The organism is Streptomyces sp. 130 (assembly GCF_007096885.1).
Classification (GTDB): Bacteria; Actinomycetota; Actinomycetes; order Streptomycetales; family Streptomycetaceae; genus Streptomyces.
The window spans coordinates 1-107315 of record NZ_VJNO01000023.1; the positions used below are offsets into that span (position 1 = coordinate 1).

General features: G+C 72.5%; 99 protein-coding genes, 1 pseudogene and 2 riboswitches. Of the genes and pseudogenes, 38 read left to right on the plus strand and 62 right to left on the minus strand.

Annotated features, from left to right (window positions below):
* Positions 1 to 209, plus strand: a 209-nt coding sequence (locus FKN01_RS19930; protein WP_143622496.1) for a DUF5915 domain-containing protein, incomplete at its 5' end; no start/stop codon positions are given.
* A gap of 212 nt (positions 210 to 421) precedes the next feature.
* Here FKN01_RS19930 and FKN01_RS19935 read toward each other — a convergent pair.
* From FKN01_RS19935 to rsmH, 16 genes are all read right to left on the minus strand, one after another.
* A complete protein-coding gene (locus FKN01_RS19935; RefSeq protein ID WP_143622498.1) occupies positions 422 to 1549 on the minus strand; it encodes a DivIVA domain-containing protein in 1128 nt (375 codons plus the stop codon).
* A 49-nt stretch (positions 1550 to 1598) separates the two neighbouring features.
* Positions 1599 to 1883, minus strand: a complete 285-nt coding sequence (locus tag FKN01_RS19940; protein ID WP_018518688.1) for a YggT family protein — start codon at positions 1881 to 1883, stop codon at positions 1599 to 1601.
* A 72-nt stretch (positions 1884 to 1955) separates the two neighbouring features.
* Entirely contained in the window at positions 1956 to 2573 is a 618-nt protein-coding gene (locus FKN01_RS19945) for a cell division protein SepF (RefSeq protein ID WP_018104459.1), read from the minus strand.
* A 124-nt stretch (positions 2574 to 2697) separates the two neighbouring features.
* On the minus strand, positions 2698 to 3417 hold the full coding sequence (locus FKN01_RS19950; RefSeq protein WP_143622500.1) for a YggS family pyridoxal phosphate-dependent enzyme: 720 nt from the start codon (positions 3415 to 3417) through the stop codon (positions 2698 to 2700).
* Between the two features lie 6 nt (positions 3418 to 3423).
* A complete protein-coding gene (gene pgeF / locus FKN01_RS19955) occupies positions 3424 to 4182 on the minus strand; it encodes a peptidoglycan editing factor PgeF (protein ID WP_398932809.1) in 759 nt (252 codons plus the stop codon).
* Positions 4179 to 5405 (minus strand): cell division protein FtsZ, encoded by a 1227-nt coding sequence (ftsZ, locus tag FKN01_RS19960; RefSeq protein WP_143622504.1) that lies wholly within the window; start codon positions 5403 to 5405, stop codon positions 4179 to 4181. The genes pgeF and ftsZ overlap by 4 nt, the downstream gene beginning before the upstream one ends.
* Positions 5406 to 5681: 276 nt before the next feature.
* On the minus strand, positions 5682 to 6476 hold the full coding sequence (locus FKN01_RS19965) for a cell division protein FtsQ/DivIB (protein ID WP_143622506.1): 795 nt from the start codon (positions 6474 to 6476) through the stop codon (positions 5682 to 5684).
* 51 nt (positions 6477 to 6527) lie between these two features.
* Entirely contained in the window at positions 6528 to 7622 is a 1095-nt protein-coding gene (gene murG / locus FKN01_RS19970) for an undecaprenyldiphospho-muramoylpentapeptide beta-N-acetylglucosaminyltransferase (protein WP_143622508.1), read from the minus strand.
* Positions 7623 to 7628: 6 nt separating this feature from the next.
* The gene (gene ftsW / locus FKN01_RS19975; RefSeq protein WP_143622510.1) at positions 7629 to 8963 is read right to left on the minus strand and encodes a putative lipid II flippase FtsW; all 1335 of its coding nucleotides are present in this window, start codon (positions 8961 to 8963) and stop codon (positions 7629 to 7631) included.
* Positions 8964 to 9012: 49 nt separating this feature from the next.
* Positions 9013 to 10440 (minus strand): UDP-N-acetylmuramoyl-L-alanine--D-glutamate ligase, encoded by a 1428-nt coding sequence (murD, locus tag FKN01_RS19980; protein ID WP_143622662.1) that lies wholly within the window; start codon positions 10438 to 10440, stop codon positions 9013 to 9015.
* Positions 10437 to 11507: a phospho-N-acetylmuramoyl-pentapeptide-transferase gene (gene mraY / locus FKN01_RS19985; RefSeq protein ID WP_143622512.1), complete on the minus strand. Its 1071-nt coding sequence runs from the start codon at positions 11505 to 11507 to the stop codon at positions 10437 to 10439. The genes murD and mraY overlap by 4 nt, the downstream gene beginning before the upstream one ends.
* Positions 11504 to 12910, minus strand: coding sequence for a UDP-N-acetylmuramoyl-tripeptide--D-alanyl-D-alanine ligase (gene murF / locus FKN01_RS19990; RefSeq protein ID WP_143622514.1), 1407 nt, complete (start codon positions 12908 to 12910; stop codon positions 11504 to 11506). Before murF ends, mraY begins: the two co-directional genes overlap by 4 nt.
* Positions 12911 to 12914: 4 nt before the next feature.
* The gene (locus FKN01_RS19995) at positions 12915 to 14633 is read right to left on the minus strand and encodes a UDP-N-acetylmuramoyl-L-alanyl-D-glutamate--2,6-diaminopimelate ligase (RefSeq protein ID WP_143622516.1); all 1719 of its coding nucleotides are present in this window, start codon (positions 14631 to 14633) and stop codon (positions 12915 to 12917) included.
* 17 nt (positions 14634 to 14650) lie between these two features.
* Positions 14651 to 16627: a penicillin-binding protein 2 gene (locus FKN01_RS20000; RefSeq protein WP_143622518.1), complete on the minus strand. Its 1977-nt coding sequence runs from the start codon at positions 16625 to 16627 to the stop codon at positions 14651 to 14653.
* Between the two features lie 4 nt (positions 16628 to 16631).
* Positions 16632 to 17075 carry a septum formation initiator family protein gene (locus tag FKN01_RS20005; protein WP_143622664.1) on the minus strand — a complete coding sequence of 148 codons (444 nt, stop codon included), beginning with the start codon at positions 17073 to 17075 and terminating at the stop codon, positions 16632 to 16634.
* A 94-nt stretch (positions 17076 to 17169) separates the two neighbouring features.
* A complete protein-coding gene (gene rsmH / locus FKN01_RS20010; RefSeq protein ID WP_143622520.1) occupies positions 17170 to 18135 on the minus strand; it encodes a 16S rRNA (cytosine(1402)-N(4))-methyltransferase RsmH in 966 nt (321 codons plus the stop codon).
* 377 nt (positions 18136 to 18512) lie between these two features.
* On the opposite strand from rsmH, the gene FKN01_RS20015 reads away from it, so the two are divergent.
* The 4 genes from FKN01_RS20015 to FKN01_RS20030 all read left to right on the plus strand — a co-directional run bounded on the left by FKN01_RS20015 (position 18513) and on the right by FKN01_RS20030 (position 24163).
* Positions 18513 to 19037 carry a carbonic anhydrase gene (locus FKN01_RS20015; RefSeq protein WP_143622522.1) on the plus strand — a complete coding sequence of 175 codons (525 nt, stop codon included), beginning with the start codon at positions 18513 to 18515 and terminating at the stop codon, positions 19035 to 19037.
* 281 nt (positions 19038 to 19318) lie between these two features.
* The gene (locus FKN01_RS20020; protein ID WP_143622524.1) at positions 19319 to 20368 is read left to right on the plus strand and encodes a MoxR family ATPase; all 1050 of its coding nucleotides are present in this window, start codon (positions 19319 to 19321) and stop codon (positions 20366 to 20368) included.
* Positions 20368 to 21738 (plus strand): DUF58 domain-containing protein, encoded by a 1371-nt coding sequence (locus FKN01_RS20025; RefSeq protein ID WP_143622525.1) that lies wholly within the window; start codon positions 20368 to 20370, stop codon positions 21736 to 21738. Before FKN01_RS20020 ends, FKN01_RS20025 begins: the two co-directional genes overlap by 1 nt.
* Before the next feature lie 10 nt (positions 21739 to 21748).
* The gene (locus FKN01_RS20030; protein WP_143622527.1) at positions 21749 to 24163 is read left to right on the plus strand and encodes a DUF3488 and transglutaminase-like domain-containing protein; all 2415 of its coding nucleotides are present in this window, start codon (positions 21749 to 21751) and stop codon (positions 24161 to 24163) included.
* Between the two features lie 762 nt (positions 24164 to 24925).
* On the opposite strand, the gene FKN01_RS20035 is transcribed toward FKN01_RS20030, so the two are convergent.
* The 3 genes from FKN01_RS20035 to FKN01_RS20045 form a co-directional block, all read right to left on the minus strand.
* Positions 24926 to 25324: a DUF3040 domain-containing protein gene (locus FKN01_RS20035; RefSeq protein ID WP_143622529.1), complete on the minus strand. Its 399-nt coding sequence runs from the start codon at positions 25322 to 25324 to the stop codon at positions 24926 to 24928.
* Positions 25325 to 25605: 281 nt separating this feature from the next.
* Positions 25606 to 26364 (minus strand): bifunctional 2-polyprenyl-6-hydroxyphenol methylase/3-demethylubiquinol 3-O-methyltransferase UbiG, encoded by a 759-nt coding sequence (locus tag FKN01_RS20040; RefSeq protein WP_143622531.1) that lies wholly within the window; start codon positions 26362 to 26364, stop codon positions 25606 to 25608.
* A gap of 97 nt (positions 26365 to 26461) precedes the next feature.
* Entirely contained in the window at positions 26462 to 26989 is a 528-nt protein-coding gene (locus FKN01_RS20045; protein WP_143622533.1) for an SAV_6107 family HEPN domain-containing protein, read from the minus strand.
* Positions 26990 to 27166: 177 nt separating this feature from the next.
* Here FKN01_RS20045 and FKN01_RS20050 point away from each other — a divergent pair, with 177 nt between their 5' ends.
* From FKN01_RS20050 to FKN01_RS20070, 5 genes are all read left to right on the plus strand, one after another.
* Positions 27167 to 27934 carry an ATP-binding cassette domain-containing protein gene (locus FKN01_RS20050; RefSeq protein ID WP_143622535.1) on the plus strand — a complete coding sequence of 256 codons (768 nt, stop codon included), beginning with the start codon at positions 27167 to 27169 and terminating at the stop codon, positions 27932 to 27934.
* Positions 27906 to 29993, plus strand: coding sequence for a YhgE/Pip family protein (locus FKN01_RS20055; protein ID WP_143622537.1), 2088 nt, complete (start codon positions 27906 to 27908; stop codon positions 29991 to 29993). The genes FKN01_RS20050 and FKN01_RS20055 overlap by 29 nt, the downstream gene beginning before the upstream one ends.
* 29 nt (positions 29994 to 30022) lie before the next feature.
* Entirely contained in the window at positions 30023 to 30634 is a 612-nt protein-coding gene (locus FKN01_RS20060; RefSeq protein ID WP_143622539.1) for a TetR/AcrR family transcriptional regulator, read from the plus strand.
* A gap of 370 nt (positions 30635 to 31004) precedes the next feature.
* Entirely contained in the window at positions 31005 to 31634 is a 630-nt protein-coding gene (locus FKN01_RS20065; protein WP_143622541.1) for a DUF4126 domain-containing protein, read from the plus strand.
* A 38-nt stretch (positions 31635 to 31672) separates the two neighbouring features.
* A complete protein-coding gene (locus FKN01_RS20070) occupies positions 31673 to 33184 on the plus strand; it encodes an NAD(P)/FAD-dependent oxidoreductase (RefSeq protein WP_260696955.1) in 1512 nt (503 codons plus the stop codon).
* 13 nt (positions 33185 to 33197) lie between these two features.
* On the opposite strand, the gene FKN01_RS20075 is transcribed toward FKN01_RS20070, so the two are convergent.
* The 5 genes from FKN01_RS20075 to FKN01_RS20095 all read right to left on the minus strand — a co-directional run bounded on the left by FKN01_RS20075 (position 33198) and on the right by FKN01_RS20095 (position 37606).
* Positions 33198 to 34055: a hypothetical protein gene (locus FKN01_RS20075; protein WP_143622543.1), complete on the minus strand. Its 858-nt coding sequence runs from the start codon at positions 34053 to 34055 to the stop codon at positions 33198 to 33200.
* Positions 34056 to 34105: 50 nt separating this feature from the next.
* A complete protein-coding gene (gene metF, locus FKN01_RS20080; RefSeq protein WP_143622545.1) occupies positions 34106 to 35023 on the minus strand; it encodes a methylenetetrahydrofolate reductase [NAD(P)H] in 918 nt (305 codons plus the stop codon).
* Between the two features lie 150 nt (positions 35024 to 35173).
* The gene (gene thiE / locus FKN01_RS20085; RefSeq protein ID WP_143622547.1) at positions 35174 to 35827 is read right to left on the minus strand and encodes a thiamine phosphate synthase; all 654 of its coding nucleotides are present in this window, start codon (positions 35825 to 35827) and stop codon (positions 35174 to 35176) included.
* Positions 35828 to 35935: 108 nt separating this feature from the next.
* Complete coding sequence (locus FKN01_RS20090) at positions 35936 to 36301, minus strand: Rv2175c family DNA-binding protein (RefSeq protein ID WP_073968171.1); 366 nt, start codon at positions 36299 to 36301, stop codon at positions 35936 to 35938.
* Between the two features lie 66 nt (positions 36302 to 36367).
* Entirely contained in the window at positions 36368 to 37606 is a 1239-nt protein-coding gene (locus FKN01_RS20095) for an NAD(P)/FAD-dependent oxidoreductase (RefSeq protein ID WP_143622549.1), read from the minus strand.
* 118 nt (positions 37607 to 37724) lie between these two features.
* Positions 37725 to 37836: riboswitch (TPP riboswitch) on the plus strand.
* On the opposite strand from FKN01_RS20095, the gene thiO reads away from it, so the two are divergent.
* The 5 genes from thiO to FKN01_RS20120 all read left to right on the plus strand — a co-directional run bounded on the left by thiO (position 37834) and on the right by FKN01_RS20120 (position 43034).
* Positions 37834 to 39009 (plus strand): glycine oxidase ThiO, encoded by a 1176-nt coding sequence (thiO, locus tag FKN01_RS20100; RefSeq protein ID WP_143622550.1) that lies wholly within the window; start codon positions 37834 to 37836, stop codon positions 39007 to 39009. It overlaps the preceding riboswitch by 3 nt.
* Positions 39006 to 39224 carry a sulfur carrier protein ThiS gene (gene thiS, locus FKN01_RS20105; protein ID WP_143622552.1) on the plus strand — a complete coding sequence of 73 codons (219 nt, stop codon included), beginning with the start codon at positions 39006 to 39008 and terminating at the stop codon, positions 39222 to 39224. The genes thiO and thiS overlap by 4 nt, the downstream gene beginning before the upstream one ends.
* A gap of 1 nt (position 39225) precedes the next feature.
* Positions 39226 to 40020: a thiazole synthase gene (locus FKN01_RS20110; RefSeq protein ID WP_143622554.1), complete on the plus strand. Its 795-nt coding sequence runs from the start codon at positions 39226 to 39228 to the stop codon at positions 40018 to 40020.
* A 207-nt stretch (positions 40021 to 40227) separates the two neighbouring features.
* Positions 40228 to 42168 carry a Stk1 family PASTA domain-containing Ser/Thr kinase gene (pknB, locus tag FKN01_RS20115; RefSeq protein ID WP_185992918.1) on the plus strand — a complete coding sequence of 647 codons (1941 nt, stop codon included), beginning with the start codon at positions 40228 to 40230 and terminating at the stop codon, positions 42166 to 42168.
* A gap of 8 nt (positions 42169 to 42176) precedes the next feature.
* Positions 42177 to 43034: a deoxyribonuclease IV gene (locus FKN01_RS20120; RefSeq protein WP_143622558.1), complete on the plus strand. Its 858-nt coding sequence runs from the start codon at positions 42177 to 42179 to the stop codon at positions 43032 to 43034.
* Positions 43035 to 43065: 31 nt separating this feature from the next.
* Here FKN01_RS20120 and FKN01_RS20125 read toward each other — a convergent pair whose 3' ends face one another.
* On the minus strand, positions 43066 to 43698 hold the full coding sequence (locus FKN01_RS20125) for a sulfite oxidase-like oxidoreductase (protein WP_143622560.1): 633 nt from the start codon (positions 43696 to 43698) through the stop codon (positions 43066 to 43068).
* A 153-nt stretch (positions 43699 to 43851) separates the two neighbouring features.
* On the opposite strand from FKN01_RS20125, the gene bfr reads away from it, so the two are divergent.
* Positions 43852 to 44331 carry a bacterioferritin gene (bfr, locus tag FKN01_RS20130; RefSeq protein ID WP_143622562.1) on the plus strand — a complete coding sequence of 160 codons (480 nt, stop codon included), beginning with the start codon at positions 43852 to 43854 and terminating at the stop codon, positions 44329 to 44331.
* Between the two features lie 6 nt (positions 44332 to 44337).
* Here the strand turns inward: bfr and FKN01_RS20135 are convergent, their stop codons facing one another.
* Together FKN01_RS20135 and FKN01_RS20140 are read right to left on the minus strand one after the other, a co-directional pair.
* On the minus strand, positions 44338 to 44562 hold the full coding sequence (locus FKN01_RS20135) for a bacterioferritin-associated ferredoxin (protein ID WP_143622564.1): 225 nt from the start codon (positions 44560 to 44562) through the stop codon (positions 44338 to 44340).
* 170 nt (positions 44563 to 44732) lie between these two features.
* Positions 44733 to 46079 carry a class II 3-deoxy-7-phosphoheptulonate synthase gene (locus tag FKN01_RS20140; RefSeq protein WP_185992913.1) on the minus strand — a complete coding sequence of 449 codons (1347 nt, stop codon included), beginning with the start codon at positions 46077 to 46079 and terminating at the stop codon, positions 44733 to 44735.
* Between the two features lie 168 nt (positions 46080 to 46247).
* On the opposite strand from FKN01_RS20140, the gene FKN01_RS20145 reads away from it, so the two are divergent.
* The 3 genes from FKN01_RS20145 (at position 46248) to FKN01_RS20155 (ending at position 51156) form a co-directional block, all read left to right on the plus strand.
* Positions 46248 to 49028: an N-acetylmuramoyl-L-alanine amidase gene (locus tag FKN01_RS20145; protein ID WP_185992914.1), complete on the plus strand. Its 2781-nt coding sequence runs from the start codon at positions 46248 to 46250 to the stop codon at positions 49026 to 49028.
* 93 nt (positions 49029 to 49121) lie between these two features.
* Positions 49122 to 49178 carry a trp operon leader peptide gene (locus tag FKN01_RS33730; protein WP_073968448.1) on the plus strand — a complete coding sequence of 19 codons (57 nt, stop codon included), beginning with the start codon at positions 49122 to 49124 and terminating at the stop codon, positions 49176 to 49178.
* 97 nt (positions 49179 to 49275) lie between these two features.
* The gene (locus FKN01_RS20155) at positions 49276 to 51156 is read left to right on the plus strand and encodes an anthranilate synthase family protein (protein WP_143622570.1); all 1881 of its coding nucleotides are present in this window, start codon (positions 49276 to 49278) and stop codon (positions 51154 to 51156) included.
* A gap of 5 nt (positions 51157 to 51161) precedes the next feature.
* On the opposite strand, the gene FKN01_RS20160 is transcribed toward FKN01_RS20155, so the two are convergent.
* From FKN01_RS20160 to FKN01_RS20175, 4 genes are all read right to left on the minus strand, one after another.
* On the minus strand, positions 51162 to 52166 hold the full coding sequence (locus FKN01_RS20160) for a 2-hydroxyacid dehydrogenase (RefSeq protein WP_143622670.1): 1005 nt from the start codon (positions 52164 to 52166) through the stop codon (positions 51162 to 51164).
* 80 nt (positions 52167 to 52246) lie between these two features.
* Entirely contained in the window at positions 52247 to 52939 is a 693-nt protein-coding gene (locus FKN01_RS20165; protein ID WP_143622572.1) for a response regulator transcription factor, read from the minus strand.
* Positions 52936 to 54168, minus strand: coding sequence for a MacS family sensor histidine kinase (gene macS / locus FKN01_RS20170; protein ID WP_143622573.1), 1233 nt, complete (start codon positions 54166 to 54168; stop codon positions 52936 to 52938). The genes FKN01_RS20165 and macS overlap by 4 nt, the downstream gene beginning before the upstream one ends.
* Positions 54169 to 54199: 31 nt before the next feature.
* Entirely contained in the window at positions 54200 to 54934 is a 735-nt protein-coding gene (locus FKN01_RS20175; RefSeq protein ID WP_143622575.1) for a 1-acyl-sn-glycerol-3-phosphate acyltransferase, read from the minus strand.
* Between the two features lie 219 nt (positions 54935 to 55153).
* Between FKN01_RS20175 and FKN01_RS20180 the strand changes: the two genes are divergently transcribed.
* Positions 55154 to 55945 (plus strand): carboxylesterase, encoded by a 792-nt coding sequence (locus tag FKN01_RS20180; RefSeq protein ID WP_143622577.1) that lies wholly within the window; start codon positions 55154 to 55156, stop codon positions 55943 to 55945.
* The gene (locus FKN01_RS20185) at positions 55938 to 56609 is read left to right on the plus strand and encodes a hypothetical protein (protein WP_143622579.1); all 672 of its coding nucleotides are present in this window, start codon (positions 55938 to 55940) and stop codon (positions 56607 to 56609) included. The genes FKN01_RS20180 and FKN01_RS20185 overlap by 8 nt, the downstream gene beginning before the upstream one ends.
* A gap of 160 nt (positions 56610 to 56769) precedes the next feature.
* Here FKN01_RS20185 and FKN01_RS20190 read toward each other — a convergent pair whose 3' ends face one another.
* The 6 genes from FKN01_RS20190 to FKN01_RS20215 all read right to left on the minus strand — a co-directional run bounded on the left by FKN01_RS20190 (position 56770) and on the right by FKN01_RS20215 (position 61764).
* Positions 56770 to 57528 (minus strand): endonuclease/exonuclease/phosphatase family protein, encoded by a 759-nt coding sequence (locus FKN01_RS20190; protein WP_143622581.1) that lies wholly within the window; start codon positions 57526 to 57528, stop codon positions 56770 to 56772.
* Between the two features lie 146 nt (positions 57529 to 57674).
* Positions 57675 to 58616 carry an ROK family glucokinase gene (locus tag FKN01_RS20195; protein WP_143622583.1) on the minus strand — a complete coding sequence of 314 codons (942 nt, stop codon included), beginning with the start codon at positions 58614 to 58616 and terminating at the stop codon, positions 57675 to 57677.
* 73 nt (positions 58617 to 58689) lie between these two features.
* Positions 58690 to 59148 carry a DUF5304 domain-containing protein gene (locus FKN01_RS20200; protein WP_143622585.1) on the minus strand — a complete coding sequence of 153 codons (459 nt, stop codon included), beginning with the start codon at positions 59146 to 59148 and terminating at the stop codon, positions 58690 to 58692.
* 83 nt (positions 59149 to 59231) lie between these two features.
* Positions 59232 to 60431, minus strand: a complete 1200-nt coding sequence (locus FKN01_RS20205) for an ArsA family ATPase (RefSeq protein WP_143622587.1) — start codon at positions 60429 to 60431, stop codon at positions 59232 to 59234.
* A 4-nt stretch (positions 60432 to 60435) separates the two neighbouring features.
* Complete coding sequence (locus FKN01_RS20210) at positions 60436 to 60885, minus strand: SRPBCC family protein (protein WP_143622589.1); 450 nt, start codon at positions 60883 to 60885, stop codon at positions 60436 to 60438.
* 99 nt (positions 60886 to 60984) lie between these two features.
* Complete coding sequence (locus FKN01_RS20215) at positions 60985 to 61764, minus strand: metallophosphoesterase (RefSeq protein WP_143622591.1); 780 nt, start codon at positions 61762 to 61764, stop codon at positions 60985 to 60987.
* A gap of 266 nt (positions 61765 to 62030) precedes the next feature.
* Between FKN01_RS20215 and FKN01_RS20220 the strand changes: the two genes are divergently transcribed.
* Positions 62031 to 63827: a long-chain fatty acid--CoA ligase gene (locus FKN01_RS20220; RefSeq protein WP_143622593.1), complete on the plus strand. Its 1797-nt coding sequence runs from the start codon at positions 62031 to 62033 to the stop codon at positions 63825 to 63827.
* 63 nt (positions 63828 to 63890) lie between these two features.
* On the opposite strand, the gene FKN01_RS20225 is transcribed toward FKN01_RS20220, so the two are convergent.
* The gene (locus tag FKN01_RS20225) at positions 63891 to 65033 is read right to left on the minus strand and encodes a glycosyltransferase family 4 protein (RefSeq protein WP_143622595.1); all 1143 of its coding nucleotides are present in this window, start codon (positions 65031 to 65033) and stop codon (positions 63891 to 63893) included.
* Positions 65034 to 65140: 107 nt separating this feature from the next.
* On the opposite strand from FKN01_RS20225, the gene FKN01_RS20230 reads away from it, so the two are divergent.
* Complete coding sequence (locus tag FKN01_RS20230) at positions 65141 to 66391, plus strand: glycosyltransferase family 87 protein (protein WP_143622597.1); 1251 nt, start codon at positions 65141 to 65143, stop codon at positions 66389 to 66391.
* Here FKN01_RS20230 and FKN01_RS20235 read toward each other — a convergent pair.
* The 5 genes from FKN01_RS20235 to FKN01_RS20255 all read right to left on the minus strand — a co-directional run bounded on the left by FKN01_RS20235 (position 66348) and on the right by FKN01_RS20255 (position 71842).
* A complete protein-coding gene (locus FKN01_RS20235) occupies positions 66348 to 67589 on the minus strand; it encodes a hypothetical protein (protein ID WP_143622599.1) in 1242 nt (413 codons plus the stop codon). The genes FKN01_RS20230 and FKN01_RS20235 overlap by 44 nt on opposite strands.
* 28 nt (positions 67590 to 67617) lie before the next feature.
* Complete coding sequence (locus tag FKN01_RS20240; protein WP_143622601.1) at positions 67618 to 68649, minus strand: C40 family peptidase; 1032 nt, start codon at positions 68647 to 68649, stop codon at positions 67618 to 67620.
* A gap of 237 nt (positions 68650 to 68886) precedes the next feature.
* Positions 68887 to 69912, minus strand: coding sequence for a C40 family peptidase (locus FKN01_RS20245; protein WP_185992915.1), 1026 nt, complete (start codon positions 69910 to 69912; stop codon positions 68887 to 68889).
* 287 nt (positions 69913 to 70199) lie between these two features.
* On the minus strand, positions 70200 to 71561 hold the full coding sequence (locus tag FKN01_RS20250; RefSeq protein ID WP_185992919.1) for an NYN domain-containing protein: 1362 nt from the start codon (positions 71559 to 71561) through the stop codon (positions 70200 to 70202).
* Positions 71562 to 71599: 38 nt separating this feature from the next.
* Positions 71600 to 71842, minus strand: coding sequence for a hypothetical protein (locus FKN01_RS20255; protein WP_143622605.1), 243 nt, complete (start codon positions 71840 to 71842; stop codon positions 71600 to 71602).
* A gap of 159 nt (positions 71843 to 72001) precedes the next feature.
* Here FKN01_RS20255 and FKN01_RS20260 point away from each other — a divergent pair, with 159 nt between their 5' ends.
* Both FKN01_RS20260 and FKN01_RS20265 read left to right on the plus strand, forming a co-directional pair.
* Positions 72002 to 72748: a rhomboid family intramembrane serine protease gene (locus FKN01_RS20260; RefSeq protein WP_185992916.1), complete on the plus strand. Its 747-nt coding sequence runs from the start codon at positions 72002 to 72004 to the stop codon at positions 72746 to 72748.
* The gene (locus FKN01_RS20265) at positions 72745 to 73026 is read left to right on the plus strand and encodes an Lrp/AsnC family transcriptional regulator (RefSeq protein ID WP_143622607.1); all 282 of its coding nucleotides are present in this window, start codon (positions 72745 to 72747) and stop codon (positions 73024 to 73026) included. Before FKN01_RS20260 ends, FKN01_RS20265 begins: the two co-directional genes overlap by 4 nt.
* A 33-nt stretch (positions 73027 to 73059) precedes the next feature.
* Here FKN01_RS20265 and FKN01_RS20270 read toward each other — a convergent pair whose 3' ends face one another.
* The 6 genes from FKN01_RS20270 to FKN01_RS20295 all read right to left on the minus strand — a co-directional run bounded on the left by FKN01_RS20270 (position 73060) and on the right by FKN01_RS20295 (position 80205).
* On the minus strand, positions 73060 to 74436 hold the full coding sequence (locus FKN01_RS20270) for an aminotransferase class V-fold PLP-dependent enzyme (protein ID WP_143622676.1): 1377 nt from the start codon (positions 74434 to 74436) through the stop codon (positions 73060 to 73062).
* Positions 74437 to 74630: 194 nt separating this feature from the next.
* A riboswitch (SAM riboswitch) is annotated at positions 74631 to 74748 on the minus strand.
* An 82-nt stretch (positions 74749 to 74830) separates the two neighbouring features.
* Positions 74831 to 75895 carry an anthranilate phosphoribosyltransferase gene (gene trpD, locus FKN01_RS20275; protein ID WP_143622609.1) on the minus strand — a complete coding sequence of 355 codons (1065 nt, stop codon included), beginning with the start codon at positions 75893 to 75895 and terminating at the stop codon, positions 74831 to 74833.
* A 122-nt stretch (positions 75896 to 76017) separates the two neighbouring features.
* Positions 76018 to 77664, minus strand: coding sequence for a cytochrome bc complex cytochrome b subunit (locus FKN01_RS20280; RefSeq protein ID WP_143622611.1), 1647 nt, complete (start codon positions 77662 to 77664; stop codon positions 76018 to 76020).
* On the minus strand, positions 77661 to 78716 hold the full coding sequence (locus FKN01_RS20285) for a Rieske 2Fe-2S domain-containing protein (protein WP_143622613.1): 1056 nt from the start codon (positions 78714 to 78716) through the stop codon (positions 77661 to 77663). Before FKN01_RS20285 ends, FKN01_RS20280 begins: the two co-directional genes overlap by 4 nt.
* A complete protein-coding gene (locus tag FKN01_RS20290; protein WP_143622615.1) occupies positions 78713 to 79522 on the minus strand; it encodes a c-type cytochrome in 810 nt (269 codons plus the stop codon). Before FKN01_RS20290 ends, FKN01_RS20285 begins: the two co-directional genes overlap by 4 nt.
* Positions 79523 to 79584: 62 nt before the next feature.
* Positions 79585 to 80205, minus strand: coding sequence for a heme-copper oxidase subunit III (locus FKN01_RS20295; protein WP_026171689.1), 621 nt, complete (start codon positions 80203 to 80205; stop codon positions 79585 to 79587).
* Positions 80206 to 80407: 202 nt separating this feature from the next.
* Here FKN01_RS20295 and FKN01_RS20300 point away from each other — a divergent pair, with 202 nt between their 5' ends.
* Positions 80408 to 80809 (plus strand): hypothetical protein, encoded by a 402-nt coding sequence (locus FKN01_RS20300; RefSeq protein ID WP_143622617.1) that lies wholly within the window; start codon positions 80408 to 80410, stop codon positions 80807 to 80809.
* A 23-nt stretch (positions 80810 to 80832) separates the two neighbouring features.
* Here FKN01_RS20300 and FKN01_RS20305 read toward each other — a convergent pair whose 3' ends face one another.
* The 4 genes from FKN01_RS20305 to coxB form a co-directional block, all read right to left on the minus strand.
* Positions 80833 to 82089 (minus strand): Ig-like domain-containing protein, encoded by a 1257-nt coding sequence (locus FKN01_RS20305; protein WP_143622618.1) that lies wholly within the window; start codon positions 82087 to 82089, stop codon positions 80833 to 80835.
* A 125-nt stretch (positions 82090 to 82214) separates the two neighbouring features.
* Positions 82215 to 82613: a cytochrome c oxidase subunit 4 gene (locus tag FKN01_RS20310; RefSeq protein WP_143622620.1), complete on the minus strand. Its 399-nt coding sequence runs from the start codon at positions 82611 to 82613 to the stop codon at positions 82215 to 82217.
* Entirely contained in the window at positions 82610 to 84346 is a 1737-nt protein-coding gene (gene ctaD, locus FKN01_RS20315; RefSeq protein WP_143622622.1) for a cytochrome c oxidase subunit I, read from the minus strand. Before ctaD ends, FKN01_RS20310 begins: the two co-directional genes overlap by 4 nt.
* Positions 84343 to 85305: a cytochrome c oxidase subunit II gene (coxB, locus tag FKN01_RS20320; RefSeq protein ID WP_143622624.1), complete on the minus strand. Its 963-nt coding sequence runs from the start codon at positions 85303 to 85305 to the stop codon at positions 84343 to 84345. The genes ctaD and coxB overlap by 4 nt, the downstream gene beginning before the upstream one ends.
* Positions 85306 to 85572: 267 nt before the next feature.
* Between coxB and FKN01_RS20325 the strand changes: the two genes are divergently transcribed.
* A complete protein-coding gene (locus FKN01_RS20325; RefSeq protein WP_143622626.1) occupies positions 85573 to 86955 on the plus strand; it encodes a cysteine desulfurase/sulfurtransferase TusA family protein in 1383 nt (460 codons plus the stop codon).
* Between the two features lie 8 nt (positions 86956 to 86963).
* On the opposite strand, the gene FKN01_RS20330 is transcribed toward FKN01_RS20325, so the two are convergent.
* Complete coding sequence (locus tag FKN01_RS20330) at positions 86964 to 87938, minus strand: carbohydrate kinase family protein (RefSeq protein WP_143622628.1); 975 nt, start codon at positions 87936 to 87938, stop codon at positions 86964 to 86966.
* A gap of 156 nt (positions 87939 to 88094) precedes the next feature.
* Between FKN01_RS20330 and FKN01_RS20335 the strand changes: the two genes are divergently transcribed.
* Positions 88095 to 88292: a hypothetical protein gene (locus tag FKN01_RS20335; RefSeq protein WP_143622630.1), complete on the plus strand. Its 198-nt coding sequence runs from the start codon at positions 88095 to 88097 to the stop codon at positions 88290 to 88292.
* A gap of 115 nt (positions 88293 to 88407) precedes the next feature.
* Entirely contained in the window at positions 88408 to 89823 is a 1416-nt protein-coding gene (locus tag FKN01_RS20340; protein WP_143622632.1) for a hypothetical protein, read from the plus strand.
* 77 nt (positions 89824 to 89900) lie between these two features.
* On the opposite strand, the gene FKN01_RS20345 is transcribed toward FKN01_RS20340, so the two are convergent.
* Entirely contained in the window at positions 89901 to 90257 is a 357-nt protein-coding gene (locus tag FKN01_RS20345) for an iron-sulfur cluster assembly accessory protein (protein ID WP_018103583.1), read from the minus strand.
* Positions 90258 to 90490: 233 nt separating this feature from the next.
* On the opposite strand from FKN01_RS20345, the gene nadA reads away from it, so the two are divergent.
* Positions 90491 to 91687: a quinolinate synthase NadA gene (gene nadA / locus FKN01_RS20355; RefSeq protein ID WP_398932832.1), complete on the plus strand. Its 1197-nt coding sequence runs from the start codon at positions 90491 to 90493 to the stop codon at positions 91685 to 91687.
* An 84-nt stretch (positions 91688 to 91771) separates the two neighbouring features.
* Here the strand turns inward: nadA and FKN01_RS20360 are convergent, their stop codons facing one another.
* Positions 91772 to 92137, minus strand: coding sequence for a hypothetical protein (locus tag FKN01_RS20360; protein ID WP_143622638.1), 366 nt, complete (start codon positions 92135 to 92137; stop codon positions 91772 to 91774).
* 150 nt (positions 92138 to 92287) lie between these two features.
* On the opposite strand from FKN01_RS20360, the gene FKN01_RS20365 reads away from it, so the two are divergent.
* The 4 genes from FKN01_RS20365 (at position 92288) to FKN01_RS20380 (ending at position 95889) form a co-directional block, all read left to right on the plus strand.
* A complete protein-coding gene (locus FKN01_RS20365; RefSeq protein ID WP_143622640.1) occupies positions 92288 to 93133 on the plus strand; it encodes a helix-turn-helix transcriptional regulator in 846 nt (281 codons plus the stop codon).
* Complete coding sequence (locus tag FKN01_RS20370; protein WP_143622642.1) at positions 93112 to 93306, plus strand: DUF397 domain-containing protein; 195 nt, start codon at positions 93112 to 93114, stop codon at positions 93304 to 93306. The genes FKN01_RS20365 and FKN01_RS20370 overlap by 22 nt, the downstream gene beginning before the upstream one ends.
* A gap of 13 nt (positions 93307 to 93319) precedes the next feature.
* On the plus strand, positions 93320 to 93514 hold the full coding sequence (locus tag FKN01_RS20375; RefSeq protein ID WP_143622644.1) for a DUF397 domain-containing protein: 195 nt from the start codon (positions 93320 to 93322) through the stop codon (positions 93512 to 93514).
* 176 nt (positions 93515 to 93690) lie between these two features.
* Positions 93691 to 95889, plus strand: coding sequence for a tetratricopeptide repeat protein (locus FKN01_RS20380; protein ID WP_143622646.1), 2199 nt, complete (start codon positions 93691 to 93693; stop codon positions 95887 to 95889).
* A gap of 73 nt (positions 95890 to 95962) precedes the next feature.
* Here FKN01_RS20380 and FKN01_RS20385 read toward each other — a convergent pair whose 3' ends face one another.
* The 5 genes from FKN01_RS20385 to FKN01_RS20405 all read right to left on the minus strand — a co-directional run bounded on the left by FKN01_RS20385 (position 95963) and on the right by FKN01_RS20405 (position 102436).
* Entirely contained in the window at positions 95963 to 99115 is a 3153-nt protein-coding gene (locus FKN01_RS20385; protein WP_143622648.1) for an efflux RND transporter permease subunit, read from the minus strand.
* A 173-nt stretch (positions 99116 to 99288) separates the two neighbouring features.
* Complete coding sequence (locus FKN01_RS20390) at positions 99289 to 99981, minus strand: response regulator transcription factor (RefSeq protein ID WP_143622650.1); 693 nt, start codon at positions 99979 to 99981, stop codon at positions 99289 to 99291.
* Complete coding sequence (locus FKN01_RS20395; RefSeq protein WP_143622652.1) at positions 99978 to 101246, minus strand: sensor histidine kinase; 1269 nt, start codon at positions 101244 to 101246, stop codon at positions 99978 to 99980. The genes FKN01_RS20390 and FKN01_RS20395 overlap by 4 nt, the downstream gene beginning before the upstream one ends.
* Before the next feature lie 125 nt (positions 101247 to 101371).
* Positions 101372 to 101650, minus strand: coding sequence for a PspA-associated protein PspAA (locus tag FKN01_RS20400; protein ID WP_143622653.1), 279 nt, complete (start codon positions 101648 to 101650; stop codon positions 101372 to 101374).
* Between the two features lie 9 nt (positions 101651 to 101659).
* Complete coding sequence (locus tag FKN01_RS20405; protein WP_073965547.1) at positions 101660 to 102436, minus strand: PspA/IM30 family protein; 777 nt, start codon at positions 102434 to 102436, stop codon at positions 101660 to 101662.
* Between the two features lie 274 nt (positions 102437 to 102710).
* Between FKN01_RS20405 and FKN01_RS20410 the strand changes: the two genes are divergently transcribed.
* The 3 genes from FKN01_RS20410 (at position 102711) to FKN01_RS20420 (ending at position 105501) form a co-directional block, all read left to right on the plus strand.
* Positions 102711 to 103310 (plus strand): DUF3043 domain-containing protein, encoded by a 600-nt coding sequence (locus FKN01_RS20410; RefSeq protein ID WP_143622655.1) that lies wholly within the window; start codon positions 102711 to 102713, stop codon positions 103308 to 103310.
* Positions 103311 to 103417: 107 nt separating this feature from the next.
* Complete coding sequence (locus FKN01_RS20415) at positions 103418 to 104152, plus strand: methyltransferase domain-containing protein (protein ID WP_185992920.1); 735 nt, start codon at positions 103418 to 103420, stop codon at positions 104150 to 104152.
* Between the two features lie 257 nt (positions 104153 to 104409).
* On the plus strand, positions 104410 to 105501 hold the full coding sequence (locus FKN01_RS20420; RefSeq protein WP_143622659.1) for a S1C family serine protease: 1092 nt from the start codon (positions 104410 to 104412) through the stop codon (positions 105499 to 105501).
* A 67-nt stretch (positions 105502 to 105568) separates the two neighbouring features.
* Here the strand turns inward: FKN01_RS20420 and FKN01_RS20425 are convergent, their stop codons facing one another.
* The gene (locus FKN01_RS20425) at positions 105569 to 105781 is read right to left on the minus strand and encodes a hypothetical protein (RefSeq protein ID WP_143622660.1); all 213 of its coding nucleotides are present in this window, start codon (positions 105779 to 105781) and stop codon (positions 105569 to 105571) included.
* A 136-nt stretch (positions 105782 to 105917) separates the two neighbouring features.
* Between FKN01_RS20425 and FKN01_RS20430 the strand changes: the two are divergent.
* A pseudogene (locus tag FKN01_RS20430) lies at positions 105918 to 107117 on the plus strand (bifunctional adenosylcobinamide kinase/adenosylcobinamide-phosphate guanylyltransferase); the annotation flags it as partial.
* Positions 107118 to 107315 lie beyond the last annotated feature (198 nt).

Genomic DNA, 107315 nt, shown 5'->3' on the forward strand with positions numbered 1-107315 from the left:
AGAACAGCGGCCTGGACGTCGCGGACCGCATCACCGTCCGCTGGACCTCCACAGACCCCGCGACCACCGAAGCCCTCACCGAACACGCGACGCTGATCGCGGACGAGGTGCTGGCCACGGACTACGCGCAGGGCGAGGCGGACGGCGCGTATGGCGCCGCCATCGAGGACGAGGGCCTGAGCCTGACGTTCCGCCTCCGCAAGGCGTAGCGGGGCCGTAGCCGGAGGGGCTGTACTTCAGCCCCTCCGGCGATTGAGGAGCGGGGTCCGGGGCGGAGCCCCGGTTTCGGGAAGGGGCGGGTAGGGGACAGCCGCGCGCAGCGCCCCCCGCACTCGTACGCGCAAAGGGCCGGGCCCCGGGGAACCCCCGGGGCCCGGCCCTTTGCCTGCCGACGGCTACGCGCGCACCGCGCGCGAGCCGGTCAGTTGTCGTCCTCGTCGATCAGGAACCCGCGCATCGGCGACGGCGCCTGCTGCATCGGCTGCGGCGCCTGCGGCCGCACCGGCGCCATCGGCTGCGTCATCGCCGGCGACATCTGCTGCTGACCGCCGTACGACGGGCCGCTGCCCATGGACGGGTTGCCGCCGCCCATCGGCTGACCGCCGTGGTTGCCGCCCATCGTGTGCCCCATGGCACCCGCACCGGCCGGAGCCAGCGAGGGCGACGGCGGCAGCGACGCGGCGGCCGGGGTGCGCGGCGGGGCCAGCGAGTCGTCCGCCTGGGTCTCCAGCTGACGCAGCTGGCTCTCCAGGTAGGACTTCAGACGCGTCCGGTACTCGCGCTCGAAGCCCCGCAGGTCCTCGACCTTGCGCTCCAGCGTCGCGCGGGCCGACTCCAGCGAGCCCATCGCCACGCGGTGCTTCTCCTGCGCGTCCCGCTCCAGCGCGTCCGCCTTGGCGCGGGCGTCCCGCTCCAGGCCCTCGGCGCGGCTGCGCGCCTCGCCGACGATCTTGTTGGCCTCGGAACGGGCCTCCGCGATCGCCTGGTCGGCGGTCTGCTGGGCCAGGGACAGGACACGGGCGGCGCTGTCGCCACCGGGGCCCTGCTGCTGCATCTGCGGCGGGGGCTGCATCTGCTGCATCTGCTGCTGCGGGTTGTGACCGCCCATGGGGCCGCCCATCGGGCCACCCATGGGACCACCCTGCATCGGGCCGGGGCCGTGCGGGCCCTGCGGACCGGGGCCGTGCGGGCCCTGGGGGCCGTGGCCGCTGGGACCGGCGGGCAGCTGCGGAGCACCACCGGGCAGCTGGGGGGGACCCATCTGCGGGGGCTGCTGCTGGACCGGCGGGCCCGATATGGCGGCGGGCACCGGGGCACCCGGCCGGTCCTGCTGCTCCGGCGGCTTGCGCATCCCCTGCTGCTGGTTCTGCGCGGCGGCACGCGTGGCGGCGGCCAGCTTGGCGCGCAGGTCCTCGTTCTCACGGAGCAGGCGGGTCAGCTCCGACTCGACCTCGTCGAGGAAGGCGTCGACCTCGTCCTCGTCGTAGCCCTCTCGGAGGCGGACTGTCGTGAACTGCTTGTTCCGCACATCCTCGGGAGTCAGCGGCATCTCTTCTTCACCTCTACGTAGTCGTCGGCAGTCGGCAAGACCGTATCGCTCACAGCCTGGTCACGATGCTGATCAGGATGGAAACGATGATCATCAGAACGAAGAAGGACAGGTCGAGTGCCACGCCCCCGAGACGCAGCGGCGGGATGAACCGCCGCAGGAGCTTGAGCGGTGGATCGGTGACCGTGTAGGTCGTCTCCAGGACGACCACCATCGGCTTGCCCGGCTGCCATGAACGTGCGAACTGGAAGACGTAGTCCATGACGAGCCGGAAGATCAGCACGATGAGGAAACACATCAACGCGATGTAGACAACACTTTGTGCGACGCCCATCTCTCGCGCTTCCCTCTCCCCTGGCTCTCGTAGCACCGGCCTCTCGGCCGGGTTGTTCCCGGTGTCGTGTTCTCAGCTCTGGTTGAAGAATCCGCCCTCTGCGATGCGGGCCTTGTCCTCCGCCGTGACATCGACGTTAGCAGGCGACAACAGGAACACCTTCTGTGTCACTCGCTCAATGCTGCCATGGAGACCGAAGACGAGTCCCGCGGCAAAGTCGACAAGTCGCTTCGCGTCCGTATCGTCCATCTCCGTGAGATTCATGATCACCGGAGTGCCCTCACGGAAGTGTTCCCCGATGGTACGGGCCTCGTTGTACGTCCTGGGGTGCAGCGTCGTGATCCGGTAGGGCTCACGCTCGGACACGACCTTGGGCATGATCACCGGTGCGTTCTTCTCCATGTTCGGACGTTCAGGTGTGATGGATGCCACGGGTGCGATCCGGGCGGGTCGCTCGCGCTCCGCCGGGATCTGGACCGGCTCCCGCTGCGCCGGCGGCTGGACCGCGCGTACCGGTTCGTCGCGCTCCCGGTCCCGCTCCACCTGATGCGCGGGCTGGTGCCGGCGCCGGTCGCGCTCGGGCTCCGGCTCGGGTTCGAATTCGTCGTCGGGGTCGAACCCCGGGCCGTCGTACCCATCGTCCTCCACGAGGCCGAGGTAGACCGCCATCTTGCGCATCGCGCCGGCCATGCTCTGAGTCCTCCGCTCTGTGGTGGATCGGCATCTGTCACCAAGTGCCCGCGATCCACTCCGGCCTACCCGCCCTGGGCGGTAATGACCATATTTTCTGCTGTGGTCCGACTTCTTCGCGACGTTACCCGAGCCCGGGGCGGACTCCGAGTACCGCAGTACCGACGCGCACATGTGTCGCTCCGGCCGCGATCGCGTCCTCGAGGTCCGCACTCATCCCCGCAGAGACCATGTTCGCAGCCGGATGGTTCCCGCGCAGCCGGGATGAGAATTCCATCAGCCGGTCGAACGCGGCCCGTTGCCGCCCGGCGAAGGGGCCGGCGAGCGGCGCGACGGTCATCAGCCCGTCCAGCCGGAGCCCGGGCGCGGCGGCGATCGCGTCCGCCAACTCCTCGATCCCGTCGGGCGCGACGCCTCCGCGGGCCCCCCGCTCCCCGCTCTCCGCGTCGAGGGCGACCTGGATGAGGCAGCCGAGTTCGCGCTCGCGGCGCCCGGCCGCCGCCGAGAGGGCGGTCACCAGCTTCGTACGGTCCACGGACTGCACGACATCGGCATAACCGGCCACAGAACGGACCTTATTGGTCTGCAACTGGCCGACAAAATGCCAGGAGAGGGACAGATCCGCGCACTCGGCGGCCTTCGGAGCGGCGTCCTGGTCGCGGTTCTCCGCGACCTGACGCACACCGAGTCCATGCAGAATCCGCACATCGCTCGCGGGGTAGGTCTTGGTGACCACGAGCAGGGTCACCTCCTCCCGCTCGCGCCCGGCCGCGACACAGGCCGAAGCGATCCGTTCCTCCACCCGCGCCAGATTCGCGGCGAGTTGATCCTTGCGTTCCGTCATGCCCTATCAGTCCAGCCAGACATATCCGGCGAGCCGCCCGGTGGTGCGGTCGCGTCGGTACGAGAAGTGGTCGCCCGATTCCAGGGTGCAGAAGGGCGACGCCTGCCGGTCGGTGACGCCGAGCCCGGCGAGCTGGGCGTGCACCCCGCCCGTGACGTCCACCGCCGGGGTGCCCCAGCTGGTCTCGGACCACGAGCCGGGCACGTGCGCGGCGACCTCGTCCCGCATCGCGGCCGGCACCTCGTAGCACCGCCCGCAGACGGCAGGCCCGGTCCGCGCGGTGATCCGGGAGACCTCCGCGCCCAGCCCGACCATGGCCTCGACCGCGGCCGGCACGATCCCGGCGACCAGCCCCGGCCGCCCGGCGTGCGCCGCCGCGACGACGCCGGCCTCCGGGTCGGCGAGCAGGACGGGGGTGCAGTCGGCGGTCAGCACGGCGAGCGCGAGCCCGCGCCGCGCGGTGACCACCGCGTCCACGGCGGGGATCTCCGCCGCTTCGCCCCAGGGCCCGTCGACCACGGCCACGTCCCGGCCGTGGACCTGGTTCATCCAGACGACCCGCGCCGGATCGAGCCCCCGGGCCCGCGCGGCCCGCTCGCGGTTGGCGAGAACGGCGGCGGGGTCGTCACCGACCGCGCCGCCGAGATTCAGCTCCGCGTACGGGGCGGCGCTCACTCCGCCCCACCTGTCGGTGAAGGAGAAGTGAGCGCCGCCCCGAGAGAAGACAGAGACCGTAGGGCTCACTGCGTCATGCGGACCTATCACTTCAAGAAGTCCGGTACGTCCAGCTCTTCGGCCTGGGAGTCCGAGTAGGGACGGGCCGGCGGGACGTGCGGCGGCGGGACGACCGGCGGGAGGTGGGTCTCACCCGACACCGGCACCGGCTCGGCCTGCACCGCCGGCTCCTCGCGCGGCGGCACGGAACCGAGACCGCCGGACTGGCGCACCGGCTCGGGCGCGGCCCGGACCGGCGTCGGCGCCGGCTCCTCGCGCTTGGACTTGGTGCCCTCCAGGGCGAAGTCCGCCCGGCGGGCCGGCGGCTGTCCGCCGTCGAAGCCCGCCGCGATGACGGTGACCCGCACCTCGTCGCCGAGGGCGTCGTCGATGACCGCGCCGAAGATGATGTTCGCCTCCGGGTGGGCCGCCTCGCTCACCAGCTGGGCGGCCTCGTTGATCTCGAAGAGACCGAGGTCGCTGCCGCCGGAGATGGAGAGCAGGACACCGCGGGCGCCGTCGATGGACGCCTCCAGGAGCGGCGAGGAGATCGCCATCTCCGCCGCGGCCACCGCGCGGTCGTCGCCGCGGGCGGAGCCGATGCCCATGAGCGCGGAACCGGCCTCGGACATGACCGACTTGACGTCGGCGAAGTCGAGGTTGATCAGGCCCGGGGTGGTGATGAGGTCGGTGATGCCCTGGACACCGGAGAGCAGGACCTGGTCGGCCGACTTGAACGCGTCGAGCACGCTGACCTGGCGGTCCGAGATGGACAGCAGCCGGTCGTTGGGGATGACGATGAGGGTGTCGACCTCTTCGCGGAGCTCGGCGATGCCGTCCTCCGCCTGGTTGGCGCGGCGCCGGCCCTCGAAGGTGAACGGGCGGGTGACCACACCGATCGTCAGGGCGCCGAGCGAGCGCGCGATGTTGGCGACGACGGGTGCGCCACCGGTGCCGGTGCCGCCGCCTTCGCCTGCGGTGACGAAGACCATGTCGGCCCCCTTGAGGACCTCCTCGATCTCCTCACGGTGGTCCTCTGCCGCCTTACGACCGACGGCCGGGTTCGCCCCGGCGCCGAGGCCGCGGGTGAGTTCGCGGCCGACGTCGAGCTTGACGTCGGCGTCGCTCATCAACAGGGCTTGCGCATCCGTGTTGATCGCGATGAACTCGACGCCTTTGAGACCGACCTCGATCATTCGGTTGATGGCATTGACACCACCGCCGCCGACACCGATGACCTTGATGACTGCGAGGTAGTTCTGCGGTGCTGCCACGTCGAAGGCCTCTCGCCTCGAGTTACGTGTCGTCGCTTCGCGGTGATCCCGCCGCGACGACGGATGCCGATTGGGACGGTCCGAACGCCGACCCAAACCCTAACGTTCAAGTTTAGGGTTACCAGTGTGTCTGCTTCATGGACTCTTCCGAACAGGACACTAAGTCGACAAGTGGCGCACGTTCAACGAACACGCCGAACCTCCCGTTTTTCTTTTCACCCTATGTGATCACCCGTAGCGCTGACCAACCAGGGTGTTGGCCAGGCCAAATGTGCGTCAACCACCCGACACGGCGGGGGCGGTGGGGGCACTCACGTCGAAGTGCCCCGCTTTGGGCGCGGCCTTCATGAGAGCGGTGAGGACTTTCGCCTTCGCCGCACCCGCTCCACCACTTCCCCACATCACCGTGCGATCCCCGCTGAGTTCCAAGGAGATGGCGTCGTACGAGTCGACCCGGACGACCCGGGTGTCCTCGGCGACCCCGTCCGGGAGGTCACCCGCGACCCGGACCGCTTCCCGTACCAGCCGGTCGCCGCCGAAGCGGCGCAGGCTCGCGGACCGGCCCGTGGCCACCTCCAGCAGAGGCACATGGCCGGGCGCCTTGTCCACCGTCGCGAAGCGCACGCCCTCGTCGTCCACTTCGATGAACTTCGCACCCTTTTCGACCAGAAGGACCGGCTTTCGCTCGGTCACCTTAAGTCCGATGCCGTGCGGCCATGACCGAACGACATCCACCTCGTCGATACGAGGCAACTTCTGGCGCAACCTCTTCTCGATGGCGCCGGTGTCCACGGAAACGAGCGGGGCGCCCATCGGCACCGCCGCGGCACGCTCCACCTCGGCCGGTGTCAGCACCCGCACCCCGGTGATCCTGACCTGCTCGACCCGCAGCCAGGAGGAGCCGTAGAGCGCCCAGACGACGCCGGAGCCGAGCAGCAGCACGGCTCCGGCGATCAGGAGCAGCAGCCGGCGCCGGGAGAGGCGTCGCCCCTCACGGCGCGGGCGCGACGGCCGGTCCGGGGCGTTCTCCTGCTTCCCTGCACCGCGCTGGGCGGTCGTCGGTCCGGCCACGCTCGCTCCTTATGCCGGGTCCGGGGGCCACCGCTCCCGGACCCGCCCGCCTCACGCGTTACGGCGTGCGGCAATCGCCTCGTACACCATGCCGACCAGCAGATCGTCGGCGTCCCGGCGGCCGAACTCCGCGGCGGCCCGGGACATCTCATACAGCCGGTGCGGATCGGACAGCACCGGCAGGACGTTGCCCTGCACCCACTCGGGGGTGAGCGCGGCGTCGTCCACCAGCAGTCCGCCGCCGGCGTTGACCACCGGCTGGGCGTTGAGCCGCTGTTCGCCGTTGCCGATGGGCAACGGGACGTAGGCGGCGGGCAGTCCGACGGCGGAGAGTTCGGCGACGGTCATCGCGCCCGCGCGGCAGAGCATCATGTCGGCCGCGGCGTACGCGAGATCCATCCGGTCCACGTACGGTACCGGGATGTAGGGGGGCATCCCGGGCATGTTGTCCACGCGCGGCAATTCGTTCTTCGGCCCGACCACGTGCAGGATCTGGATGCCGGAGCGCTGGAGCAGCGGAGCGACGCGCTGTACCACCTCGTTGAGGTGGCGGGCGCCCTGCGAGCCGCCGGAGACCAGCAGCGTCGGCAGGTTGGGGTCGAGGCCGAACGCCGCGCGCGCCTCGGGGCGGACGCGGGCCCGGTCGAGGGTGGCGATGGTGCGGCGGAGCGGGATGCCGATGTAGCGGGCGCCGCGCAGCTTGCTGTCGGGCGTGGAGACGGCGACGCCGTGGGCGTACCGCGAGCCGATCTTGTTGGCCAGGCCGGGGCGGGCGTTGGCCTCGTGGACCACGATCGGGACACCGGCGCGCTTGGCGGCGAGATAGCCCGGCAGGGCCACGTAACCGCCGAAGCCGACCACGCAGTCGGCCCTGGTGCGTTCCAGGACCTGCTCGGCGGCCTTGATGGTGCCGCGCAGCCGGCCCGGGACGGTGATGAGTTCGGGGGTGGGCTTGCGCGGCAGCGGTACGGCCGGGATCAGGGCCAGTTCGTACCCCCGCTCGGGTACGAGTCTGGTCTCGAGCCCGCGCTCCGTGCCGAGAGCGGTGATCCCCACGCTCGGGTCCTGCCTGCGCAGGGCGTCCGCGAGGGCGAGCGCGGGCTCGATGTGGCCGGCGGTCCCCCCGCCGGCGAGTACGACATGCACCGAATTTCACCGCTCTCCGGACGGACGCTTCTTGACGCGCCGTCTCATCGTCTTCCATCTGACCCCGGGCCTCCGCACGGCCAGGGCCGCCTTCGCGGCGGGCTCGTCCCGCGCGAACGCGATCAGCAGCCCGACGGCGAACATGGTCGGCAGCAGGGCCGAACCCCCGTAGGAGAACAGCGGGAGCGGGACACCGGCGATCGGCAGCAGGCCGAGCACCGCACCGATGTTGATCACGGCCTGCGCCGTGATCCAGGTGGTCACACCTCCCGCTGCGTACCTCACGAAGGGGTCCTCCGTGCGTCCGGCCACGCGGATACCCGCATAGCCTAGAGCCGCGAAGAGGGCGAGCACCGACAGCGTCCCCGCCAGCCCCAGTTCCTCCCCGGTGATGGCGAAGATGAAGTCGGTGTGCGGTTCGGGAAGTTGGCCCCATTTTTCCACACTCGCACCGAGGCCGGAACCGAACCATCCGCCCGATGCCAGAGCATAGATGCCGTGCACGGCCTGCCAGCAGGAGCCTCCGGGCCCGGGCTCGCTGGCCCCCATGCAGTCCAGCCGGGACATGCGGTTGGGACTGGTCTTGATCAGCAGGAATCCGATGAGCCCGGCGGTGGCGAGCACTCCGGCGAACAGCCGGGTGGGCGCCCCGGCCAGCCAGAGCAGGCCGAACAGGATGGCCGTGAGAATGATCGCAGTGCCCATGTCGCCGCCGAGCATGATGAGCCCCAGCAGCATGAAGGCGACCGGCACCAGCGGCACCAGCATGTGCTTCCACTGGGTCAGCAGCCGCTTGTCCTGCTTGCGGGCGAGCAGGTCGGCCCCCCACAGCACGAGCGCCAGCTTGCCGAACTCGCTGGGCTGGAGCTGGAAGGGCCCGCCCAGATAGAGCCAGTTGCGGTTGCCGTTGACCGACATCCCTATCCCCGGCACCTGGACCAGGACCATCAGGAAGACGGCGCCCATGAGCAGCGGGTAGGACAGCGCGCGGTGCAGCTTCACCGGCATCCGCGCGGCGGCGGCCATCAGCCCGGCCCCGATCACGGCGGCCAGGAACTGCTTGCGGAAGAAGTAGGTGCCGGGCTTGCCGAGCTCCAGCGCCTTGATCATCGAGGCGGAGTAGACCATCACCAGGCCCAGCACGGTGATCAGCAGCCCGGCGCCCAGGATCACGTAGTACGCCGTCAGCGGACGGTCCCAGGCGCGCCGGGCCCGCTCGTACAGCCGCCGCACTCCGCCGCCGCGCGGGCTGCGGGTGCCACCGGTGCTCCGGGCCCGCACCGCCGCGGGCCGCCGGGCCTTGGCAGCGGGCCGTACCCGCACGCTCTCTTCGGCCGGCATGTCCCTGTCCCCTCCACTGCTCGTGCCCGGGGCGCGGCGGCCGGGCCCGTCAGACGCTCTCGGCGGCGCGTGCGCGGACGGCGTCCGCGAAGGCCTCGCCCCGCTTGTTGTAGTTGACGAACATGTCCATGGAGGCGCAGGCCGGGGCCATCAGCACGGTGTCTCCCGGCCGGGCGAGCCGTGCGGCCTCGCCGACCGCCTCGGACATCGCCCCAGTGTCGGTCCGGGCGAGGTCGACCACGGGTACCTCGGGGGCGTGTCGCGCGAGGGCTTCGCGGATCAGGGCCCGGTCCGCGCCCATGAGCACGACGCCCCGCAGCCGCTCGGCGCAGCCGGTCACCAGCTCGTCGAAGGTGGCGCCCTTGGCCAGGCCCCCGGCGATCCAGACGATGGAGTCGTAGGCGGCGAGCGAGGCTTCGGCGGCGTGGGTGTTGGTGGCCTTGGAGTCGTCCACGTACGCGACCCCGGCCACGTCCGCGACGTGCTCGATGCGGTGCGGGTCGGGGCGGAAGTTGCGCAGTCCGTCGCGGACGGCGGCGGGTTCGACGCCGAAGGCGCGGGCCAGGGCGGCGGCGGCCAGGGCGTTGGCGATGTTGTGCGGGGCCGGCGGGTTGACGTCGGCGACCTCGGCCAGCTCCTGGGCCTGCTTCTGGCGGTTCTTCACGAACGCCCGGTCGACCAGGATGCCGTCCACCACGCCGAGTTGCGAGGGCCCCGGTGTGCCGAGGGTGAAGCCGATGGCGCGGCAGCCCTCCTCGACGTCCGCCTCGCGCACCAGGTCCTCGGTGGCCGGGTCGGCCGCGTTGTAGACGCAGGCGACGCGGTTGCCCTCGTAGATCCGGCCCTTGTCGGCGGCGTACGCCTCCATGGAGCCGTGCCAGTCGAGGTGGTCGGGGGCCAGGTTGAGCACGGCGGCGGAGTGGGCGCGCAGCGAGGGCGCCCAGTGCAGCTGGTAGCTGGAGAGTTCGACGGCGAGCACGTCGTACGTCTCCTCGCCGAGGACGGCGTCCAGCAGGGAGACGCCGATGTTGCCGACGGCGGCGGTGCGCAGCCCGGCGGCCTCCAGGATGGAGGCGAGCATCCGTACGGTCGTGGTCTTGCCGTTGGTGCCGGTGACCGCGAGCCAGGGGACCGGTTCCCGGCCGTCCTGGCCGCGCAGCCGCCAGGCGAGTTCGACGTCGCCCCAGACCGGGACGCCCGCTTCGGCGGCCGCGGCGAACAGCGGCTTGCCGGGCTTCCAGCCTGGGGCGGTGACGATCAGCTCGGTGGACTCGGGCAGGGTGTCGCCGTCGCCGAGGCGCACGGTGATGCCCTGCGCCTCCAGTTCGGCGGCCTGGGCGCGGGAGCGCTCGTCGTCGCCGTCGTTGACCACGGTGACGACGGCACCGAGGCCGTGCAGCACCCGGGCCGCCGGGATTCCGGAGACCCCGAGCCCGGCGACCGTGACGTGCTTGCCCTGCCAGTCCACGTTGCTCACTTCTTGGCTGCCCATCCTGCGTAGAAGAGGCCGAGTCCGACGATCACGCACATGCCCTGGATGATCCAGAAGCGGACCACGACAAGGACTTCGGACCACCCCTTGAGTTCGAAGTGGTGCTGGAGCGGCGCCATGCGGAAGACGCGCTTGCCGGTCATCTTGAACGAGCCGACCTGGATGACGACGGACATCGTGATCATCACGAAGAGGCCGCCGAGGATCGCCATCAGGAATTCGGTGCGGGAGCAGATGGCCAGGCCGGCGAGCGCGCCGCCGAGGGCGAGCGAGCCGGTGTCCCCCATGAAGATCTTGGCCGGCGAGGTGTTCCACCACAGGAAGCCGAAGCAGGAGCCCATCAGCGCGGAGGCCACGACCGCGAGGTCGAGCGGGTCGCGCACCTCGAAGCAGGCGCTCGGGTTGGTGAGGGTGGTGGCGTTGGCGCAGGACTCCTGGAACTGCCAGAGCCCGATGAAGGTGTACGCGCCGAAGACCATCACCGACGCGCCGGTGGCCAGGCCGTCCAGACCGTCCGTCAGGTTCACGCCGTTGGACATGGCGAGGATCATGAACAGCGCCCAGACGACGAAGAGCACCGGGCCGATCGACCAGCCGAAGTCCTCGACGAACGAGAGCTTGTCGGAGGCCGGGGTGTTGCCGCGGGCGTCGGCGAACTGGAGCGAGAGCACCGCGAAGGCGATCCCGACTATCAGCTGGCCGGCCATCTTCGCCTTGGCCCGCAGACCGAGCGAGCGCTGCTTGACGATCTTGATGTAGTCGTCCAGGAAGCCGACGAGTCCCATGCCGGTCATCAGGAAGAGGACCAGCACACCGGAGAAGCGCATCTCCTCGCCGGTGATCACCTTCGCCAGGAAGTACGCGATGAGCGTCGCCAGGATGAAGGCGATGCCGCCCATCGTGGGCGTGCCCTTCTTGGACCCGTGGGTGCGCGGGCCGTCGTCGCGGATGAACTGCCCGTATCCCTTGCGGGCCAGGAGCTTGATCAGCAACGGCGTGCCGACCAGGGTCAGGAAGAGCCCGATGGCTCCCGCGAAGAGGATCTGCCTCATCGGCCCGCGACCTCGCCCTCGGTCGCGTTCTCCAGCAGTGCTGTGACGACCTGCTCAAGGCCGACCGACCGGGACGCCTTCACCAGCACCACGTCTCCCGGGCGCAGTTCCCTGCGCAACAGGTCGACGGCAGCCTGTGCGTCGGACACGTGCACCGACTCCTCACCCCACGAACCCTCGTTGTATGCGCCCAGTTGCAGCCAGGAGGCCTCTCTGCCCCCGACCGCGACGAGCTTGCTGACGTTGAGCCGGACGGCGAGCCGTCCGACCGCGTCGTGCTCGGCGAGCGAGGCGTCGCCGAGCTCGGCCATCAGGCCGAGCACCGCCCACGTACGACGCCCCTTCCCCATGGCGACCAGCGCGCGGAGCGCGGCCTTCATGGATTCGGGGTTGGCGTTGTAGGCGTCATTGACGAACGTCACGCCGTCCGGACGCTCGGTGACCTCCATGCGCCAACGGGAGAGGGTGCCCGCCTCGGAGAGCCCTTCGGCGATCTCGTCTGCGGACAGGCCCAGCTCATGGGCGACGGCGGCCGCGGCGAGCGCGTTCGACACGTGGTGCTCACCGTACAGGCGCATGGTCACCTCGCTGCACCCGGTGGGTGTGTGGAGGCGGAACGCGGGGCGTCCGTCGTCGGTGAGGTGCACGTCTTCGCCCCGTACGTCCGCATCCGCGCCTTCGCCGAAGAGGACGACGCGGGCCTTGGTGCGGGAGGACATGGCGCGTACGAGGGGGTCGTCGGCGTTGAGCACGGCGACGCCGTCCTCGGGCAGCGACTCGACCATCTCGCCCTTGGCCTGGGCGATCTGCTCCTTGCCGCCGAACTCGCCGATGTGCGCGCTGCCGACGTTGAGTACGAGGCCGATGCGGGGCGGGACGAGTCCGGTGAGGTAGCGGATGTCCCCGATGTAGCGGGCGCCCATCTCGAGGACCAGGTGTCTGGTCTCGTCGGTGGCGCGCAGCGCGGTGAGCGGCAGGCCGATCTCGTTGTTGAGGTTGCCCTCCGGGTAGACGGTGGGCCCCTTGCGCTCCAGGAGTTGCGCGATGAGGTCCTTGGTGGAGGTCTTGCCGGCGGAGCCGGTGAGGGCGACGACGGTGGCGCCGAGGCGGCCGACGACGGCGCGGGAGAGCGCGCCGAGGGCGGCCACGACGTCGTCCACGACGATCGCGGGCACTCCGACGGGGCGGGTGGCCAGGACGAGGGCCGCGCCCGCCTCAACGGCGCGCTCGGCGTAGTCGTGGCCGTCGGCCCGTTCGCCGGCGAAGGCGACGAAGAGGCTGCCGGGGGTCACCTTGCGGGAGTCGATGACGACCGGTCCGCTGACGTTTACCGCCGGATCCGGTATGTCGTGCGTCTGCCCGCCGACGATTTCGGCGATCTCGGCGAGGGAAAGGGCGATCACTTGGTCATCCCTGACTGTTGTTCTCGTGGTGGGAGGCACGGGGTCCGGCGCCTTCGTGCCCCAGGGAGCGCTCGATGGCCTCGCGCAGGACGACCCGGTCGTCGAAGGGGCGGACGACGCCGTGGACGTCCTGGCCCTGCTCGTGGCCCTTACCGGCGACGAGCACGGTGTCGCCGGGCTCGGCCCGGGCCACGGCGGCGGCGACGGCCGCGGCGCGGTCGGCGTCGACCAGGACGTCGCCGCGCTCGTGGACGGGCACCTCGGCGGCGCCCGCGAGCATGGCCGCGAGGATACCGAGGGGGTCCTCGGAGCGGGGGTTGTCGGAGGTCAGCACGGCGGTGTCGGCGAGCCGGGCCGCCGCCGCGCCCATCGGGCCGCGCTTGGTGGTGTCGCGGTCGCCGCCGCAGCCGAGGACGATGTGCAGCCGGCCCTTGGTCACCTTGCGCAGGGACCGCAGCACCGACTCGACGGCGTCCGTCTTGTGCGCGTAGTCGACCAGCGCGAGGTAGGGCTGTCCGGCGTCGACCCGCTCCAGCCGGCCGGGCACCCCGGGCACGGTCGCGATGCCGTCCGCCGCGGTCTGGGGGTCGACGCCGACGACGGCGAGGGCGACGATCGCCGCCAGGGTGTTGGCGACGTTGAACGGGCCGGGCAGCGGGGCCTTGGCGGTGGCCCGCTCGCCCTTGGGCCCGACGACGGTGAAGGTGGAGCCGAGCCGGCCGACGACGACGTCCTCGGCGCGCCAGTCGGCGTCCGGGTGGCCCTCGGCGGAGAAGGTCGTGATGGGCACCGTCGCCTCGGTGACGAGCCTGCGGCCGTACTCGTCGTCGTAGTTGACGACCCCCTGCCTGCTGCGGCGCGGGGTGAACAGCTGCGCCTTGGCCTGGAAGTAGTCCTCCATGCCGGAGTGGAACTCCATGTGCTCCGGGCTGAGGTTGTTGAAGACGGCGACGTCGAAGACGCAGCCGTCGACGCGGCCGAGGACCAGCGCGTGGCTGGAGACCTCCATGGTGACGGCTTCGGCGCCGCGTTCGCGCATGACGGCGAACAGGGCCTGGAGATCGGTGGCTTCGGGCGTGGTGCGCTCGGACTTGATGCGCTCGTCGCCGATCCGCATCTCCACCGTGCCGATGAGCCCGGTGGCGCGTCCGGCGCCGCGCAGGCCGCCCTCGACCAGGTAGGCGGTGGTGGTCTTGCCCGAGGTGCCGGTGATGCCGACCTGGAGCAGGCCGGTGCCGGGGTGGCCGTAGATCTCGGCGGCGAGTTCGCCCATCCGGCCCCGCGGGTCCTCGGCGACCAGGACCGGCAGGCCGGTGGCCCGGGCGCGGTCGGCGCCGGAGGGGTCGGTGAGGATGGCCGCCGCGCCGAGGCCGGCCGCCTGGGTGGCGAAGTCGGCGCCGTGCAGCCGGGCGCCCGGCAGGGCCGCGTACAGGTCTCCGGGGCGCACCGCCCGGGAGTCGTGGGTGATGCCGGTGATGTCGCCGGTGCCCGGCGGTTCAAGTCCGAGCCGCTCTGCCAGCGTGACCAGGGAGGTGGGCCGCAGGCGGTCCGGGCGAGGCGCTCCCGGGTAGTTCACAGGCGCGTCCTTCTGGGTGGTTCGGGGCTGTTCGGCGTGGGGCACGGCGGTGAGCGTACCGGGCTCACCCGGCCTCTCGCGAAGTGAGGTGCCCGGCGAGCGGACGTTCTCGTTCCGGTTCCCGGGATCGGGGGTGGTGGTTGTCACTGGTGGTCTCCGCGAGTTCACTCGCCGGTTCCGAAGAACACCGGCAGCTTGGCCGGCGCGCGGCCGGACGGGGGTGTCTGGAGCGTCTTGAGGGCGAATTCCATGACCTGCTTGTAGATGGGGCCGCAGGTCTGGCCGCCGAAGTGGCTGCCCTTGGTGGGGTTCTGGATCGCGCAGTAGACGGTGATCTGGGGGTCGTCGGCGGGCGCGAAGCCGGCGAAGGAGGCGGTGTAGCCGTGGTAGCCGCCGCGCACCGGGTCGACGCGGTTGGCGGTGCCGGTCTTGCCCGCGACCCGGTAGCCGGGGATCTGGGCCTTGGTTCCGGTGCCCTCCTGGTCGGCGACCACCGATTCGAGCATGGTGGCGAGCGTCTTCGCGGTCTTCTCGCTGACCACGCGCGTCTGTTCGGGGGCTTCGGCCGGGGTGAAGCGGCCGTCCGGGCCCCTGGTGCCGCGTACGAGGGTCGGCTGGATGCGTACGCCGCCGTTGGCGATGGTCGAGTAGATCGAGGCGGCCTGCATGGCGTTGAGGGAGAGGCCCTGGCCGAACGGGATCGTGTACTGCTGCGAGGTGGACCAGTCCTCGGGCTTGGCGAGGAGGCCGGGCGTCTCGCCGGGGTAGCCCAGCCCGGTGGGCGACCCGATGCCGAATTTCCTCAGGTAGGAGTACAGCACCTTGTTCGCCTGGGCCTGCGTCTTCCCCAGTTCGCCGGTGGCCATGATGGTGCCGATGTTGCTGGACTTGGCGAGGACGCCGTTGAGGGTCAGCTGCCAGGTGGGGTGGTCGATGTCGTCCTTGAAGAGGCGGTCGCCCCGGTGCAGCCGGTTGGGCACCGTGACGTGCGTGAGGGGCGTGGCGGCGCCCTCTTCGAGCACCGCGGCCATGGACATCACCTTGCTGGTGGAGCCGGGCTCGTAGACGTCCTGGAGGGCCGCGTTGCCGAGCGAGGCGCCGTCGGCCTGCGAGAGGTCGTTGGGGTCGAAGCCGGGGGCGTTGGCCATGGCGAGGACCTCGCCGGTGCGGGTGTTCTGCACGATGACGTAGCCGCGGTCGGCCTCGGACTTCGCCACCTGGTCGGAGATGGCCTTCTGGGCCGCCCACTGGATGTCGCGGTCGATGGTCAGCTCGATGTCGGAGCCGGGGACCGCGGGGATCTCCTTGGTGCCCGCGGTGGGCACCCGCCGGCCGCCGGACTGGGCGTACTTGATGGTGCCGTCCTCGCCCGCCAGCTCCTTGTCCAGCTGGAACTCCAGGCCGCCCGCGCCCTCGCCGCCGGCGTTGACGTAACCCAGTATCCCGGCGGCCAGGGTGCCGTTGGGGTAGACCCGCTTGGTGGTGGCCTCCTGGAAGACGCCCGCCAGCACGTTGGCGCCGGGCCCGCCGGCCGCCTTGTCCTTCGCGGCCTTCTCGGCGAAGACGGACTTGAGGTCCTTGATCTGCTTCCAGACCTGCGGGGTCTGCCTGCGCGCCAGGACCGTGTACCGGCTCTTGGGCTCGGAGAGCTTCTTGACCAGTCCCTCCACGTCGACGCCGAGGATCGGCGCGAGCAGGGCGGCGGCCTGCTGGGGGGCGTCGGGCGCCTTGCTGTCGGCCGGCGTGAACATCTTGGGGTCGGCCGTGATGTCGTACGCGTCCACGCTGGTGGCCAGCGCGATGCCGTTGCGGTCGGTGATCTCACCGCGCTCGGCGGCGACCGTGTAGCTCAGGTAGCGGTTGGTCTCGGCCTTCGCGGCGTACGCGTGTGCGTCGACGGCCTGGACCTGGAGGAGCCGTACGACGAACGCGAGCATGACGAGCGTCAGGGCGAGGCTGACCAGCCGCAGCCGGGGGCGCGGGCTGCCCAGCCGCAACGGCCGCCGGGCGGGGGCGCGCCGAGCGGCGGACGGGGGCCGTCGTCGCTGCTGCTGCGGCCGGGGGCGGCCGGACGCCGCGGAGGCGTTACGGGGGCGCGCGGGGCCGGGTACCCGGCGGCGCGGCGGTTCCTTGGAGGGCACTGCGTCACCTGCCGGGGCTCGTGGAGGGCTGGGCTGCCGGTGTGCCGGAGGGCGTGGGCGCCGGGGTGCCGGCGACCGTGCCGCTGGGCGTCGGCGTCGGGGCCGGCGTGCTCGGCGGGGGTGCGAGCGGGGCCGGCGCGGCCTTGGACGGGACGCCCCGGACCTTGCCGTCCGGGTCGAGGAAGGCGGGGCTGCCGCCGGGGACCATGCCCAGCTCACGGGCGCGGCGGGCCAGGGCGTCGGGCTCGAAGGAGGCGTCGACGTCGTGCTGGAGGGCCTGCTGCTCGTCGGTCAGTTCGGTGGTCCGCTTCTTCAGCTCGCTCAGCTCGAAGGAGCCTTCGTTGAGTGCGGAGTTGAGCAGCAGCAGCGTGATCAGGCCGCCGCCGAGGAGCACCACGACCAGCAGGACGAACGGGGTCCGGGCCGCGGTGCTCGGCCCGGCGGGCATCAGCCGGGTGAGCCGTGCGACGCGTCCCTCGGGCTGCCCGGCCGGTTTGCTCACCGCGCCGCTCCGTCCCCGGCGCGCGCGGCCGTCCGCCGGCTCACCGCTCGTCCTCGCGGATGCGCTGGGCGCCGCGCAGCCGGGCGGGGGCGGCGCGGCGGTTCTCGGCGACCTCCTCCTCGGTGGGGAGCTCGGCGCCCCGGGTGAGGAGCTTCAGCCGGGGCTGGTAGCGCTCGGGGACGACGGGCAGGCCGGGCGGGGCGGTGTTGGCGGCGCCCGCCGCGAGGACCTGCTTCACGAGCCGGTCCTCCAGGGACTGGTACGAGAGGACCGCGATGCGTCCGCCGACGGCGAGGGCGGCGACGGCGGCGGGGATGGCCCGCTCCAGGACGGCGAGCTCCCCGTTGACCTCGATGCGCAGGGCCTGGAAGGTGCGCTTGGCGGGGTTGCCTCCGGTGCGCATGGCGGCCTGCGGCAGGGCCTCGCGGATGAGTTCGACGAGCCGGGCGCTGTTGGTGAAGGGCTCCTTCTCGCGCTCGCGTACGACGGCGGAGACGATGCGCTTGGCCTGCTTCTCCTCGCCGTACGCGCGCAGGATGCGCACCAGTTCGCCCGGCGGGTAGGTGTTGAGGACCTCGGCGGCGCTCATGCCGGTCGTCTGGTCCATGCGCATGTCGAGCGGTGCGTCGCGGGCGTAGGCGAAGCCGCGGTCGGACTCGTCGAGCTGCATCGAGGAGACGCCGAGGTCGAACAGGACGCCCTGCACCTTGGGGATGCCGAGCCGGTCGAGCACCTCGGGCAGTTCGTCGTAGACGGCGTGCACCAGGGTCGCGCGGTCGCCGTAGGGGGCGAGCCGCTCGCCGGAGAGCCGGAGGGCCTCCTTGTCCCGGTCGAGGGCGATCAGCCGGGTGGTGGGGAAGGCGGAGAGCAGCGCCTCGCTGTGGCCGCCGAGGCCGAGGGTGCAGTCGACGACCACGGGGGGCTGCCGGTCGGAGGCCTCCAGAGCCGGTGCCAACAGGTCCAGGCATCGCTGGAGCATCACCGGGACGTGTCGGGTCTGGCTCATGCGCCCTCTCAGGCTCAGCTCCCGGGTGGCGGGACGTACGGCCTGGTCCCCGCCCGCTCGCGAAGGGGAGGTCCGCCGGCGCCGGGGAAGGGGCGTCAGCCGACCGGCGAGCGGGAGAGGGCCGGGCCGTACGTACGCCGCGCACACGGGTAAAAGTTCGAAATGTGCAGGGTGTCGGTAACTTCCCGTCACTTTAGTCCACCCTGCCACTCGATCGATTCCCGATCAATCAACCCGGCAGCGCGTCGGCCGTCGCCCGTTCACCCGCGCGGGTGGCCGGAGGGGGCTTGTGGATTACCTCACAACAAGCACTGTTGACGTTTTTTGTCCACTTCCCTCTCGCCGGGGGGCGGGTGGTGAGGACTAACGTCTTGGGCATGTCGACTTCCGCGCACTCCCCCGCCCCCACCGTCACCGACCGCCTGGTCGAGGCGAACGACCGTTACGCAGCAGACTTCAAGGACCCCGGCATGGACGCCAAGCCGGTGCTCCAGGTCGCCGTGGTCGCCTGCATGGACGCCCGCCTCGACCTGCACAAGGCCCTCGGCCTCTCGCTGGGCGACTGCCACACCATCCGCAACGCCGGCGGTGTGGTCACCGACGACGTCATCCGGTCGCTGTCGATCAGTCAGCGGGCGCTGGGCACCCGGAGCGTCGTGCTGATCCACCACACGGGCTGCGGCATGGAGTCGATCACGGAGGACTTCCGCCAGGAGCTGGAGCACGAGGTCGGACAGCGGCCGTCCTGGGCCGTCGAGGCGTACACCGACGCCGACCAGGACGTGCGGCAGTCGATGCAGCGGGTCCGGACCTCGCCGTTCCTCAAGCACACCGACGACGTGCGCGGTTTTGTCTTCGACGTGACCACCGGCAAGCTGCGCGAGGTCCTTCCCGTCTCCTGACCCGAGGTCCGGTGGCCCCCGACCGAGGGGCCGGGAGCCACCGGATCACCACGTTCCGGTGACGAAATCATCACCCAATCCGACATATCGCCCCGGGTTGTCCACAGGCGAGTGACACGAAGCGGTAACGGCAACAAGAATGCGTGAGTGACACCCCGCCGGACGCCGTCCGGCACGGTGTCCGCAATTCGGGGTGGGCCGGGCCGCACGGCGGCGCCGGCCCGTGACTGGGGAAATCCCGTGCTCCTGGTGAGCGTGGGGCGGGGCCGAGGAGGGCCGGGGTGACGACCTATGACGATCGAGCGAGCCTCACGGATCTGACCACCACCATCGATCGGGTGCGCAGGTCCATGGAGGCCGTGATCGAGGGCAAGCCCGAGGTCGTGCGGCTCTCGCTGACCGTGCTGCTCGCGGAGGGGCACCTCCTGATCGAGGACGTGCCGGGCGTGGGCAAGACCATGCTGGCCAAGGCGCTGGCCCGGTCGGTCGACTGCTCGGTGCGGCGCATCCAGTTCACGCCCGACCTGCTGCCCTCGGACATCACCGGTGTGTCCATATACGACCAGCAGCGCCGGGACTTCGAGTTCAAGCCCGGCGCGATCTTCGCGCAGGTCGTGATCGGCGACGAGATCAACCGCGCCTCCCCGAAGACCCAGTCCGCGCTCCTGGAGTCCATGGAGGAGCGCCAGGTCACCATCGACGGGCACACCTACGAGCTGCCCGACCCCTTCATGGTCGTGGCGACGCAGAACCCGGTGGAGATGGAGGGCACGTATCCGCTGCCCGAGGCCCAGCGCGACCGGTTCATGGCCCGGGTGTCGATCGGCTATCCCAGCGCGGAGGCCGAGCTCCGGATGCTCGACGTGCACGGCGGCCTCTCGCCGCTCGACGACCTCCAGCCCGTGGCGCACGCGCACGACATCGTGAAGCTGATCGAGACGGTGCGCGCGGTCCATGTCGCCGAGGCCGTCCGCGGATACGCCGTCCAGCTCGTCGGTGCCACCCGCACCCACCCCGACCTCCGGCTCGGTGCCTCGCCGCGCGCCACGCTGCACCTGCTGCGCGCCGCCAAGGCGTCCGCCGCGCTGGCCGGCCGGGACTACTGCCTGCCGGACGATGTGCAGGCCCTGGCCGTCGCGGTGCTCGCCCACCGGCTGCTGCCCACCGCGCAGGCCCAGCTCAACCGCCGCACCGCCGAGCAGGTGGTGCTGGAGATCCTTCAGCAGACCCCGGTGCCGACGGCCTCCGGCGGCTTTGCCGGCCACGCGCCCGCGTATCCGGCGGGGCCGGCGTACGGCGGAGCGCGGCAGCCCGGCGCCCGGCGTCCGTGATGGCCGCGTCGGGGGCCGTCGCGGTGGACGGCGGCGACGACAAGGGCGGGGTGCGGGCCGCGCTCGGCGGCCTGACGACCCGTGGGCGGTCCTTCCTCGCGGCCGGGGTCGCGGCGGCGGTCTGCGCCTATGTGCTGGGCCAGGGCGACCTGCTGCGGGTCGGGCTGCTGCTCGCCGTGCTGCCGCTGGTCTCCGTGACGGTGCTCTACCGCACCCGCTACCGGGTCACCGGCACCCGCAGGCTCTCGCCCTCGCGCGTCCCGGCCGGCTCGGAGGCCCGCGTCCACCTGCGCGTGGACAACGTCTCCCGGCTGCCCACGGGTCTGCTGATGCTCCAGGACCGGGTGCCGTACGTGCTCGGGCCGCGGCCCCGATTCGTGCTGGACCGGGTGGAGGCGGGCGGTCGCCGCGAGGTGTCCTACCGGGTCCGGTCCGACCTGCGCGGGCGCTACCCGCTCGGCCCGTTGCAGCTGCGGCTGAGCGACCCCTTCGGCATGTGCGAGCTGACCCGCTCGTTCAGCGCCTACGACACCCTGGTCGTGGTCCCCCGCACCGAACCGCTGCCCCCCGTTCCACTGGCCGGCGAGTCCTCCGGATACGGCGAGGGGCGTCAGCGGTCCCTGGCGCTGGCCGGTGACGACGACGTGATCCCGCGCGGTTACCGCTACGGGGACGATCTGCGCCGGGTCCACTGGCGTTCCACCGCGCGCTACGGCGAGCTGATGGTGCGCCGCGAGGAGCAGCCGCAGCGCGCCCGGTGCACGGTCCTGCTGGACACCCGGCGGACCGCCTACCGGGGGTCGGGGCCGGACTCCGCTTTCGAGTGGGCCGTCTCCGGGGCGGCGTCCGCGCTGGTGCACATGCTGGAGCGCGGTTTCGCGGTGCGGCTGCTGACGGACGCGGGGGACGCGGTGCCGGGCGAGGGCGAGGGCGGTTTCGCCGGCGCCGCCCAGGCCGCCGCGGACGCGGCGGGGCTGATGATGGACACCCTCGCCGAGATCGGGCAGTCCGACGGCGGGGGCCTGTCCCGCGCCCACGACGTGCTGCGCGGGGGCGGCGAGGGACTGCTGATCGCCTTCCTCGGCGACCTGGACGAGGAGCAGACCGGCATGGCCGCCCGGATGCGGCAGCGCAGCGGCGGCGCGGTGGCCTTCGTCCTGGACAGCGCCGCCTGGGTGAACGGCGAGTCGCCCGCCGGCCGGGAGGCGGCGGAGCGGCGGTCCCGGCTGCTGCGCGAGGCGGGGTGGACGGTGGTGCCGGTGGAGCCCGGCGCGCGGCTGGCCGAGCTGTGGCAGCTGGCGGGCCGGGACGGTGCGGTGGCCGGGGCCGGCACAGCGGCCGGTCCGGCGGGATTCGGGGGCTGGTCTTGAGGAAGCGGTCATGAGCGGTCGGAGCCGGCTGGCGCTGGCCGCCTTCGCGGCGACGCTGATGGCGTCCTGTTCGATGCTGCCGCTGGTGGACCCGTTCGGCTGGATCGTGCAGGCGGCGTTCCTGCTGGCCGTGCAGTGCGGGGTGGGGGTGCTGGGCCGCCGGGTGCCGTTGCCCCGGCTGCTGACGGCCACCGCCCAGGCGCTCGTCATGGTGGTGCTGCTGACCGTGGCGTTCGCCCGGGAGCAGGCGGTGGCGGGCGTGCTGCCCGGTCCGCAGGCCGTGCGGCAGCTCGCGGACCTGCTCTCGGCCGGCGGGGACGACGTCGGGCAGTACGCGATTCCCGCACCGGCGACCCCGGGCATCCGGCTGATGCTGGTGGGCGGTGTGCTGCTGGTCGGCCTCCTGGTGGACACGCTGGCGGTGACGTTCCGCAGTGCGGCGCCCGCCGGGCTGCCCCTGCTGGCGCTGTATTCGGTGGCCGCCGGGCTGGCGGAGGGCGGCGCGGGCTGGCTGTGGTTCCTCCTGGCCGCCTGCGGCTACCTGCTGCTTCTGCTGGCCGAGGGGCGCGACCGGATCTCCCAGTGGGGCCGGGTCTTCGCCGGGGCCGCGCGGCCCGGGGGCGGTTCGTCCGCCGGGCTCGACACCACGGGCGGCGGCCGGGCGCTCGCCCCGGTGCGCACGGGGCGCCGGATCGGGGCGGTGGCCCTCGGGATCGCGCTGGTCGTGCCCGCGGCGCTGCCGGCGCTCGACGGCGGCCTGCTGGACGGTGCGGGTGGCGGGGGCGGCAGAGGGGGCGGGGGCGGCACGATCTCCGCGGTGAACCCGCTGGTCTCGCTCCAGGACAACCTCAACCAGCCGGAGAACCGGCAGGTGATGTCGTACCGCACCAACGCGAGCAGCCCGAGCGACTTCTATCTGCGCATCCTGGCCCTGGACCAGTTCACCGGGAACGAGTGGCGTGCCTCGACGCGCCGGCTCCAGGACGTGCCCAAGCGGTTTCCGGACCCGGCCGGTCTCTCCCCGTCCGTCGCGGTCACGGAGGTCAGGTCGACCGTCTCGGCGTCGCCCTCCTACAAGCAGACGTATCTGCCGATGCCCTACCCGGCGTCCGAGGTGCGGGTCGGCGGCCGGTGGCGCTTCGAGCCGGAGGGGCGCACCCTCGTCGGTGACGACGGGGAGACCACCGGCGGCGCGCAGTACACGGTGACCAGCCTCGCCGTGCAGCCGACGGCCGACCAGCTCGCCCGCGCGGGCGCGGTGCCGCCGGAGCTGTTGCGCGAGTACACGCAGGTGCCCGATTCGCTGCCGGCGGTGGTCGCGCGGACGGCCGACGAGGTCACCCGGGGGGCCGCCAACTCCTACGAGCGGGCGGTGAAGCTCCAGGACTACTTCGCGACCAACGGCGGGTTCACCTACGACACCTCGGTCGACTCCGGTACGGGCAGCGCGGCGATCGCCCGCTTCCTGAAGGACAAGCAGGGCTTCTGCGTCCACTTCTCGTTCACGATGGCCGCGATGGCCCGGACACTGGGCATCCCGGCCCGGGTCGCGGTCGGTTTCACTCCGGGCAGCGCGCAGGCGGACGGTTCGTACTCGGTCGGCCTGCGCGACGCCCACGCCTGGCCCGAGCTGTACTTCGAGGGGATCGGCTGGACGCGCTTCGAGCCGACGCCGACCCGGGGCTCCGTCCCGTCGTACACCCTGCCCGACACGCCGTCCGGTGACACGGCGGACCCGGCCCGGCCGGAGGCCGACGCGTCGGCGCCGGTGGCGGCGACGCCGTCCGCGTCCGAGAGCTGCCCGGCGCAGATGCGCAGGCAGGGCGAGTGCGGGCAGTCGGCGGCGCCCGAGGCCGCAGCGCCGACGGACCCGGGGACACCCGCGGGCACCGTGTTCGGCGTGGCCGCCGCGGTGGTGCTCCTCCTGGTGCTGCCCCTGCTGCCGATGTTCTGGCGGCTGCGGGCGCGGGCCCGCCGCCTGGCTTCCTCGGCCGGCCGCTCCCCGGCCGACGCGACCGCGCGGACGCTGGCGGTGTGGCGGGAAGTCACGGACACGGCGTGGGACCACGGCATTCCCCCGGACGAGGCGCTGACCCCGCGCCGGGCCGCCGAGCGGCTGGTGCGCCTGGGCCGGCTGGACACGGAGGCGGCGGACGCGGTGCACCGGGTCGCGGGATCGGTGGAGCAGGTGCTCTACGCCAGGGAGCCGCGCCCGGCGTCGGGCCTCGCCGAGGACGCGCGCGCGGTACGGACCGGTCTGGGCCTGTCGGCCGGCCGCCCGGCCCGCCTCCGCGCGCTCTTCGCCCCCCGCTCGTCCGTACGGGTGGCCTGGGCCCTGTCGAGGCGCCGCGCGGCCCTGTTCGCCCGCTTCCGCCTGCCGCCCCGCCCGGCGTGGACCCGCCGCCCGACCCGCCAGGAGGGCTGAGACGGGCCGCCCGCGGTCCCGACTGGACCGGGAGCTTCGCGGCTGGGCCGGGCGCCGCGCACCCGCGTACGGCGCGGCGGGCCCGGCACGCACCGGCGCCCGGCGCACCGGCGCCCCGCAGCCACGCCCGGGTCGGACGGGCCCCCGAGGCGGACGGGGCGCCCTGGGGCGGACGGGGCGCCGGGGGCAGGCGGAGCACCCCGGGGTGGGCGGAGCGCCCAGGTCGTACGAGGCGCCCAGGGCAGGCGGGGCACCTGGGACGAGCTGAGCACCCCGGACGTACGAGGCACCCAGTGCAGACGCCGCCACCTGGGATGTGCGAGGCGCCCGAGGCAACGGGGCCCCAGAGGCATGCGCAGCTCCCCGGGGCGGACGAACACCCAGGGCGTACGAGGCACCTGGGGCAGACGCAGCCGCCTGGGGCGAGCGCGGCGCCCGGGGCAAACCCAGCCCCCTGGAGCGAGCGAAGCGCCCAGGTCGTATGAGGCGGACGGGGCGCTCTGGGGCGGGCGAAGCGCCGGTGGCAGGCGGGGGACCCCGGGGTGGACGGGGCGCCCAAGTCGTGCGAGGCGCCCGGGGCAGGCAGAGAGTGTTCCCTCCGGCCGGAGGGGCGGCAGGGTGGGTCGCGGGGGGCGCGCGAGGCGGGCCGAGGCCACGCCTGGCCCGCACCGGCGCACCGACGCCGACCGCTCAAGGCCCACGCGTGAAGGGGCGGACGCCGCGCTTCGCGGCGGCCGCCCCTTCGTACGAAGCGTTCTGTGCCTACTGTCCCTGCTCGTCGCGGCGGCGCTGCCACCGTTGTTCGATCCGGTTCATCACGGACCGGCGCTGGCGGGACTGCCTGCGGTCAGCCGCGCCACCCGTGCGTACCGACTGCTGTTCGCCCGGCTTGGGCGCCTTGCGCCATCCCGTGACCGCGAGCACCGCGCAGCCCAGCATGACGAGGAAGCCCACCACGCTGATCCAGATCTGCTGAGCGACCATTCCGGCCATGAGGAGCGCGATACCCACCAGAAAGCCAGCGACCGCCTGGTAGACCCGTCGCCGGGTGTACGTACGCAGCCCACTTCCCTCGAGCGCTGTCGCGAACTTGGGATCTTCGGCGTACAGCGCTCGCTCCATCTGCTCGAGCATTCGCTGCTCGTGCTCCGAGAGCGGCACGGAGTCCTCCTCGTCGTCGGCCGCGGGGGGCGGCCGGTATGCGGCCCTTCCAGGATAGGCAGGGAATCGCCCCCGTGAAACCCGCCCTCATTGCCAAACAGCCAGTCCGGGCCGCCACGACGGCTCAGCTGCTGAGTTGATTCCCCAACCTCCGATCCGTCATGCCGGATGGTGTCCCCCGATCATACGGGGCCGGAGCGCCGAACGGGGCGGTCGGTGCGTACTCCGTCTGCCGCTGCGTCGCTGATCAGCCGCGCTCCCGGCGGTAACCCTCCGGGGGTTCAGCCCCGCCTGGCGCCCAGGACGTGCAGCTGGGTGGCCACCGAGTGGAACGCGGGCAGTTCGGCGGCGGCGGCCTCCAGCCGGAGCAGGGCCTCCATCGCGCCCGGCTCGGTGTCCACCAGGACCCCGGGGACGAGGTCGGCGAAGACCCGGACCCCGTGCACGGCGCCCACCTCGATGCCGGCGGCCGTGACCAGCTCGGTCAGCTGCTCCGCGGTGTACCGCCGGGGCATCGGGTCCCCGTCGCCCCAGCGGCCCTCCGGGTCGCCCAGCGCGTGCCGCGCCTCGTTGAAGTGGCCGGCCAGGGCGCGGGCCAGGACCGCGCCGCCGAGACCGGCGGCGAGCAGGCTCAGCGCCCCCTCCGGACGGAGGGCCTCCACGGCGTGCCGTACGCCCTCGGCCGGGTCGTCCACGTACTCCAGGACGCCGTGGCAGAGCACCGCGTCGTACCCCCCGCGCTCCACGACGTCGAACAGGCCGAGGATGTCGCCCTGCACCCCGTGCACCCGGTCGGCGACCCCGGCCTCGGCGGCGCGGCGCTCCAGCGCGAAGAGCGCGTTGGGGCTGGGGTCGACCACGGTGACCCGGTGGCCGAGACGCGCGGCGGGCACCGCGAAGTTGCCCGTGCCGCCGCCGGTGTCCAGCACGTCAAGGGCGTCCCGGCCGGTCGCCTTGACCCGGCGGTCGAGGGCGTCCTTCAGGACCTCCCAGACCACGGCGGTACGGAGGGAGGCACGGGGGCGCAGCGGGTCCGACACGGCAGTTGACTCCTCGGCACGGGCCGCCCGGGGGCGGAGCGTGAACAGCGCAGGTAACAGGTACCGCCCACCCTATGGCCTGGCGCCGTGCCCGCGGTCACCCCGCGTCGGGCCGCTCCCCGCGCGGCTGCGGCAGCACCGGCTGGAGCACGAGCAGCCGCTCCACGAGGCGGAGGAACATGGCGGCGTCGCGCAGCAGGTCGTCGGCCTGCCGCCGGCTGGCCGCGCCGGGGATGCCCGCCTCGGCGCGGGCCCGCCGGGCGGCGCCGGAGGCGAAGAGGGCGCTCCACTCGGCGAGCTCGGGGGCCAGCTCCGGAAGGATCTCCCAGGCGCTGCGGATCGGCTCCCGGCGCCGCCGCGCGGGCTCGGGGCGGGCCCGCGCGGCGAGGACGGCCGCCGCGGTGCGCAGGGCGGCGAGGTGTGCGGTGGCGTACCGCTCGTTGGGCACGGAGAGGACAGCTGCCTCGTCCAGGCCGGCGCGGGCCTGGGTGAGGAGATCGAGGGCGGCGGGCGGCGCGGTGGTGCGCCGGACGACGGGGTGGACATCGCGGGCCGGACCGGTCGGTGAGGGAGCAGGGCCGTCTGCGCGGCGTCGCGGAGCGGCGGCTGCGGACGAGTGGGCCATGACAGAACCTCCTGTCTCGGTGACGGCTCCGTGGCCGTCTGTATCCATCGTGACGGCCCCCACTGACAATCGACCCCAAAACAGCCCTGACCTGGGCTTTTGCTTCGACCGCGAGTTCGAGCTACTTTTTGAACTGACCAGTCAGTTCAATTGAGGTTCCAATGAGGGGCAGGGTACGTGGAGAGTCCGCACGGGGCGGCCGTCACCGCCGAGGGCCTGGGGCTGGAAGGGCCGCGCGGCTGGGCCTTCCGGGGCATCGGCTTCCGCGCGGAGCCCGGCGCCCTGATCGCCGTCGAGGGCCCGTCCGGCTCCGGCCGCACCTGCCTCCTGCTGACCCTCACCGGCCGGATGCGCCCCACCGAGGGCGAGGCCGCGACCGCCGGCCTCGCCCTGCCGCGCCGGGCCGCCGCCGTCCGCCGCCTCGCGGCACTGGGCCCGGTGCCCGGGGTCAGCGAGCTCGACCCGGCGTTCACGGTCGCCGAGCACCTGCGCGAACGGGCCCTGCTCCTGCGCCGCTACGACGGCTCCCCGCGCACCCTGCTGCGCCGGCCCCGGGAGCGGGCCGCCGCGGCCCGGTCCCGGATCGATGCCGCCCTGGACGCCGCCGGGCTGGACCCCGCCGCGCTGCCCAAGGCCGAGCGCACCGCCGTGAGGGATCTGGAGCGGACCGAGGCGCTGCGGCTGTCCGTGGCCCTCGCGCTGATGGGCCGGCCCCGGCTGCTCGCGGTGGACGACACCGATCTGAAGCTGTCCGACGCCGAGCGGGCCGGGGTCTGGGGGCTGCTGCGCTCCGTGGCCGCCGCCGGCACCACCGTCCTGGCCGTCTGCAGCGAGGCCCCCGAGGACGCCGTCACCGTACGCACGGCCACCGCCCCGAAGACCACCGACGCCACCACGCACGAGGAGGAACCGGCCGATGCCTTCGCCGAGACTGGCCGCGCTTGAGCTGAGGCGCTTCGGCAGGGGGCGGCTGCCGCGCGCGGCCCTCGCCGCGCTCCTGCTGCTCCCCCTGCTCTACGGCGCCCTGTACCTGTGGTCCTTCTGGGACCCGTACGGCCGGCTCGACCGCATCCCGGTCGCCCTGGTCAACGACGACAAGGGGGCCAGCGCCGACGGCAGGCGGATCGCGGCGGGGGACGAGATCGCGGACAGGCTGCTCAAGTCCAAGGTCTTCGCCTGGCACGAGGTGAGCGCCGAGGAGGCCGACCGGGGCGTCGAGGACGGCACGTACTACCTCTCGCTGCGCATGCCCGCCGACTTCAGCGCGCGCATCGCCTCCAGCGCCGGTGACTCCCCCGAGACCGGCGCGCTCCAGGTGCGTACCAACGACGCCAACAACTACATCGTCGGGCAGATATCGCGGACCGTGTTCTCCGAGGTCCGCACGGCCGCGTCGGCCGACGCCTCGCGCGGGTTCCTCGACCGCATCTTCATCGGCTTCTCCGACCTGCACGACCGGACGGCGGAGGCGGCGAAGGGCGCGGGCGACCTCAGGGACGGGGCCGGCAGGGCCAAGAAGGGCTCCAAGGACCTCGCGGACGGGCTGAAGGACGCGAAGGCCGGCAGCGGCAGGCTGGCCGGCGGGATCGTGAAGCTGGACAAGGGCGCGGGCGACCTGGAGACCGGCTCGCGCCAGGTCGCCGACGGCACCCAGCTCCTCGCCGACAAGGTCAACGGGGTCGCCGCCGACGTGCGCCCGTTCCTGAAGGACAACGGGAAGGCCATCGGCGACACCGCCCGGCTGGTCGCCGACGCGTCGAAGACCGTACGGGACAACCTGGACCTGCTCGTGCGGGCGGCGCCCACCGCCGCCACCGCCGCGCACACCGCCGCCGACGAGCTCACCGACGTCCACCGCACCCGGTGCGAGGAGCAGCCGGCCCCCGACCCCGCCGTCTGCGCTCCGCTGAAGCGGGCCGTGACGGCGGCGGCCGACGTCGCCGCCGTGGCCGACGACGTGAACGCCCTGGCCACGAACCAGAACGGGGACCTGGGCAAGCTCCGCACCCGGCTGGCCACGCTGGAGAAGCAGGCCAAGGCACTCGCCGCGCGCTCCCCGCACCTGGACGAGGAGCTGGAAGCCGCGGTCAAGAAGATCAACGCGCTGAACACCGGCGCGCACGAGGTCGCCACCGGCGCGGGCCGGCTGCACACCGGGCTCGGCACGGCGAAGACCGGCTCGGCCGACCTGGACACGGGCGTCGGCAAGCTCAGGAAGGGCGCCACGAGCCTCGACGAGGGGCTGGTCCGCCTCAAGGACGGCTCCGCCACGCTCGCCCAGGGGCTCGGCGACGGCGTCGACAAGATCCCCGACTACGGGAAGAAGGACCGCGACGCCCGTACGGAGGTCATGGCCGACCCCGTACGCCTGGCATCGCGGTCGCTGCACTCCGCGCCGAACTACGGCACGGGCTTCGCGCCCTACTTCATCCCGCTCTCCCTCTGGGTCGGCGCGATGGTGGCGTACATGCTGATCCGGCCGCTCGGCGGACGCGCGCTGGCCGCCGGGGCGCCGTCCTGGCGGATCGCCCTCGCGGGCTGGCTCCCGGTGGCCGGGGTCGGGCTGCTCCAGACGGCCGCGCTGATGTCCGTGCTGCACTGGGGCCCCGGCCTGGACATGGCGCACCCCGCCGGGACGCTCGGTTTCCTGGCGCTGGTCACCTGCTGCTTCGCGGCGATCGTGCAGTGGCTGAACGCCTGCTTCGGCGCGGCCGGGCGCATCCTCGTCCTCGCGCTGCTGATGCTCCAGCTGACCTCGGCCGGCGGCACCTACCCCGTACAGACCAGTCCGGGCTTCTTCAACGCGATCCACCCGTACCTGCCGATGAGCTACGTCGTGGAGGGGCTGCGCCGGCTCATCACGGGCGGCGGGCTCGGACCGGTCTGGCAGGGCTGCGCGGTGCTCGCGGCCTTCACCGCCGGTGCGCTCGCGCTGACCGCCCTGTCGGCCCGCCGCAAGCAGATGTGGACCCTTGAGCGGCTGCATCCGGAGCTGAGCCTGTGACCGTGCCGGGACCTGTGAGAATCAGGTCCATGGAAAGCAGTAGCAGCGCGCGCCGCCAGGCCACCCGGCAGAAGCTCTACGAAGCGGCCGTCACCCTCATCGCCGAGAAGGGCTTCTCGGCGACCACGGTGGACGAGATCGCCGACCGGGCCGGGGTCGCCAAGGGCACGGTCTACTACAACTTCAAGAGCAAGACCGAGCTCTTCGAGGAGCTGCTGCGCCACGGCGTCGGGCTGCTCACCTCCTCGCTGCGCGCGGCGGCCGAGGAGACCGGCGCCCGCGGCGGCAGCCGGGTCGAGGCGCTGGACGCCATGATCCGGGCCGGTCTGGTCTTCATCGACCGCTATCCGGCCTTCACCCAGCTGTACGTGGCCGAGCTGTGGCGCACCAACCGCGCCTGGCAGTCCACGCTGCTGGTGGTGCGCCGCGAGGCGGTCGCCGTGGTGGAGGGCGTCATCGCGGAAGGCGTGACGCGCGGGGAGCTGAGCGAGGAGATCGACGTGCCGCTGACGGCGGCGGCGCTCGTCGGAATGGTGCTGGTGGCGGCGCTGGACTGGCAGGCCTTCCAGCCGGAGCGCTCGATCGACGACGTGCACTCGGCGCTGTCCCTGCTGCTGCGCGGCCGGGTCAGCGGACACTGAGGGCGCGGACACGGAGGGCGCGCCCCCGCCGGTACGCACGACGGCGCCGGTCGCGCGTGGCCCGTCCCCCGAGCCCGCCCGGCCGGCGCCTTCCGTGCTGCCGGAGGACCGTCCCCCGTGACCCGGTGTCCCCCGCGGTCCCGAAGTCCTCCGTCGCGCACCCCCGTTCGCAAGGAGGTGCCGTCCCGCTACCGCCGCCCCGTGCCGGCGGTGGCGGGGCGGCGCCCCTTCCGTGGGCCCCCACTCTGCCGTTCCGGCAGCTCACGGCCCATCCGTGCGGCTACTCAACCCGTGCGCTGAGTACGGGTACTCAGGGGCGGCTCCCACGCGCCCTGCCGCAACGCCGGACCCGCTGGCTACGATCGCCTGCGTGTCGGTACTCCCTCTGGTGTTCACAAGCGGCTGGGCGAGCGGGATCAACGCGTACGCGGTGGTCCTCCTGCTCGGCATATTCGGCGCGACCGGTGTCAGCGACGAGGTGCCCGCCTCGCTCCAGCGCACCGACGTGCTCGTGGTCGTCGCGGTCCTCTTCCTCTGCGAGGTGGTCGCCGACAAGATCCCGTACGTCGACACCGTGTGGGACGCGGTGCACACGGTCGTCAGGCCGGTGGCGGGCGCGGTCGTGGCGGCGCTGCTGGCCGGCGAGAGCGGTTCGCTCCCGGAGATCGCGGCCGGTGCCGTCGGGGGCTCGACCGCCCTGGTGAGCCATCTGGTGAAGGCCGGGACGCGGATGGCGGTCAACACCTCTCCCGAACCGTTCAGCAACATCGCGCTGAGTGCCGCCGAGGACCTGGGCGTCGCGGCGATCATCACCTTCGCGATCTTCCATCCGTGGATCGCCGCCACCCTCGCCGGCACGCTCCTCGTCCTGGGGCTCGCGCTCGTGGTCTTCCTGGCCTCCCGCATCCGCCGGTTCTGGCGCCGCAGGGCGCAGCGCCGCGAGGAGAAGCGCCGGACCCGGCAGCCCGCCTTCCCGTCGCCCGGCGCTCCGCCGACCTGACGGCCGGACTGTCGGTGGCGGCCGTTAAGGTCGCCTCCATGGCACGAATTGCGGTGATCGGCGCCGGGATGGGCGCGATGGCGGCGGCGGCCCGGCTGGCCGTGGCAGGCCACCGGGTGACGGTGTACGAGCGGTCGCAGACGTACGGCGGCTCGCTCGGCCGATGCGCCGACGACGGCTTCACGTTCGACACCGGCCCCGGGCTCCTGCACCTCCCCGCGGTCCAGCGCGACCTGTTCGTGAAGACCGGCAAGGAGCCGCTGGAGCGGTGCGTCACGCTCACCCAGGTGGACCCGGCGAGCCGTCACCTCTTCGCGGACGGCACCTCCGTGTCCCTGCCGAACGCCTCGCGCGCCGGGACCGTCGCCGCCCTGGACACCGCGCTCGGCGGTGGGGCGGGCGCGAAGTGGGGGGCGTTCCTCGACCGGGCCCGGGACGCCTGGGACCGCTCGCGCCGGCCGCTCCTGGAGGAGCCCCTGCGCACCGACTGGCAGGTCCTGGGCCGCGACCCCTATCCGGCCGAGGAGCGCCGGCGGCTGCTGCGCCCGGCGCGGCGGGCCGGGACGGTGGCGGAGATCGGCGCCTGGGAGCTGGCCGATCCCCGGCTGGCGGCCCTCCTCGACGGATACGCCCTCGCGTACGGCCTGGACCCGTCGCGCGCCCCGGCGGGCGCGGCCCTCCTGCCGTACATGGAGGAGACGTTCGGCACCTGGTACGTGCGCGGCGGCATCCGGGAGCTGGCCCGGGCGGTGTACGAGCGGTGCCTGGCCCGGAAGGTGGAGTTCGTCTTCGGCGCCGAGGTGGCCCGGGTCGTGGAGAAGGACGGCCGCGCGGCGGGTGTGGAGCTGGCGGACGGGACGGTCGTGGAGGCCGCCCATGTGGTGCTCGGGGCCCGGCCGTGGCCGGGACTGGTGCCGGGTCAGGAGCTGTGGGCCGACGGGGATGTGAGGGTGCGTGCGGGCGGGGCGGGGGCGAGCGGCCGGTTCGTGGTCATGCTGTCGCTGCGCGGCGGGCGGCCGGCGGACGCCGTGCACCGGACCGTGGTGCACCCGGCGGACGGGGCGGCCGAGCGCGAGGCGGTGTTCGGGGGCCGGATCGCCGCGCACCCCACGGTGACCGTGCTGCGCCCCGACGACCCGTCGACCCGCCCCGACGCGGAGCACGAGGCGGTGACGCTGGTGGCGACGGTGGCCCCGCACGGCCCGGTGGACTGGACGGACGAGGCGCTGCGGGCCCGGTTCGCGCGGACGCTGACCGAGGCGGCGGGCGCCGCGGTGCCGGGCCTGCGGGAGCGGGTGCTGCGGACGCGGGTGCGGACGCCCGCCGAGACCGCCGCGGACACCGGCGCCGAGGGCGGTGCCGTGCCGCCGCCGGCGCTGGGCGGTGCGGGGGGCGCGTTCCTGCACGCCGCCAACCGGACCCGGCTGCCGGGTCTGCTGCTGGCCGGCGGCTGGGCCCATCCGGGCGGCGGGCTCGCGCACGCGGGCATGTCCGGGGCGCTGGTCGCGGGGACCGTGGTGGAGGGCGACGGCTTCCGCGGCTCGCGGTGAACCGGGGCGCGCCTCAGTAGCGGTGCTGTTCGTTGTAGCCGGTGTCGTAGCCGTTCGGGTACGGGCCCTGGGCGGCGGGCTGCTGCGGGTACTGCTCGCCCTCGCGCTGCTGCGGCACCCAGACTCCGCCCGGCGGGGTCTCCGGGCCGTAGCCGTCGCCCTGCGCGTACGGGTCGGGGTACTGCCGGTGGTCACCGTAGCCGTCGTAGTTCCCGTAGCCGTCGTACGTGCCGTACTGCGGCGTGCTTTCGGCGGTGCCGGTGTACGGGTCCGAGTAGGCGCCGTAGCTCTGCGGGGCGGTGCCGTAGTCGTACTGCCCGGCCCCGGCGTAGGTGTCCTGGGGCTGGGGCTGGGGGGCCGGGTAGCCGTAGGGGTCGTACGCGTCGTGGCTCCGCGCGGCCAGGGGCTCCTGGGCCGGGCGGGGCGGCACGGGGTCGGTGTAGACGCCGTACTGGCCGGTGTCCTCGGGCACCGGTTCGGTGGCGTGGACGGGGGCTTCGGACGGCGGGGCGGGCGGGGCCGCCGGGGCGCCGCCCTCGTACGCCACCTCCAGGTCCGAGACCTCCAGCGCGGGCCCGCGTTCGGCCGTGCCGCGCCGGCGGCGGCTCTCGCCGGGCTTGCCCCCGAGCGCCCAGCCGGTGGAGAACCCCCTGCGGAACGAGAGCGTGACATAGGTCTGGCCGGTGGCGAAGGCGACCGCGCCGAGGGCGATGACGGGCACGGACGGCATCAGGACGCCGATCACCACGCCGAGGAAGCCGGTGAAGGCGAGGAGGCGCCAGCGCAGCCGCGCCTTGTACTGCAGCAGTACCTCGCCGAGCAGCCACAGCGCGACGACGCCGAACGCGATGTAGAGGACCGTCCAGCCCATGCCCGCCCCCTTCTACGGCCGCCGCCCCGGATGGTGGCGGGTACGGCCGGTCACGACTGCTTGTGCAGTCCGAGATTCTCGTAGATCTCGAGCGTCGCAGTCGAGTTGTTCAGCGTGATGAAGTGCAGTCCGGGCACGCCCTCGGAGAGCAGCTTCGCGCAGAACCGCGTTGCGAAGTCGATGCCAATGGAGCGTACAGCGGCGGGGTCGTCCTTGGCGGCGAGGATGGCGTCTTTCAGGTCCTCGGGCATCGTCGCGTTGCTGAGCTGCGGGAATCGCTCCAACTGCCGGACGCTGGTGACCGGCATGACCTCCGGGATGATCGGCGTGTCGCAACCCGCCGCGACCACCCGGTCACGCATCCGGAGATAGGCCTCCGGATCGAAGAACATCTGCGTGATCGCGTAGTCGGCGCCCGCCCGGCACTTGTCCACGAAGTGCCGGACGTCGGTGTCCCAGTCGTCGGAGCGCGGGTGCCGCTCGGGGAAGGCCGCGACGCCCACGCAGAAGTCGCCGGCCTCCTTGATCAGCCGGACCAGGTCCGCCGCGTACTTCACGCCCTGCGGGTGCTCGATCCAGGGGCCCATCGGGTCGCCCGGCGGGTCTCCGCGCACGGCGAGGATGTTCCGGATGCCGGCGTCCGCGTACTGGCCGACCATGTTGCGCAGTTCGGCGACCGAGTGGTCGACGGCCGTGAGGTGCGCGACCGGGGTGAGCGTGGACTCGGCGGCGATGTCCTGGGTGGCCTTCACCGTGCCGGCGCGGGTGGACCCGCCGGCTCCGTACGTCACCGAGACGAAGCTCGGGGCGACGGCCTCGACCCGGCGCAGCGCGTTCCACAGGTTGCGCTCGCCCTTCTCGGTCTTGGGCGCCCAGAACTCGAACGAGTACGAGGTCTCGCCGGTCGCGAGCATCTCACGCACGGTGCGCGCGTGATCTGTCCTGGTGGAGGGTGTGCCAAGGGCCATACGGGCAGGTTAACCAGGGCGGGGCGGGCTCCCAACCGAACCGGAGTCATTTGCCGGAATTGACTGATTCTTGTCCATACTTCGGACAGACGCGTCCCAGGTCCGCCCCGGACCGGCCCCGGGCACCCGCCTCGCGGGCGCCGCCCCGGGTCAGGCCCCGGCGCGCTCGCGGACCCGTCGTGCCAGCTCAGCGGCGGCGGTGCCCGGGTCGGACGCCTCGGTGAGGGCCCGTACGACGACGATCCGGCGGGCCCCGGCGTCCAGCACCTGGTCGAGGTTGTCCGCATCGATGCCCCCGATGGCGAACCAGGGGCGGGCGGGGGCGAGCGAGGCGGCGTAGCGGACGAGGTCCAGGCCGGGTGCGTGGCGCCCGGGCTTGGTGGGGGTGGGCCAGCAGGGGCCGGTGCAGAAGTAGTCCACGCCGGGCTCGGTGAGGGCCGCGTCGACCTCGGCCTCGGCGTGCGTGGAGCGGCCGATGACCGGCTCGGCGCCGATGATCGCGCGGGCGGCCGGCACCGGCAGGTCGCCCTGGCCCAGGTGCAGCACGTCGGAGCCGATGGCGTGGGCGACGTCCGCCCGGTCGTTGACGGCGAGCAGCTTGCCGTGCCGCTTGCAGGCGTCCGCGAAGACGGCGAGGTGGTCCAGCTCCTCGCCCGCCTCCATGCCCTTGTCGCGGAGCTGGACGATGTCCACCCCGCCGGCGAGGACCGCGTCGAGGAAGCCGGGCAGGTCCCCCTGGCGCCTGCGGGCGTCCGTGCACAGGTAGAGCCGGGCGTCGGACAGCTGCGCGCGAGGCGTGGACATGGTGCGGTTCCCCCCGGGAAGACGGATACGGCGGATCGATGGTGCGGCGCGGGAGAGCGGGCCGCCCGCGCGCGCGGTGCGGCCCGCTTCCCCGGTCGGCTCAGAGGCTCAGACGGCGAGCGCCTGGGCGCGGCGCTTCACCTCCGTGCCGCGATTCTCACTCAGTGCCTGCGCGGGGGTGCCGGGCAGGGTCGGGTCGGGGGTGAAGAGCCATTCGAGCATCTCCTCGTCGGAGAAGCCGTCGTCCTTCAGGAGTGTCAGGGTCCCGGAGAGGCCCTTGACCACCTTGTTGCCGTCGATGAAGGCGGCCGGCACCTGAAGCGCCCGGTTCTCCCCCCGGCGTACGGCGATGAGCTGGCCCTCCTTGACCAGCTGCCGCACACGCGTCACCTCGACATCGAGCATTTCCGCGATGTCGGGCAGGTGGAGCCAGGCAGGGACGAGAGCATCGATCTTTGCGTCAATCTCGGTCACGGGGACAAGCCTGCCATCCCGGACTGACAGCCGAAACCCGGACTCGGCCCTTCAGGTCCCGGGCCGTTACGGCAGAACCGCCGACTTCAGCGGCACGGAGGGGTCCGCGGCCCGGTCCGCGTCGAGCCGGGCCCCCGCCTCGATGAGCCGGCGCCCCTGGGCCACGTCGCGCGGGCGGCCGACCGCGAGCACCGCGACCAGCGCCCCGTCGCGCAGCCAGCACACCGACCAGGCGGGCTCGGCCGGGTCGCCGCGCCACAGCAGCAGGTCCGCGTCCGCGTGGTGCCCGGCGTACTGCACGAAGCGGCCGAACTGCTCGGACCAGAAGTAGGGCACCGGGTCGTAGGGCGGGATACCCGCCGCGCCGCGGCCGGCGGCGATGTGGGCGGCGGCGGTCCTGGGCCCCTGGAGGGCGTTGTCCCAGTGGTGGACGACCAGGCGGGTGCCGTAGCGGGCCGAGGGGAAGGAGGCGCAGTCGCCGACCGCGTACACGTCGGGCAGCGAGGTGCGCAGCGCCGCGTCGGCCCGCACCGAGCCCTCGGGCCCGAGCGCGATGCCGGAGCCGGCGAGCCAGCCGGTGGCGGGGCGGGCGCCGATGCCGACGACGACCGCGCCGGCCGGGAGGGTGCGCCCGTCGTCGAGGACCACGGAGCCGGGCTCGACGCGGGCGACCCGGGCGCCGGTGAGGAGCCGGGCGCCGCTCTGCGCGTACCAGGCGGCCATCGGGGCGGCGACCTCGGCGGGCAGGGCGCCGGCCAGGGGGCGGTCGGCGGCCTCCACGACGGTGACCTCGCAGCCGGCGGCGCGGGCGGCGGTGGCGAACTCGGCGCCGATCCAGCCCGCCCCGACGACCACGACGGGGCGGCCCGCTTCGAGGACCGGGCGCAGCCGGGCCGCGTCGTCGAGGGTGCGCAGCAGGTGGACGCCGGGGACGCCGTCGGAGCCGGGCAGGGCGACGGGTTCGGCGCCGGTGGCGAGGACCAGGACGTCGTAGGGGACCGGGCCGTCGGAGGTGTCGAGTTCGTGGTCGCCGGCGCGCACCCCGGTGACCTCGCAGCCCAGGCGCAGGGCGATGTCCAGCCCCTCGAAGTCGATGTCGAAGGCGGACTCCTCGGCCTTCCCGAGCAGCACCGCCTTGGACAGCGGGGGCCGGTCGTAGGGCTGGTGGGGTTCGGCGCCGATCAGCGTGACGGGGCCGGTGAAGCCCTGTTCCCGCAGGGCGACGGCGGTCTGCACACCCGCCATGCCCGCACCCGCGACGACGACCCGGCGTTCCGTCCGCTCTGCCCGCTGCTGCTCGCTCACCTGTCCACCTTACGTAACTGACGGGCCGTCAGGAAAGGTGGGCCCCGCCCATGGCCCCTCCCCGGCCTCCCTGCCCGGTCTCCCTACCCGGTCCGCCGGGCGGGGTTTAGGGTGGCACCGTAAGACACGCGGGAGCCCGGGCGCACCGGGCTGAGAGGGAGGCTGGCGGCCTCCGACCGTACGAACCTGATCCGGGTCATGCCGGCGAAGGGAGGGGCTGGACGCCCATGCTCACCCATCCGACCGAGGGGGCCGACGTCCTCGTCATCGGGGGCGGGGTCATCGGCCTGGTGACCGCCTGGCGGGCCGCGCGGTGCGGCCTTTCCACCGCGCTCGCCGACCCCGAGCCGGGCGGCGGAGCGGCCCGGGTGGCGGCCGGGATGCTGGCCGCCGTCACCGAACTGCACTACGGCGAGGAGACGCTGCTCGGGCTGAACCTCGCCTCCGCCCGGCGCTATCCGTCGTTCACGGCCGAGCTGGAGGAGGCGAGCGGGCAGGACATCGGCTTCCGCGCCTGCGGCACCCTGGCCGTCGCGCTCGACGCCGACGACCGCGCCCATCTGCGCGAACTCCACGAGCTGCAACGCCGCTCGGGCCTGGAGTCGGAGTGGCTGACCGGGCGCGAGTGCCGCCGCCTGGAACCGATGCTCGCCCCGGGCGTGCGCGGCGGGCTCCGGGTGGACGGCGACCACCAGGTCGACCCGCGCCGCCTCGCCGCCGCGCTGCTCACCGCGTGCGAACGGGCGGGCGTGGTCTTCCACCGCCGCCGCGCCGACCGCCTGTCCGTGGTCGCGGACCGGGCCGCGGGCGCCGTGCTCGACGACGGCACGGAGGTGGCCGCCGGCCAGGTCGTGCTCGCCGCCGGCAGCCTCAGCGGCCGGCTCGCCGGGGTCCCCGCCCACGTCCTGCCGCCGGTGCGCCCGGTCAAGGGCCAGGTGCTGCGCCTCACCGTGCCCCCGGCGCACGCCCCCTTCCTCTCGCGCACCGTGCGCGCGGTGGTCCGGGGCAGCCAGGTCTATCTCGTGCCGCGCGAGAACGGTGAGCTGGTCGTCGGCGCCACCACCGAGGAGATGGGCTGGGACACCACCGTCACCGCGGGCGGGGTCTACGAGCTGCTGCGCGACGCCCACGAGCTGGTCCCCGGCATCACCGAGCTGCCGCTCATCGAGACCCGCGCCGGCCTGCGCCCCGCCTCCCCCGACAACGCCCCGCTGCTCGGCCGCACCGCGCTGCCCGGCCTCCACCTCGCCACCGGCCACGGCCGCAACGGCGTGCTGCTCACCCCCGTCACCGGGGACGCCATGGCGTCGCTGCTGGCCGGCGGCGAGCTACCCGAGGCGGCCCGCCCCTTCTCCCCCGGCCGGTTCGCCCCGGCCCCCGCACCTCAGGAGCAGCCCGCATGACCGAGCCCACCGCGCTCACCGTGTCCGTGAACGGCGCCCCGGCCGTCGTCGCGCCCGGCACGACCCTGGACGCCCTCGTCGCGACGCTGACCGACGCGCCGACGGGGGTGGCCGCCGCGCTCAACGAGACCGTGGTGCCGCGCGGCCAGTGGCCCGCCGCCGCGCTCACCGACGGCGACCGGGTCGAGGTCCTGACCGCGGTCCAGGGAGGCTGAGATGTCCGACGACCTGTTCACCCTCGGCGGCAGCGACTTCACCTCCCGGCTGATCATGGGCACCGGCGGGGCGCCCAGCCTGGACGTGCTGGAGCGGTCGCTGATCGCGTCCGGCACCGAGCTGACCACCGTCGCGATGCGCCGCCTCGACCCGACCGTGCAGGGCTCGGTGCTCTCCGTGCTGCGGAAGCTGTCCATCCGGGTGCTGCCGAACACCGCCGGCTGCTACACCGCCGGGGAGGCCGTGCTCACCGCCCGGCTGGCCCGTGAGGCGCTGGGCACGGACTGGGTGAAGCTGGAGGTGGTGGCCGACGAGCGGACGCTGCTGCCCGATCCGGTCGAGCTGCTGGACGCCGCCGAGATCCTGGTGGACGACGGGTTCACCGTGCTGCCGTACACCAGCGACGACCCGGTCCTGGCCCGGAAGCTGGAGGACGTGGGGTGCGCGGCGGTCATGCCGCTCGGCTCCCCCATCGGCTCGGGCCTGGGCATCCGCAACCCGCACAACTTCCAGCTGATCGCCGAGCGGGCCGGGGTGCCGGTGATCCTGGACGCCGGTGCCGGGACCGCGTCGGACGCGGCGCTCGCGATGGAACTGGGGTGCTCGGCGGTGATGCTCGCCTCGGCGGTGACCCGGGCCCAGGAGCCCGAGCTGATGGCCGCCGCGATGCGGCACGCGGTGGAGGGCGGGCGGCTCGCGTACCGGGCCGGGCGCATCCCGCGCCGCCACTTCGCGCAGGCGTCGTCGCCGGTGGCCGGGCAGGCGGTGCTCGATCCGGAGCGGCCGGCGTTCTGACCGCCGCGCGCCCCGCCCCCGGCCCCGGCCCCGCCCTGCCCCGGTCCCGGGCAAACGTGCCGGAATCCACAGTTCCGGAGCCTGGGGGCCTCGGAGGCCGGGATTCCGGCCTCCGGCGGCCCGCGCCTGTCACGGCTCGGCTTCAGTACTGCGCCGGGTTCGCTCCACCGCGGCGGGCCTGTCCGCGGCGGCTCGTAGACTCGCATGGTGGATACGACCCTCCAGGACCCCCTCGTCGGGCAGCTGCTCGACGGCCGCTACCGCGTCGATGCCCGCATCGCCGTGGGCGGCATGGCCACGGTCTACCGGGCCATGGACATGCGGCTCGACCGGGTGCTCGCCCTCAAGGTGATGCACCCGGCGCTGGCGACCGACGCCTCGTTCGTCGAGCGCTTCATCCGCGAGGCCAAGTCGGTGGCGCATCTCGCCCACCCCAACGTGGTCGGGGTCTTCGACCAGGGCGCCCAGGGTCAGTACGTCTACCTCGCCATGGAGTACGTCGCGGGGTGCACGCTGCGCGACGTGCTGAGCGAGCGCGGCGCGCTCCGGCCGCGGGCCGCGCTGGACATCCTGGACTCGGTGCTCGCCGCCCTCGGCGCGGCCCACCGGGCGGGCTTCGTGCACCGCGACATGAAGCCGGAGAACGTGCTGATCGGGGACGACGGCCGGGTCAAGGTCGCCGACTTCGGCCTGGTCCGGGCCGTGGACGCGGTGACGAACACCACCGGGACGATCCTCGGCACCGTCTCCTACCTCGCCCCGGAGCAGATCGAGCACGGCACCGCGGACACCCGCGCCGACGTGTACGCCTGCGGGGTCGTGCTGTACGAGATGCTGACCGGCGACAAGCCGCGTGACGGGGAGTCCCCCGCCCAGGTCATCTACCAGCATCTGCACGAGGACGTGCCGCCCCCGTCCTCCGTCGTCCCCGGGCTGGCGCCCGAGCTGGACGAACTGGTGGCCGGCGCGACGGCCCGGGACCCGGAGGCCCGCCCGTTCGACGCCGTGGCGCTGCTCGCCGGGGCCCGCCGGGCCCGCGCCGCACTCACGGACGCGCAGCTCGACGCCGTACCGCCGCAGGCCCGGCCGGAGCCCGGTCCGGACGGTGAGGCGGCGGGGAGCGACGCGCGGACGACGGTGATCCCCCGGGTCCTGCCGGAGGACCTGGGCACCGCCCACCACACCAGCCGGCTGGAGATGCCCCCGCCCGCTCCCCCGGGGCGCCCGCTGCCGCCGCGCCGGACCGGGCCGCTCGGGGGACCCCGGCGCGGGCTGATCGCGGCGGTCCTGGCGGTGCTCATCGTCCTCGGCGTCGGCGGCGGCGTCTGGTACATCAACTCCGGGCAGTTCACGAAGGTCCCCTCGTTGCTGGGCCAGACCGAGAAGGCGGCCAGGGAGCGGCTCTCCGACGCCGGCCTGGAGCTGAAGGGCGTGGAGCGGGCCTTCAGCGACACCGTCGACCGGGGCAAGGTGATCAGCAGCGACCCCGACTCCGGCGCGCGGATCAGGGGCAACGGCTCGGTCTCGCTCGTCGTCTCGCGCGGCCCCGAGATCATCCAGGTGCCCGACGTCACGGGCGACCGGCTCGCCGTCGCCAAGCAGCGGCTGACCAAGGCGGGCCTGCTCCCGGGCATGGTCACCAAGGAGTTCGACGACGAGGTGGCGGCCGGCGAGGTGGTGCGCACGGACCCCGAGGCGGGCACCGACCGCCACCCGGACTCGGCGGTCGCGATCGTCGTCTCCAGGGGCAGTGCCGTCGACGTCCCGGACGTCACCGGGCTCTCCGTCGAGGACGCCACCGACGCGCTGGCCGATGAGGGCCTGAAGCTGAAGGTGAAGCCCGGCCGGGTGCACTCGCCGGAGGACGAGGGCGATGTCGCCGTCCAGTCACCGCAGGAGGGCGCCGAGCTGGCCGAGGGCGACACCGTGACGGTGACGGTCTCGGACGGGCCGCGCATGATCGACGTGCCGGACGTGGTCGGCGAGGACGTGGACGACGCCAGGGACAAGCTGGAGGCGGCGGGCTTCGAGGTCCACGTCGACCGGGGGTTCCTCTCCTTCAGCGACAAGGTCTCCAGCCAGTCCGTGGACGGCGGCGACCGGGCCCCCGAGGGCAGCACCATCACCATCAAGACCAAGGGACTGTAGAGATCCGTATGCGCAACCCCGTCGGCGGCCATGTCCCCGTGGCCGGCGGCCTCGCCAAGGCCGGCCTGTCCTACGCCCGCGAGATGGGCGCCGAGGCCGTCCAGGTCTTCGTCGCCAACCCGCGCGGCTGGGCCACCCCGGCCGGGAATCCGACGCAGGACGCCCTGTTCCGCGAGCAGTGCGCCGCCGGGTCCCTGCCGACGTACGTGCACGCCCCGTACCTGATCAACTTCGGCTCGCACACCCCGGCGACGGTGGAGCGGTCCGTGGAGTCGCTGCGCCACTCGCTGCGGCGGGCGCGGGCGATCGGGGCGCTGGGCGTCGTGGTGCACACGGGGTCGGCGACCGGCGGGCGGCCCCGCGAGGAGGCGCTGGCGCAGGTGCGGACGCACATGCGGCCGCTGCTGGACGAGCTGACGCACGACGACGACCCGTTCCTGCTGCTGGAGTCCACCGCCGGGCAGGGTTCCTCGCTCTGCTCGCGGACCTGGGACTTCGGTCCGTACTTCGAGGCGCTGGACGCCCACCCGAAGCTCGGGGTCTGCCTGGACACCTGCCACATCTTCGCGGCGGGGCACGACCTGGCCGGGCCCGGCGGGATGAAGGAGACGCTCGACCTGCTGGTGGAGACGGTCGGCGAGGGCCGGCTGAAGCTCATCCACGCCAATGACTCCAAGGACGTCTCCGGCGCCCACAAGGACCGGCACGAGAACATCGGCGCGGGCCACATCGGCGAGGAGCCGTTCCGCGAGCTGTTCGCGCACCCGGCCACCGAGGGCGTGCCGCTGGTCATCGAGACGCCGGGCGGCAAGGAGGGCCACGCGGCGGACGTGGCCCGGCTCCAGGCGCTGCGCGACGGGGGATGACCCCCCGGGGCCCGTCCGGGGCGCTGCCCGGTCAGAGTTCGGGGCCGTCCCCGGGCTCCTCCTGGTAGGAGTAGCGCTGTTCCCTCCAGGGGTCGCCGATGTTGTGGTAGCCGCGCTCCTCCCAGAAGCCGCGGCGGTCGGCGGTCATGTACTCGATGCCCCGGACCCACTTGGGGCCCTTCCACGCGTAGAGGTGGGGGACGACGAGCCGGAGCGGGAAGCCGTGCTCGGCGGTGAGCAGCTCGCCGCCCTTGTGGGTGGCGAACAGGGTCCGGTCGGAGAGGAAGTCGTCCAGCCGGAGGTTGGAGCTGAAGCCGTATTCGGCCCACACCATCACGTGCGTGACCTGAGGGGCGGGCGGCGCGAGGGCGACCACATCGCGGGCGAGCACCCCGCCCCACTCGGCGCCCAGCATGCTGAATTTGGTGACGCAGTGGAGATCGGCGACGACCGACGAGAACGGCAGTGCCGAGAATTCCTGGTGGTTCCAGCAGTGCTTCTCGGCATCGGCGGTCGCGCCGAAGACGCGGAATTCCCAGCGCTCCGGTTTGAACTTGGGGACGGGCCCGTAATGGGTCACCGGCCAGCCGCGCTGCAGCCGCTGGCCCGGCGGAAGCTCGGACTGCTCTGACGCGCGGTGTTCCCGGCTTTCCGGCTGACCCATGACTCCATGGTGACAGACAGGCGGGGGTGATCGTGACCAGGGCGGAGACGATTCGGGCAAGTCGCACTAAGCCTGTACTTACTGGACGGTCATCTGGTCCGGTGCGAGGATGCCGCCTACGTGCCCGGTCCACCGTTGGAAGGAGCCTTGGCGATGCAGGGCGACCCCGAGGTCATCGAGTTCCTGAATGAACAGCTGACCGCCGAATTGACGGCCATCAACCAGTACTTCCTGCACGCGAAGATGCAGGACAACTTCGGCTGGACCAAGCTCGCGAAATACACGCGCGCCGAGTCCTTCGACGAGATGAAGCACGCGGAGATCCTGACCGACCGCATTCTCTTCCTCGACGGCCTGCCGAACTACCAGCGGCTGTTCCACGTGCGGGTCGGCCAGACGGTCACCGAGATGTTCCAGGCGGACCGGCAGATCGAGGTCGAGGCGATCGACCGCCTCAAGCGCGGGATCGAGCTGATGCGCGCCAAGAGCGACATCACGTCGGCGAACATCTTCGAGTCGATCCTCGCGGACGAGGAGCACCACATCGACTACCTCGACACCCAGCTCGATCTCGTCGAGAAGCTGGGCGAGCCGCTGTACATCGCGCAGCTCATCGAGCAGCCGGAGAGCTGACCGCGCTCAGGCGGCCTCGGGAAGCCCTTCCGCGGGCGTCCGCTTCCGGTCCAGGAGCTCGCGGCGGGGGCAGGCGCCCCGGCCGAGCATCGCCTGGATGGTGCGGACACAGCTGCCGCAGTCCGTGCCCGCCTTGCAGGCGGAGGCGATCTGGCGGGGCGTGCAGGCCCCGGCCGCCGCATGGTCCTTGACCTGCTGCTCCGTAACGCCGAAGCACGAGCAGACGTACATGCGGTTCACCTCCCGGGCGGGAACGGGTCGTGGACGCCACCCCGAAGGTCGGTGAGGCTAACCTAACCTTACCCGCCGCCCGGGGGCGGCAGAAGCCCCGGAACGCCCCGTGGGGCACGGATCACATCGATCCGTGCCCCACGGTCGTACGGTGCCGCCGGCCCGGAGCCTTACTGGTCGCGGTACATCTCGGCGACGAGGAAGGCCAGGTCGAGCGACTGGCTGCGGTTGAGCCGGGGGTCGCAGGCCGTCTCGTAGCGCTGGTGGAGGTCGTCCACGAAGATCTCGTGGCCGCCGCCGACGCACTCGGTGACGTCGTCGCCGGTCAGCTCGACGTGGATGCCGCCGGGGTGCGTGCCGAGGCCCTTGTGCACCTCGAAGAAGCCCTTGACCTCGTCCAGGACGTCGTCGAAGCGGCGCGTCTTGTGGCCGGAGGCCGCCTCGAAGGTGTTGCCGTGCATCGGGTCGGTCACCCAGGCGACGGTGGCACCGGAGGCGGTGACCTTCTCGACCAGCTCCGGCAGCTTGTCGCGGACCTTGTCGGCGCCCATCCGGACGATGAACGTCAGCCGGCCGGGCTCGCGCTCGGGGTCGAGGCGCTCGATGTAGCCCAGGGCCTCGTCGACGGTGGTCGTCGGGCCGAGCTTGATCCCGATCGGGTTGCGGACCTTGGAGGCGAACTCGATGTGCGCCCCGTCCATCTGGCGGGTCCGCTCACCGATCCACACCATGTGGCCCGAGGTGTCGTACAGGTGGCCGGTGCGCGAGTCGGTGCGGGTCAGCGCCGTCTCGTAGTCGAGGAGCAGGGCCTCGTGCGAGGCGTAGAACTCGACGGCCTTGAATTCGGCGGGGTCGGTGCCGCACGCCTTCATGAAGTTCAGCGCGTTGTCGATCTCGCGGGCCAGGGCCTCGTAGCGCTGGCCGGACGGGGACGACTTCACGAAGTCCTGGTTCCACGCGTGCACCTGGCGCAGGTCGGCGTAGCCGCCGGTGGTGAAGGCGCGGACCAGGTTCAGCGTGGAGGCGGACGCGTGGTACATCCGCTTCAGGCGCTCCGGGTCGGGGACGCGGTCGGCCTCGGTGAAGGCGAAGCCGTTGACGGAGTCGCCCCGGTAGGTCGGCAGGGTCACGCCGTCGCGGGTCTCGGTCGGCTTGGAGCGCGGCTTGGAGTACTGGCCGGCGATCCGGCCGACCTTGACGACGGGCACGGAGGCCGCGTACGTGAGGACGGCGCTCATCTGGAGCAGCGTCTTCAGCTTGGCGCGGATGTGCTCGGCCGACACGGCGTCGAATGCCTCGGCGCAGTCTCCGCCCTGCAACAGGAACGCCTCGCCCTTGGCGACGGCTCCCATACGGGCACGCAGCTGGTCGCACTCGCCCGCGAAGACGAGCGGCGGATACGACGCGAGGTCCGCGAGTACATCGCGCAGCGCCTCGGAGTCGGGGTACTCGGGCTGCTGCGCCGCGGGAAGGTCTCGCCAGGTGTTGCCACCGGCGACGGAGGTATTGGCGTTCACGGTCACGGCCTCCACATTACGGGGTCGTGCCCCGTCGGTTTCCCGGTTGCCCAGTCACTGAGACGGACGTCTCGGCACGGTCGGTGCACGGGCTGTCCGGACGGCCTGCTAGCCTCCGGTCTTTCAGCGTTGAACAACGCTGGACGAGTGGACACCGAGGGTGGGGACTTGAAGCGGAATCACCGTAGGGACCTCAAGAAGAGACGGCTGCTGATCGGCGCCGGCGCCGCCGTGGTCGCGACCGCGACGATCGGCACCCTGGCCATGGCCGCGCAGGACCCGGCCGCCGGGAGCGCCGAGGCCGCCTCGCCGTCCGCCGTGCTCCAGGCCCAGTTCGCGGACGCGGCCCGTGAGTTCGACGTGCCCCAGAGCGTGCTGATGGCGGTCTCGTACCGGCAGACGCGCTGGGAGAGCCACGACGGCGAGCCGAGCACGACCGGTGCGTACAACGTCATGGGACTGACCAGCGTGGCGGCCGGGGACGTGGAGCAGCCGGACGACAAGGAACGTCTGGCGCACATGAACATGAGCGGCCGGCCGGACATCGAGAAGACCTTCGACGCCGCGAAGGCGCTGCGCGACCTGCCGAAGAAGACGGTCGACACCTCCGACCCCCGGCTGCACACGCTGGACGAGGCCGCCGAGCTGATCGACACGGACACGGCATCGGTGCGCGACGACACCGAGGACAGCATCCGGGCGGGCGCGGCCCTGCTCGCCGAGTACCAGCGCGACGCGAAGGGCTCCCTGTCCGACGATCCCGCGCAGTGGTATCCGGCGGTGGCGCGGTTCAGCCAGTCGCCGGACAAGAAGGGGGCCGACCTCTTCGCGAAGCGCGTCTTCGACTCGATCCGTACGGGCGAGAGCGCGGTCACCCAGGACGGCCAGCGGGTCTCGCTGCCCGCCGACCCGTCGGTCGAGCCGGTCAAGCCGGCGAAGGTGCCGCTGGCCGCGTCGTTCGCGAGCACCGCCGCGACCCCGGCCCCGGAGTGCCCGTCCGGACTGAACTGCAACTTCGTGCCGGCCAAGACGTCGAGCTCGGGCCAGCGCAGCTACACCCCGGCCGCGCGCCCCGACAAGGGCGTCGACATCCGGCAGATCGTGATCCACGACACCGAGGGCGACTACGCGGGCTCGCTCGCCACGCTCACCAGCCCGAGTGCGGCCGCGAGCGCGCACTACCTGGTCCGCGCCTCGGACGGGCTGGTCACGCAGATGGTCGAGAACAAGGACCTGGCGTGGCACGCGGGCAACTGGTCGCTCAACATGCACTCGATCGGCGTGGAGCACGAGGGCTACGCGATCAAGGAGGGCAGCTGGTACAGCGAGCCGCAGTACGAGTCGACCGCGGCCCTGGTGAAGTTCCTGGCCGGCGAGTACGGCATCCCGGTGGACCGTGAGCACATCATCGGCCACGACGAGGTGCCCGTCTTCCTGGACGGGAAGTCCAGGGACACCCACTGGGACCCGGGCCCGTTCTGGGACTGGAACCACTTCATGAGCCTGATGGACGCCCCGACGGGCGCGGGCGGCGCCGGCGGCCCGGTCAAGACGGGCCAGCTGGTGCGCGTGGTACCGCCGTTCACCACGGCCAACCAGCCGACGCTGACGTACGGCGCCAAGGCGGTCACCAAGCGGCCGGCGAACTTCGGCTACCTGTACACCTCGGCGTCCACCAGCGCGTCCACGCTGACCGACCCCTACTTCTCGGCGCTGTGGAGCGAGGGCTCCAACTGGGGCAACAAGGTCCGTGCCGGCGGCACCTATGTCGTCGCCGAGGTGAAGGCCGACTGGACGGCGATCTGGTTCGCCGGGAAGAAGGCGTGGTTCTACAACCCGGGCGGCCAGTACACCGTGCCGCTCGCCGCGGCCCCGCGCGTGGTGAAGGCCAAGGCCGGGGTGACCGTCCGGATCTACGGGCGGGCCTACCCGGAGACCGCCGCCTATGACGCGGCGGGCCTGGAGGCCCCGACGGACAGCCCGGACTACCTGACGAAGTACACGCTGCCCGCGGGCCAGTCGTACGCGCTGGCGGGCGCCGAGGTGAAGGGCGACGACTGGTTCGGCTCCGCCCAGACGGACGTCATCGGTGACACCTCCTACCTGCCGATCCGCTACAACCACCGGCTGGCGTGGGTCAAGGCGAGCGACGTCCAGACCTCCACGAGCGTGGCCCCGGTCTCCGCGACCGACCGCTACAACATGATCGGCCGCGACAGCGCCGGCCGCATCTGGCAGTACCAGGGCACCGGCAGCGCCTCCTCCCCGTACTACCGCCGCTACCAGGCGGGCTACGGCTGGGGCAGCTACACGGCGATCACCGCGATGACCGCGCTGCGCGCCGACGGTACGGGCGACTTCGTGGCCCGCGACAAGGACGGCGTGCTCTGGTACTACCGGGGCAGCGGCAATCCGGACAAGCCGTACATGGCCCGGCTCAAGGTCGGCAGCGGCTGGAACCAGTACAGCAGCCTCAACGGCATGCGCGATCTCGACGGTGACGGCAAGGCCGACCTGATCGCCCGCAACAGCGCCGGCGACATCTATTTCTACAAGGGCACCGGCGAGCCGTCGAAGCCCTTCGAGCCCAAGGCGAAGATCGGCTACGGCTGGCAGATCTACGACGCGATCGTCTCCACCGGCGACCTGAACGGCGACGGCAAGGCGGACTTCGTGGCCCGGGACAAGTCGGGGGTGCTGTGGATCTACACCGGCACCGGCTCGGCCGCCAAGCCGTACGACAAGCGGGTCAAGATCGGTTCGGGCTGGGGCAAGTACAAGCTGCTGCTCGGCCCGAGCGACCTCGACCGCGACGGCCGGGGCGACCTGGTCGGGGTGGACTCGGCCGGAGACTTCTGGTTCTACCACTCCACCGGTGAGGTGACGGCCCCGTTCGCGACGAAGTCGCAGGTCGGGGACGGCTGGCAGATCTACGACATCCTGTTCTAGCCGACCGGACGTCTCGTGCGCGCGGGGCCCTTTCCCATCCGTCCGGGTGGGAAGGGGCCCCGTCGCCGTCCGGCGTGGGTTAGGGTACGGGGCATGTTCGCGCACTCGACCCGCAACTGGTGGTGGACCGCTCATCCGGCGGCCCGCTGATCGCGCGTACACACTGACGCAGAGGCCGCCCGAGGGGCGGCCTTTTCCGTGTCCACGGGCCGTTCCTCCCAGCTGATTCCCTGGAAGGAACCGACCCATGAGCTTCGACCGACTCTTCGACCGACTCCTGCGCGACGACTGCCCGCCGTTCGCCCTGCTGCGCCGCCGCACCCCCGGCCACGACCACGACACCGTCGAGGTCATGATCGGCCGGGTGCACGAGGCGGACCGCCTCGCCGGCATCCCCGTCGGCGAGCGGCCGTCGCTGGCGCTGGTGCCGTTCCGGCAGATCGCGGAGCGCGGCTTCGACGTGACGGACGACGGCACACCGCTGTCGGTCCTGGTCGCGGACGAGACGTACACGCTGTCCCTGGACGAGGCGCTGGCGGCGCTCCCCCGCCACGAAGTCCGCGTGGAGGACGGGGCGTTCGACGTCAGCGACGAGGAGTACGCCGCCACCGTGCGGCGGGTGATCGAGGACGAGATCGGCCGGGGCGAGGGCGCGAACTTCGTGATCCGGCGGACGTTCCGGGGCCGGATCGGCGGCTTCGGCCGGGCGGACGCGCTGGCCCTGTTCCGGCGGCTGCTGGCCGGCGAGCGGGGGGCGTACTGGACGTTCGTGGTGCACACGGGGGACAGGGTGCTCGTTGGTGCCAGTCCCGAGGTGCACGTGCGGATGTCCGGCGGGACCGTCGTGATGAACCCGATCAGCGGCACCTACCGCTACCCCGCCGAGGGGCCCACCCCCGAGGGCCTGCTCGCCTTCCTCGGGGACCGCAAGGAGACCGAGGAACTCTCCATGGTGGTGGACGAGGAGCTGAAGATGATGTGCACGGTCGGCGACATGGGCGGGGTGGTGATCGGCCCGCGCCTGAAGGAGATGGCCCATCTCGCGCACACCGAGTACGAGTTGCGCGGACGCTCCTCGCTGGACGTACGGGAGGTGCTGAGGGAGACCATGTTCGCGGCGACGGTCACCGGCTCCCCCGTGCAGAACGCCTGCCGGGTCATCGAGCGGCACGAGGACGGCGGGCGCGGCTACTACGCGGGGGCGCTGGCCCTGCTGCGCCGGGAGGCCGACGGCACCCAGACCCTGGACTCGCCGATCCTGATCCGGACCGCCGACATCGACGCGGACGGCACGCTGCGGGTGCCGGTCGGGGCGACCTTGGTGCGCCACTCGGACCCGGCGAGCGAGGTCGCCGAGACCCACGCCAAGGCGGCCGGGGTCCTCGCCGCCCTCGGCGTCCGCCCGGCCCGCCCGGAGGCGGAGCGGGAGCGGCCCCGGCTGGCCGCCGACCCCCGGGTGCGGGCGGCCCTGGACGCCCGGCGGGACGGCCTCGCCCCGTTCTGGCTGCGGATGCAGGAGCGCACCGCCGACCGCACCGGCCACGCCCTGGTGGTGGACGGCGAGGACACGTTCACCGCGATGCTCGGCCACCTGCTGCGCGCCTCGGGGCTCGACGTCACCGTCCGCCGCTACGACGAGCCGGGGCTGCGCGAGGCGGTCCGGGCGCACCGGGGGCCCGTGGTGCTCGGCCCCGGCCCGGGGAATCCGGGGGACGCGGCGGACCCGAAGATGCGGCTGCTGCGCGCGACGGCCGCCGAGCTGGTGCGGGAGCACCGGCACGGGCTGCTCGGGGTGTGCCTGGGCCATGAGCTGATCGCGGCGGAACTGGGCCTGGAGATCGTCCGCAAGGCGGTGCCGTACCAGGGGGCGCAGACCAGGATCGACCTGTTCGGGCGGCCCGAGACGGTCGGCTTCTACAACAGCTTCACCGCGCGCTGCGACGACTTCGGGGCGGCGGAACTGGCGGCGCACGGCATCGAGACGAGCCGGGACGAGGTGTCCGGGGAGCTGCACGCGCTGCGCGGGGCCGGGTTCGCCTCGGTGCAGTTCCACCCGGAGTCGGTGCTGACGCTGCGCGGTGCGGCGATCGTGTCGGAGCTGCTGGCGGGGCTCCCGGTGCGCGGCTGAGGGGGTCAGGCCCCGGGGCGGGCCGGGACCAGGACGTTGCCGCTGTGGCGGCCGGCCAGGTAGTCGCCGACGTTCTCGACGGTGGCGTCGATGATCTGGCCGACCGCGTCCTCGGTGTAGTACGCCTGGTGGGAGGTGACGATGACGTTCGGGAAGGTCACGAGCCGGGCCAGGGTGTCGTCGTCCACGCCCTCCAGGGACTTGTCCAGGAAGAACAGCCCGGCCTCCGCCTCGTACACGTCGAGTCCGACGCCGAGGAAGCGGCCCGCGCGCAGTTCGCCGACCAGGGCCGAGGTGTCGATGAGGCCGCCCCGGCTGGAGTTGACGAGGATCGCGTCGTCCTTCATCAGGGCGAGGGCGTCCTCGTCGATGAGGTGGTGCGTCGACGGGAGCAGCGGCACGTGCAGGCTGACCAGGTCGGACTCCGCGAGCAGCCGTTCCTTGTCGACGTACCGCATGCCGAGCTCGGCGCAGGCCGGGTTCTCGGCGACGTCCCAGCCGAGCAGCTTCATGCCGAAGCCGTGGGCGATCCGGGTGAACGCCTCGCCGATCTTGCCGGTGCCGATGACGCCCGCGGTGCGGCCGTGCATGTCGCGGCCGAGGAGCCCGTCGAGCCGGAAGTCGAAGTCGCGGGTGCGGCCGGCCGCCCGGATCACCCGTCGGTTGACCGCCATGGCCAGGGTCCAGGCGAACTCCGCGACCGAGTACGGCGAGTAGTACGAGACCCGGGCGACGCGCAGGGCCAGGCGCTCGGCGACGTCCAGGTCGATGTTGTTGAACCCGGTGGAGCGCTGGGCGATCATCTGGGTGCCGCCGGCCGCGAGGGTCTGGAGGACCGCGCCGCCCAGGTCGGCGTTGACGCTGGTGGAGATGACCTCGTAGCCCGCCGCGATGGGGGCGGTGTCCCGGTTCAGGAAGACGTCCAGGCAGCGGACTTCGTGCTTCCCGGCGAAGGCCTTCTCGATCAGCGGCTGTTCGTCGGACTGCACTCCGAAGGCCAGGATCTCCACGGTGTCTCCCCTGTCTGCGTGCTGGGCGCGGCCGGTCATCGCGAATATACGGCCGGGGGCACCGCCGCGCCGCTCAAGCCCTACGCGTCGTCGAGCCCGCGCTCGATGGCGTACCGCACCAGCTCGACCCGGTTGTGCAGCTGGAGCTTGCCCAGGGTGTTCTGGACGTGGTTCTGCACGGTCCGGTGCGAGATGACGAGCCGTTCCGCGATCTGCTTGTACGAGAGCCCCTTGGCCACGAGCCGCAGCACCTCGGTCTCCCGGTCGGTCAGCTCCGGGGCCTTCGGCTCGTCGGAGGCGGCCGGCGCGGGCTTCGAGGCCAGCCGGCGGTACTCGCCCAGCACCAGGCCCGCCAGGCCCGGGGTGAACACGGCGTCGCCGGCGGCGGTCCGGCGGACGGCCTCGGTCAGCTCCTGGGTGCTCGCCGACTTCATCAGGTAGCCGGTGGCACCGGACTTCACCGCCTCCAGGACGTCGGCGTGCTCGCCGCTGGCGGAGAGCACGAGGACCCGCAGCCCGGGCTGGGCACCGACGAGTTCCTTGCAGACCCGCACCCCGGGCATGCCGGGCAGATTGAGGTCGAGGACCAGGACGTCCGGGGTGACGGCGGCGGCCCGGCGGACGGCCTGCGGCCCGTCGCCGGCGGTGGCCACCACGTCGAACCCGGCCTCGGTGAGGTCGCGGGCCACGGCGTCGCGCCACATCGGGTGGTCGTCCACCACCATCACCCTGACCGCCCGCTGCCCGGTGCCCTCGTCATGTGTCGCGCTCATCGGACCGAACCCGCCTTCCCCCGTGAAACCTTAGGAACCTTCAATTCGACCTCGGTGCCCTGGCCGGGCACCGAGATCACCTCCGCCGTACCGCCCAGATCGCGCAGCCGGCCGCGGATCGACAGGGCGACCCCGAGCCGCCCCTCCCCCTCGGCCTGCGCGAGCCGCCCCTCGGGGATGCCGGGCCCGTCGTCCCGGACCGTGACGACGACCTCGTCCGGCCAGTCCTCCAGCAGAATCCACGCCTGGGCGCCCTCGCCCGCGTGCACCCGGACATTGTCCAGGGCGGCGCCGACCGCCGCCGCCAGCTCCGCTGCCGCGCCGGAGGGCAGCAGCACCGGGGCGCCCGGCTCCGCGAAGCTGGTCCGGGAGCCGGCGCGCGGGGCGAGCAGCGTCCGCAGGTCGGTCTCGCCGCCGTCCCCGGCGCCCGGTTCGTCGTCGCCCGTCTCGACGGCCCGGACGACGGCGCCCTCGGAGGCGTCCTCGGAGAGCCGGGTGGGCGGCACGAGCCCGCTGGAGACCAGGGTGCGCAGGGCGGCCTCCTGCTCCCCGGCCATCCGGCCGAGCTCCGCCGCCTCGCCGCCGATCGCGGCGCCGCGCCGCTGGACCATGGCGAGGACCTGGAGCACGCCGTCGTGGATGTCCCGGGCCAGGCGCTCGCGTTCGCGGGTGGCGGCCTCGATCTCCAGGGCGCGGGCGAGGGTGCGCTCACTGGCCCGGGCGACCTCGACGACGTAACCGATGGCGATGGAGGCGACCCAGACCAGCATCACGTTGTGCAGGGTGTCGCGGCTGGGCTCGGCGCGCTCGATGAGGTTGGCGACGGCGACCAGGCTGGAGGCGAAGCCCGCCCAGCGCCAGCCGCCCTTGACCGCGAAGGCCAGCACCGAACCGGCGGTCCAGATGGACGGCAGGGTCGGCCCGTCGACGTGCTGCGCCTGGAAGTCGGCGAGCGGGGTGACGACGATCCCGATGAGGGCGATGGCCAGGTCCGCGCCCAGGAAGCGCCTGGTGCAGGCGGCGGCGCCGGCCACCTTCGGCAGGGTGGCGAGCGTCCAGACGGCCATCAGCGACAGGAAGGCGACCGCGATCCACGGCCGCTCGTAGTCGTGCCGGGCGAAGGCGGCGATCAGGACCGCGTAGACCATCGTCAGCACGCGGTAAGCCGTCAGGGCGCGCCACAGCGGCTGCTCCACCGACATCCGGACCACGCGTACGCGTTTGACCACGCTGTTCCCCCCGTCCCCCCGCGGACCGCCGCTAGGCGCTGTCGCCGTCCGTCTTCTTCGCGGCCTCGGACCGGCGCTTCGCCTCCTCGGCGATCTGCCGCTTGGCGGCGGTCGCATAGATGTCGACGTACTCCTGGCCCGAGAGCTTCATGATCTCGTACATCACCTCGTCGGTGACCGAGCGCAGGATGAAGCGGTCGCCGTCCATGCCGTGGTAGCGGCTGAAGTCGAGCGGCCTGCCGATCCGGATGCCGGGGCGCATCAGCTTGGGGATCACCTGGCCGGGCGGCTGGATCTTCTCCGTGTCGATCATCGCGACGGGGATGACCGGCGCCCCGGTGGCCAGCGCCACCCGGGCGAGACCGCCGGGCTTGCCCCGGTAGAGCCGGCCGTCGGGCGACCGGGTGCCCTCGGGGTAGATGCCGAAGAGGCCGCCGCTCTCGACGACCTGGATGCCCGCCCGGATCGCCGCCTCACCGGCGCCGCGCGCGCCGGAGCGGTCGACGGGGAGCTGGCCGACGCCCTTGAAGAACGCGGCCGTGAGCTTGCCCTTCACCCCGGGCGCGGTGAAGTACTCGGCCTTCGCGATGAAGGTCACCTTGCGGTCCAGGACGGCCGGCAGGAAGAAGGAGTCGGAGAACGACAGGTGGTTGCTGGCGAGGATCGCGGGCCCGCGCGCGGGGATGTTCTCCAGGCCCTCCACCCACGGCCGGAAGGCGAGCTTCAGCGACCCGCCGATGGAGAACTTCATAGCGCCGTAGATCAACTCGGATGCCTCCTGTGTGCTGTCCGACAGACCTTAACCCGCCGTGTCCCGCTTCCTCCCGCCCGCGCGGGCGGGTGTCCGCGGCCCGGGCCGGTGACGGCCCTGGTCGGTGTCGGTCCGGTCGCGTACGGTGAAGTGATCCCGCGCGTCCCGCACATCCTTCCGAACCCTTCCGCTCCCCGCTCGCCTGGCCGCGAGCCTCATGAACAGGAGACCCCGGTGCCGGTCCTTCCCGGAGCCGAGCCGTTCCGCCACGAGGGCGGAGCGGTCGGCGTCCTCCTCTGTCACGGATTCACCGGTTCCCCGCAGTCGCTGCGCCCCTGGGCCGAATATCTGGCCGACCGCGGTCTCACGGTCTCGCTGCCGCTGCTGCCCGGGCACGGCACGCGCTGGCAGGACATGCGGGTGACCGGCTGGCAGGACTGGTACGCGGAGGTGGACCGGGAGCTCCGCGGTCTGCTGGAGCGGTGCGAGCGGGTCTTCGTCTTCGGGCTCTCGATGGGCGGCGCGCTGGCACTGCGGCTGGCCGCGAAGCACGGGGACGCGGTCAGCGGCCTGGTGCTCGTCAATCCGGCCAACAAGGTGCACAGTCTCGCCGCGCACGCGCTGCCGGTGGTCCGCCATCTGGTGCCGACGACGAAGGGCCTGGCCGGCGACATCGCCCTGGAGGGCGTCGCGGAGGTGGGCTACGACCGGGTGCCGCTGCACGCGGCGCACTCGGTGCGCGGGTTCTTCCGGCTGGTCGACGGCGACCTGCCGCAGGTCACCCAGCCGCTCCTGCTGCTGCACAGCCCGCGGGACCATGTGGTGCCGCCCGCCGACTCGGCCCGCATCCTGAGCCGCGTCTCCTCGACGGACGTCCGGGAGGTCCTGCTGGAACAGAGCTACCACGTGGCGACGTTGGACCATGATGCGAAGCGGATCTTCGACGAGAGCCATGCGTTCATCGGCCGCCTCGCTCCGAGCGAGATGGATCAGGGCGGGAAGAAGGGGAGCACGTCCGGTGGCTGAGCACGACGCGGAGCGCGCGGGCAGCGAGGAGGAGCGCGAGCCGTTCCCCGTGGAGGGGGCGGCCGTCGCCGACGACGACGGCAAGGGCGCACCGCCCGACGCACCGGCCGGTGCGGCCGGGGGACCGCTGGACGAGGAGGCCGTCTGGCGGGCCATCGTGGCGGGTTACGGGGAGGAGCCGCCGGACCCGCCGGGCGCGCGGCCCTTCCGGTCGGTCGAGGATCTGGCGCTGCCGGACGACGGTCCGCTGACCGCCCCGGCCGCGGACAAGGGGCTCGGCAAGCGGCCGCCCAGGCCGAAGCCGGAGGAGGACCGGCCGCTCGGCGGCTCCGTGGTCTTCGCGCCGGGCGTGGGCCCGCGCGACTACGAGCCGGCCGACCCGGACGCGCCCGGCGCGGCCGGCGGGGACGACGACGAGGGCCACTTCGTGCCGCCGGAGCCGCCGCCGCTGCCGGAGGCCGACGTCACGGCGAAGTTCGCCTGGCTCGCGGTGGTCGGCGGGCCGGTGCTGATGCTGCTCGCGGTGCTGCTCTCCTGGGAGATGACCTGGTGGCTGACGACGGTCTGCGTCGGCGGCTTCCTGGGCGGCTTCGTGACGCTGGTGGCGCGGATGGACTCCGACGACGACGGTGACGACGACCCGGGGCGGGGCGCGGTGGTCTAGGGCCGGTCCGGCGGATCATGGCCGGGGTCGCGACGCCTGGCACGGCGCCTCGCCCGTGATGCCGAAACGCCCGGACGGCTCCGCCACGAGGACGCTCCGGCGGCTTGCGGTGCACGCAGCAGACGCCGCGGCCTGCCCGGCCCTGGTCCGCGGAAAGGCCTCAGGGCCTTTCCGCGGGCACCCGGAGCGCGGCCAGCACCGGGCGGTGGTCGGTCGCCGCCCGCAGGTCGGCCTCCCGCACCCCGGGCAGCCCGTCCGGGACCCCGCAGCCCAGGACCTCGACCCCGTCGGTGGCGAAGACCGCGTCGATCCGGCGGCGCGGTTCGTGCGCGGGGAAGGTGTACGCGCCGCCCTGCGGCTTGGTCTCCCAGCAGTCCTGGTAGCGCCCGGCGAGCCGCCGGAAGGCCCGCCCGCTCGGTACGTCGTTGAGGTCGCCGGCGACGACGGCGTGCGCCACGCCCAGCGCGTCCACGGTCTCCACCAGCCGCTCGGCCTGGGCCAGCCGCTCCTGCCGCTGGAGGCTCAGGTGGCAGCTGACCACCCCGACCCGGGCGCCCGCGAACCGGACCACGGCGGTGGCGAAGCCCCGCCGGTGCAGGCCCGGGGTGCGCGGCAGCAGGATGTCCTCGGTGCGCTCGACGGTGGCGCGCAGCGAGCACAGCAGCAGCGGTCCGGCGGCGGTGGCGCCGCCGCCCAGGACCACCAGGTCGGTGGCGGCGGCGAGCCGGGCGGCGTACTTGCGCCAGCGGAAGAGGCGCGGCGCCTCCTGGACGAGGACCAGGTCGGGCGCGCAGGCGCGGATGACCCGGGCGAGTGCGGCGTTGTCGTCGCGCATCGAGCGGATGTTGTAGCTGAGCACGCGGATGACGGCCGAGCCGTCCGGCTCGGTGCGCGAATCGGGCAGCGACATCGTGGCCATGCCCTCACGATACGGCGGACGCCCGCCGCGCCAGGTCGTGTCCGCGAAGTGTCGTCTGGCCTGCGACGCCCTTCGGGCGGACGACGCCACTTCGCGGACACTCCCGGGGCGCGACGGGCGTCCGGTGTTTCCGGGTGCGGGTGGGCTCAGCCCTGGCGGGCCAGGTCCGCGGCGCCCACGAGCCCTGCCTTGCCGCCGAGTTGGGCGGCGAGCACCTGGGCGTGCGGGCGCCATTCGCCGCCGATCAGCCAGCGCCGGAACGACTTGCGGATCGGGCCGAGGACGAGCTCGCCCTCGTCCGAGACGCCGCCGCCGACGATGAAGGCCGACGGGTCGAACAGCGAGGCCAGGTCGGCGAGTCCGGCGCCGGCCCAGCGGGCCAGCTCGCGGAACGAGTCGACGGCCACCGGGCAGCCCTGGCGGGCGGCCTCGCTGATGTGCTTGCCCTGGATGCCGTCGACGGTGCCGTCACCGAGCGCCAGCAGGATCGTGGCGTTCTCCGGGGTGGCGTTGGCGCGCTGCTTCGCGTACCGCACGAGGGCGCGGCCGGAGGCGTACTGCTCCCAGCAGCCCTGGCTGCCGCAGCCGCAGAGCAGACCGTCCGGGACGACCCGGATGTGGCCGAACTCGGCGGCCACGCCGAAGCGTCCGCGGCGCAGCTTGTTGCCGATGATGATGCCGCCGCCGAGGCCGGTGCCCAGCGTGATGCAGATGACGTCGTCGTGGCCCTGGCCGGCCCCGAAGCGGTATTCGCCCCAGGCGGCGGCGTTGGCGTCGTTCTCCACGACGACGGGGAGGCCGACGCGCTGCTCGACCTTGTCCTTCAGCGGCTCGTGGCGCCAGTTGATGTTCGGCGCGAACAGCACGGTGGCCCGCTTGTCGTCCACGTATCCGGCCGCGCCGATGCCGACGGCCTCGACCGCGTGGCCCTCGCTGGCGCCGGACACCGCCGCCGCGATCGCGTCCACGATGCCTTCGGCCGTCGGCGGGGTCGGCACCTTGAAGGTCGAGAGGATCTGTCCCTCTTCGTCGACCACTCCAGCCGCGATCTTCGTGCCGCCGATATCGACGCCGATGGTGAGTCCCATGAATCCCTCAGTTCCGGTCGAGCCCCGCTGAGGCAACCGTACCCGAGGCCGGGCCCCGTCCCGTCGGCGCCGGTCAGTCCAGGTCGATGTGTTCGCCGGCGCCGGACCCTTCGTCCCGGGGGCCTTCGGGGCCTTCCGCCTTCTTTTCGGTGCCCGCGGGGTCCCCCGCCCCCCGGGTCCAGCGGCCCTCCTGGCCCTGGACCGCCGAGCGGTAGGCGGCGAGCAGTTCGTTACCGGCCGCCGCGATGTGATCGAAAACGTCTGGATTGCGCTCGATCACGGGCTCCACGGCCGCCTTGGCCTGCTGGATGACCTGCTGCACGGCGCCCTGCGCGGCCATCCCGAGGAGCGGCGCCTGCAACGAGCCGAGCTTGCCGGCCACCGCGTCCACCAGCTTGCGCAGCTCCTCGGCGGCGGAACCGGGCGGCGGGCCGTAGGCGGCGCGGCGGCGGGCCCGCTCGGCGGCCAGGTCCTCGGCGCAGGCCTGGGCCCAGGCGTCGTCGTCGGCGGGGCGATCGGTGGCTTCGCTCATGGCGGACTCCCGGGGGCATCGTGGCCGGCGGCCCGGCATACCGGACACGTACCTTCGACGGTACCCGAACGGTGGTACGCCGTTCAGCCCGTCCGGGGCCAGAGCGCGGGATCGGGCGTGAAGCGGACCCGCAGCACCCCGTCGGTGAGGGCCGCGCCGGTGACGGTGCAGCGGCGCAGGGCGGGTTCCAGGGGGACGATGCGGTGGAACGGGCCGACGGTCAGGAGGAGTTCGCCGCCGCGCCGGACGAGCTGGAGGTCCTTCTTGACGGCGCCGGGGAGCCGCAGGCACCAGACGAGTATCCCGTCGCCGCCGGGCCCGCCGGCCTCCTCGGTCCACCAGGGGTCCGGGGCCCGGCCGCTGTCCTCGCCGGTGCCGGGCACGGCGAGCGCCCCGTCGTCCCCGGCCAGGGCCAGGAGGTCGTCGGGGCCCTGCGGGTCGCGGCCGAGGTGCGCGATCCGGACCGGGGCCGGCCCCTCGTCCGCCCAGTGGCCGAGGGCCTTCTCCTGCTGGGCGGCGAGCGCGGCGAAGAACGGGTCCGGGGAGTGGCCGGGCAGCATCCGGTTGGCGACCGGCGCCTGCGCGCGCAGCCCGTGCAGGGCGAGGCCGGGGCGGGCGGTGCGCAGGGCCTCGTCGGCGGCGGGCCCGGGCGCGGCGACGAGCCGGAGGGTGGTGGTCCGGTCCTCGATCAGCGCCTGGACCTGGGCCAGCTCGGCGTCGCGCCGGGCGGCGGCCTCGTACAGCCACTGGGCGGGCATGGGCACACCGGCCAGCTGGGCGAGCACCGGGCGCAGGGCGCGGGCGGCCTGGCGTTCCGGGGGGAGCAGCCGGCGCAGGTAGCGGCGCAGCTGTTCGGGGAGGGCGAGCAGGCGCAGGGCGTCGCGCAGCGGGGGGAGGTCCACGACGAGGAGGTCGTACGCCTCGGCGGACCAGTCGCCGTGTGCGGCGCGGCGCAGGGCGTGGAGCAGGGCGAGTTCGCCGCTGCCGGGGAGTTCGGTCAGCTCCTCGCCGTCCAGCGGGTTGCCGCCGAGCAGTTCGAGGACGGACGACAACTGCCCCTGGAGGGCGAGGAGTTCAGCGCGGAAGTGGGCGGCGGGGTCGATCGCCACGGACCGCAGCCCGTCGGTGACCGGGGTGGGGTCCGCGGCGTCGGGGAAGCCGGGTATCGGGTCGGCGGAGATGAGCAGGGTGCGGGCGCCGTCGCGGGCCGCGGCGAGCGCGGTGGCCGCCGCGACGGTCGTACGGCCGGCTCCGCCGGGTCCGGTGACCAGGACCGTACGCACGCGCTCAGCCCTTCGGAACGGACTCGACGCGCTTCTTCAGGCCGGCCAGGGCGCGGTCGATGATGACCTTCTCCGCCTTGCGCTTGATCATGCCGAGCATGGGGATCTTGACGTCGACGGTCAGCCGGTAGGTGACCTCGGTGCGGTCGCCGTCGCCGAGGGGGGCGAGCGCGTAGGAGCCGTCGATGGCGCGCAGCATCTGGGACTTGACCAGGGTCCAGCTGACCTCGTAGGCGCCGATCCAGGTGTAGGCGAGGGTGTGGTCGTCCTTGATCGCGCCGGCGTCCAGGACGAGGCGAACCTTCTCGGCGCGGCCCTGCTCGTCGGTGCCGAGGACCTCGGCCTCCTTGACCTCGCCGGTCCACTCCGGATAGCGCTCGAAGTCGGCGATCACACCCATGACGTCGGCCGGCGCCGCCTCGATCGTGATGCTCGAGCTGGTGTGTTCAGCCATCGCTGTGGCCCTCCAGTGCGGTGTACCGGTCCGTCGGCAGGAGCCTGCCGCCAGAAGGCTATCGCGTGCGCCCGGCGGGCCGTCCCAGGGTGGGGCGGTTCACCACTCCAGCGCCCAGGGCCGGCCGGTGGAGGCGAAGTGGCCGACGTTCACGCACTCGGTGGCGCCGATCCGCATCCGGCGGGCCAGCGGCTGGTGGACGTGGCCGAAGAGGGAGTAGCGGGGGCGGGTGCGGCGGATGGCGTCGAGCAGGGCCCGGCTGCCGCGTTCGAAGCGGCGTGCCACGGTGTCGTAGACCAGCTCGGGCACCTCGGGCGGGATGTGGGTGCAGAGCACGTCGACCTCGCCGACCGCCTCGATCTTGGCGGCGTACTCCTCGTCGTCGATCTCGTACGGGGTGCGCATCGGCGTACGCAGGCCGCCGCCGACGAAGCCGAAGACACGGCCGCCGATCTCGACGCGCTCGCCGTCCAGGACGGTGGTGCCGGGGGCGGCGTACTCGGGCCACAGGGCGGGGATGTCGACGTTGCCATAGGTGGCGTAGGTCGGGCTGGGCAGCGCGGCGAACATCTCGGCGTACTGCCTGCGGACCGCCTCGGTGATCGCGGCGTTGCGGTCCATGCCCCGCCACAGCTCCCGGCCGAAGGCGCGGGCCTCGTCGAAGCGGCGGGCGGTGCGCAGGGCGACGATCCGGTCGGCGTTCTCGACGCCGAAGAGGTCGGGGAAGATGCCGCGCGAGTGGTCGGCGTAGTCGAGGAAGAGGACCAGGTCACCGAGACAGATCAGGGCGTCCGCGCCGTCCCCGGCGCGGGCCAGCGCCTCGGTGTTGCCGTGCACGTCGCTGACCACATGGACGCGGGTGTTCGCTCCTGCTCGCATGAGAACCACCCTAGGGCCTGTGCCAAGGCCCCGGACCTGCGGTTACTTCCTGGTGTGTGTACGGGTGGACTACTGTGCGCAAAAGGACGTCCCGATATGTGTGACGCATAAGACATCTGACCGGGACCCCCTATCCGGAACCGAGTACTGGTGGGTAACGTCCGGGCAGTCCAGTCGTGCTCACCCCACTGAGCACCCGCCATCTTGGACCGCGCCGGTGCGTCACACAGAGCCGTGGCACCGGAGCCCGATGAGGAGCAGCAGTCTTGCGCGAGTTCAGCCTTCCGGCCCTGTACGAGGTCCCCTCGGACGGCAACCTGACGGATCTCATCCGCCGCAATGCCGCTCAGCATCCCGACGTCGCGGTGATGAGCCGCAAAGTGGCGGGCGTCTGGACGGACGTCACCGCCACGCGGTTCCTGGCCGAGGTCCGGGCCGTCGCGAAAGGGCTGATGGCCGCCGGTGTGGAACCCGGCGACCGGGTCGCGCTCCTCTCCCGTACCCGCTACGAGTGGGTGCTCCTGGACTTCGCGATCTGGAGCGCCGGCGCGGTCACCGTGCCCGTGTACGAGACCAGTTCCCCCGAGCAGATCCAGTGGATCCTCGGTGACTCCGGCGCCACCCTGTGCATCGTGGAGTCCGCGGCCCACCAGGCGTCCGTGGCCTCGGTGCGGGACGCTCTGCCTGAGCTGAAGGGCATCTGGCAGATCGACGACGACGCGATCCGGCAGCTGTCGGCGGCCGGCGGGGAGATCACGGACGAGGCACTCGATCTCCGGATGAGGAGCGCCCGGGCCGACGACCCGGCCACCATCGTCTACACCTCGGGCACCACGGGCCGCCCCAAGGGCTGCGTGCTGACGCACCGCAGTTTCTTCGCGGAGTGCGGCAACGTGGTGGAGCGGCTCAAGCCCCTCTTCCGTACCGGCGAGTGCTCCGTTCTGCTCTTCCTGCCCGCGGCCCACGTCTTCGGACGGCTGGTCGAGGTCGCGTCGGTGATGGCGCCGATCAAGCTCGGCTGCGTCCCGGACATCAAGAACCTCACCGACGAACTGGCCGCGTTCCGCCCGACGCTGGTCCTCGGCGTTCCGCGCGTCTTCGAGAAGGTCTACAACGCGGCGCGCGCCAAGGCGCAGGCCGACGGCAAGGGCAAGATCTTCGACAGGGCCGCCGACACCGCCATCGCCTACAGCCGCGCGCTGGGCACCCCGCAGGGCCCCTCGCTGGGCCTGAAGTTCCGGCACAAGGTCTTCGACCGCCTGGTCTACGGCAAGCTGCGCGCGGTGCTCGGCGGGCGCGGCGAGCACGCCATCTCCGGCGGCGCCCCGCTCGGCGAGCGCCTGGGCCACTTCTACCGGGGCATCGGCTTCACCGTCCTGGAGGGCTACGGCCTGACCGAGTCCTGCGCGGCCACCGCCTTCAACCCCTGGGACCGGCAGAAGATCGGCACGGTCGGCCAGCCGCTGCCCGGTTCCGTGGTGCGCATCGCGGACGACGGCGAGGTGCTGCTCCACGGCGAGCACCTGTTCTCCGGCTACTGGAAGAACGAGGCGGCGACGGCCGAGGCGCTGGCGGACGGCTGGTTCCACACCGGGGACATCGGCACGCTGGACGAGGACGGCTACCTCGCGATCACCGGCCGCAAGAAGGAGATCATCGTCACGGCCGGCGGCAAGAACGTCGCGCCCGCCGTCATCGAGGACCGCATCCGGGGCCACGCGCTGGTGGCGGAGTGCATGGTGGTCGGCGACGGGCGGCCCTTCGTGGGCGCGCTGGTGACGCTGGACGAGGAGTTCCTGGGGCGCTGGGCCGAGGAGCACGGCAAGCCGGCCGGCGCGACCGCGCTGTCGCTGCGCGACGACCCGGAGCTGATCGCCGAGGTCCAGCGCGCGGTGGACGACGGCAACGCGGCGGTCTCCAAGGCCGAGTCCGTACGCAAGTTCCGCATCCTGGGCGCCCAGTTCACCGAGGAGGCGGGCCACATCACGCCCTCGCTGAAGCTGAAGCGGAATGTCGTCGCGAAGGACTTCGCGGACGAGGTGGAGTCGCTCTACCGCTCGTGAGACGTACGCGGACGAGGAGGGGGCCCGCACCACACCGGTGCGGGCCCCCTCCTCGTCCGCGTGTCAGAGCAGTTCGCGCAGCCGCTCGGCGAGCAGGTCCCAGCGCCACCTCTCCTCGACCCAGGCCCGGCCCCGCTCCCCCATGCGCCGCCGCAGCTCCGCGTCGCCCAGCAGCGCGGTGATCCGCTCCGCCGCCTCGCCGGGCTCCCCGCCGCGCACGACCCAGCCGGTCTCGCCGTCGAGCACCGCGTCCGGGGCGCCGCCGGAGTCACCGGCCACCACCGGCAGCCCGGTCGCAGACGCCTCCAGGTAGACGATGCCCAGGCCCTCCACGTCGAGGCCGCCGCGCCGGGTCCGGCAGGGCATCGCGAAGACGTCCCCGGCCCCGTAGTGCGCGGGCAGCTCGGACCAGGGCACCGGCCCGGTGAACCGCACGGAGTCCGCCACACCGGTGCGCGCGGCGAGCCCCCGCAGGTCGTCCTCGTAGGGCCCGCCGCCCACGATCAGCAGGACCGCGTCCGGCTGGGCGGCCAGGATCGCGGGCATCGCGAGGATGAGGGTGTCCTGGCCCTTGCGGGGCACCAGCCGGGACACGCAGACCACGACGGGCCGCTCGGTGAGCCCGAGCCGGGCCCGGACCTCGTCGCCGCCGGAGTCCGGGCGGAACGCCTTCTCGTCCACGCCCGGCGGCAGCTGAACCATGCGGCGGGCGGCGGCCGGGGTCAGCGCGGCGGCGATCCGGGAGCGGGTGTACTCGCCGAGGTAGGTCAGCGTGTCGGTGCCCTCGCCGATCCGGCGCAGCAGCTGCCGGGACGCGGGCAGCTGCGCCCAGGCCGCCTCGTGGCCGTGCGTCGTGGCGACGAGCCGCCGGGCGCCCGCCGCGCGCAGCGCCGGGCCCATCAGGCCGAGCGGGGCGGCGGCGCCGAACCAGACGGACGAGCAGCCGTGCGCGCGCAGCAGCTCCGTGGCGCGCCGGGTCACGCGCGGGGTCGGCAGCAGCATCGTCGTACGGTCGCGGACGACGGTGAAGGGCTGTTCGGCGTCGAAGGCGGCGGTGGCGGCCACGCCCTCGGCCCCGCGCTTCCAGGTGGAGGCGTAGACGACGACCCGGTCGGGGTCGAGCCGCAGCGCCATGTTGTGCAGGAACGCCTGGATGCCTCCCGGGCGGGGCGGGAAGTCGTTGGTCACGATCAAGGTCTTGTCCATCGCCGCCGACAGTACCGGGCCCGGCGGCCGTGCCTAATGGCCCGCGCACAGGGCGTACGGGCATCATGGCTCTTTCGTACGGCGCACAGGACGGGTGAGGGCAGGTCATGACGGGTTCCAGCGGCACGCGTCCGGCGGCCTTCGCGGTGTGGGCGCTCACCAGGGCGGTGCTGCTGCTCTGGGTGACCAAGGTGCTCACCCCGCCCGGACTCGACGTGACGAGCGATGTGTCGGTGATCTACCACGGCTGGTCCGAGGTGCTGCGCTCCGGCACCTACCCGGAGTCCGACGTCACCTGGCAGTACCCGCCGGTGGCCGCCCTGGCGGTCCTCTCCCCCGCCCTGCTGCCGTTCCTGGACTATGCCACCGCCTTCTTCGTGCTGGCGTTCCTGTGCGACGCGCTGGTCCTGGGGATGCTGCTGCGGGCGAGCGACGGCCCGGGCCGCCGGACGGCCGGGGTGTGGGTGTGGGTGGCGGGCGTGCCGCTGCTCGGCACGACGGCGTACGCCCGGTACGACGTGATGGTGACGGCGGTGGCGGTGGCGGCGCTGCTGGCCGGGCTGCGGCACCCCCGGGTGCTGGGGGCGCTGGCCGCTTTCGGGGCGCTGCTGAAGGTGTGGCCGGCGCTGCTGCTGGCCGGGACGGCCCGGGGGCGCGCGACCCGGCTGGCCTGGGCGACGGCGGCGGCGGTCGCGGCCGGGCTGCTGCTGGTGTGCGTGGCGGCGGCGCCGGGCGCGCTGGCGTTCCTCGGCTTCCAGCGGGACCGGGGCACCGAGGTCGAGTCGCTGGGGGCGCTGGTCTTCCATGTGTGGCGGCAGTTCGGCTGGGAGGGCCGGGTGGAGCTGCACTACGGCTCCCTGGAGTTCCTGGGGCCGCACGTACCGCTGGTGAGCACGCTGGCGCTGGGGCTGAGCGTGGCCGCGTTCGGCTGGCTGCTGGTGTGGCGGCTGCGGGCACGGACGTTCGGGGTGAGTACGCCGGCGGACGCGGCGTTCACGGCGGTGCTGCTGTTCACCACGACGAGCCGGGTGATCAGCCCGCAGTACATGCTGTGGCTGGTCGGTCTCGCGGCGGTGTGCCTGGTGCTGCGGGAGAGCCGGATGGGGTGGCCCGCCGTGCTGGTGGTGGCGGCCACGGGGGTGACGCAGCTGGAGTTCCCGATCGGATTCGTCCATGTGGTGTCGAGCGACGCGCAGGGCCTGGCGCTGATGTTCCTGCGCAACGGGCTGCTGGTCGCCGCGTGCGTGCTGGCGGCCCTGCGGCTGTGGCGGGACACGGTACGGACTCCGGGGCGCGAGGCGGCGGAGCCGGCGCTCAGTCCAGCCGGTCGCGCAGATACACCCGCCAGCGCGCCGTGAAGTCCTGGGGGGTGGTGCCCAGCACCTCGTGCAGGGCGTCCTCGACCGCCCCGTCGCGCCCGTGGTGGGCGCCGACGGCCCGGTAGAAGGCCAACAGCTTCTCCTCGCCCCAGCGGTCGGCGATCAGCTCGCAGGCCAGCCAGCCGCCCTCGTACGCCTTCGCCAGCAGGTCCGCGTCCCCCGCGAAGGCGAAGTCCTCGTCCTCGGGCAGAGCGGCCGGCGGATCACCGGCCCGGACCGCGTCGGCCAGCTCGGGGGCGATCTCCTCGGCGGTGCGGTCCTGGTCCCGGTAGGCCGCCCAGTCCGCGAAGCCCTCGGAGAGCCAGGTCGGGGTGGCCGACGAGGTCCGCGCGCGGGTGGCCACGTGCGCGGTCTCGTGGGTGAGGACGACGCGCTGCCCGAACCCGCCGAGCAGGGCGTACGCCTCCGGGTTGACGATCACCCGGTCGGCGGGGGCCTTCCCGGTGGAGCCGGTCTCGCCGGTGGTGACGGCCGCTATGCCCTTGTAGTTGGAGGCGGGCGACCCGAGCAGCCGGCCCATCTCCGTCACGCTGTCCGGCACCAGCACCACCACGCGCCCCGCCCACCGCTCCGGCCAGGCGGCGGAGACCGCGGGCACCGCCTCGTCCGCCGTCGCCGCGATCGCGTCCAGCTCGTCCCGGGAGCGCCCGACGCCCAGGACCAGGCTGTGCTTGCCGCGCACCACCTCGACGTCGCCCTGCTCCCACAGCTGCCCGGCGCCACCGTCGGCGGCCCGGTCCGCGGTGACGTACCAGCGGCCGTCCGCCGGGTCGCGGGCCAGGTCCACGACCCGGTCGACGGAGACCGGGGCGCTGTCGTAGCCCGCGATCCGGTAGCCGAGCGTGACGTCGGCGGTGACCCGGTCCGCCCCGTGCGGGGTGAGGTGGGTCAGCCGGTACGCCCAGGAGCCGAGCGGCACGTCCGCCAGCCGGGCGATCTCCCGGCGCTGGGCGGCGCGCAGCGCGGTGGCGTCCGGGTCGACGACGGCGGCGTAGGCGGCCGGATCGTGGTCCAGCACGGCGGCGGCGCGCCGGTCCAGGGCGGCGCGGACGCCCCGGGAGGTGCTGTCGGGCGCCCGGTCGGCCGGGGCGGAGCAGCCGGCGGCGCACAGCAGCGCGGCGAGGACGGCACCCGCCGCCCGCCGCCGCCCGCCACGTATGCGCACCCGTTCGACCACATCACGAGCGTACGGGCTCTGCCCGGGGTCAGACCCGGGTGACCGAGGAGACGGGCATCATGCCGACCGGGTCGTAGCGGACCGGGGCGCCCGGGTACGGGGCGTGGATGACCTGGCCGTTCCCGACGTACATCCCGATGTGGCTGGCGTCCGCCCGGTAGGCGACGAGGTCGCCGGGGCGGGCCTCGGACAGCGGCACCATGTGCCCGGCGTACCGCTGGGCCTGCGAGGTCCGGGGCAGGCTCACCCCGGCCTGGGCCCAGGCCCACTGCATCAGCCCGGAGCAGTCGAACCCGGAGGGCCCGTTGGCGCCCCACACATACGGCCGGCCGAGCGCCTGCTGTGCGGCCAGGACGGCCGCGGCGGCGCGGGACGAGCCCGCCGGGAGCCCGGCCGGGAGCCCGGCGGCCGGGTCCCGCCCGTCGCGCGAGGCGCGGGCCAGGCCGGCCCGCTCGGAGGCCGGCAGCGACTGCAGCAGCTGCCTGGCGCGGGCGAGCTTGCGTTCGACGGTCCGCTTGTGGCGGCCGACGGCTTCCCGGCGGCGCTCCAGGCCGGCCAGCGAGCGGGCGGCCTCGGCCCGGGTCTGGGCGAGTGCCCGCTGGGCCTCGCGCAGTTCGGCGAGGGCGGAGGTCCGGTGGGCGTCGGCCAGGGTGACGGCGGCGGCCCGGTCGAGGTAGCTGTCGGGGTCGGAGGTGAGCAGCAGGGCCAGCGAGGGGTCGATGCCGCCCGCGCGGTACTCCGCCCGGGCCGCCGAGCCCAGCTCCTCGCGCATCCGGTTGATGCGTTCCTGGCCGCGGGCGGCCCGGTCCTGGGCCCGGCTGAACTCGCCGCGCAGCCGGGTCACGTCCTCGCCGGCCCTGTTGTACCGCTCGGTGGCGCGCTCGGCCTCGGCGTAGAGGCGGTCGACGCGGGCCCCGGCGGACCTCGGGGTGTCGTGCGGCTCGGCGTTAGCGGTGGCGGCGCCGAGTGTCGCGGCCGCGGTCGCGGCTGCCGCCGTCAGGACGGTGGCCCGGGCAGCGCGGCCGGTACCGGGTGGTGTGGAACGGCGATGGGATCCCACAGGACGCCGCGCTCCCTTCCGCTGTGCGCAGACGCGCGCGGCCCCTGCCGCCCGGGCGGGCGGACCGACGTACGGGAGCCGCGGCAGCAGGCAGACAGTAGCCGCGTGATCACGGAGCGGACAAAGACGCGCCGGACCGGTGGGGGCCACACACAGTGACGCCCCGCCGGTGACCTGTGGTCTCCGGCGGGGCGGGCGTCAGTACGGGGCGCGGGAATTCGCCCGTTCGGGCGCGGTTCAGATGCGCACGGCGGCGTAGATGCTGCCGATGGTGCTCATCGACTCGTAGCGCACGTAGGCGCCGGGGTACGGGGCGTGCAGGACCTGGCCGTTGCCCGCGTAGAGGCCGACGTGCTCGTTCCCGTTGAAGAAGACCAGGTCGCCGGGGGCCAGCTGGCTGACGCCGATCCGGTGGCCCTGGTTGACCTGGGTGTACGTGGTGCGGGTGATGTTGACGCCGGCCTGGGCGTAGGCCCACATGGTGAGGCCAGAGCAGTCGAAGGAGTTGGGGCCGGTGGCCGCGGGCACGTACGGCTTGCCCAGGCGGGTGGCGGCGGCGTTGAGGGCGGCGGCGCCGAGCCCGGAGGCGGGGACCTCGTTGCCGAGCTCGACCCGGGTGCCGGCGTCGCGGCTCGCGCGGGCCTCGTCCTGGCGGATCTTCGCCCGCTCGGCCTCGGTCAGGGTGTTGAGCAGGCGGCGCGCCTCGGCCAGCTTCGCCTGCTGCTTCTTCTTCTTCTCGCCGAGCGTCTTGCGGACGGAGGCGAGGTCGCTCAGCTTGTCCTGGGCCTCCTTGCGCTGCTGCGCGAGGGCCCGCTGCTTCTCCTGGACCTTGGACAGCGCCTCGGCCTGCTTGGCCGTCAGCTGGTCGAGCGCGGACGCCTGGTCCAGGAAGCTGTCCGGGTCGGACGAGAGGAAGAGCTGGACGGAGGGGTCGATGCCTCCGGAGCGGTACTGCGCGGCGGCGAGGGAGCCGAGGCCGGAACGGAGCTGGTTGAGCTCCTCCTGGCCGCGGGCCACCTTGTCCTGGATCGCATCGATCTGCTTCTCGAGCTTCTCCTGCTTCTCCTTGGCCCCGTTGTACTGCTCGGTGGCCGCTCCGGCCTCGTGGTAGAGCTTGTCGACCTTCGCCTTGACCTCGTTCTTGGTCGGCTTGGGGTCGGCGTGAGCGGCCTGGGAGGACAGGGCGACGGCCGCGGCTGCGGTCGCGGTGAGCACGGTCACACGAGTGCGGCTCGGCTGCTTGGGACGACGGTGGGACGCCACGAAGGCGAGCTCCTTCTTCCTCGAGCCGCCTACCGGATCTGTGGGGGGAGGAGGGTCCCCGGCTCCGTGCACGTCACGGACTCGGCGGTTCCTTCGCCGCCACCCCGGGTGGGTGATCGACCGCGCGAAGGTTCGAGGCCCGACCCTAGTGACCATCTTGTGATCAGTTCAAATCCTCACAGGAAAAAACTCGTCACACACGGCACTTCTTTACCCACACCCCACGGCGCGTAGCGGCGACTTGACGGACCGTTCCCTGATCTCGGCCGAACTCCCCGCAAGGAACGCTAAACCCGCGAAAGCCGCTTCAGGAGCAAGGCGGACGCAACGGGCCTGGCCCCCGCCTTCGCCACTCCGTCGGCCACCTCGCGGTCGGTGGAGACCACCACCACGGGCCGCCCCGGCGGCTCCGCGCGCGCCAGTTGACGGATCAGCTCGTCGGCGGTGACCCCCGGCTTGCTGAACAGCACCCGCACCCCGCGCGGCGGCGCCAGCAGCACCGGGGCGGCCAGCTCCGCCCCGTCGAACACACACGTCATCTCCGCGCCGGTGCGCGCCGCGAGGACGGAGAGCCCGCCGAGCAGCCGCAGCCGCTGCTTCTCCAACGGCATCTGCGGATAACCCGTCTTGGTGACGTTGTAGCCGTCCACGATCAGATGGGCCTGCGGCAGCGCCAGGAGCTGGTCGAGCAGCGCCGGGTCGGTCTCCGACAGGGCCCTGGCCGCGATGTCCTTGGGCGACATCCGGCCGGGCTCCACCGCGTCCACACCGTCCGCCGGCCGCATCGAGGAGGGCGGCAGCGCCAGTTCGCGCCGCAGCCCGCCGGCCGCCTCCAGCACCGTGTCCAGCAGCAGCCGCAGCCGCATGTCCTCGACCGAGCGCCCCTCCCGGGCCGCCCGGCGACTCGCCTCGGCCGACGCCTCCGCCTCCCCGAGCCGCGCCCTCAGCCGCCGGGTCTCGCTCTCGGCGGCGGACACCTGGGCGGCCGCCTCGGCGCGCACGGCCTCGGTCTCGGCACGGCCCCGGCGCAGCGCCGCCTCACCGCGCTTGACCTCGTTGAGCGCGCTGCGCAGCTTGCGCTGGAGGGAGTCCGCCTCCTTGCGGGCGGCGTCCAGCTCGGCGCGGAGCCGTTCGGTCTCGCTCTTCGTGTGCGCCCTGGCCTCGGCCAGCTCCTCGCGCAGCCGCGCCACTTCGCGCCGGCTCTCCTCGCCGGCCCGCTCGGCGTCGGCGCGCTGGACCTCCTCGCCGGCCGCCGCGACCAGCTTCACCCAGCCGTCGGGGCGCAGCACGTACGCCGCCGCCGCCACGTCCACCGGGTCGGCGGCGGCGGGCGGCGCGCCGGACTCCACGGCGTCCGCCAGCTCCGGCTGGGCCTCCCGGAGCCGGTCACCGATGCGGCGGCGGAACCGGTCGTCGTTCGCCACGGCGGCGGCCATGGCGTTCCCGGCGAACTTGGCGCGCCGCGACGCCGTGAAGCGGGCGTACTGCCTCAGCTGGGCGGGCAGTTCGGCGACCGTGAGACCGCCGAACGCGTCGGACACCAGCGCGACGACCCGGCGCCGTACCCCTTCGGGCAGCGGGCGGTCGAGCGCCTCCACGGCGTCGTCGGCCCGGTCGGCCGACGCGGCGCCGCCCTCGGGCTGCTCCACCATCCGTCACCCCATTGTGTTGTCTTGGCCCGGCCCCCTCAGGAGTCGGCACCCGGCCTGTCCACCAGCTCGATCTGGTCCACCGCGTTGCACCAACGACAACGGACCGACTCGATGGTCTCACTGACCACCTCGCGTTCCTCGACGCTCGACTTCCCGGCCAGGTCGAGGTGCACGTACTCCACGACCTTGGAGGACCGCGTCACGTCGAAGCGCGTGAGGTTCCCGCAGAGCGTGCAGCGCCAGCGGGTCGTGTCGGTCGGCTGGGGAACGGTCGTCATCGTGCGTCCTCTTTCGTCGAGCCGTGAGCTGCCGGACAAGGGTCTCGCGGTGCGCCGTCGAACTGCGGATGTCCACCTGTCACCCTACGGCCTCGGCGCTTGCGCCCGGCACGGCGAGGCGGTCTGTCCCGTTCGCTCCGTTTGCGTCATGCTCTGTTCATGATCGATCGGCGGGCCGCCGCGGGCAGGCTCCTGCGAGCGGCCACTTCGGGCGGGCCACCGGTGACGTACGCCCTCATCGCCCTGTGCTGCGCGGTCTTCGTGATCAGCCCGCTCTCCGGCTTCGTCCCGGTGCGCGGCGGGGCGGACGCGCTGCTCGCCGCCCAGGCGGGCTACTTCGAACGGTGGGGCGTGATCCCGAGCGAGCTGTGGGACGGCTCGGCGCACGCCCTGCTCACCCCGTTCACCGCACTGTTCGTGCACGGCAGCTGGCTGCACCTGCTGGGCAACATGCTGTTCCTGTACGTGTTCGGCGCGATGGCCGAGGAGCGCATGGGGCACACCGAGTTCGCCCTGTTCTACCTGGGCTGCGGCTACCTCGCGCTGCTCGCGTACGCCGCCGCGCACGCCACGTCCGACCAGACGCTCGTCGGCGCGTCGGGGGCGATCTCGGCGGTGCTCGGGGCGTTCCTCTACCTCTTCCCCCGGGCCCGGGTGACCAGCGTCTTCCCGTTCCTGCTGTTCCTGCCGCTGCGCTTCCCCGCGTGGGTGGTGCTGATCTTCTGGTTCGTGCTCCAGTGGCTGGCCGCCGAGGGCGCGGGGAGCGGCCCGGGCGTGGCGTACCTGGCCCACGTCGTCGGCTTCGCGACCGGGTTCCTCTACGCCTGGGGGCGCTACAGGCGCGACACCGGAGGCCCTAGAGTGAAGTCTTCAGCCACGGCCACCGAGGGAGAAACACCGCCGTGATCACCGCGATCGTGCTCATCAAGACCAGTGTGGACCGGATTCCCGAGATCGCCGAGGCCATCGCCGCGCTGGACAGCGTCAGCGAGGTCTTCTCGGTCACCGGCACCTACGACCTGATCGCCATGGTCCGGGTGGCCAAGCACGACGACCTGGCCGAGGTCATCCCCGGCCGGATCAGCAAGATCCAGGGCGTCGAGGCGACCGACACCCACGTGGCCTTCCGGACGTACTCGCAGCACGACCTGGAGGCCGCGTTCTCCATCGGCCTGGACGCGTAGGGCCTTTCCGCACCTCCGGCCGCCGCCCGGCCCTCAGACCTGGGCGGCGCCCCGGTCCGGCACGCAACGGCCGTCCTCGGTGCGGTACTTCCAGCGCGCCCCGTCGCTCACCAGCTCCCGGACCGCGCGCAGGAAGCGCTCGACGTGCTCGTCCGGAGTCCCGGCGCCGAAGCTGACCCGGATCGCGTTGAGGGACCTCTCGCCGGGCCGGGCCTCCGGCGCGCCGCACTCCCCCGCCTCGCCCGGGTCGCCGCCGAGCAGGGTGCGCACGAGCGGGTGGGCGCAGAAGAGGCCGTCGCGCACCCCGATGCCGTACTCGGCGGAGAGCGCGGCGGCGAAGTGGGAGCTGTTCCAGCCCTCCACCACGAACGAGATCACCCCGACCCTCGGCGCGTCGTCGCCGAACAGCGAGAGCACCTTCACCTCGGGGACGTCGGCCAGCCCGGTCAGGACCTCGCGGACGAGGTGCTGCTCGCGGGCGACCAGCCGGTCGAATCCGGCCTCGGTGAGCGCCTTGCAGGCGGAGGCGATGGAGTAGGCGCCGATGACGTTGGGCGAGCCGGCCTCGTGGCGGGCGGCGGTGGTGTGCCACTCGACGTCCACGCCGCCGTCCGCGCGCCGGGCCACCGTGCGGGAGGCGCCGCCGCCGGCCAGGTACGGTTCGGCGTCGCGCAGCCAGTCGGCCCGGCCGGCCAGGACGCCCGAGCCGAACGGCGCGTACAGCTTGTGGCCGGAGAAGGCGACCCAGTCCACGTCCAGCTCGGCGATGTCCACGGGGTGGTGCGGGGCGAGCTGGGCGGCGTCCAGGACGATCCGGGCGCCGTGCGCGTGCGCGGCGGCGGCCAGCTCCCGTACGGGCCACAGCTCGCCGGTCACGTTGGAGGCGCCGGTGACGCAGACCAGCGCCGGGCCGTAGGGCTCCCGGCCGGCCAGGGCCCGTTCCAGGACGGCGACGGCCTGGGCGGGGGTGCGCGGGGCGTTCAGGTAGGTGACGCGGGCGTCGCGCCAGGGCAGCAGCGAGGCGTGGTGCTCGGTCTCGAAGACGAAGACCTGGCAGTCGGCGGGCAGCGCGGCGGCCAGCAGGTTCAGCGAATCCGTGGTGGAGCGGGTGAAGACCACCTGGTCCTCGGGCCGGCAGCCCAGGAACTCCGCCACGGTGGCCCGGCTCGACTCGAAGAGGTCCGTGGACAGCTGCGAGAGGTATCCGGCGCCCCGGTGCACGCTGCCGTAGTACGGGGCGTAGGCGGCCACGTCGTCCCAGACCCGCTTCAGCGCCGGGGCACTCGCGGCGTAGTCGAGCGCGGCGTAGCCGACCTCGCCACCGGTGACCAGCGGGACGAGGACATCCTCCCCCAGAACCGGCAGCGGGGGACAAAGCGACTGGTCGGCGGCAGCGGTGAAGACGGACATGGCGAACTCCCGTAAGAGGCAGGCGAGTTCCGGGCGCATGCGGACATGCGGCAGCACGGAACGGAAGAAAAGGGGAATGTGCGGAGAAGGGCCTGGGCGGCAAGCCGCCGCCGGGGCCCTATCGCATTCGCTTGCTCACAAGAGGCTCCCTGAGGACCAAGGACCCCACGGGTGGACGTCACGCGACGTCGAGGGGTCCGCGCTTGCCGCAGACCTCGCTGCCTGCGGCCCGGTCTTCACCCGGGGCACCCCGCCACGGACGGAGGGTTGCCGGACAGCGGGCCGGGGCCGTAGTCGCTGTCACTCATGACCTGCGCAGCATCTTGCCATACGTACGGGAACGCGCAAGGCGCAGTCCGCGATCCGGACTGCGCCCTGGCTCACTTCGACGCGCTCACGCGTTGCTGGCGACGACCCATCTCTCCAGCGCCCGCCCGGCCGCACCCGAGTCGATGGCCTCGGCGGCCTCGGCCATCCGGGCCCGGATCTGCTCGGTGAGCGACCCCTCGCCCGGGTCCAGCGCGACCAGCGCCGCCGCCGAGTTGAGCAGCACGGCGTCCCGGACCGGACCGGTCTCCCCGGCCAGCAGCCGGCGCGCCACATCCGCGTTGTACGAGGCGTCGGCGCCGCGCAGCGCCTCCACCGGGACCAGCTCGACGCCCACGTCGCGCGGGTCGAAGGTCTCCTCGCGGACCACGCCGTCCCGGGCCACCCAGACCCGCGAGGTCGCCGTGGTGGTCAGCTCGTCCAGCCCGTCGTCGCCCCGGAACACCAGGGCGGAGTTGCCGCGCTCGGCGAGGACGCCCGCGACGATGGGGGCCATGCGGAGATCGGCCACCCCGATCGCCTGGGAGCGCACCCGGGCCGGGTTGGTGAGCGGGCCCAGGATGTTGAACGTGGTGGGCGCGCCCAGCTCCGCACGGGCCTTGGCCGCGTGGCGCAGGGCGGGGTGGAACTTCACCGCGAAGCAGAAGGTGATGCCCGCCTCCTCGGCGACCTCCACGACGCGCCGCGGGCTCAGCTCCAGGTTGACGCCGAGCTTCCCGAGCACGTCGGACGAGCCGCTGGCCGACGAGGCGGAGCGGCTGCCGTGCTTGACGACCTTGGCGCCGGTCCCCGCGATCACGATCGCGGACATGGTGGAGATGTTGACCGTCTTGGCCATGTCGCCGCCGGTGCCGACGATGTCGACGGTCCGGCCCGGCACCTCGATGGTCGTGGCGTGCTCGTACATCGCGCGGACCAGGCCGGAGACCTCCGTGACCGTCTCGCCCTTGGCGCGCAGGGCGACCGCGAAACCGGCGATCTGCGCGTCGGTGGCCTCGCCGCTCATGACGCGGTCCATGGCCCACGCGGTGGCGTCGGCGCTCAGGTCCTCGCCGCGCAGCAGGGGGGCCAGCACGCCGGGCCAGGAGAAGGCCGCCACGCTGTCGCCGCCGTCCGGGGTCACAACGTTCATGGTCCGCTCCTGGGGTCCACAGCCGATAGGGAAGGGCTCCACCCTATCGAGCCCCCCGGGACGGCGAAGAGCCCCGTCCAGCGGATGGACGGGGCTCTCGCCGTGGCGATCAGAACGGGTGATCAGTGGTGGCCGTGGCCGCTGGTGATCTCCTTGTACTCCTCGGCGGTGGGCTTGACGATCTGGTTGTTCTCGCCGTACAGGCTCTTGCTGAGCCGGGCCCGGACCTTGGTGATCCTGGAGACCTTGCGCTCCACGCCGTTCTCGTCGACCGTCGGGCCGATCTCGAGCGGCTTGTACTGCTCGTGGGCGGTGAGCTTGTACCGGGCCTCCGGCGACAGCGGCTCGTGGACCTCGACGAACTCACCGTGCGGCAGCCGCTTGATGAGACCGGACTCGCGGCCGTGCAGCACCTTCTCCTTGTCGCGGCGCTGGAGGCCGAGGCAGATCCGCCGGGTCACGACGAACGCGATGACCGGGCCGACGAAGAAGGCGATACGGACGAACCAGCTGATCGCGTTGAGCGAGAGGCTGAAGTGCGTCGCCCAGATGTCGTTGCCGCCGCCGATCAGCATGACGAAGTAGATCGTCACCCAGGCGGCACCGAGGGCCGTCCGGGTCGGCGCGTTGCGCGGCTTGTCCAGGATGTGGTGCTCGCGCTTGTCCCCGGTGATCCAGGACTCGATGAACGGCCACAGGGCCAGCGCACCGAGGACCAGACCGAACAGGACCAGCGGGATGAAGACACCCAGGACCAGCGTGTGGCCCCAGAGGTTGATCTCCCAGCCCGGCATCACACGGACGAAGCCCTCGGCGAAGCCCATGTACCAGTCCGGCTGGGCGCCCGTGGACACCTGGTCGGGACGGTACGGGCCGATGGCCCAGATCGGGTTGATCGAGGCGATCGCCGCGACGATCGCGATGAAGCCGAAGACCAGGAAGAAGAACCCGCCGGCCTTCGCCATGTACACCGGCAGCAGGGGCATGCCGACGACGTTCTTGTTGGTCCGTCCGGGACCCGCGAACTGGGTGTGCTTGTGGTAGAAGACCAGGATGAGGTGGCCGACCACGAGCCCGAGCATGATGCCCGGCAGCAGCAGGATGTGGATCGAGTAGAACCTCGCGATGATGTCGCCGCCGGGGAACTCCCCGCCGAACAGGAACATCGAGATGTACGTACCGACGATCGGCGTCGACAGGATCGCGCCCTGGGTGAAGCGGACACCGGTACCGGAGAGCAGGTCGTCCGGCAGCGAGTAACCGGTGAAACCGGTGAACATGCCGAGGACGAACAGCAGGAAGCCGAACAGCCAGTTGATCTCGCGCGGCTTGCGGTACGCGCCGGTGAAGAAGACGCGCATCATGTGCACGAACATGCCGGCCAGGAAGATGACCGCGGCCCAGTGGTGGATCTGCCGGACCAGCAGACCACCGCGGACGTCGAAGCTGATGTCCAGCGTCGAGGCGTACGCCTCCGACATCCGGATGCCCTGCATGGGCTCGTACGGGCCGTGGTAGACGACCTCGTTCATGCTCGGGTGGAAGAACAGCGTCAGGTACACACCCGTGAGGATGATGATGATGAAGCTGTACAGGCAGATCTCACCGAGCATGAAGGACCAGTGGTCCGGGAAGATCTTGCGCATGTTGGCCTTGGCGAGGGAGTAGATCCCCAGCCGGCCGTCCGCCCAGTCGGCCACCCGCTCACCGGCGGGCGCCTTGCGGTTGCCCGGCGCCGCTGCGCCGGGCGTGTTCGTCGCAGTACTCATCCGCGCTCCCAGAATGCAGGACCGACGGGCTCTTCGAAGTCACCGAGCGCCTGGAGGTTGCCCTCGCTGTTCACGCCGATCCGCAGCTGCGGGAGGGCGTGGCCGGCCGGACCGAAGATGACGCGGGCGCCGTCGGAGAGGTCGAAGGTGGACTGGTGGCACGGGCAGAGCACGTGGTGCGTCTGCTGCTCGTACAGGCTGATCGGGCAGCCGACGTGCGTGCAGATCTTCGAGAAGGCCACGATGCCCTCGTGCGCCCACTCGCGCTCGCGCTTGTCCTTGATGTCGTCCGGCTCGATGCGGATGATCATCAGGGCGGCCTTGGCGATCTGCGTCTGGAAGTCCTCGTCGTGCTCCTCCAGGCCCTCGGGCATGGCGAAGGTCAGCGAACCGACGACCACGTCCTCGGGACGCAGCGGCTCCATCGTGTTCATGTTGACGAGCTGCTTGCCCTCGGCCCACAGGGTCTTGCGGAGCTTCTTCTCCGGCAGCGGACCCAGGTCGCGCAGCAGCATCACGCCGGAGAGCGGCACCAGGGCCAGCGCGCCGAACATGGTGTTGCGGATCAGCTTGCGCCGGCCGAGCGCGGACTCCCGGGCACCGTCCGCGAAGTCGGACAGGACCTTCGCCTTGACCTCGGGCGTCGCCTCGATGGCGTGCCGGTCGTCGGCGACCTCGACGTCGGACATCAGGGTGCGCGCCCAGTGGACGGCGCCCGCGCCGATCAGGAAGAGCGCCAGCCCCAGGGTCAGGCCCAGGGAGAAGTTCAGCGCGCTGACGTGACCGAACGGGAAGATGTAGACGATCTTGTCGACCGGGAAGATGACGTAGGAGGCGATGAAGCCCACCGTCGCCACCATGGACAACAGGAACATGAGCGCGACGGTGCGCTCGGAGCGCTTCGCGGCCCGCTCGTCGATGTCCTGGATGCGCGGCTTGTGGGCCGGCAGCCCCGGGTCGGCGAACGGGTCGTCGTGCGCCTTGTCTACCGCGCCGTGCGCGGCGGCCTGCTCGTCGGGCAGGTTCTCTTCTGGAATCTCTTGGCTACTCATGACTTCTTGGCCTTAGCGGTGTGGGCCGCGACCCAAATGGCAACTGCGATCAGACCGCCCAGACCGAAGATCCAGCCGAACAGACCCTCGCTGACCGGACCCAGGCCACCGAGAGCGAGGCCGCCGGGGGACTCGGCTTCGGAGCTGTTCACGGTCTTGACGTAGGCGATGATGTCCCGCTTCTGCTGCTCGGGCATCGTCGAGTCCGGGAAGGACGGCATGCTCTGCGGGCCGGTCAGCATGGCCTCGTAGAGGTGCTTCGGGCTCACGCCCTCCAGGTTCGGCGCGTACTTGCCGTTCGTCAGCGCGCCGCCCCGGCCGGTGAAGTTGTGGCACTGCGCGCAGTTGGTACGGAACAGGTCACCGCCCTTGGCGATGTCCGCGCCCTCAGGGCTGACCTGGCTCTTGGTCGGGACGGCCGGACCGGCGCCGAGCGACGCGACGTAGGCCGCGAGCTGGTCGATCTCGGCCTGGCTGTAGATGACCTTCTTCTTCGGTACCTGGGCGCCCGGCTGCTGCGCGGGCATGCGGCCCGTACCGACCTGGAAGTCCACGGCGGCGGAGCCCACGCCGACAAGCTGCGGCCCGTCGGAGGTGCCCTGACCGCCGGTTCCGTGGCAGCTGGCGCAACCGACGGAGTACAGCTTCTTGCCCTCGTCGATGGCGAGGGACTGGGCGGTGTCGTCGGCCTGCGCCTTACTCGCGGGCGCGAACGCGGCGTACAGCCCCCCGGTGGCCGCCAGCGCGAGGAGTAGTACGACGACCGCCGCCAACGGATGGCGTCGTCGTGCGGAGAGCTTTTTCACGGATTACCCCGGTGTCAGGATCTTCTGCGTCGATGCTGGATGTGGTTCGGGCTCGGGCCCGGTTACTTGATCATGTAGATCGTGGCGAAGAGGCCGATCCACACGACATCGACGAAGTGCCAGTAATAGGACACGACGATGGCTGCGGTCGCCTGTTCATGGGTGAACCTCTTGGCCGCGTACGTCCTGCCCAGGACGAGCAGGAAGGCGATGAGACCGCCTGTCACGTGCAGACCGTGGAAGCCGGTGGTCAGGTAGAACACCGAGCCGTACGGGTCGGAGGACAGCGAGAGGCCGTCCTTCTTCACCAGCTCGGTGTACTCGAAGACCTGGCCTCCGATGAAGATCGAACCCATCACGAAAGTGATCACGAACCACGCACGGAGCTTCTTCACATCGCCCCGCTCCGCGGCGAAGACGCCGAGCTGGCAGGTGAGTGAGGAGAGCACCAGGATCGTGGTGTTCGTCGCCGAGAACGGGAAGTTCAGGGCGGACGCCATTTCCTTCCAGTGTTCCGGTCCGGTCACCGATCGCAGGGTGAAGTACATCGCGAAGAGGGCCGCGAAGAACATCAGCTCGGAGCTCAACCAGATGATGGTTCCGACGCTGGTGAGGTTCGGTCGATTGACCGACGGGTGCGCGTGCCCGGTTTCTACTGTCGTTGCTGTCGCCACGACCGACATTATGTCGGTCGCTTATCCCGCCCTCACTCCGGGGGGTGCCGTTCGGTGTGTCAGAGGGGTGTGTCCTGCCCGAACGGCCCATGGAAGGGCTGTGCGAACCGGTGCTGACAGGGTGTCGGGCGGAGTACGATCCGCGCATCGGACGGCTCTCGCCCACCGAGCGCCCCGAGTGCCCCGAAGACACGGATGTCACGGAGGAACCATGCAGCCGACCGCCACGGTCCTGGTCTACAGCGACAACGCGCACACCCGTGAGCAGGTGAGGCTGGCAGCAGGGCGCAGGCCCGCGGCGGACGTGCCGCCGGTGGAGTTCCTGGAGTGCGCCACCCTGCCCGCCGTCCTGGACGCCCTGGACCGCGGGGGCGTCGACGTCTGCGTGCTGGACGGCGAGACCGCTCCGGCGGGCGGCATGGGCGTCTGCCGGCAGATCAAGGACGAGGTCTTCCGCTGCCCGCCGGTGCTGGTCCTCATCGGGCGCCCGCAGGACGCCTGGCTGGCCACCTGGAGCCGCGCGGACGCCGCGGTGACGCTGCCGGTGGAGCCGGTGGAGTTCGCGGACTCCCTGGCCGCCCTGCTGCGTACACGGCTGTCCGTGGGGGCCTGAGCCCCCACGGACGGGTTCCACGGTCAGACCTGGGGGCGCAGCCGCGCCGCGCTGACCTTGTCGACCTTCGGTGCGGTGGTGTCGTTGTGCAGCGCGCTGCCCTTCTGCCACTTGGCCCAGGACAGGTTCCAGTCGCCGTAGCCGTTGTCGAAGGGCGTCATCGTCTCGCCGTCGCTGCCGACGACGCTGACGATGTCGCCCTCGCGCACGGTGTTGAAGAACCACTCGGCCTCGCTGGTGCTCATGCCGGTGCAGCCGTGGCTGACGTTGGCGTACCCCTGCGAGCCGGTGGACCAGGGCGCCGCGTGCACGTATTCGCCGCTCCACGTCACCCGGGTGGCCCAGTAGACGTCGAGGTCGTACGACTCCGAGGAGCCGGCGGCGATCCCGATGGATTCCCCGCGCATACGTACGTACTGCTCCTTCCCGAGCACGACCTTGACGCCGTTGCGCGTGTCGAACCCGGGTTTGCCCGTGGTGACTGGGATGGTGTTGATCACTTCGCCGTTGCGGAGCACCGTCATGGTGTGTTCCGAGGCGTCCGTGATGGCCTCGATGCGGTCCCCCGTGGTGATCTTCAGCGCCTTGGCGGGGGCCCCGTAGAGCGAGTCGGTGACCTTTATGCCGGTCAGGTTGGAGCTGACTTCGATGCCGGCCTTCGCCGGCCAGTACTCCTTGGGCCGGTAGTGCAGCGTCTTGTCGTCGACCCAGTACCAGGAGCCGGTGACGGCGGGCGTGGAGCGGACCCGCAGGCCGCGCTCGACGGTGGCGCGTGAGGCGTTGTCCGTGACGGGGGCGCTGAGCGTGGCGACGAGGGGCTGGCCCACGCCGTAGGTGCCCGCCCGGGGGCCGAAGGTGACCTGGAGGAACTTGGTGGCCTTGGCGGTGTCGAAGGACATCGTGCGGTTGCCCGGGGCCCCGTCGCCGTCCTCCATGCGGACCTTGACGGTGTAACGGGTCCCTGCGGCCAGCGGGGCGGTGGAGTGCCACCGGTGTCCGTCGGCGTCGAGTTCGCCCGCCAGATGGCGTCCTGCGGCGTCCACGGCCGATACGTCGGTGATCCGTCCGTCGTCGGCGTCGACCCGGATCTCCAGGGGCTTGTCCGGGTCGACCTCCTTGCCGCCGTCTGGCGTGTTGAAGGAGACCTGGTCGGCCGCGTCGAACGGCTGGGCCGACAGCGGGTGGTCGTCGGAATCCCCGCAGGCTGCCGCCCCGGCGACCAAGGTCGCGGCCAGCAGAGTGCAGCTCACTACGGGACGGATGCGCAGCGTGTGGTTCATGGACTCAACGTAAGAACATTCGTCCGTTTCAGCGCGCGGGACGAGTGCAAACGGGGGGCCGGCCACTTCTTGTCGAAGTGTCGGCCCCCCGTCAGGTGGAGCGGTGTGCTACCGGCGGACCGGTCTCACTGGGTGCGGTTCTCACCGCGGTAGTACTCGAACACCCAGCCGAAGAGGCCGACCAGGAGCAGCGGCGCCGAGAAGAACAGCAGCCACCAGCCGAAGACGATGCCCAGGAAGGCGAAGGCACCGCCGATCGCCAGCGAGAGCGGCTGCCAGCTGTGCGGGGAGAAGAACCCCACCTCGCCGGCCTCGTCCGCGACGTCGGCCTCCTTGTTGTCCTGCGCCATCGCGTCGACCCGCCGGGCCGTGAAGGCCAGGTAGAAGCCGATCATGACGCTCAGGCCGAACGCCAGGAGCAGGGCGGTGGTGCCGACCGGCTCCTTCGACCACACGCCGTACGTGATGGCCATGATGAGGATGAACAGCGCCAGACCGAGGAACATCTTGCCCTGGATCTTCACTTGCCGGCCTCCTTGCCGCCGGCGAGGGCCTTGTCACCCTCAGCGGCGTGGTCCAGCTGCTCCAGCGCCGTGATCTCCGGGTGGTGCAGGTCGAACGCCGGGGATTCGGAGCGGATACGGGGCAGCGTGAGGAAGTTGTGCCGCGGCGGCGGGCAGGAGGTCGCCCACTCCAGCGAACGGCCGTAGCCCCACGGGTCGTCCACCTCGATCTTCTTGCCGTACTTGGCGGTCTTCCAGACGTTGTAGAAGAACGGCAGGATCGACAGGCCGAGCAGGAACGACGAGATGGTCGAGATGGTGTTCAGCGCGGTGAAGCCGTCCGCGGCGAGGTAGTCCGCGTAACGCCGCGGCATGCCCTCCGCGCCCAGCCAGTGCTGCACCAGGAACGTGCCGTGGAAGCCCACGAACAGCGTCCAGAAGGTGATCTTGCCGAGCCGCTCGTCCAGCATCTTGCCGGTGAACTTCGGCCACCAGAAGTGGAAGCCGGAGAACATCGCGAACACCACGGTGCCGAAGACGACGTAGTGGAAGTGGGCGACCACGAAGTACGAGTCGGAGACGTGGAAGTCCATCGGCGGCGAGGCCAGGATGACGCCGGTCAGACCACCGAAGGTGAAGGTGATCAGGAAGCCGATCGCCCAGAGCATCGGTGTCTCGAAGGACAGCGAGCCCTTCCACATCGTGCCGATCCAGTTGAAGAACTTCACCCCGGTGGGCACCGCGATGAGGAACGTCATGAAGGAGAAGAACGGCAGGAGCACACCGCCGGTGACGTACATGTGGTGGGCCCACACGGTCACCGAGAGGCCGGCGATGGAAATCGTCGCGGCCACCAGGCCGATGTACCCGAACATCGGCTTGCGGCTGAATACCGGGATCACTTCGGAAATGATCCCGAAGAATGGCAAGGCGATGATGTACACCTCTGGATGGCCGAAGAACCAGAAGAGGTGTTGCCACAGCAAGGCGCCGCCGTTGGCCGCGTCGAATACATGGGCACCGAATTTACGGTCCGCCTCCAGGGCGAACAGCGCGGCGGCCAGGACCGGGAAGGCCAGCAGGACCAGCACACCGGTCAGCAGCACGTTCCAGGTGAAGATCGGCATGCGGAACATCGTCATGCCGGGCGCGCGCATGCAGATGATCGTGGTGATGAAGTTGACCGAACCGAGGATCGTGCCGAAGCCGGAGAAGGCCAGACCCATGATCCACATGTCGGCGCCGACACCCGGCGAACGGACGGCGTCCGAGAGCGGGGAGTAGGCGAACCACCCGAAGTCGGCGGCACCCTGCGGGGTGATGAAGCCGGCCACCGCGATGATCGAGCCGAAGAGGTACAGCCAGTAGGCGAACATGTTCAGCCGCGGGAACGCCACGTCGGGCGCGCCGATCTGCAGCGGCATGATCCAGTTCGCGAAGCCCGCGAACAGCGGCGTCGCGAACATCAGCAGCATGATCGTGCCGTGCATCGTGAACGCCTGGTTGAACTGCTCGTTCGACATGATCTGCGTGCCCGGCCGGGCCAGCTCGGCGCGCATGAAGAGCGCCATCAGGCCGCCGATGCAGAAGAAGGCGAACGATGTGACCAGGTACATCGTGCCGATCGTCTTGTGGTCAGTGGTGGTCAGCCACTTGACGACGACGTTTCCCGGCTGCTTCCGCCGGACCGGCAGCTCGTCCTCGTACGAGTCGTCTGCTGCCGCGGCACCCTGAGGTTCGTTGAGGATGCTCACAGTTTGTTCGTCTCCGCATTCCTGGCCGGGTCAGTCTGCTCGATACCGGCCGGCACGTAGCCCTTCTGGCCCTTCTTCGCCAGCTCCTTGAGGTGCGCCTGGTACTCGTCCGGGGAGACGACCTTGACGTTGAAGAGCATCCGGGAGTGGTCGACGCCGCAGAGCTCGGCGCACTTGCCCATGAAGGTGCCCTCCTGGGTGGGGGTCACCTCGAAGGCGTTGGTGTGGCCCGGAATGACGTCCTGCTTCATGAGGAACGGCACCACCCAGAAGGAGTGGATGACGTCACGGGAAGTCAGGATGAAACGGACCTTCTCCCCCTTGGGCAGCCACAGGGTCGGGCCGGGGTTGCCCGTGTCCGGGTTCCGGTCTCCCGGGATGCCGACGTCGTAGACGCCGTCCGCACCCTTGGGGAAGTCCTTGCGGAACCTGTTCGGGATGGCGTCGAGCTCCTTGGGGACCTCGTTGCCCGTGGCGGCGGAGCCGTCCACGTTCTCGATGTAGTTGAAGCCCCAGCTCCACTGGTAGCCGACCACGTTGATGGTGTGGGCGGGCTTCGGGGAGAGCGTGAGGAGCTTCGTCTCGTCCCGTGCGGTGAAGTAGAACAACACCGAGACGATGATCAGGGGGACCACGGTGTACAGCGCCTCGATGGGCATGTTGTACCGGGTCTGCGGAGGTACCTCCACCTTGGTGCGGCTGCGCCGGTGGAAGATGACGCTCCACAGGATCAGGCCCCAGACCAGCACGCCCGTGGCGAGCGCTGCCGCCCACGAGCCCTGCCAGAGGGAAAGGATCCGGGGGGCCTCTTCCGTTACCGGCGTAGGCATACCAAGGCGGGGGAAGTCCTTGTACGTGCAACCGGTGGCGGTCGCCAGGATCAGGCCCGCAGTCAGCACCTGCGGCAGCTTCCGCCGCATCGGGCGCCGCGACGAGCGGTCGGAGCCGTTGGGACTCACGTAGCGCCTTCCCGAGAGTCTCGCCCGCACGGTCGGCGCGGCCGTCTCGCTGGTCGGTCGCCGGCCCTGTACGGGCAGGGGTTTGGATGTTTATGCGGACCAAACCCTACTGGACGCTATTTGGGGTCGCGCGGGGAGGGTGCCCAACGCGCCGCCCGACTCCCCGAAGGGGTGGAATTCGCGCCTCCGGCTGCCATCTGACGCCCCCTCCACGCGGGAGGGCGGCCGGTGGCGGGCGGCGGGGGTGCTCCCGGCTAGCGTGACCGGGTGCCCTACTTCGACGCGGCGTCCGCCGCCCCCCTGCATCCCGTCGCCCGCCAGGCGCTGCTTGCCGCGCTGGACGAGGGCTGGGCCGATCCGGCCCGGCTGCACCGCGAGGGACGCCGCGCCCGGCTGCTGCTCGACGCGGCCCGGGAGGCGGCGGCCGAGGGCGTCGGGTGCCGCCCGGACGAGCTCACCTTCACCTCGTCGGGCACCCAGGCGGTGCATTCCGGAATTTCCGGCGCGCTCGCCGGTCGTCGGCGTGTCGGACGCCGTCTGGTGGTGTCGGCGGTCGAACACTCGTCGGTCCTGCACGCGGCGGCGGACCACGAGGACCGGGGCGGCACGGTCGCCCGGGTCCCGGTGGAGCGGACCGGCGCGGTGGACGCACAGGCGTTCGGGCGGGCGCTGACCGAGGACACCGCGCTCGCCTGCCTCCAGTCCGCCAATCACGAGGTGGGCACCGAGCAGCCGGTGGCCGAGGCGGCCGGGCTGTGCCGGGCGGCCGGGGTGCCGCTGCTGGTGGACGCGGCGCAGTCGCTGGCCTGGGGCCCGGTGCCGGAGGGCTGGTCGCTGCTGGCGGGCAGCGCGCACAAGTGGGGCGGGCCGGCCGGGGTCGGGCTGCTCGCGGTGCGCAAGGGGGTGCGGTTCGCGCCCCAGGGGCCGGCGGACGAGCGGGAGTCGGGGCGGGCGCCGGGGTTCGAGAACCTGCCGGCGATCGTCGCGGCGGCGGCGTCCCTGCGCGCGGTGCGGGCGGAGGCGGACGCGGAGGCGGTCCGGCTGCGGGCACTGGTGGACCGCATCCGGGCCCGGGTGCCCGCACTGGTGCCCGATGTGGAGGTGGTCGGCGACCCGGTGCGGCGGCTGCCGCACCTGGTGACCTTCTCCTGTCTCTATGTCGACGGGGAGACTCTGCTCGGGGAGCTGGACCGGGCCGGTTTCTCCGTGTCGTCCGGTTCGTCCTGCACGAGCAGCACGCTGACGCCGAGCCATGTGCTCAAGGCGATGGGCGTCCTGTCGGAGGGCAACGTCCGCGTGTCGCTGCCCCGGGGCACCACGGAGGAAGACGTCGACCGGTTCCTGGAGGTGCTGCCGGGGCTGGTCGCCGGGGTCCGCGAGAAGCTCGGCGCGCCGGCCGCCGCGGCCCCCTCCCCCGCCCCGGACGACTCGCTGGTGGTCGACGCGCTGGGCAAGCGGTGCCCGATCCCGGTGATCGAGCTCGCAAAGGTGATCGGAGGGGTGCCGGTGGGCGCCACCGTGACCGTGCTCTCCGACGACGAGGCGGCCCGGCTGGACATCCCGGCCTGGTGCGCGATGCGCGAACAGGAGTACGTGGGCGAGGAGCCGGCGGACCGGGGCGCGGCCTATGTGGTCCGCCGGCTCTCCTGACGGGGTGCTCAGGCGAGGTGCGCGTGGACCTCGGCGGCGGCCTCGTGGCCGTACGCCTTGGTGAAGCGGTCCATGAAGTGGGCGCGGTGGAGGGTGTACTCCTGGGTGCCCACGGTCTCGATGACCAGCGTGGCGAGCATGCAGCCGACCTGGGCGGCGCGCTCCAGGCCGACGCCCCAGGCGAGGCCGGAGAGGAATCCGGCGCGGAAGGCGTCGCCGACGCCGGTCGGGTCGGCCTTGACGTTCTCCTCCGGGCAGCCGACCTCGATGGGCTCCTCGCCGGCCCGCTCGATGCGCACGCCCCGGGCGCCGAGCGTGGTGACCCGGTGGCCGACCTTGCCCAGGATCTCCTCGTCGGTCCAGCCGGTCTTGGACTCGATGAGCCCCTTCTCGTACTCGTTGGAGAAGAGGTACGTGGCGCCTTCGAGGAGGACGCGGATCTCGTCGCCGTCCATGCGGGCGATCTGCTGCGAGAAGTCGGCGGCGAACGGGATGCCGCGCGTACGGCACTCCTCCGTGTGGCGGAGCATGCCCTCCGGGTCGTCGGCGCCGATCGAGACGAGGTCGAGGCCGCCCACGCGGTCGGCGACGGCCTTGAGCTCGATGAGGCGGGCCTCGCTCATGGCGCCGGTGTAGAAGGAGCCGATCTGGTTGTGGTCGGCGTCCGTGGTGCAGACGAAGCGGGCGGTGTGCAGGACCTCGGAGATCCGCACACCGCTGGTGTCGACGCCGTGCCGGTCGAGCCAGGCGCGGTACTCGTCGAAGTCGGAGCCGGCCGCGCCGACCAGGATCGGCCTGGTGCCGAGCAGGCCCATGCCGAAGCAGATGTTCGCGGCCACCCCTCCCCGGCGTACGTCCAGGTTGTCGACCAGGAAGGAGAGCGAGACCGTGTGCAGCTGGTCGGCGACCAGCTGGTCGGCGAAGCGGCCGGGGAAGGTCATGAGGTGGTCGGTGGCGATGGAGCCGGTGACTGCGATACGCACGGGGAGACGTCTCCTGCGGAGGTCGAGGGGAACGGATGTCCGCGTCCCAGGGGTGACGTGACAGTTCACGCTACCCGCTCCCGCTCACCTCGAAGCGGAAAAACTACCCGATAGTAGGGCTTTCTTCGCGGGCCCGGTGGTGCCTACGGTGCCGTTATGTCGAACACCATCGCCCCGCGCGAGTCCGAGACCGGTCTGGCCGAGCTGCGCGGAGACTGCGCCCGGATGGCCCCGCACTGGGTGGTCCCCGCGAGGGTCACGCCTGCCCGCGTCGCGCCCGCCCTGATCAACGGGGTCACCGTGCCGCCCGCCTCCGCCCGGCTCGTCGACGCGATGGAGGACAGGCTCTGGTAGGAGGACAGGCTCCGGGGAACCAGCTGACCCACTGTTCCGTCCCAGCACTGTCCGCCCCACGCGGCGGACCGTGCGCCGGCCGGGCGCACGGCGAAGCAGGCGAAGGAGCGATCCGGTGAGCAGCGAGCGACCCGACAACGACGTGTCCACCACCCGGCGGCGTTCCCCGCTGGTCGCGGCCTCGGTGGCGGCTGCCGTCCTGCTGGCCGGCGGCGGCGGAGCGTACTGGGCCGCGACCGCGGCGGACGGCGGCGACGGCACACCGAGCGCGGCGTCCGGCGGCGGCTCCGCTCCCCCGCCCCTGGCCCTGGACGACGCCGGAACACCGTCCGCCCCGTCCCGCGAGGGCATCGCCCCCGGCGAGCCCGATCCGCACGGCGGGCGGCTGGTCTACCGCGCGTCCGGGAAGCTGCCGGACGGGCCGGAGAAGGCCGCCGTCCAGCGCGCCGGGGGCACGGTCACGGCCGCCGAGGTGACGAGGCTGGCGAAGGCGCTCGGCCTGGCCGGCACCCCGCGGCCGGAGGCCACCTCCTGGAAGGTCGGCTCCGACGGGGACGGCTCGGGTCCGGTGCTGCGGGTGAACAAGCAGGCGCCGGGGAGCTGGACCTTCACCCGGTACGGCTCCGGCGGGACGGACAACTGCAAGAAGGGGGCCGTCTGCTCGGTGGCCCCGGGCGGCACCGGTCAGCCGGTGGACGAGAAGACCGCGAAGGCCGCCGCCGCGCCGGTGCTGAAGGCGGTGGGCCAGGACGGCGCGGCGCTCGACGCGGGGCAGCTCATGGGCTCGGTCCGGGTGGTCAACGCCGATCCGGTGGTGGACGGGCTGCCCACGTACGGCTGGGCGACCGGCGTCCAGGTGGGCCCGGACGGTCAGGTGACCGGGGGCGCCGGGAAGCTGAAGGCCCCGGAGAAGGGCGACGCCTATCCGGTGATCGGGGCGGCCGAGGCGCTGGAGCGGCTGAACGCGGCGCAGCCTCCGGCCGGGGAGATCGGCGGGTGCGCCTCACCGGCCCCGCTGTCGGACGGGGTCGGCTGCGGGGCGAGGACCGGCGCGGAGCGGCCCGCGACGACGGTGGCGGTGAAGAAGGCGGTGTTCGGCCTGGCGGCGCACACGTCGGGCGGCGAGCAGCTGCTCGTACCGTCGTGGATCTTCTCGGTGGAGCCGGCCGGGGGCGTCGGTGACACGGTCACGCAGGTGGCGGTGGACCCTGAGCACCTGACGCGGAAGCCGGTGCCGGGCGAGTCCGCGGGCGGCGGGGACGGTACGACGAAGGACCGGGCGATCCGGTCGTACAGCGCGGACGGGCGGACGCTCGCGGTGACGTTCTGGGGCGGGGTGTGCGGTACGTACACGGCGAGCGCGCGTGAGGACGGGCACACGGTCCGGGTGTCCGTGACGGAGAAGCGGGACCCGGACAAGGTCTGCGTGATGATCGCGAAGGAGCTGACCCGTACGGTCACGCTGGAGCGTCCGCTGGACGGCCGGAAGGTCGTGGACGAGGCGTCGGGCTCCGTGGTGCCGCGCGCCTGAGCTTCCTCGTACGCCTACGACGACGGCGGCCCCGGGACCGAGGTCCCGGGGCCCCCGTCTCGACGCTGTGGCGCGGCTCAGCTGAAGGAGTCGCCGCAGGCGCAGGAACCCGTGGCGTTCGGGTTGTCGATGGTGAAGCCCTGCTTCTCGATGGTGTCGACGAAGTCGACCGAGGCGCCGCCCAGGTACGGGGCGCTCATGCGGTCGGTGACGACCTTCACGCCGTCGAAGTCCTTGACGACGTCGCCGTCGAGGGAGCGCTCGTCGAAGAAGAGCTGGTAGCGCAGGCCCGAGCAGCCGCCGGGCTGGACGGCGACGCGAAGCGCCAGGTCGTCACGGCCTTCCTGCTCCAGAAGGGCCTTGACCTTGGCTGCGGCGGCGTCGGACAGGAGGATGCCGTCGCTCACGGTGGTGGTCTCGTCCGATACGGACATCTGCTTCTCTCCCGGGTTGTACGGAGACTGCTTGCCGACGTTGCAACCGTCGGGGCCGCGGATTCATTCCGGGCCGAGCGCTTGCCTGTTCCCTTCATGCTCGCACACCCGGCCTGCGGGCGGATGCGTCACATTGACGCTTTCGTCATCGTCAAAGTGACGTGAAGCGGCTATGATAGATAGCGTCAATTAGACGAAAAGGCTTCTCCGCGGAGAAGTCCGCAGAAGAAAGGGTGCGTGACGTGACCACGGCCCACCCCGTCCAGGATCTCGATGTCCAGCCGACGCCGCTCGCCCTGCTCCTGCTGGGCCGCGACGCCGACCCGAGGAGCGAGCGCGGTGTCGAGTGCCCCGGCGACCTGCCCTCCCCGTCCGACCCGGACCTGGTGGCACGCGCCCGCGCGGCGAAGGAGAAGCTGGGCGAGAAGGTCTTCGTCCTGGGTCACCACTACCAGCGCGACGAGGTCATCCAGTTCGCGGACGTGACCGGTGACTCCTTCAAGCTCGCCCGGGACGCCGCCGCGCGCCCGGAGGCGGAGTACATCGTCTTCTGCGGTGTGCACTTCATGGCCGAGTCGGCGGACATCCTGACCACCGACGACCAGAAGGTCGTGCTGCCGGACCTGGCGGCGGGCTGCTCGATGGCCGACATGGCCACCGCCGAGCAGGTCGCGGAGTGCTGGGACGTGCTGACCGACGCGGGCGTCGCCGAGCAGGTCGTGCCCGTCTCGTACATGAACTCCTCCGCCGACATCAAGGCGTTCACCGGCCGGCACGGCGGCACGATCTGCACCTCTTCCAATGCGAAGCGGGCCCTGGAGTGGGCCTTCGAACAGGGCGAGAAGGTCCTCTTCCTGCCGGACCAGCACCTGGGCCGCAACACCGCCGTGCGGGACATGGGCATGTCCCTGGAGGACTGCGTCCTCTACAACCCGCACAAGCCGAACGGCGGCCTGACCGCGGAGGAGCTGCGGAACGCGAAGATGATCCTGTGGCGCGGTCACTGCTCGGTGCACGGCCGCTTCTCGGTGGAGTCCGTCAACGACGTGCGCGAGCGCATCCCCGGCGTCAACGTGCTGGTGCACCCCGAGTGCAAGCACGAGGTCGTGGCCGCCGCGGACTACGTCGGCTCGACGGAGTACATCATCAAGGCCCTGGAGGCGGCCCCGGCCGGCTCGAAGTGGGCGATCGGCACCGAGCTGAACCTCGTCCGCCGCCTGGCGAACCGTTTCGCCCCCGAGGGCAAGGAGATCGTCTTCCTCGACAAGACGGTCTGCTTCTGCTCCACGATGAACCGCATCGACCTGCCGCACCTGGTCTGGACCCTGGAGTCCCTGGCCGAGGGCAAGCAGGTCAACCGGATCGTGGTGGACCCGGAGACGGAGAAGTACGCCAAGCTGGCGCTGGAGCGGATGCTGGCGCTGCCGTAGGGGCCGCCCCCATTCGGACGGCCGCCGCGCCCGGGACACCGGCGCGGCGGCCCCGGAGCGGGCCGCGCCTCCGGCGTCAGCGGTTCAAGCCCCTCCGATGCCGGCCCCCGGGCCCGCCGCGCCCGCCGTGGCTTCCTCGGCCTCCGCACGCGTAAGGGCGGGGGCCAATCGGTAACCCCGGCTCTCCGCGATCCGCAGGGCGTCCTGCAACGACTCCGCCAGGCGGGTCCCCGTGAAGCGCAACTCCCGTGTGCCCACGCCCGTTTCGGCGAGGAGCGCCCGCGCCTCGCGCAGGACGTACTGGGCCGACTCCAGCAGGTCCGTCTCCACCTCGTCGGCCAGCCGCGACATCCGGCCGCCGGGGTCGTCGGTGCTCAGATAGCACGGGGTCCCGCTGTCGCCGACCCAGGGGAGCAGCCGCATCGGGGTCCCCTGCGCATCGAACATCATGTCGCTTCCGCCTCCGTTCGGGGAGCACTCTGGCCCCCGGTCGCACCCGCTGGTTACGGTGTGTGCCGCAATCGTCGCGCTGTGGCGGGTCTCCCCAACAGGGCCGCCGCGTCCCGACGTTCAACACGGGACACCCGGAAGGCCCGCTCCATGACGTTCAGGCCCCAGCCGCTCTCCCCCTTCACCTCCGCGCGCCACTACTTCGGCTCGGAGCTACGCCGCCACCGCGAGCGCGCGAAGCTCTCCCTCGTACAGCTGGCGGACATCGTCAACTCCAGCAAGAGCACGCTCGCGCGGATCGAGACGGCGGAGCTGATGCCCCCGCCGGACATGCCCAGCTGCCTGGACGTCGCCTTCGGGACGGACGAGCACTTCACGGGCCTCTACGGGCTGGCCAAGCAGGAGATCCACCCCGACAAGTACCGGCGGTACATGAACTTTGAAGCCGAGGCGGTACTCATAGAGCAGTACGGGGCGCAAGCTCTGCCCGGACTGCTCCAGACCGAGGCGTACGCGCGCGAGTTCCTGCGCTGTCAACGCGACTTGAGCGCCGAGCAGGTGGAGGAGCGCGTAGCCGCACGGATGTCCCGACAGGAGAGGCTGAACTCGGCCTCGGCCCCCTTCCGGTGGGCGATCATCGATGAGGCCGCGTTACGGCGGCGAATGGGGTCTCCCGCCGCCATGCACCAGCAGTTGGCCTCCTTGCTCGCGCAGGCCGATACACCGAAGAGCAGTATCCAGGTCATGCCGTTCAGCGCGGGGCTTCACTACCTCATGGGCAGCGCGCTTACGTTGCTCACCCTCGCCGACGGCAGGAAGGTGGCTTACGAGGAAGGCATCGAGGCCGGGCAGCTCTACGAGGACAGTGAGAAGGTGGCACAGTGGCAGCGGCACTACGAGGTCCAGCGCGCCAACGCCCTCTCGCTCCGCGAGTCGGCGCAGATGATCCGGACCATCATGGAGGACTACGAACCGTGCGACACATCCCCGAGCTGAGTTCCGCCCGTTGGCGCCGCAGCAGCTACAGCAACGCCAACGGGGGCGAATGCGTCGAGATCAGCGACGACTTCCCCGGCGTCGTCCCCGTACGCGACAGCAAGAACCCCGCCGGACCCACGCTCGTTGTCCGCACCGCCGCCTGGGGCGACTTCGTGTCGTCCCTCAAGTAGAGGACTACCGACCATGACTCACTCCCCCGAGCTGAGTTCCGCCCGCTGGCGCCGCAGCAGCTACAGCAACACCGACGGGGGCGAATGCGTCGAGATCAGCGACGACTTCCCCGGCCTCGTCCCCGTACGCGACAGCAAGAACCCGACAGGCCCCGCGCTCGTCGTCAACGCCGCCGCCTGGGGCGACTTCGTCTCGTCCCTCAAGTAGAGCCCCCGGAACGGTCCGACGGCCTGTCCCACACGCGTGTGTGGGACAGGCCGTTTCCCATTACCACCCAGGGACCGGAAACGGCCGACTTTGTCCGGACCGGCCCCGAGGCGTCCCATCCGTGCATACGCTGCTGTCCATTTCGACGGTGTGTGTACGGGAAGGCGGAGCGCCCGATGGCGTATGAGGCAGATGTGGTGGACGGCGAGGAGCGTGGGCCGGTGGGTACGGCGCTGAGTGATCTCGCGGGAGCTGTGGCGCCCGCGCGGGAGGCTGTAGAGGTCTGCCGGGAGCGCGCCGCGAGCGACCCGGCCGCCGCACACCGGCAGGAACTGGCCACGGCGCTCCACGACCTGGCGGACCGGCTCTCCGCCGCCGGGGACCACAAGGAAGCACTCGCTTCCGAGCGCGAGGCCGCGCGCACGTTCGCCGCGCTCTCCGGGGAGGACCCGGAGTTCTTCCGGCCGGATCTCGCCCGGTCCCTGGCCTCCATGGCCGACAAGACCGCCGCCACCGGGGACCGCACCACGGCGGTGCTCTTCGCGCGCCAGGCGCTGCAACTCCAGCGCGAAGTGGTCAAGGGCACGCCCCCGGCCGGTGTCCCCGAACTGGCCGCGATGCTCAGCAGCCTCGCGACGCACCTCGCCGCCGACGGCGAACTGGCAGAGGCCCTGACGCACGCCGAGGAGGCCGCCGGGCTCTACGGACGCCTCGCCGCCGAGGACCGGGAGGCGTTCCTCCCGGCGTACGCGACGGTCCTCAGCGACGTCAGCAGCCACCGCGCGGCCCTGGGCGATCTGTCCGGGGCGGTCTCGGCGGGCCTGAAGGCGGTCGCCCACCGCCGGGTGCTCGCCGCGCTGGAACCCGCCGAATTCCACCCGGAACTGGCCATCGCGCTCGCCGATCTCGCCGCCCGTCTGAACCGGGCAGGGGAGCCGGACGAGGGGCTGTCGGTCGCGGAGGAGGCCATCGCGCTGCTGCGTGAACTCGTCCCCGGGGCGCCCGTGCTGCGCCCCACCCTCGCGGGAGCCCTCGGCGCCCTGGCCCAGAACCTCGCCGACACCGGCAGCCCGGCGCGGGCCCTGCCGGTGGCCCGGGAAGGGGTGGATCTCTGGCGCCTCCTCGCCGAGGAGAACAGCGGCGCCCACCTCCCCGACCTGGCGCGCGCCCTGCGGGGCCTCGGCAAGCTGCGGGGGATGAACGGCGACGACGAGGGCGCCGTGGACACGGCGCGGGAAGCGGTCGCCACCTACCGCGCGCCGGCCTCGGAGAACCCGCGCGCCTTCGCGGAGGACGTGGTGCACGCGGTCGGGGACCTGGCCCGCGCGCTCGCCCGTACCGGCGACCACGCCGCTGCGGCCGAGGCGTACGCGGAGTGCGCGGCCGAGTTCGCCGAGGCGCACCCCGTGACCGCCCGGCGCCTCGGGGTCGAGCGGAGCGTCTTCCTGCTGGGCTGCCCCGATCCGCTGCCCTCGGAGGGCGTACGCGCACTCGTGTCGTTCCTCGGGCGGGACGCCGGTCTGGAAGCGGGGGACGGCCCGGATCTGGTGACCGTACGGGCGCGGCGGGCGCTGCGCGCCCACGGCGACCGGCGGGAAGTGCGCGAGGCGTGGGAGGCGGAGACCCAGGGGCCCGCGCCCGACTGGCTCTCGCTGCCGGCCGCGACGCTGGAGGCGGTGAGCACCTGGATGTTCGCGCCCGACTGGCCGGCGTCGCGCGACCTGTGGTCCCGGTACGCCGACACGCTCGGCGGCGAGGAGGCGGCGACGGCGCTCGAAGAGCTGGCGCTCCTGGACCCCCTCACCGCACAACGGCACACCGTGCTCCGCGGCTTGGTGCTCGACCACGGCGTGACCGCCGCCTACGATCCGCTGATCCTCTCGGAGCAGCTGGCCGACTGGGTGGGCTGTGAGTCCTGGGCCGAGTCGCGGGCCTACCTCCAGGACCACCCGCGCCTCCTCCAGGTCCAGCCCTCCCCGGACACCCCGCTCTCGCACGTCGCCCTCCTCGATGTCTCGCGTGCGGAGGGCATGGACGCCGCCTATCGGCTGGTGGAGGACCGGGACGCGCTCCAGGCGTACGTGGAGAGGGCGTTGGAGGCCGGTGACGGCACCTCCCTGATGCACGCGGCGGCCATCGAGGGGCAGGTCTTCGAGGACCGCCTGTCCTCCTTCACCCACGCGCAGGTGAGCATGGTGCTCTCGGGGGCCGTCCAGGGCATCGAGCCGGAGGAGCTGGCCGAGCTGAGCCCGCGCGCCCCGGAGGAGATCCGGGGCCGGCTGATGCGGGAGATCGCGGGCCTGAGCGTGCGGTACGCCGAGCCGCACGGGGAACTGTGGCTCCGCATGATGAAGGCGCTCAGCGGGACCGCCTGACCGGGACGGCCCTACGCGAAGGGGCCCGGCCCGCACGAGCGTGCGGGCCGGGCCCCTTGGGCTGCCGGGCGGATCAGGCCTTCGCCGGCTCCGGCTCGTCGGAGGAGTCCTGCGACTCGGCCGGGGCCGGGACGCCGGTCTGCGCGGCCCGCTTGGCGGCCTTCTTGTCCCGGCGGCGCTCCTTGCGGAGCTCCACCATCGCGTACAGCGTCGGCACCAGGAGGAGCGTCAGCAGCGTCGAGGTGATCAGACCGCCGATGACGACGACGGCCAGCGGCTGCGAGATGAACCCGCCCTCGCCGGTGACGCCGAGCGCCATCGGGAGCAGGGCGAAGATCGTCGCCAGGGCCGTCATCAGGATCGGGCGCAGACGGTGGCGGCCACCCTCGACGACCGCTTCGACGACGCCCATGCCCTGGGCCCGGTACTGGTTGATCAGGTCGATCAGCACGATCGCGTTGGTCACCACGATGCCGATCAGCATCAGCATGCCGATCATCGCCGGGACGCCCATCGGGGTGCCGGTGACGACGAGCAGGCCGATCGCGCCGGTGGCGGCGAACGGGATGGAAACCAGCAGGATCAGCGGCTGGATCAGCGACCGGAAGGTGGCGACCAGCAGCATGAAGACGATCGCGATGGCCGCCAGCATGGCCAGGCCCAGGTTCTTGAAGGCGTCGTCCTGGTCCTCGGAGACACCACCGATGGTGGCGGTGGCGCCGTCCGGGAGGTCCAGGGCCTTGATCTTCGTCTGGAGCGTGGTGCTGACCGCGCCGGTGTTGTCACCGGTGGGGCGGGCGGTGATGGTCGCGGCGCGCTGGCCGTCGATCCGGGTCATCGAGACCGGTCCGGGGACCAGCTTCACGTCGGCGATGGTGCCGAGCTTCACCTTGCCGAGCGGAAGATCCTTCAGCTCCTGCATGGTGGTGGCCGGGTGGGCCGACTTCACGACGATGTCGCGTTCGGCGTCGTCCATGATCGCCTTGCCGGACGGGGTGCCGCGCACCGCTCCGGCGACGGCCGCGCCGAGCGTGGCCTGGGTGTAACCGGCTTCGGCGGCCTTCTCGTTGGCCTGCACCGAGATCCGCGGGACGCTCTGCGCCAGGTCGCTCTGGACGTCGGTGACGTCCTTGAGCTTGGCGACCTCGGCGCGGACCTGCTCGGACGCCTTCTTCAGGGCGTCCGCGTCGGCGGCCTTCACCACGACGCTCAGGTCCTGGCTGCCGAAGCCGTCACCGGCGCTGATGGTGGTGTCGCCGATGCCGTCGAGCTTGGCGAGGCCCTTCTCGATGCGGTCCTGGGTGGCCTCGAACTCGGCGGAGTCCTTCAGGGTGACCTGGTAGGACGCCTGGTTGGAGCCGGTGCCGCCACCGAATGCGGCCATGAAGCCGGAGGAGCCGACGGTGACCTGGTAGTCCTTGACGCCCTCGTCGTCGGCGAGGAGCTTCTCGACCTTCTTCGCCGCCTCGTCGGAGGCCGCGAGGCTGGTGCCCGGGTCGAGCTTCTGCTTGATGGAGAGGACTTCCTGCTCGCCCTGGTCGAAGAAGTTGGTCTTCAGCAGGGGGGCCATGCCGAAGGTGCCGAAGAGGACGACGAGGGCGATGACCACGCTGGTGATACGGCGCCGGGTGGCGAACCGCAGCACCGGCACGTAGATCTTCTGGAGGCGGCTGCGCGCCTCCTTCTCCTCGGCCTCGCGGCGCGCCTTCTCCGGGTCCTCGGCGGTGCCCTTGGGGGCGCGCAGGAACCAGTACGACAGGACGGGGACCACGGTCAGCGAGACCAGCAGCGAGGCCAGCAGGGCCGCCGTGACGGTCAGCGAGAACGAGCCGAACAGTTCGCCGACCATGCCGCCGACGAGGCCGATCGGCAGGAAGACCGCGACGGTGGTGAGGGTCGAGGAGGTGACCGCGCCGGCCACCTCCTTGACCGCGGTGATGATCGCCGACTGGCGCTCCTCGCCGTAACCGAGGTGGCGCTTGATGTTCTCCAGGACGACGATCGAGTCGTCCACGACCCGGCCGATCGCGATGGTGAGCGCGCCCAGCGTCAGCATGTTGAGCGACAGGTCGCGGGTCCAGAGCACGATCAGCGCGAGGACCACGGAGAGCGGGATGGAGACCGCGGTGACCAGGGTGGAGCGCAGCGAGGCCAGGAAGACCAGGATCACGATGACCGCGAAGACCAGGCCGAGCGCGCCCTCGGTGGTCAGGCCGGAGATCGCCTTGGAGACGGCCGGGCCCTGGTCCGAGACGACGGTCAGCTCGGCACCGGAACCGAGGTCCCGGCGCAGGTCCGGCAGCTTGTCCTCGACGGCGTTCGAGATGGCGACGGCGCTGCCGTCCTTGTCCATCGTGGCCATGACGGCGAGGCTGGGGCGGCCGTTGGTGCGGGTGATGGAGTCCGCGGCGGCGGCCTCCTGCTTCACCGTCGCGATGTCACCGAGGCGGACCGGCTTGCCGGGCTTGCCGGAGGCCGGGTCCTGACCGGTGACCCGCAGGTCCTCGATCTGCTTCAGCGAGGTGAAGGCGCCGCCGACCTGGACGGTGCGGCTCTTGCCGGACTCCGAGAAGGCGCCGGCGGGCACGGTCGCGCCGCCCGCCTGGAGGGCCTGGGCGAGCGCGGCGGCGTTGAGTCCGGCGGCGGCGAGCTTCTTGTCGTCCGGGGTGACGGAGACCTGGAGGTCGCGCACGCCGTCGATGGAGACCTGGCCGACGCCGTCGATGTCCTCCAGCGCGGGGACGACGGTGCGGTCCAGCTGGTCGGCGAGCGCCTGCTGGTCCTTGTCCGAGGTGACCGCGAGGACCACGGTCGGGATGTCGTCCGTCGAACCGGCGATGACCTGCGGGTCGACGTCCTGGGGAAGCTGGGCGCGGGCCCGGTTCACGGCCTGCTGGATGTCGGCGACGAGCTGCTTGGTGCCCTCGTCACCGAAGTCGAAGGTCGCCATGACGACGGCGCTGCCCTCGCTGGCGGTCGACGTGATGCCGGTGACGCCGTCGACGGCCTTGATGGAGTTCTCGAGCGGTTCGACGACCTGCTTCTCGACCACATCGGGGGACGCACCCTGGTAGGGGGCGAGCACCGACACCATCGGGAGTTCGATGGTGGGCAGCAGCTGCTGCTTGAGCTGCGGGATCGCGATCGCTCCGAAGACGAGCGCGACGATCGAGATCAGACCGATCAGGGCCCTTTGCGCGAGGCTGAATCTGGACAGCCAGGACATGGGTGGGTCTCTTTCTGTGGCTTACGCGGCAGGCGGGCGGGATGCCGGGCCGTGCCCGGGGGACAGATCCCGCCCACCTATACGATCGCCGATCCCCGGACCCGAAGTCCTCGGCCCCAGGTCGCTTTCTCACCCCCCGCATACCGCAGGTGGAGTACGCCCCGGCTGCACCCTCACTCCGTCCGTGGACGCACCAGGCCCGATTCGTACGCTATTACCACCAATTGCGCGCGATCTCGGGCGCCCAGCTTCGCCATCGCCCGGTTCACATGGGTCTTGACGGTCAGTGGGCTGACGACCAGGCGCTCCGCGATCTCGTCGTTGGACAGCCCGCCCGCGACCAGGACCAGCACCTCGCGCTCCCGCGTGGTGAGGGCCGCCAGCCGCTCCGAGTACCCGGCCGCCCCCGGCCCCTCGCCTCCGCCGCCGCCCTGCGCGAGGAACGTGGCGATCAGGCCCTTGGTGGCGGCCGGTGAGAGCAGCGCCTCGCCGCCCGCGGCGATCCGGATCGCGCTGAGGAGTTCGTCCGGCTCGGCGCCCTTGCCGAGGAAGCCCGAGGCCCCGGCGCGCAGCGACTGCACCACGTACTCGTCCACCTCGAACGTGGTGAGCATGACCACGCGGACGTCCGCGAGTTCCGGGTCGGCGCTGATCATGCGGGTGGCGGTGAGTCCGTCCGTGCCGGGCATCCGGATGTCCATCAGCACCACGTCGGGCCGCTCGGCGCGGGCCACCTCCACGGCCTGCGCCCCGTCCGCCGCCTCGCCCACCACCCGCATGTCGGGCTCCGAGTCGACCAGCACCCGGAACGCGCTGCGCAGCAGCGCCTGGTCGTCGGCGAGCAGGACCTTGATGGCCGGTGTCATGTGTCGTCCCCCGTCCGGCCCGCCGCGCCCGGCCGACCGGGCTCCTGCGCGCGGGCCTCGACGGGCAGGATCGCATGGACGCGGAACCCGCCCCCGTAGCGGGGACCGGCGGTGAGGGTGCCGCCCAGGGCGGTGACGCGTTCGCGCATCCCGAGCAGGCCGTGGCCGCCGCCGGAGGCGGAGTCGCCGCCCGCGGGGTTCCCGCGGCCGTTGTCCAGGACCATGACCTCGGCCGTGGCTCCGACCCGTACGACGCTCACCTCGGCCTTGGCGCCCGGGCCCGCGTGCTTGCGGACGTTGGTCAGCGCCTCCTGGATCACCCGGTAGGCGGCAAGGTCGACGGCCGAGGGCAGCGGCGGCTCGCCCTCGGCGGCGCAGGCCACCTCCACGGGCAGCCCGGCCTGGCGCACGCTCTCCACGAGCTGTCCGAGGACCGCGAGGCCGGGGGCCGGTTCGGTGGGGGCCTCCGGGTCGCCGGACTGGCGGAGCAGGCCGACGGTGGCCCGCAGTTCGTTGAGCGCGGACCGGCTCGCCTCGCGGACATGGGCGAGGGCCTGTTTCGCCTGGTCGGGGCGTCGGTCCATGACGTGGGCGGCGACCCCGGCCTGCACGTTGACCAGGGCGATGTGGTGGGCGACGACGTCGTGCAGGTCGCGGGCGATGCGCAGCCGCTCCTCGGCGACCCGGCGGCGGGCCTCCTCCTCGCGGGTCCGTTCGGCGCGTTCGGCGCGCTCCCGGATCGCGTCGACGAACGCGCGCCGGGAGCGGACCGCGTCGCCCGCCGCCCCGGCCATCCCGGTCCAGGCGAAGACGCCCAGGTTCTCCTGGCTGTACCAGGGCGGTGAGCCGAAGAGCATGGCGGCGGCGGTGAGCGCGGCCATGGTGAGCAGCCCGACCCGCCAGGTGGTGGGCCGGTCGGTGCGGGCGGCGACGGTGTACAGCGCGATGACGGCGCTCATCACGACGGGGGCCGGCGGGTCGGCGGTGACCAGTTCCACGACGGTCAGCGCCCCGGTGGCGGCGAGCACCGCCAGCGGTTCGCGGCGCCGCCGGATCAGGGCCAGCGCGCTGAGCACCATCAGCAGCAGGCTGCTCGCGGCGGGGGTGCGGGCGCCGAAGGTGGGCCCGTCGTGCCCGCCGGGGTCCACGAAGGACCCGAAGACCATCGCCACGAGCACGCCCAGGGCGAGCGCGCCGTCCAGCGCGAGGGGGTGGCCGCGCAGCCACTGGCGGACGCGCAGGACGCCGGTTCCGAGGGTGGTCACGTCGGGCTACGTTACGGCGTGCCGCGCGCGGCCCGTCCCGGCCGGCCCGGACGCACCTGTGCCCCGCGTCCGCCGTACGGGCGCGGGGCACAGGGTGCTGGTGCTGGAGTGCGGCCGGACCGGAGTCAGCCGGGGATCAGGCCGTCGTCGCTGAGCATGGCGCGCACCTCTTCGAGGGTCGCGTCCGGCGACGGCAGGATCAGTTCGGACGGCTCCAGGGAGTCGTCCGGCAAGGGGGTGCCGAGTTCGCGCACCCGGGCCAGGAGCGCGTGGAGCGTGGTGCGGAAGCCGGACCCGTCACCCCGCTCCATCTCGGCCAGCAGAGCGTCGTCGAGCTTGTCGAGCTCGGCGAGATGGCTGTCGGCCAGGACCGCCTGGCCCTCCCCCATGATCCGTACGATCATGACGCCGCCTCAGTTCTTGTCGAATTTGTGCGACTGGCTGTTCTGCTGCTGGGCGTCCTGCGGGCCGCCCTCGATCGCCTGCTGCGAGGAGGAGCCGCCGGCCAGCTCGGCCTTCATGCGCTGAAGCTCCAGCTCCACATCCGTACCACCGGAGATGCGGTCCAGCTCGGCGGCGATGTCGTCCTTCGCCGTGCCGGTCGGGTCGTCCAGGGCGCCGGAGGCCAGCAGCTCGTCGATGGCACCCGCGCGGGCCTGGAGCTGCTGCGTCTTGTCCTCGGCCCGCTGGATCGCCAGGCCGACGTCGCCCATCTCCTCGGAGATGCCGGAGAACGCCTCCCCGATCCGGGTCTGCGCCTGGGCCGCCGTGTAGGTGGCCTTGATGGTCTCCTTCTTCGTACGGAAGGCGTCCACCTTGGCCTGGAGCCGCTGGGCCGCGAGGGTGAGCTTCTCCTCCTCGCCCTGCAGCGTGGTGTGCTGCGTCTCCAGATCGGTGACCTGCTGCTGGAGTGCGGCGCGGCGCGACAGCGCCTCGCGGGCCAGGTCCTCGCGGCCGAGCGCGAGCGCCTTGCGGCCCTGGTCCTCCAGCTTCGAGGACTGGCCCTGCAGCTGGTTCAGCTGCAGCTCCAGCCGCTTGCGCGAGGTCGCCACGTCGGCGACTCCGCGGCGCACCTTCTGAAGCAGCTCCAGCTGCTTCTGGTACGAGTAATCAAGGGTCTCGCGCGGATCCTCGGCCCGGTCAAGGGCCTTGTTTGCCTTCGCGCGGAAGATCATTCCCATCCGCTTCATGACACCGCTCATGGGCTTCGCGCGCCCCCTTCTGACTCAACTGGGCTCCAGCACTCCAACAGAACCCACAGTACGGGCCCTGTCTCTATTACCGCACTGTTCGGGCGCCGATGGGCTCCTCCCCAAGGACGACTGTGCCCCCGGTCCGCTCCCGCACAAGGAGTAGGTGACGCCCGTACCGTCCGTCCGTGCACAGTCAGGGACGCGGGCCGTTGCCGGATCGTTCCCGGGCGGCCTGCGGTGATCCGCGAGCGACCCCGTACCCTTGGGCCTTGTGTTCCGTAGCCGCTCCAAGGAAGAGAAGGCCCCCACCGACAAGGTGACGGCGGACCTCTCCAAGACGCCCCGCGACCCGCAGGCCCCCAAGGGTCGCCCCACCCCCAAGCGCAGCGAGGCCCAGTCGCAGCGCCGCCGCGCCTCCAGTGGCGCGCCGCTCGACCGCAAGGAGGCCGCGAGGCGCCAGCGTGAGGCGCGCCGCGTGGACATGGCCAGGCAGCGCGAGGCGCTCGCCAACGGCGACGAGCGCTATCTGCCCGCGCGCGACAAGGGGCCGGTGCGCCGCTTCGTCCGCGACTTCGTGGACTCGCGCTTCTGCATCGCGGAGTACTTCCTGCCGCTCGCCGTGGTCATCCTGATCCTCAGCGTGATCCAGGTGCAGGGCATCCAGAACATCTCGCTGCTGCTCTGGCTGATCGTGATCGTGCTGATCGTGATCGACTCGATCGGGCTCGCGTTCCGGCTGCGCAAGCAGCTGAACGCGCGGTTCCCGGACACGCCCAAGCGCGGCGCGGTCGCCTACGGGCTGATGCGCACGCTCCAGATGCGCCGCCTGCGCCTGCCGAAGCCGCAGGTCAAGCGCGGAGAGCGGCCCTGAGCACCGAGGCGTCCGGCCCGGTCGGCGACGGGTCCGCCGACCGGCCGGCCGGTGCCGTCTCCGGCTTCGCCGGGGCCTCTGCGGCCTGGACCAAGGGCCTGACGGGTCTGCGCAACACCGTGCGCCAGGAGCTGGTCGCCCGGCAGCTGGACGAGCAGATCGCGGCCCGCTTCCCGGTCGGGCAGCGGCTGCGCATCCTGGACGTCGGCATGGGCCAGGGCACGCAGGCGCTCCGGCTGGCCCGGGCCGGGCACACCGTGACCGGCCTGGAATCCGACCCGGAGATGCTGCGGACCGCCCGTGAGGCGCTGGGCGGCGAGCCGGCCGGCATCCGCGAGCGGGTGCGGCTCATCGAGGGCAACGGCCAGGACACCGGGGTCCACTTCCTGCCCGGCAGTTTCGACGTGGTGCTCTGCCACGGCGTGCTGATGTACGTCCAGGAGCCGGACGCCATGGTGGCGGGCCTGGCCCGGATGCTGGCGCCGGGCGGGCTGCTGTCCCTGCTCGTGCGGAACGCCGACGCGCTGGCGATGCGGCCCGGGATGGCCGGGGACTTCGCCGGGGCGCTGGCGGCTTTCGAGTCCGACCGGTACACGAACCGGCTCGGCCTGTCCGTGCGCGCGGACCGGCTGGAGGCGCTGACGGCGACGCTCGCCTCGATCGCGGCGCCGCTGCACGCCTGGTACGGGGTGCGGCTCTTCACGGACAACGTCAGCAACGACGCGGAGCTGCCGCCGGCCGCCGAGCTGGAGCGGGTGCTCGCGGCGGAGGACCGGGCGGGGCGGACGGACCCGTATCGCGGGGTCGCGGCGCTGCTGCATCTGTGCGGCGTACGGGGGTGAGGCCGGGGCGGCGCCGGGCCCGGGGCGTCCGGGCGGGCGTCCTGTCCTCGATCGCCGGACGGGCTGAAGGACTGCCCTCGATCGCCGGGCGGGCTGAAGCATTGCCCTCGATCGCCGAGTGGGCTGAAGGATTGTGCTCGATCGCCGGGCGGGCTGGATGTGTGGCCGCCCGGCTCTGTCATGTGCGGGCTTGATTCTCCGCCCCCTCTGGATGCGCTCAGCGGGCCGCCCTTCGGGGCAAAAGCAATAATCCGGACATGGATGCCATTCACTCCCGTCGCCGTGCGCGGCGGCTGTTGCTGCCCCTGTCCGCGGGTGTCTGCGCGATCGCGCTGGTGAGCGGTTGCTCCGGTTCGGGCGCCCCCGCCGCGGGACCGGACGCGACGGCGTCCGGCTCGGCCCAGCCCGGTCCGGCGTCGAAGGCCGACGGTGATCTGCAGAGCGAGTACCAGTCCGTCATCAACAACGTGCTGCCGTCCGTCGTGCAGATCGACGCGTCCGACAGCCTCGGCTCCGGTGTCGTCTATGACGCCCAGGGCCACATCGTCACCAACGCGCACGTCGTCGGCGACGAGAAGTCGTTCAAGGTCACGGTGGCCACCGGGGAGAAGGTGCTGGGTGCGTCGCTGGTCGCCGCCTACCCCGAGCAGGACCTGGCCGTCATCAAGCTGGACGACGTGCCCGACGGGCTGCGGCCGGCGAAGTTCGGCGACTCGGAGAAGGTCGCGGTCGGGCAGATCGTGCTGGCGATGGGCTCGCCGCTCGGCCTGTCCAGCAGCGTCACCCAGGGCATCGTCTCGGCCCTCGGCCGGACCGTGAGCGAGGGCCGCTCGGGCGGCGGCACCGGGGCGACCATCGCCAACATGGTGCAGACCTCGGCGGCGATCAACCCGGGCAACAGCGGCGGGGCCCTGGTGAACCTGGACAGCCAGGTCATCGGCATCCCGACGCTCGCCGCGTCCGACCCCCAGATGGGCGACAGCGCGGCCCCCGGAATCGGCTTCGCCATCCCGGCCTCGATGGTGCGGACGGTCGCGGACCAGATCATCAAGAACGGCAAGGTCACCGACTCGGGCCGGGCGGCGCTCGACATCACCGGCCGCACGGTCGTCAACGACGACTACCGCCCGGCGGGGGTCGCGATCGTCAGCGTGCGGGACGGCGGCGCGGCCGACGAGGCGGGGCTGCGGGCCGGCGACATCATCGTGAAGGTGGACGACTCCAAGGTCACCACGATCACCTCGCTCTCCGAGGCGCTGGCCGGCCACGAGCCGGGCCAGAAGGCGGAGGTGACGTACACCCGCGGGAGTTCGCAGAAGACCGCCGAGGTCACCCTCGGCGAGATCTGAGCGTACGGCGACGGCCGCCGCCGGCCGGGGTCCGGAAGGGCCCGCCCGGCGGCAGCCGCGCGCGCCGTCAGCCCGCCGCGTCCGCCTGGAGGCTCATCGGGCCGTAGATCTTCGTCCCGTCGTCGAAGAGCGTGACCTGGTCCGCCCCGCCGTCCAGGAGCTCCTTCCAGTACTCACCGAGCCAGGACTCCGCGTCGCCCTGGGTCGTGAACTCCTCCGGCTGCCGCACCGGCTCCGTCTCCGTGCCGTCGGACTTCTCGAACCGCCACGTCCACGCCATGTCCGCCTCCTGGGTAGGTCGTTCCCCTCGGCAGCCTAGCCCTTCCCACCAGCAGGGGAAGGGGCCCTCGGGCCTGTCCGGCGGATCTTCGCCCCCACGTCGCGCACCCCGCGCGGCGACGCGGGAGGATCGGGATGTGGAACTGACTCTGCTCGGCACCGGAGCCCCCGACGGGCTGCCGCGGCCCGACTGCCCCTGCGCCGCCTGCACCCTCGCCCGCGGAGCCGGCAGCCGGGCCGCGACCTCCCTCCTGGTCGACGACGCGCTGCTGCTGGACCTCACGCCGGGGGCGGTGTTCGCCGCCGCCCGCGCCGGCCACTCGCTCACCGGCGTACGCCAGGTCCTGCTGACCCACCCGCACGACGGACCGGCCGTCGAACTGCCCGTCGGGCTGCCTCCGGCGGGCCGGGTGCCGGACGGGCGGGTGCTGACGCTGATCAGCGGACACCGGGTGCGGGCCGTGCCGATGGACGCGCCCGGCACGGGGTACGAGGTGACCTCGCCGGAGGGCACCCGGCTGCTGTACCTCCCGCCGGGCGGCGCACCGGCCGGGCTGACGGACCCGGCGGCGCAGCCCTACGACCTGGTCGCCGGGGACGTCGTCGGGCGGCCCGACGCGGTGGCGCGGCTGCGGGCCGTCGAGGCGATCGGGCCCGCCACCGAGCTGATCGCCGTCCACCTCGGCCACGACGCCCCGCCCGCCCCGGAGCTGGAGCGCCGGCTCGCCGCCGCCGGGGCCCGGGCGGTGCCGGACGGCACGACGCTGGCGGTCGGCGGCTTCCGCGCCCCGGCCGCGGTCCCCCGGCGCACCCTGGTCACCGGTGGCGCCCGGTCCGGGAAGTCCGTCGAGGCGGAACGACGCCTGGAGACGTACCCGGAGGTCGTGTACGTGGCGACGGGCGGCGCCCGGGACGGTGACGCGGACTGGGCGGCCCGGGTCGGGCTGCACCGGGAGCGCCGGCCGGCCGCCTGGCGCACCGAGGAGACCTGCGAGCTCGTGGAGCCGCTGTCGACGGACGGGCCGCCGCTGCTCATCGACTGCCTGTCGCTGTGGCTGACGGACGCGATGGACCGGGTGGACGCCTGGGACGACGCCGCGTGGGCGGAGGGCGGCGAGCGGGCGCTGCGGGCCAGGACGGCGGAGCTGGTCGCCGCGGTGCGCGGGACGCGGCGCACGGTGGTCCTGGTGACCAACGAGGCCGGCTCCGGAGTGGTGCCGGCGACGGCGGCCGGGCGGCGCTTCCGGGACGAGCGGGGCCGGCTGACCGCGGCGGGGGCCGGGGAGTGCGCGCAGGTGCTGCTGGGGGCGGCGGGCCAGGGGCGGCCGCGGCGCGGCGGAGGGCGCGGGGCGGGGGCGGGCGCGGGGCGGGGGCGGGCGCGGGGCGGGCGCGGGGGCCCGGGGCCGGGGTCCGGGGTGCGGGGGCCGGGGCCCGGGGTGCGGGGTGCGGGGGCGCGGGGGGCGGGGGGCCGGGGGGCGTGGCCCAGGGACCGGGCCCGCGGCGACCGCGTGCGGGGGGCGGGGGGCCCGGGGGGC

Excerpts from the sequence above, each read along its gene's own strand:
- FKN01_RS19935 (WP_143622498.1), bottom strand. The coding sequence starts at position 1,549 with ATGCCGCTGACTCCCGAGGATGTGCGGAACAAGCAGTTCACGACAGTC.
- FKN01_RS19940 (WP_018518688.1), bottom strand. The coding sequence starts at position 1,883 with ATGGGCGTCGCACAAAGTGTTGTCTACATCGCGTTGATGTGTTTCCTC.
- FKN01_RS19945 (WP_018104459.1), bottom strand. The coding sequence starts at position 2,573 with ATGGCCGGCGCGATGCGCAAGATGGCGGTCTACCTCGGCCTCGTGGAG.
- FKN01_RS19950 (WP_143622500.1), bottom strand. The coding sequence starts at position 3,417 with ATGACGGAACGCAAGGATCAACTCGCCGCGAATCTGGCGCGGGTGGAG.
- ftsW (WP_143622510.1), bottom strand. The coding sequence starts at position 8,963 with ATGCCGGCCGAAGAGAGCGTGCGGGTACGGCCCGCTGCCAAGGCCCGG.
- mraY (WP_143622512.1), bottom strand. The coding sequence starts at position 11,507 with ATGAGGCAGATCCTCTTCGCGGGAGCCATCGGGCTCTTCCTGACCCTG.
- FKN01_RS20005 (WP_143622664.1), bottom strand. The coding sequence starts at position 17,075 with ATGCCCGCCGGGCCGAGCACCGCGGCCCGGACCCCGTTCGTCCTGCTG.
- rsmH (WP_143622520.1), bottom strand. The coding sequence starts at position 18,135 with ATGAGCCAGACCCGACACGTCCCGGTGATGCTCCAGCGATGCCTGGAC.
- FKN01_RS20015 (WP_143622522.1), top strand. The coding sequence starts at position 18,513 with ATGTCGACTTCCGCGCACTCCCCCGCCCCCACCGTCACCGACCGCCTG.
- FKN01_RS20025 (WP_143622525.1), top strand. The coding sequence starts at position 20,368 with ATGGCCGCGTCGGGGGCCGTCGCGGTGGACGGCGGCGACGACAAGGGC.
- FKN01_RS20030 (WP_143622527.1), top strand. The coding sequence starts at position 21,749 with ATGAGCGGTCGGAGCCGGCTGGCGCTGGCCGCCTTCGCGGCGACGCTG.
- FKN01_RS20045 (WP_143622533.1), bottom strand. The coding sequence starts at position 26,989 with ATGGCCCACTCGTCCGCAGCCGCCGCTCCGCGACGCCGCGCAGACGGC.
- FKN01_RS20055 (WP_143622537.1), top strand. The coding sequence starts at position 27,906 with ATGCCTTCGCCGAGACTGGCCGCGCTTGAGCTGAGGCGCTTCGGCAGG.
- FKN01_RS20060 (WP_143622539.1), top strand. The coding sequence starts at position 30,023 with ATGGAAAGCAGTAGCAGCGCGCGCCGCCAGGCCACCCGGCAGAAGCTC.
- FKN01_RS20070 (WP_260696955.1), top strand. The coding sequence starts at position 31,673 with ATGGCACGAATTGCGGTGATCGGCGCCGGGATGGGCGCGATGGCGGCG.
- FKN01_RS20075 (WP_143622543.1), bottom strand. The coding sequence starts at position 34,055 with ATGGGCTGGACGGTCCTCTACATCGCGTTCGGCGTCGTCGCGCTGTGG.
- metF (WP_143622545.1), bottom strand. The coding sequence starts at position 35,023 with ATGGCCCTTGGCACACCCTCCACCAGGACAGATCACGCGCGCACCGTG.
- thiE (WP_143622547.1), bottom strand. The coding sequence starts at position 35,827 with ATGTCCACGCCTCGCGCGCAGCTGTCCGACGCCCGGCTCTACCTGTGC.
- thiO (WP_143622550.1), top strand. The coding sequence starts at position 37,834 with ATGCTCACCCATCCGACCGAGGGGGCCGACGTCCTCGTCATCGGGGGC.
- thiS (WP_143622552.1), top strand. The coding sequence starts at position 39,006 with ATGACCGAGCCCACCGCGCTCACCGTGTCCGTGAACGGCGCCCCGGCC.
- FKN01_RS20110 (WP_143622554.1), top strand. The coding sequence starts at position 39,226 with ATGTCCGACGACCTGTTCACCCTCGGCGGCAGCGACTTCACCTCCCGG.
- FKN01_RS20120 (WP_143622558.1), top strand. The coding sequence starts at position 42,177 with ATGCGCAACCCCGTCGGCGGCCATGTCCCCGTGGCCGGCGGCCTCGCC.
- FKN01_RS20125 (WP_143622560.1), bottom strand. The coding sequence starts at position 43,698 with ATGGGTCAGCCGGAAAGCCGGGAACACCGCGCGTCAGAGCAGTCCGAG.
- bfr (WP_143622562.1), top strand. The coding sequence starts at position 43,852 with ATGCAGGGCGACCCCGAGGTCATCGAGTTCCTGAATGAACAGCTGACC.
- FKN01_RS20135 (WP_143622564.1), bottom strand. The coding sequence starts at position 44,562 with ATGTACGTCTGCTCGTGCTTCGGCGTTACGGAGCAGCAGGTCAAGGAC.
- FKN01_RS20155 (WP_143622570.1), top strand. The coding sequence starts at position 49,276 with ATGAGCTTCGACCGACTCTTCGACCGACTCCTGCGCGACGACTGCCCG.
- FKN01_RS20165 (WP_143622572.1), bottom strand. The coding sequence starts at position 52,939 with ATGAGCGCGACACATGACGAGGGCACCGGGCAGCGGGCGGTCAGGGTG.
- FKN01_RS20190 (WP_143622581.1), bottom strand. The coding sequence starts at position 57,528 with ATGGCCACGATGTCGCTGCCCGATTCGCGCACCGAGCCGGACGGCTCG.
- FKN01_RS20195 (WP_143622583.1), bottom strand. The coding sequence starts at position 58,616 with ATGGGACTCACCATCGGCGTCGATATCGGCGGCACGAAGATCGCGGCT.
- FKN01_RS20200 (WP_143622585.1), bottom strand. The coding sequence starts at position 59,148 with ATGAGCGAAGCCACCGATCGCCCCGCCGACGACGACGCCTGGGCCCAG.
- FKN01_RS20210 (WP_143622589.1), bottom strand. The coding sequence starts at position 60,885 with ATGGCTGAACACACCAGCTCGAGCATCACGATCGAGGCGGCGCCGGCC.
- FKN01_RS20215 (WP_143622591.1), bottom strand. The coding sequence starts at position 61,764 with ATGCGAGCAGGAGCGAACACCCGCGTCCATGTGGTCAGCGACGTGCAC.
- FKN01_RS20225 (WP_143622595.1), bottom strand. The coding sequence starts at position 65,033 with ATGGACAAGACCTTGATCGTGACCAACGACTTCCCGCCCCGCCCGGGA.
- FKN01_RS20230 (WP_143622597.1), top strand. The coding sequence starts at position 65,141 with ATGACGGGTTCCAGCGGCACGCGTCCGGCGGCCTTCGCGGTGTGGGCG.
- FKN01_RS20255 (WP_143622605.1), bottom strand. The coding sequence starts at position 71,842 with ATGACGACCGTTCCCCAGCCGACCGACACGACCCGCTGGCGCTGCACG.
- FKN01_RS20260 (WP_185992916.1), top strand. The coding sequence starts at position 72,002 with ATGATCGATCGGCGGGCCGCCGCGGGCAGGCTCCTGCGAGCGGCCACT.
- FKN01_RS20270 (WP_143622676.1), bottom strand. The coding sequence starts at position 74,436 with ATGTCCGTCTTCACCGCTGCCGCCGACCAGTCGCTTTGTCCCCCGCTG.
- trpD (WP_143622609.1), bottom strand. The coding sequence starts at position 75,895 with ATGAACGTTGTGACCCCGGACGGCGGCGACAGCGTGGCGGCCTTCTCC.
- FKN01_RS20280 (WP_143622611.1), bottom strand. The coding sequence starts at position 77,664 with ATGAGTACTGCGACGAACACGCCCGGCGCAGCGGCGCCGGGCAACCGC.
- FKN01_RS20285 (WP_143622613.1), bottom strand. The coding sequence starts at position 78,716 with ATGAGTAGCCAAGAGATTCCAGAAGAGAACCTGCCCGACGAGCAGGCC.
- FKN01_RS20295 (WP_026171689.1), bottom strand. The coding sequence starts at position 80,205 with ATGTCGGTCGTGGCGACAGCAACGACAGTAGAAACCGGGCACGCGCAC.
- FKN01_RS20300 (WP_143622617.1), top strand. The coding sequence starts at position 80,408 with ATGCAGCCGACCGCCACGGTCCTGGTCTACAGCGACAACGCGCACACC.
- FKN01_RS20305 (WP_143622618.1), bottom strand. The coding sequence starts at position 82,089 with ATGAACCACACGCTGCGCATCCGTCCCGTAGTGAGCTGCACTCTGCTG.
- FKN01_RS20335 (WP_143622630.1), top strand. The coding sequence starts at position 88,095 with ATGTCGAACACCATCGCCCCGCGCGAGTCCGAGACCGGTCTGGCCGAG.
- FKN01_RS20345 (WP_018103583.1), bottom strand. The coding sequence starts at position 90,257 with ATGTCCGTATCGGACGAGACCACCACCGTGAGCGACGGCATCCTCCTG.
- FKN01_RS20360 (WP_143622638.1), bottom strand. The coding sequence starts at position 92,137 with ATGATGTTCGATGCGCAGGGGACCCCGATGCGGCTGCTCCCCTGGGTC.
- FKN01_RS20365 (WP_143622640.1), top strand. The coding sequence starts at position 92,288 with ATGACGTTCAGGCCCCAGCCGCTCTCCCCCTTCACCTCCGCGCGCCAC.
- FKN01_RS20375 (WP_143622644.1), top strand. The coding sequence starts at position 93,320 with ATGACTCACTCCCCCGAGCTGAGTTCCGCCCGCTGGCGCCGCAGCAGC.
- FKN01_RS20380 (WP_143622646.1), top strand. The coding sequence starts at position 93,691 with ATGGCGTATGAGGCAGATGTGGTGGACGGCGAGGAGCGTGGGCCGGTG.
- FKN01_RS20385 (WP_143622648.1), bottom strand. The coding sequence starts at position 99,115 with ATGTCCTGGCTGTCCAGATTCAGCCTCGCGCAAAGGGCCCTGATCGGT.
- FKN01_RS20390 (WP_143622650.1), bottom strand. The coding sequence starts at position 99,981 with ATGACACCGGCCATCAAGGTCCTGCTCGCCGACGACCAGGCGCTGCTG.
- FKN01_RS20400 (WP_143622653.1), bottom strand. The coding sequence starts at position 101,650 with ATGATCGTACGGATCATGGGGGAGGGCCAGGCGGTCCTGGCCGACAGC.
- FKN01_RS20405 (WP_073965547.1), bottom strand. The coding sequence starts at position 102,436 with ATGAAGCGGATGGGAATGATCTTCCGCGCGAAGGCAAACAAGGCCCTT.
- FKN01_RS20420 (WP_143622659.1), top strand. The coding sequence starts at position 104,410 with ATGGATGCCATTCACTCCCGTCGCCGTGCGCGGCGGCTGTTGCTGCCC.
- FKN01_RS20425 (WP_143622660.1), bottom strand. The coding sequence starts at position 105,781 with ATGGCGTGGACGTGGCGGTTCGAGAAGTCCGACGGCACGGAGACGGAG.